This is a genomic window from Flavobacterium ichthyis, assembly GCF_009915155.1.
Lineage (GTDB): Bacteria > Bacteroidota > Bacteroidia > Flavobacteriales > Flavobacteriaceae > Flavobacterium > Flavobacterium ichthyis.
Genome location: NZ_JAABLM010000003.1, coordinates 1 through 115343 on the forward strand (window position 1 = coordinate 1; position 115343 = coordinate 115343).

The window sequence follows — 115343 nt, forward strand, 5'->3', positions numbered from 1 at the left end:
CTACATAACCTATTATAACAACGATAGAATAAAGTCGAATTTAAACAAAATGAGCCCGATAAAATATCGAGCTCACCATTATCAAATTTAATTGTAAATTTGTCTAAACTTTTGGGTGCAGTCTATTCGGGGTATTTTTTAAAAACTCATTTTCTGTAACGTTTCCATCACGTACGTATGCATTACATCGCGGTAGTCTAAATGCGTTACAATCCGTAATTTTCCTTTACCCAAAGCACTAATCAAAACATTTTTTTGCTTTAATTTTTCAATCACCAAACTTTCGGGAATTTGTGGCTTCACCGCAAAAATCAAAATATTCGTTTCCACGGGTTCCACACTTTCCACCCAACTCAAATTTCTCAAAACATTCGCCAACTCCTTTGCTTTGTTGTGATCTTCCTGCAAACGGCTCACGTTGTGTTGCAAAGCATAAATTCCCGCACCAGCCAAATATCCGGCTTGTCGCATGCCACCTCCAAAAATTTTTCGCACCCGCAAAGCACGGTCAATAGTTTTTTTATCACCAATTAAAACCGAACCCACCGGAGCTCCCAAACCTTTGGACAAACACACTGAAATCGTGTCAAAAATTTCCCCAAAATGCTTCGGATTTTGTCGCTTTGCCACCAAAGCATTCCAAATTCTCGCCCCGTCCAAATGATATTTCAAGCCATGATCCCGGCAAACCTGCTCAATATCACGCAAAGTTTCAATATCATAACAAGCGCCACCACCTTTATTAGTTGTGTTTTCAATACTTACCAAACTCGTTTTCGGACTGTGATAAAAATCCGGCGGATTAATTGATTCCGCTACTTGATCAGCCGTAATCATTCCTCTTTCGCCATCCACCAAACAGCACGAAACACCGCTGTTAAACGAAGCACCACCACCTTCATAATGAAAAATATGCGACCATTTATCGCAAATTATTTGTTCACCCGGATTCGTATGTAACTTAATTGCCGCCTGATTTGCCATCGTCCCCGACGGAAAAAAAAGCGCCGCTTCCATCCCAAAAATATTCGCCACCATCTCCTCCAGCTCAATCACAGTCGGGTCTTGCTTATAAACATCATCCCCCACTTTCGACCGAAACATCGCCTGCAACATCTCATTATTAGGTTTGGTAACCGTATCACTCACCAAATTTATTTCCATAAAATCAAAACTATCTCTTATTTTTGTTCTTTCAAAAGCTGGATTTTTTTTTTAGAAGCCACTTCTGCTGTACGTTACAATCTTTTTTGCTTGCTCCTTTTTTTTTGTAAAATAAAAAAGAGCTTCCTGCCGGTCGCTTTTTTTATTCAACAAAAAAATAGTCGCAAGCTGCAAAAGGATTTCCACTTCCATCAGGGCTAGGCACAAAATCCTGCTTCAACCGAACACAAAAGTATAACTAATTTATGACAACTACCGAACAAATTAAAGGTATCGTTGAACGCCTTGGAGCGTTGAGGAGGTATCTTTGACGTTGATAAAAAACTAATCGAAATTACCAACGAAGAAGAAAAAACGCTTGCACCTGACTTTTGGAACAACGCCAAAGAAGCCGAAGCCCACATTAAAAATCTCCGATCCAAGAAAAAATGGGTCGAAGATTACAACAAAGCTGAATCTTTAGTGGACGAACTCCAGTTAGCCTCAGAATTTTACCGCGAAGGTGAACTTACCGTGGAAGAATTAGACCAAACTTACGATTTGGCCAACAACCATTTGGAAAACATTGAATTCCGAAACATGCTTTCGGACGAAGGCGATTCTATGAGTGCCGTTTTACAAATTACTTCAGGAGCAGGAGGAACCGAAAGTTGCGATTGGGCTTCCATGTTGATGAGAATGTATTTGATGTGGGGCGAAAAAAATGGCTACAAAATTCGCGAACTAAACTTTCAAGAAGGCGACGTTGCCGGAATTAAAACCGTAACCCTCGAATTTGAAGGCGATTTTGCTTTTGGCTATTTAAAAGGTGAAAACGGCGTTCATCGTTTGGTGAGAATTTCGCCATTTGACAGTAACGGAAAACGCCACACTTCGTTCGCTTCAGTTTATGTTTATCCGTTGGTGGATGATTCTATCGAAATCGAAATCAATCCTGCCGATATTGAGATTGTAACCTCAAGATCAAGTGGAGCTGGTGGACAAAACGTGAACAAGGTAGAAACCAAAGTTCAATTGTTCCACAAGCCAACCGGAATTCAGATTCAATGTTCCGAAACGCGTTCTCAGCAAGACAACCGTCAACGAGCCATGCAAATGCTAAAATCACAATTGTACGAAATTGAGCTTAAAAAACGCATGGAACAAAGAGCCGATATTGAAGCCGGAAAAATGAAAATAGAATGGGGTTCTCAAATTAGAAATTACGTAATGCATCCTTACAAATTAATCAAGGATGTGAGAACCGGACACGAAACCAGCGATGTTGAAGGTGTGATGAATGGCGATTTAGACCCGTTTTTAAAATCGTTTTTGATGATGATGGGACAAAAGGAGGAAGAGTTATGAATTATGAGTTATCAGTCATGAGTTTGGAGTTAATATTTCTTTTACACGCTAAACTTTCAAACTTTTTAACCCAGAAACTTTGTCACTCTGTCACTTTGCAACTCTAAAATTTAAAAAAAAATAGCTGCTCAAACGAACAGCTATTTTTTCTTAAATATATTTTTTTAAAACACAGAGATCACATAATAAACCAAAGCTGCAATTAGTGCCGAAACCGGAATGGTTAAAATCCAAGCCCAAAGTAAGCTAATCGTTACACCCCAACGAACTGCAGAAACTCTTTTAGTCACACCTACTCCAATAATTGAACCTGTGATGGTATGAGTTGTTGAAACTGGAATTCCAAAATGTTCTGAAATGTATAAAGTCATCGCTCCAGCTGTTTCGGCACTTACACCTTCAAGAGCATTTACTTTCGTGATTTTCGAACCCATAGTTTTTACAATTTTCCAACCTCCACTCATCGTTCCTAAACCAATTGCAAGGAAAGATACAAAAGGTACCCAAGCATAATCGCTTACAAAATATTTGAAAGTATCTTCAGCATTCACGTAATTTGGATCAAAATCAATTTTTAAATGGTAATAAATCACAGCAGCACCAATGATTCCCATTACTTTTTGCGCATCGTTGGCTCCATGACCCAAACTAAAAAGTGCCGATGAAACTAATTGCATTCTTTTAAACCATTTTTCAGCTTTTGCAGGTCGGACTTTCCTACAAATATTCATAATTAAAATGGTGAGAAAGTAAGCAATAATCATCCCGAGTAAAGGTGCAAGAAAAATAAATGCGATGGTTGGAATTACTTTAACGTAGTTAATTACATCCACTCCATCTTTTGCCAAAGCTCCAGCGTGAGCCAAGGCAGCTCCCATAAATCCACCTAAAAGTGTGTGAGAAGAAGAAGAAGGGATTCCTAATTTCCAAGTTAATAAGTTCCATGTAATTGCCGCAATTAACCCTGCAAAAATTACTTCAAGCGTGATGAAATTTTCGTTTACCGATTTTGCAATTGTATTACCAATTTTAAATTCTCCAATCCAATATTTAGAAATAAAATAGGCTAAAAAGTTAAAAAATGCTGCCCAAAGTACCGCTTGAAAAGGTGTTAAAACCTTCGTGGCAACAATGGTGGCAATTGAGTTTGCCGCATCGTGAAAACCATTAATGTAATCAAAGATTAAAGCAAGTACTATAATGATAATTAAAAGCGTCATAGAAAATGTTTTCTGTAAAAAAAAATTTACGAGTGTTTCACCACTACTGATTCGAGTACATTGGCAACACTCTTGCATTTATCCGAAGCAGACTCTAATGCCGAAAGTACTTCTTTATATGCAATAATGTTTTTGACATCAGTTTCGTTTTCAAAGATATCAGCAACGGCTTTATCGAAAACATTGTCTGCTTTACTTTCTAACTTATTGATTTTTTTGCAAGCGTCAGAAATAGCTTTTAAGTTTTTCAAATTTTTAAGTTCTGCAATTGCTAAACCTATTTGCTGACAAGCCTCTAAATTAATTTCCGTTAATTTTCTAATGGATTTCGTAATTTTTTCTACTTGATATAATCGCATTCTGCTTGCCGAACCATGTAAATAATCCGCCACATCATCAATAGCTTTCACCAAAGCGTGAATATCTTCTCGGTCAAATGGTGTAATAAAATTTCGGCTTAATTCTAAATGTGTTTTATGTGTAATCTCTTCAATTACTGCTTCTAATTCTTCAATCTTTTTAAAATACACATCACGATCCGCTTTTGGAGCATTTACTCCATCGTGTAAAGTTTGTGCCAAAAGGGTTAAATTTAAAGAAGCTTGTTCAAAAAGCGGAAAGAACTTTTTATCTTTCGGAACTAAAAATTGGAAAATATTGTTCAAAGACATAATGGTACATTTTTATGGTGCAAATGTACCTCTTTAATGTTAAGACAATATTAAGAAATAAGTAAAATCAGGAGTATTCTGTTTACACAAAATTAATGTTTCCAAATTATCTAGCAGAAGAATTAGCACTACTTTGCAAACGTTTTCGTACATTAGCACCACAGTAAAATAGACAACCAGAATTTAATTTTATGGACATTAACTTCAATAAAAACGAAGATTACAACAAACTTTTAGTATCTGATTTAAAGAAAAAGTTCGCCAAAGTAAAAATGGGTGGCGGCGAAAAACGCATCAAAAAATTACATTCAGAAGGAAAAATGACGGCTCGAGAACGCATCGATTATTTGCTTGACGCAAATGCTGCTTCGATTGAAATTGGCGCTTTTGCCGGCGACGGAATGTATGCCGAACACGGCGGTTGCCCAAGTGGTGGCGTGGTGGTTAAGATGGGTTATATCAAAGGAAAACAATGCATTGTTGTGGCAAATGATGCTACTGTAAAAGCCGGAGCTTGGTTTCCGATCACCGGTAAAAAAAATCTTCGGGCACAAGAAATTGCCATAGAAAATAAATTACCCATTATTTATTTAGTAGATTCTGCCGGCGTCTATTTGCCGATGCAAGATGAAATTTTCCCGGATAAAGAACATTTTGGAAGAATTTTTAGAAACAACGCCATCATGAGCAGTATGGGAATTACCCAAATTGCAGCTGTTATGGGAAGTTGTGTTGCCGGAGGAGCTTACCTCCCAATTATGTCTGACGAAGCGTTGATTGTGGATAAAACCGGAAGTATTTTTTTGGCAGGAAGTTATTTGGTGAAAGCAGCCATTGGCGAATCTATTGACAATGAAACTTTAGGTGGCGCAACAACGCATTGTGAAATTTCCGGCGTTACAGATTACAAGGCAAAAGATGATAAAGATGCTTTGGATAAAATAAAAAATATTGTAGATAAAATTGGTGATTTTGACAAAGCAGGTTTCTCCAGAATTGCTTCGCAAAAACCAGCTTTAGATGAAAAGGATATTTATGGAATTTTGCCAAAATCTCGTTCGGAACAATATGATATGATGGAAATCATCAATCGTTTGGTGGATAATTCCGAATTTGAACCTTATAAGGATGGTTATGGACAAACGATTATCACAGGTTATGCCAGAATCGACGGTTGGGCTGTGGGAATTGTAGCCAACCAAAGAAAAGTTGTAAAATCTAAAAAAGGCGAAATGCAATTTGGAGGCGTAATTTATTCGGATTCAGCAGACAAAGCAACGCGATTTATTGCCAATTGCAATCAAAAAAAGATTCCTTTGGTTTTCCTTCAAGATGTTACCGGATTCATGGTCGGTTCAAAATCGGAACACGGTGGAATTATTAAAGATGGTGCCAAAATGGTAAATGCCGTTTCTAATTCCGTTGTTCCAAAATTTACCGTTGTAATAGGAAATTCTTATGGAGCCGGAAATTATGCCATGTGTGGAAAAGCCTACGATCCGAGATTAATTTTTGCTTGGCCAAGTGCCGAATTGGCGGTTATGGGTGGAACTCAAGCAGCTAAAGTTTTAGCTCAAATTGAAGCTTCTTCTTTAAAAGCAAAAGGCGAAGGGATTGATGAAGCTAAAGAAAAAGAGTTATTTGATAAAATTAAAGCTCGATATGACAATCAAGTTTCTCCTTATTATGCAGCTTCACGACTTTGGACTGATGCCATTATCGACCCGCTTGAAACCAGAACTTGGATTTCAATGGGTATTGAAGCCGCCAACCACGCTCCTATTGAAAAACATTTTAATTTAGGTGTGATTCAAGTTTAGATTGGAAAAATTGAATTTTAAAATTTATCGCTAGCAGTTGGGATTAAAATCATTAAATCTAAGTTTTTAAGATACTACTTTTGTATAAACCGCTACTAATTGCCGCCAGACTAATCGTGATTTTACACAAAAATTAAACGTAATTATAATTTTAGATAGCCCAAAACATTTGAACTTTTGAAAATTATTATCACTATCATATTTATTTTTTCGTTTAATTATCTTGATGCGCAAGAATTTACCCGAAAAGATTCTTTGCGAGGCGGTTTTCATTTTGAAAGAACCTGTTATGATGTAAAACGTTACGATTTAGACATTATCATTAATCCTGAAGAAAAATCCATTCAGGGTTTCAACGAAATTTCATTTCAAGTTTTACAAAATACAACTAAAATTCAGTTGGATTTATTTGACAACATGAATGTGGACAGCCTTGTTTTTGAGCAAAAGAAACTGAATTTCTCGCGAGAATTCAACGCTGTTTTTGTAAATTTTAAAGAAGAAATTAAAGCTTCGGAACAAATTAAAAAAATAAAATTTTATTACTCCGGAAATCCGAAAATTGCGAAAAATGCGCCTTGGGATGGCGGTTTTGTTTTCAAAAAAGATAAAAATCAGAAGCATTGGATTGGCGTTGCTGTGCAAGGTACGGGAGCGAGCTTGTGGTATCCGGTGAAAGATTCTCAAAGTGACGAACCTGATTTTGGTGCTTCAATAAAAGTGGCGGTTCCGGACGGTTTGATGAATGTTTCCAACGGAAATTTTCTGGGAAAAGAAAACCTGAAAAATGGTTACACCCGTTGGGATTGGGAAGTACAAAATCCAATCAATACTTACAATATTACCGTAAATATTGGCGATTATGTGCAAATTCACGATGAGCATAACGGTTTAAATCTAGATTATTATGTGTTGCGTGGCAATGAAGAAATCGCCAAAAAACATTTTTCCATCGTCAAACCGATGATGGATTGTTTTGAAGAAAAATTTGGTGAATATCCTTTTAAAAACGACGGTTACAAACTTGTGGAAACTGCTTATTTAGGCATGGAGCATCAAAGTGCTGTGGCTTACGGAAATAAATTTCAGATGGGATATTTGGGAAGCGATATTTCGAGTACTGGAATTGGCTTGTTGTTCGATTATATTGTGGTTCACGAAAGTGCTCATGAATGGTTTGGCAATAGCATTACTTCCCAAGACATTGCTGATTTGTGGATTCACGAAGGCTTTACTACTTATTCAGAATCGGTTTTTGTGGAGTGTTTGTATGGTAAAGAAAAAGCATTTGAATATTTAAAAGGGCAAAAAAACCGGGTTGCTAATTCTTCTCCAGTAATTGGGAAATTTGGCGTGAATAAAGCAGGTTCCTCGGATGCTTATTTTAAAGGTGCTCAAATGTTACACACTTTGCGAAACATTTTGAACGATGACAGCCATTGGTGGAAAATTCTTCGGGAATTTGCAGAAACGTACAAACATCAAATTGTAGATCGAGAAATGGTGGTTTCGTTTTTCAACAAAAAATTTAATTACAACCTCAATCCGTTTTTTGCCCAATATCTCGAATATACAAATATTCCGGAATTGGAATTTTTCCAAACCAAAAAAGAATTAACACTGCGATTTGTTACCGATGTAAAAAATTTCAAAATGCCCATTTGGATCAACATAGATGGTGTTGATCATAAAATTGAAATTTCAAACAATTGGACTTCGGTTAAAATTAAAAAGAGATCCGATATTAATTTTCACGAATCTCATTTTTATATAAAATTATTTAAACAAAAACTTTAAGTTATACTTTCCAAGCTTTCTTTTCTTAACACTTTTCCTGTAGGCGTTTCTAAAAATTGAGGTACAAAAAGCACGACTTTTGGTTTTTCGTATTTGCCTAATTCTCCAAAAATTTCATCATCAATAGGAAACGGATCGCCTTCGATTGCCAATACTAATTTTTCGCCTAACTGATGATTATCTTGTGAAGCCACAAAAAATCTGCGGTTAATTTTAGTCGATAATTTTTCTTCAATTTGTTCCGGAAAAAGTTTTACACCACCGCTATTGATTACGTTATCGATTCGGCCTTGCCATATAAATTCGGTTTCGCTTAAAACTTTTACCGCATCATTTGTAATGATTTTTTCTGAAGAAATTTTTGGCGCATTGATGACCAAGCAATGCCTGTCGTCTTCCTCAATTGTAACATTTGGCAAAGTGTTAAACGCCTCCTCTCCTATTTTTTTAGCAGCAATGTGGGTAATGGTTTCGGTCATGCCGTAAGTTTCAAAAATTTCGTTATCAAACTGGAGTAAATCTTCAGTCAAAGATGCGTTGACTTTTGCACCACCAATGATTAATTTTTTAATCAAATGAATTTTGTCAAGAGAATTTTCCACCTGTAACGGAACCATTGCTGCAAAATCATAAGACTGCGAAATTCTTGCCATTGGTTTTGATGATGGTTCGACAAAATCTAGGTCTAATCCTAAAATAAAAGCGCGAACGAACATCATTTTCCCCGCCACGTATTTAGCAGGAAGGCAATGCAACACACGATTTCCTGGCTCTAAGCCAAAATAATTTCCGGTAGCAATTGCCGAATTTACCATTGCTTCTTTGCTAATTCTAATTTTTTTTGGCAATCCTGTCGTTCCAGACGTTGTCATTTCGATATACTCGTGATCATCAAACCAATCTAAGATAAAAATCCCAACTGGTTTTTCGAAATCATCGCCTTCTTTAATAAAGCTATAGGCAATTCTCAATAAATCCTCTCTAGTAAAGTGAAAACCATTGAGTTTAAATTTGTTGTGGACGCTATTATTATTTACTTCCTTCATTTCCCAACCTTATTAATTTGGTTATTTTGATTAATTGGTTCTACGATTTCGCCGGCTAATTTTTCTTTCCAACCAAACCATTTGTATTTCTTACTAAAGATAAATAAAAGAATTGGAAAAATCACGAGTACCGGAAGCAAAACATCTAAGCCAGCCGACGGTTCCGAAATATCTTTAAAAACAGAATGTGTTTGAAAAACACCCCAGTCGCTAGTAACGAGCAAAGCTCCAATTAGGTTATTTGCAGCATGAAATCCGAGGGCAAGCTCCATTCCTTCGTCCATCAAGGTAATAATTCCAAGGAAAAATCCAGTTCCAATGTAGTAAATCATGATGATGTTTCCCATTTTGGCAACTTCGGGATTGAAATAATGCATTCCGCCAAAAATCACGGATGTCATCACTAACGGAAACCATTTATTTTTAGCTAAAAGTGCAAAACCTTGCATTAAATATCCTCTAAAAATATATTCTTCGGTACTGGTTTGAACAGGAATTAAAAGCGTGGCAATTACAAATAAAATTAAAAACGGAACAGGTTGAAAGTTGAGTACAAATTTTTCTGGCGTGATGAAATAATACGCCACAACTGACACAGCTGAAAATATTGCCCAAATTCCGAAAGAAAAAAATACCCGACCCCAATCCACCTTCGGTCTTGCCGTAGTTACTTCCAGAATTTTTTGTTTATGGAGATGTTTCACAACCAAAAATAACGTGGCAAGTGCCACTACAAAAGAAAGCATCAGCAAGAAAAGTGTAAGATTCGGGTCGAGAATTTTCATTAACTTGCTGGTGTCGTTTGTAATTGTTTCGCCCTCCGCCATTGCTTTCGCAAAAACAGCGATCATAAATGGCACTTGCCCAATTCCTGATGCGACAATTACAATAATCGAACCTACAATATATTTCCAAAAACCATTGTTGGGCAATTTAAAACCTAATGATGCAAACATGCTTGTTTATTTTTAGTTGATATTTTTTAGACTTCTAATTTATTGATTTGTTACGAATAATTTGCATAAAATTCTTTTCGTTTTCCGTTACTTTGCAGCATGACAAATAAAATCTATCACAATCCACGTTGCGGAAAATCCCGTTGTGCGGTTCAATATTTCGAAGAAAAGGGAATCGAATTTGAAACTATTAAATACCTTGAAACGCCTTTGCGAAAAAAAGAAATTCAAGATTTATTGAAAAAATTAAAACTTCAACCGATTGACATTGTTAGGGTTAAAGAAAAAATTTGGATGGAAAATTTTAAAAGTAAAAAATTGTCTGATGATGAAATTTTAGAAGCTTTAGTGGAGCATCCTATTCTCATTGAGCGACCGATTGTGGTGATTGGTGACAAAGCGGTTATTGCCAGACCAATTGAAAATGTTGACAAAATTCTTTAGCATTTCAATCCTGTTATTTAACAAAGCTTTGTGAAAGTACGCTTAAACCAAAGGCTACTTTTGCGGTCAAAGCTTTAATAAACCGAACTAAATTCTATTAATGAAAAATTTAAAATTAGCAATAACCCTCATATTGCTCACGTTTTCTATTTTTGCTTTTGCCCAAGAAAAGCCGGGCGGAAAAGTAAAAATTTCCGGAAAAATTACCGAAAAAGGAACTAATTTACCTTTAGCTTACGCCACCGTAACCGTTACCTCAAGTGCTGATGCAACACCCATTGCCGGAGCTTTAACTACCGAAGAAGGAAATTTCAACATTGAAGTAGCTCCTGGAACTTATAATGTTACGCTCGAATTTATTTCTTTCAAATCAGTCGAGTTACAAAACCAGCAAGTAACGACTGATAAAAATTTTGGGACCATTGCTCTCGCAGCAGATGCTACCACTTTAGATGCAATTGAAGTAATTGCCGAACGTTCTACCGTTGAAATCCGATTAGACAAAAAAGTGTTCAATGTAGGCCAAGACATGATTGTAAAAGGTGGAACCGCAAGCGACGTTCTAGACAACGTTCCATCAGTTTCAGTAGATGTTGAAGGAAATGTAAGCCTTCGAGGAAATGAAAATGTCCGTGTATTAATTGACGGAAGACCTTCCGGAATTGGCGGAATTAACATTGCCGATGCTCTAAAAATGATTCCCGCAGAATCTATTGAAAAAGTAGAAGTTATTACTAATCCGTCTGCTCGTTATGATGCCGAAGGTGGTGGTGGAATTTTAAATATTGTATTAAGAAAAGGAAAAAATCAAGGCGTGAACGGTGTTATAACTGCCACAACCGGAGATCCTGCAAATCACGGAATCACAGGAACTATTAACTTAAAATCGCGTTATTTTAACCTTTTTACCACTCAAGGTTACAGCTACAGAAAAAATCCTGGAAACGCTTTAACTGATACAGAATATCTTTTTGACAATCCGCAAGGAAGATTTTTAGATGAAAGACGTAATAACGATCGTTTAAACAAAAGTTATAATGGAAATTTTGGGATAGAAATTTATATAGATTCGAGTACTACTTGGACAAATACCTTTTCTTGGAGAAAAAGTTCGGGCGAAAATAACGACAGAATCCGTCAGTTCTTTTATGACGAAAACCGAAATTTACTTTCTTCGGGAACACGTTTTAACGATGAAAACGACGATGACATCAATATAGAGTATTCTACTAATTTTGTAAAAAAGTTTAAAAAAGAAGGTCATAAGTTAACCTTTGATGGTGCATTTTCTGCAAGTCGTGACGACGAAAATGCTTACATAGCCGCTTCTGCCACTGATGATCAAAGAACCGAGAATTATCAAAAACAAAAAAGAAATTTATTACAGTCCGATTACGTTTTACCACTTGGCGAAAAAAGTCAGTTTGAAGCTGGATACCGCGGGAACTTCATGGAATTACTTACTGAATATTCGGTAGAAGATTTCGTGGGCGGCACTTGGGTTAACAACGAAACTTTTACTAATACGCTTGAATACAAGGAATATGTAAATGCACTTTATGCACAATTTGGTTCAAAAATTGGAAAATTTTCTTACTTGGGAGGTTTACGTTGGGAAGATTCTAACATTCAAATCAACCAATTTACCGATCAAATTTTCCGTACTAAAAAATACAACAATTTTTTCCCAAGCGCATTTCTCTCTTACGAATTTAGCTACGATAGCAACATCATGTTAAGCTACAGTCGTAGAATTTCACGCCCCAGATCACGATCAATCAACCCGTTTTCAAGCCTGTCAAGTAATATCAATTTATTCCGTGGAAATCCAGATTTAGATCCTTCAATGAGTGATGCATTTGATTTAGGTTACCTGAAAAAATTTAACAATAACCTTACACTAAATACCTCAATGTACTTCAATCACACCAGTGACGCCGTACAATATGTGAGAAACACCGAAGTAATTGATGGCAACAACGTTTTGGTAACTTCGCCTGTAAATGTAGGTTCCGAAGACCGTTTTGGTTTTGAATTCACCTTAACCTACAACCCTTACAAATGGTGGAGATTAAACGGGAATTTCAATCTTTTCCGTAACCAAACCATCGGAAATTACACCTATATCGACCTAGATAATGTAGCACAAACAATCGATTTTAGCAACACAGCTTACTCTTGGTTTGCGCGTGTGAATTCAAAAGTGAACCTTCCGTGGAAAATTGATTGGCAAGCAAACGCTACTTATAATGCACCACAAACCAATGCACAAGGTCGAACCAAAGGCATTATTCATTCTAATTTAGCCTTCACAAAAGACGTCTTGAAAGACAAAGCCACAATTGGCTTAAACGTAAACGACATATTCAATTCCCGAAAAAGAATTTCAGAAACCAATCTTGCTACCCAAAATGCCTATTCAGAATGGCAATGGCGCGAACGCCAAGTAACGCTTTCGTTCACATACCGTTTCAACAAAAAGAAAAACGAGCGTGACCGTAACCAAAGTCGTGGCGAAGGCGACAATGGTGGCGAAGACTATATGGGAGGATAAATTTTTCACCCACAATATAACAAGAAGGTTGTGCATTTGTACAACCTTTTGTATTTAGGCAAACCGCCAGAAAAAGGCGGCCGGGTTTTCCGCTGTATCTTTTTTTTCCGCTATCGCTCCAAAAAAAGGATGCCGCTCCAACCCCTTTTGCAAAACCCTGCAAAACAGAAAATTTTATCAAACCAATTACTTATTTTTGTTACCAGAAAAAATAAAATCACCCATGAACACAACCAAAATTCTTGAACTATTAAGCTACACTATTCCAGCCATTGTAACCGGATTAGTAGCCTTTTACTTCTTTAACCTGCACATCAATAACGAAGCCAACCGCCGAAAATTTGCCATTCAAAGAACACTTCAAAAAAAAGCTTTGCCATTACGGTTACAAGCCTACGAACGAATGGTTTTATTTTTAGAAAGAATCAATCCGGCAAAATTATTATTGAGAGTCGCTCCAGTCTCGGATGATAAAAACCAATATGCCGAATTTGTAATCCAAAACATCGAAAATGAATTTGAGCACAATTTAACCCAACAAATTTACCTGTCAGAAGAATGTTGGAACGTAATTTTAGCAGCTAAAAATGCTACTATCAATATAATACGTAAAGCAGCCTCACATCCCGAAACGACTTCGGCACAAAAACTGCGTGAAAATATTTTAAAAGATATGGTAGAAAAACAATCGCCAAGCAATAACGCTTTAGCTTATATTAAAAATGAAGTGAGCGAAATGTGGTAAATATTTGTTTTCGTAAAACTCTAAAAAAGGATAGCAAAACTATCCTTTTTTTTTATTCTGCTTTTTCGTTGAGTAAGCGTTCTAATTGTACCTTTTCATCATTTGGCAAGTTTGGCAAAAGTTCGGTATAAAAAGTTCTGTAATTATCTTTTTTCAAAAAATTCCGGATACTATCTCTTGCATATTTAGAAAATTGCCATTTGTGATGCACCAACGGATTCACAAACGCTTTCAACACATTTGTATCATTTGGATTGATGTAAAACAACGTGGCGATAGCATTTTGCCGCACGCTACTTTCAAAATTTGTAGTTTTGTAATGCAACAATTCGTCATAAAATGTGGCTTTATTTTCAATTTCAAAATCGGGTGTCATCAATGCCATTGTCAGCCACAAAATGCGTAAATTTTTATCGTTCATTCCAATCCAATCTCTGGATATTTCAAGGTATTGAATACGATTTTCGGGAAAATTTGACCACAAATAATTCAGCGCAATTTCTCTTGTGATGTAAGATTCATCATTTAAAAATGTTTCAAATTTCGGTTTAAATTCCAAAGGAAATTCCCGCATGGTTTTAGCAATTGTTTGCCTGATTTTCACATCGTTTGATTGCATTGCAATTTCAATTAGATGTTTTTTTTCAGGAAAATCCACTTTTTGAATTTGCAATAAAACTTCTTCTTTTATTGGGAAAAAAGTATCATTTTTTAAAATCTCTTCAAAAAATTTTGCCTTTTCTTCAAATGGCTGGTTGGCCATTTCTAATACTTGTAAATATTGTGAAATGGCTTTATTTTTCTTTAAAATCATTAAGGCTTCTTGAACCCTGAAACCAGAACTGAGTAACCATTCTTTTTGAAATGTATCGACATCATAGCGGGAAACTTTTTTGATTTCGCTTAAAAAATCATCCGTAACAACATTTTGAAACGCATGTTTTTTGAGGTATGTTTTGACCGCTTTTTTGAAATTTTCTTCCCCAACATTGCTTCGTAAAACATGCAAAGCCCAAGCACCTTTTTGATAAAAAGTCAACGTACTTGCGCGAGCATTTTGCAACGGAATGGTATCTTTTTTCGAAACTTTTTGCAACATTTCGGCCGTTTCATAAAGTTTCCAATTAAAATGGTCTTCACCAAAAATTTCTTTTTCCGCCAATAACGCATAATAAGTAGCAAATCCTTCTTGTAACCAATGATGTTCGCCTGTTTTTGCGGTTACCAAATCACCAAACCATTGATGTGCCAACTCATGAGCATTGACGTTAATATAATTTCTGTCGTTAAAACCGATAGTATCCACCACATAATCTTGCGTAAAAATGGTGGCAGAAGTATTTTCCATTCCACCATACAAAAAATCCTTCACCGGAACTTGACGATACACTTCCCACGGATAATCAAAACCAATTTCTTGGTTTAAAAAATTAAAAATCTGCTGGTTGTATTTATAAGTCGAGTCAAATTTTGCCGCATCTTCTTCCGCCAAATAATTTTCTAAAGGAATTCCATCGTTCGATTTTTGATTTTCTTTTGCAAAATGTCCAATTGCCAACATCGCCAAATAAGAACTCATTGGCTTTTTCATCTGGTATTTCCACCATTTTTTATCCGAAATTATTTCAGCAGCAATTAATTTTCCGTTGGACAAGACAGTGTAATTTTTATCGAATAAAATTTCTAAACCAAAAATCATTTTTTCGTTCACATCATCAAACGATGGCAACCAATGGCTTGTATATTTTCCTTGACCTTGAGACCAAATCTGATGACTTTCGGCGTTGCCAAAATAATAAAGTGCTTGTTTAGGATAAGATTTGTAAGTAAATGATAATGAATTATTTCCTATTTTATAACCTTTAAATATTTTCAACTCTTTTCCTGAATTTGCGAAAGCAACAGATTTACCGTTGACCAACAAATTTTCGAAATTCATATTCTTAGCGTCAATACGAATCGTATCAATTTTTTGCTTTACAGTAAATTGAAAAACAACCGACCCGGAGACGCTTTTTTCAAAAAAATCTGGCGTAAGCTTTGCATTGATTGAAGTGAAATCAACCTTAGTGGATTGCTGCGCAAAAGTAGATGCAGAAATGAGTAAAAAAAGTAGCTTTTTCATCTTTCAAAAGTAAAATTTTTTGAAGAAACTAACCGACTGATGATTTTAAATTTTCTCGTAAACAATTATCTTCGTACTTTCAACCGATGATGCAACAAGATTTACTTAAAACTCCAATCGAATTCTTAAAGGGTGTAGGTCCTACACGTGGCGACTTGCTACGTAAAGAATTGGGAATTAGTAAATATGCAGACTTCATTAATTTATTTCCCAATCGTTATATTGATAGAACGCGGTATTACAAAATTAACGAACTGCAACCCATCAATTCGGAAGTGCAAATTATTGGTAAAATAATTCACATTAAAACCGTTGAACAAAAACGAGGAAAACGCTTGGTTGCCACCTTTATTGACGATACTGGAGAAATGGAACTCGTTTGGTTTCAAGGACATAAATGGATTAAAGAAAATATAAAACTGAATACCGTTTACGTCATTTTTGGCAAAATCAATGCGTTTAATGGAAATTTCAGTATGCCACATCCGGAAATGGAATTACTTGACGAACATAAACAAAATTTACGTTCGGCGATGCAACCCGTTTATCCCTCGACGGAAAAGCTTGGAAATCGCGGCATTACGAATCGCGTGACCAGTAAGTTGATGCAACAATTATTTTTAGAAGCCAATCAGTTTTTTGTTGAAACCCTACCTGACTATATCATTGAAGAATTAAAATTGTTACCAAAAAATGTGGCGTTGTTCAACGTTCATTTTCCTCAAAATGCCGACTTGCTTGCAAAAGCCCAATTTCGTTTAAAATTTGAAGAATTGTTTTTTATCCAACTGCAACTTATCACCAAAAATTTGGTTAGAAAGCATAAAATTCTCGGTCATAAATTTGAAACTGTTGGGGAATATTTTAATGATTTTTACAAAAATTATTTGCCTTTTGATTTAACCAATGCACAAAAAAGAGTAATTAAAGAAATCCGAAATGACATGGGAAATCCTGCACAAATGAATAGATTGCTTCAAGGCGACGTAGGTTCCGGAAAAACAATTGTGGGATTGATGAGTATGCTTTTGGCGTTAGATAACGGCTTCCAAGCATGCTTGATGGCTCCAACTGAAATTTTGGCAAATCAACATTTTTTAGGATTATCAGAATTAGCCAAACCCTTAAATATCAACATCAAAATATTGACTGGTTCAACTAAAGCTTCAGATAGAAAAATTATTCATGAGGAGCTAGAAAATGGTAGTTTGCACATCCTTATCGGGACACATGCATTGCTTGAAGATAAGGTGAAATTTAAAAATTTAGGGTTGGCAATTATTGATGAACAACATCGTTTTGGTGTAGAACAAAGATCAAAACTTTGGAAAAAAAATGCAATTCCGCCGCACGTTTTGGTCATGACAGCTACACCAATTCCCCGAACTTTGGCAATGAGTTTGTATGGTGATTTGGATATTTCGGTAATTGACGAATTGCCTCCCGGGCGAAAACCTATTCAAACGGTTCATCGATTTGATTCTAATCGTTTAAAAGTTTGGAAATTTATTCGAGATGAAATTGAAAAAGGCCGACAAATTTATATTGTCTATCCATTAATTGAAGGTTCGGAAAAAATGGATTACAAAGATTTAATGGATGGTTATGAAAGTATTTCCCGAGATTTTCCTTTGCCAAAATACAGCGTGAGTATTGTTCACGGAAAAATGAAACCTGCCGAAAAAGATGCGGAAATGCAACGATTTTCTGCCGGAAAAACCAATATTATGGTGGCGACAACCGTAATTGAAGTTGGCGTAAACGTGCCAAACGCAAGCGTAATGATTATTGAAAGTGCGGAAAGATTTGGTTTAAGTCAATTACACCAACTTCGTGGTCGCGTGGGTCGTGGAGCCGAACAAAGTTATTGTATTTTAATGACCGGACATCAATTAAGCAACGACAGTAAAACTAGGATGGAAACGATGTGCCGTACAAATGATGGCTTTGAAATTGCAGAGGTAGATTTAAAACTTCGTGGTCCGGGTGATATCATGGGAACGCAACAAAGCGGTGTTTTAAATTTAAAAATTGCCGATTTAGTAAAAGACAAAGAAATTCTTCAACTAGCGAGGCAATTTGCCATGGGTGTTTTAAAAAATGACCCAACTTTAGAAAAAATTGAACATCTTGCCACCAGAAAAGCTTATTTAGAATTAACTCAGAAACAAAATATTTGGAATTATATTAGTTAGTTAGGAGTTTGGAGTAAGAAGTGAGAAGTAAAAATCCTAAATCTTAATTATAAATCATAAATCACAACAAAAATGATTTCATACAACCCGAAAGAGTGGTTTTCTTTCATTTTTCAATTTCATAAAGGTGATACTTTTCGGAAATTATTTTGGGTAATGATTGGCATCGCCATTTATTCTGCGGTAGTTGGATACCTTGAATTAGAATATTGGAAATTATCAGACACGAGTTACGTAAAAAATATTACAATCATGCATAGCATGCTTGGGTTTGTAATTTCGCTTTTGCTGGTATTCCGAACCAATACAGCCTATGATCGTTGGTGGGAAGGTCGTAAAATGTGGGGTTCCTTGGTAAACAATAGCAGAAATTTAGCCATAAAATTATCTGTGATGCTCGATGACGCGGATGACAAAGATTTTTTCAAAAAAATGATCCCGGCTTATGCATCAGTTTTAAATTTACATTTAAAAATGGAAAGCATTAGTCATGAATTATTTGAAGACAAAACACTATCACAAGATCATTATAAACACAAGCCTAATCAAATTGCTAAAACGATGATTAATCGGGTAAACGAGCTGTATTTACAACGAAAAATTACGGGTGATCAATTAATTATTCTTAATTCTGAAATACAATCATTTACAGATATTTGTGGTGCTTGCGAACGAATCAAAAACACGCCTATTCCCTACTCTTACAGCGCATTTATCAAAAAATTTATTTTTGCTTATGTGCTTACACTTCCCTTCGGTTACGTTTTTCAACTAGGTTACTACGTGGTTCCTGTGGTGGTTTTTATATTTTATGTTTTGGCAAGTTTAGAATTGATTGCCGAAGAAATCGAAGATCCATTCGGTAATGATCCAAATGATTTACCAACTGAAAAAATTGCCGAAAACATCAAAAAAAATGTAGAGGAAATCGTGTATTAATTTTGTTGTTTACACAAAAAAAGTCGAGAACTATTTAGCTATCGACCTTATTATTTATCATCAACAATATTAATCTACTCTCTTCAAATTAATCTCCTTTGGCGCTGTAATTAGCAAGGGAAAAGATTCTATCGTAACAGCACTCGAATCTAGACCGAAAGCTTTTTCTTCAGAAAGCCCCATTTTTTTCAAAATATTGTAACTGTCTAAAATCCATTTTTCGTAGAAAGGCAAATCGTTATCGTATGAGATAAATTTTTCAATCAAAATAAATCTAAAATCGCCGATGATATTATTTTTGTTCAACGAAGCGTAACGGCTGGTAATATCAACTTCCTTGTTTTTAACCATGTCTTCCACTACTTTTTTAAACATTAGTGAGATTCTTGGCGCCACACGAAAACCTAATCTAAAGTCAATTCTAATTACGTCATCATGAATAAATTCGTTCACGCGATATTCCATTGTGTAGGGTTCGTCCACGGTATGAACATGTACAAACCAATAAATATCAGCACGTTTAGGCTGTTTATTTAATATAGAATACATGATTTTCGATTCGATTTCGGTTCTATGATCAGCACTCGTTAAGTAAACTAAATTAGTCGCATATTTAGGTACTGATTCGTCATGGCTCAAATCTTCTAAAACCGGCAAATAATCACTTAATCTTACAAATACTAAATAACGGTTTCTGATTTTTCTGGCAAAATACCAAGTGAACATTGTAGTCATTAAAACCATTGCAATCAACAAAGTAATGTAACCGCCATCCCAAAATTTATGAAGATTTGCTACTAAAAATGCTAATTCAATTATCGTAAAAGTGGTAATAAAAACAGTAATAAAAATTTTATTATACCTTTTTAAAATCAAATAATAATTTAAAAGCGAAGTAGTCATCAACATTGTCATAACAATTGCCAACCCGTAAGCGGCTTCCATCTCTGACGATTCTTTGAAATATAACACGACCACCAAGCAACCTATCCAAAGCATCCAATTTAAAGACGGAATATAAAGTTGTCCTTTTAATTCTGTTGGATATTTTACCTTTACTTTGGGCCAAAAATTTAATCGAATTGCTTCATTTATTAATGTAAATGACCCGGAAATCATCGCCTGGCTCGCTACCACTGCCGCTAAAGTTGCCAATCCAATTCCGAATGGTAAAAACCATTCCGGCATAATGGCGTAAAATGGATTAATCACATCTATGGATTGTAAAGTTTCGCCTTCATGGGAAATTAACCAAGCTCCTTGACCAAAATAGTTGAGTAACAGCATGGTTTTTACAAAAATCCAACTCACTCGAATATTTGATTTTCCACAATGTCCCAAATCCGAGTATAAGGCTTCGGCTCCCGTAGTACAAAGAAAAACGGCGCCAAGAATTAAAAATCCTTCTTTGTGGTTCATCAATAATTCGTATGCATGATAAGGATTTAAAGCTGAAAAAACGCCTAAATTTGTTGTCAATTGTATAGTTCCTAAAACACCTAACATTGAGAACCACAACAACATCACGGGGCCGAAAAATTTTCCGATAAATGATGTCCCAAATTGCTGTAAACCAAACAATACTGTAATAATTGCAATAACAATTGGGATAGTAGGAATGTCCGGATTAATCACTCGCAACCCTTCAATCGCCGATGAAACCGTTACCGGAGGTGTAATAATTCCATCAGCCAAAAGCGTACTTCCTCCGATAATGGCTGGAAAAAGCAACCATTTTACTTTTGTTTTTCTGATTAAAGTGTAGAGAGAAAAAATTCCACCTTCACCATTATTATCAGCTCTAAGAGTAATAATTACATATTTAACAGTAGTTTGCAGTGTTAGCGTCCAAAAAATTGCTGAAACGGCGCCAATAATATCAGTAGAATTAATCGCTTCGTCTCCTACAATGGCTTTTAAAACGTACAAAGGCGAGGTCCCAATATCACCAAAAATTATTCCTAAAGTTACTAACAGCCCTGCCGCCGAAAGTTTATGCATGTGTTTTCCCACGGAAAAAATATTTTTTAGACGACAAAAGTATAAAATACTTAGAAGTAACAATTTGAAAGACCACTATTTTTTATTTGACGAAATTATCAAAGCGTTTCCATCAAGTATTTTCTAACATCAAGTATATTTGTCATGTAAAAAATAATATTATGAGCGCTTTAAAAGATGTGTATTCAAAGAATTTTTACCAACAGTTTACTGAGACTTTAAAAAAAATTCAACCGGAATTTAATTCTAAAAAATTCATTAAAAACATTTTTATTGAAGAATTTCAGCAGATGGAACTCAAGCAACGCATCCGCCACACTACACTGGTTTTACATGAATTTTTACCTAAAAATTTTAAAGATGCTGCTGTTATAATTGAAAATTTTATTGATCAAGTGGAAGCCGAAGAAGTGGCACATGAGCGTTTTCCGTATTTATTTCTTCCGGATTATATAGAAATTTTTGGTATTGAAGAAATTGAAACCGCGATACCTCTTTTAGAACGCACTACACAATTCATCACATGCGAATTTGCCATTCGCCCGTTTATACTCAAATATCCCGAAAAAATGCTAGCACAAATGCTTCAATGGTCTCGTCATGAAAACCATCATGTAAGAAGGTTAGCTAGTGAAGGTTCACGTCCAAGACTTCCTTGGGCAATGGCTTTGCCTTTTTTGAAAAAAAATCCGGAACCTATTTTTGGAATTTTAGAAAATTTAAAAAACGACAAGTCTGAATACGTAAGAAGAAGTGTCGCTAATAATCTCAATGATATTGCCAAAGACAATCCCCAAATTACTTTAGCAATTGCCAAAAAATGGCTCGGAAAAACCAAAGAAACTGATGCACTAGTGAAACACGGCTGCAGAACACTTTTAAAGCAAGGTCACCCCGAAGTTTTATCGCAATACGGCTTGCTTTCCGAAAAAATTTTGGTAGAGCATTTTATAATCGAAACGCCAAAAGTTAGCATTCCGGACGCGGTTATTTTCTCGTTTTCGGTAAAAAATAATTACGAAACAACACAGACTATTCGCTTAGAATATGCCATTTATTTCAATAAAGCCAATGGACAGTTGAGTAAAAAAGTTTTTAAAATTAGCGAACGAAATTATGCTCCCAATCAACTGGAACAAGTCGTTAAAAAACATTCGTTTAAAATAATTACAACAAGAAAATATTATAGCGGTCTACACAAGGTTTCGGTCATTGTGAACGGTTCCGAGAAAGTTCAAGGTACATTTATCTTAAACATTTAATCGTGCAAAATTTTCCAGTGAACTTGTAATTAAAATATTCTTGATCTACCCTAATTTTATAGAAAATAAAATTATGTTACCATGGAAGATAAAAAGCAACATCGGAATCAACAGTCCGGCAAAACTGACAAATCAGGCAAATACGTAAACGTTAATAATTTGCCCAATATTGACTTAGAAAATCATGCTCCTAAAAGTGAAGGCGGAAAAATGCCGGAAAAAGAAACTAAAAATTTAAAAAATAATTCAGAACAAGACAAGCAACAAGGAAATGATACCATTGGAATTCCTTAAAAAAAACAAGGCATTAGTGTTGGCTTTTCTAAAAGTTTATATTCTCTTAAATTCTTAAATCAAGCTTTTACATATAAAAATAACTGGTAAACAGTGTACAATTATTTAACAGCACAATTATAGTTTTAAAAGATTTATTTGATAAATTTGTAAGTCTTAAATTTCTTACAATTTATGCAATCCCACACAAGCATCAATTCTTTCGAAATTTTCAAACCCATTGTCGCAGTCGTACACGATCCCATTTTAATCTTAAATAAAGATTACACTGTATTGTTGGCGAACAATGCATTCATGCAAAAATTTGAACTAGAGACTCCATCGGTAGAAGGTCATAATTTTTTTGAATTAGCCAATGGTGTGTTTAATTTTTTTCAGCTAAAAACATTGTTTTTATCAATAAATGAAGCTGTTCCTATAGAAAATTTTGAATTCGAACATGCGTTTCCGAAAGTTGGAAAAAGAGTTATACTGCTAAATATCAACGTTTTAAATGATAATAATTTAAATTTAATTGTAATATCGTTGAAGGACATTTCGGAAGCACGCGACATTAGAACGGATCAATTAGCTACTTCACGGTCATTGTTGCAGTCTTTATTAAATATCTCTAATTACGGTATTGCAAGTTATGAAGCAGTTTACAATGATTCAAAACTAATTACAGATTTTAAAATTATTTACACTAATCCGGAAGTTCCTCGAAATTTTGGCTTAGAACAATCTGATGTTTTGAACAAGTTGTGTAGCGAAGTGTATCCTGGTATTTTCGAAAACGGTATTTTTGAAAAAATGGCGCATTGCGTAAAAACCGGAATCGGCGAAAAATATGAAACGACCGCAATAGTTGGAGGAAAGCAAATTTGGCTTCAAGCTAACATTGAAAAATTAAATAACGGTGTAGCCATCACGTCTAAAAATGTAACCGAAGAAAAACTGGCAGCACTTGAAATTGAGGCTATGAATGCAGAACTCGAAAAACAAAATGTTGAGTTGGCTTCTTTTGCCTACATCTCGTCACATGATTTACAAGAACCTTTAAGAAAAATTCAATTATTTTCTACTCGAATTTTAGAAAAAGAACAAAACAACTTTACTGAGGCTTCACGCGCTTATTTTTCTAGTATTGTAAATGCTGCCAAAAGAATGCAAAATTTAATCGAATCATTGTTGATGTATTCGAGTATGGATGCAAGTGAAATTAAATTTAAATCACTAGACCTTAATAAAATTATAGCTGATATTAAAAATAATTTTTTTGATATAATTGAAACTAAAAATGTTCAGATTATAGCCACTAATCTTCCTAAATTAAGAGTAATACCCATTCAATTTCAGCAGTTAATTTCAAATTTAATTACAAATAGCATCAAATACAGCAAGCCAGATGTTGCCCCGATAATTAAAATTTCTGCAAAAAAAATAATTTCGCAAGACCATAATGGAAGAGAATTTTGGCAAATTGACGTGGCAGATAATGGAATAGGATTTGCACAAGAATATGAGCATCAAATCTTTGAACTATTCAAACGCCTACACGGTAAAACTGATTATGAAGGAACAGGAATTGGACTAGCAATCTGCAAAAAAATTGTTCAAAAACACGGCGGTTTTATAAAAGCCAAAGGCATTTTAGGTGAAGGTTCTGTATTTTCTGTTTTTATTCCAATAAAATAGTTGCCCACAAAAAATTGCTAAAAAAGCTTAAAAAATTTATAAACAGCAATAACCGTTAAGGCAAATATAATGTGGGCAATAAATAATTGTATATAATATTGCTCAAACTTTATTTTTGGCGTGGAAGATGATAATGTAAACATAAAATGCCACGAAATAATTCCCACAACTCCACTAATCATGCCGAAAATAACTCCAGTAAACCACGTAGGATCTATATCAGTCCAACTCCAAATAGCATGAAAAATTAAGACAAAACATAATCCAAACAAATAGTGTAAAATCCATCCGGTTATTACCGTCCTCTCCGGAAGCCATTCTTTTTTCATGGTCTTTAACAAAAAATTCAGCAGAACTGGTTCCTTAAAAATTTCTCTAAATTTTTCTGAAACATAATAGCTAAACGCCGTCATAGCAGTTGTCCCGAAAATTGTAGCTAAAAGAATTTTAAATATTTCGAACATAATAATTACGCACTTTAAATACTAAAGTTATTGTAATACCTATCAATATTTTTACAAAATTTTAAATTTTATTTATAAAAAATTCAATATAAAGAACATATAAAGCTTAATTAAAATCATATAAAGCGTTTTAATTCTCCCTACCGTAACTTTGAAATATAAGAATTGGAAAATCTTAGTTTAAACAATAATAAAGTCTTTGTTAAATAAAAATTCAGGAATTCTTGAGTGAGTATTGTTTTTTGAGATTTATTATTTGTTTGAAATCCCCATTACGAAACCTGATGGGGATTTTTAAATTGTTTTTTTTTAATTACCAAATACAAACGCTATGAAAAAAAGTATGATAATCGGAATCGCAGCTGGTGCAGCAGCAGTAACTGCATCAATTTTAATTGCAAAAAAATTGCACGTTTTAGATAAATTACTTTGCCGTGCAGAAGGATTAACTGGAAAACTTACAGACTATTGCGACGTTTTGCCAAAAGGCGAAGAAAAAAACGTAAGCAAAGAATTCAAATAATTTCACAATTTTTACCTAACAAAAAGCAGTTTCTCTTTTATGATGAAACTGCCTTTTTATTTTAAACCAAATTAAAATAGAACTATGAAAGCAATCATTTTATTGGCGACTTTAAAAAAAGAGGGGTTGTCTAACACCGAGGTTTTATGTGAATTTCTTGTAGAATTTCTTCAGAAAAATAATATTGATAGCGAAATTGTAAAGCTAGTAAATCACAATATTTTACCAGGAACCTTTACAAACATGGGACAAAATGATGATTGGCCTAAAATTTTTGACAAAATAAAAACGTCTGAAATCATTATTTTTGCATCGCCAATTTGGTGGAATCATCATTCTTCCGAACTTCAAAAAGTGATTGAACGATTAGACGAGGTTCATGACGAAATTTTGGCTGGAAAAAAATCTGTTTTGGAGGGAAAAGTTGGCGGAGTTGTCGTTACTGGCGATTCTGATGGTGCTCAAAGTATTATTGCAAACGTTGCAAATTTTTTCAGCGCAATCGGAATTGCCTTGCCGCCGATGTCCACGTTAACGGTTATTGATGAATTGCAAGCCAAATCAAACCAGCCCACACGCGAAGAACTTTGGAAAAAATACCAAAAAGATTACACCGAAACCGCGCAAAAAATGGCAATAAACCTAAAAAAGTTTGCAAAACAAAAAAGTTCCCAATAAGCGGGAACTTTTCATTATATTAAAGCTTTATAATCCATTTCCATAAATTCCTTAAAACGTTTGATGTCGTTTTCCACCATATTTTCAAAGATAGGATTCAACACTTTTGCGACAGATTCTCCGGCGTGTTCCAAAGGTGCCGTGTAAGAAATCACCACATTTAATCTTGTGGTCAAGTCGTCATTTTCACGAAAATTTATTTTTCCCACGTTGTGAATTACTGCTTCACCGTAAGAACTCCAACTCAATTCTTTATTGGGCTCGTCTTTCAATATCACCGCTTTCCACTTCATTGTCGCTAAATTCACCGGGATTTTTGCCTTCCATTCTGAAGTAATATGATCAATTACAGTTACGCTTTCAAGATGTTTCATAAAAACTGGAAGATTTTCAAGCTTACGCCAAAAGTGATAAACCTCAGAAACCGGCTTGTCAATATCCATTGATACCCTGATGTTGATATTCTGCGCTTTTTTTTCTTCAAGTTTTTTTCCCGCCAAACGATAGGCAGGACAATGACCACTAACACCTCTAAAAATCATAAATCCTGACAAAATACTCTGCGGAATATTCGCCGGTTTTTTCTTCAAAGCATCATATAACATCAAACTGCCGGAAATCAACGATACCACGCGTTCCGTTTTTGATATATTCACTTCAAGTTCTTTAATTGGCTGAATTTGTTGACTGTTGTTCATATTTATTATTTTGGATAAACATAAATGTAAGACCTAATTTTGTTTTTCTAAACTTACTTAACCAACTTTTAACGAATGTTACTCTAAATTTTTTTATTAAAACTGAAGCGTTACATTTGCTAAAATTTTTTTGACTATGAAAGTAGTTGTCATCGACAATTTCGACAGTTTTACTTATAATTTGGTGCATTATCTCGAAGCGTTAAATGCAGAAGTAACCGTTTTTAGAAACGATGATTTTGAGTTAAACGAACTGGAAATTTTTGACAAAATTGTGCTTTCACCAGGTCCAGGAATTCCTAGCGAAGCTGGATTACTCATGAAAACCATTGAAAAATTTTATTTAACCAAACCTATTTTAGGCGTTTGTTTAGGTCATCAAGCCATCGCAGAATTTTTTGGTGGAAAATTAATCAATCTCAGCCAGGTTTTTCACGGAATCGCAACACCAATTTCAATAAGTGATAACTCCGAAACTTTATATCAAAACTTACCCAAAAATTTTTCCGTAGGAAGGTATCATTCATGGATTGTTTCTAAAGAAAATTTTCCGGAAAATCTTCAGATTACAGCGGTTGATAATGATCAAAACATAATGTCATTCTCACACAAAACATTAAATATCAAAGCCATACAATTTCATCCAGAAAGTATCATGACGGAATTTGGCAAAGAAATTTTAAAAAACTGGTTGGAATCTTAAAAATCAGCAAAGTTGTTTTCAAACGTATAAATATTGAAAGAAATCTTGTAATGGATTTTTTATTTTTTAAGGCGAAATTTACTCAATCAACCTTAAAAATAAAATTGCCATGGAACATCACCCTTACAACCAAGATGCTAACGATAGAAAAATAGATAATCCACAATTAAATCGTGATCAAAATTCACGTTTTGACAAAGACCGAAATTTTGACGAAGAAAACAATTCTGAGGAAGAAAATAACGACAATGATGATTTTTTAGATGATGGTTTTCGAGATGGAATGAATGACGACAAATATCCCTCAAAAACTGATGACGAAAATATAAATGACAATCCTGAGGTTACAAAACGTGACCAAAAACGTACAGGAAACGATACAGAAAATCGTCCATAATTATTAAATTCTTATAAAAAAAGTGGAGTACAATACTTCACTTTTTTTATTTTTTTCCAATAAAATTTTTGATATGAAAGCAATTTGGCGAGGCGGAATCAGCTTTGGACTGGTAAATATTCCCATAAGATTATATAGCGGGTCAACTTCTCATAACATCAATCTCGACATGATCCGAAAGAAAGACCAATGTCCTATTCAATATGTCCGAGTTTGTAAAAAAGATGGAAAAGAAGTTTCTTGGGACGATATTGCCAAAGGTTATAAGAAAGATAACGGCGATTATGTGGTACTTGATAAAGCAGATTTTGCGAAAGCATTACCCGAAAAAACGCAAACCATCGACATCTTTGAATTTGTGTTAGAAAAAGAAATTCCTTCGCAATACTTAGAAAAACCGTACATCGTTGAACCTACAAAAGAAGCCCGAAAAACCTACGTGTTGCTTCGAGAAGCGTTAAAAAAATCAGGTAAAGTTGGTTTGGCAAAATATGTTTTGCGAACTTCTGAACATCTCGGAATATTAAAAGTTGAAGATGATGCTATTTTGTTAATTCAAATTCGGTTTGACCAAGATTTACGCGATTCTTCCGAAGCCAAGATTCCTAACGATATTAAAATTGCTAAAAAAGAATTGGATGTTGCCATGTCGATTATTGACCAACTTACGGACAAATTTGAACCGGAAAAATACAAGGACACTTACAAAGATGAGTTGCTCAAAATGATCAAGAAAAAAGCCAAAACCAAAGGAAAAACTGTCAAAGAAAAGAAAACTGAAAAAGAGAAAAGCAAGCCAAAAGCTTCTAACGATTTATTAGACCAACTTAAAGCCAGCCTCGAAGCAATTAAAAATTAAAAAAAAATGGCTCTCGAAAAATACAACCAAAAGCGTGATTTTACCAAAACCAAAGAACCCAAAGGCGTGAAAAAAACGTCTCGAGGGAAATTGACTTTTGTGATCCAAAAACATGCTGCTTCGAGTTTGCATTACGATTTTCGGTTGGAAATTGACGGTGTTTTGGTAAGTTGGGCCGTTCCAAAAGGTCCAAGTGCCAATCCTTCGGACAAACGTTTAGCGGTTCATGTGGAAGATCATCCCATGGATTATTTTGACTTTGAAGGAACGATTCCAAAAGGGGAATATGGCGGTGGAACCGTGATGGTTTGGGATTATGGAACCTATCGACCAGAAAATGCGGAAGGGAAAATTTCGCAAGACAACTCGTTGATGGAAAAACAATTAAAAGATGGTTCGATTAAAATTATTTTAAAAGGAAAAAAACTTAACGGAGCTTGGCATTTGGTCGAAATGAAAGGCAAAGAAAATATGTGGTTATTGATGAAAGCCAAAGATGAATTTGCCGAAACAAAAATGAATTTTGATGAAACGTCAGCGATTTCCGGTTTAGATTTTAAAGGTATTGAAGCCAATGGAAACATTTACAGTTCAAAAAATGGAAAAAAATTGTCTTCGGCAGAAGCCAAAAAAGTGATTGATTCCGAAAAATCTTCAAGTAAAAAAAATAAAGCTGAAACACAAAAAGTTGACGATATTTTTACGCGAGAAGATTTGGCGGAAGCCAAAAAAATTAAAAAATTTCCTTCAAATTGGCGACCACAATTGGCCACTTTAGCAGAAGAACCTTTTGACCATGATGATTGGATTTTTGAAAATAAATTCGATGGTTATCGGTCGTTTGCGCAAATCGAAAACGGAAAAGTGAACTTGATTTCAAGAAATGGAAATTCGTTTAACAAAAAATACGCTGTATTGGTCGAAACATTTTCTACCATAAAAGATGATATAATTTTAGATGGCGAAATTGTGGTGGAAGACACAAATGGAACGAGCAAATTTCAATGGTTGCAGCATTTTGACGAACATCCTAAAAAAGGAAATTTGAAGTTTTATGTATTTGACATTCTGTATTTTAACCAATATGATTTACGTGCGTTAACGTTATTGCAACGCAAAAAAATCCTGAAAGCAATATTACCAAAATTGAAAAACATCAGCATTTCAGAACATACAATTGGCAAAGGAATTGAAACTTTTCAGGCGATTGAAAAATTAGGTGGCGAAGGAATTATTGCTAAAAAAATTAACTCAAAATACCACGAGAGTTTGCGAAGTAAAGATTGGCTTAAAATCAAAGCGACTAAGCAACAGGAAATGGTAATTGGCGGATTTACTGAACCTTCAGGAAGCAGAAATAGTTTCGGGGCGTTGTTAATTGGCTACTATCAAGACAAAAAATTGCTTTTTTCAGGAAAAGTTGGAAGCGGTTTTAGTGATGAAGTTCTCAAAAATTTACATTCAAAATTAAAAAAAATAAAGCGCAAAACTTCGCCGTTTGCTAATGATGTTGATTTAAAAGACGTGCATTGGGTTTCACCAAAATTAGTGGCACAAATTAAATTTTCGGAAAAAACCGATTCAGGAAGTTTACGGCATCCCGTTTTTCTGGGTTTGCGAACAGACAAAAAACCGAAAGATGTAATTTGGGAAACAGAAGAAAATACTGATGAAATTGTTGCCGATAAAATTTCGGCGAAAGCCAAAAAAAAAGAACGAAAAACAACTGATTTTCCAGAAAGTAAAGTAGAATTCACTAATCACCATAAAATTTTTTGGCCAAAAGAAAAATATACAAAAGGCGATGTAATTCAATATTATAATGAAATTGCCGAATACATTTTGCCTTATTTGAAAGACAGACCACAATCTTTATTGCGAACGCCAAACGGAATTAAGAAGCCCGGTTTTTTTCAAAAAAATGTGGAAGGTCAAGTTCCCAACTGGGTCAAAACCCGAAAATTAAAATCGAAATCCACCGGCGAAAATATTACCTATCTGATTTGTCAAGACCGCGACACCTTGTTGTTTTTGGCGAACTGGGGTTGTATTGAACTCAATCCTTGGAGTAGTCGACTGGGAAATTTGAACCATCCAGATTATATCATTTTTGATTTAGATCCTCACGAAGCCGATATAAAAAAGTTGGTAAGAACTGCTTTAACACTAAAAGAAATTTTGGATACCTTGCAAGTTCCAGCCTATGTTAAAACTTCTGGCGGAAAAGGATTGCACGTTTTTATCCCAATTTTACAAAAATATTCTTACAATAATACAAGAGAGTTTTCGCAGATTGTCAGTCAGATGGTTTTAAAAAAATTACCCGAAATTGTAAGTTTAGAAAGAAGCCCTTCTAAAAGGAAAGGAAAAATTTATCTCGATTTTTTACAAAACGGAAAAGGAAAAACCATGGCAAGCATTTATTCGCTTCGTCCCAGAGATGGCGCAAATGTGAGTACACCATTAGAATGGGAAGAAATTAATAACAATTTGAACCTCAGTAAATTCAATATCAAAACCATTTCAAAACGGCTTGCAGAAAAAGGTGATTTATGGGAAAATTTTTTTAATGATGCCGTTGATTTAAAAAAATTACTAGAAAAAATCTAAAGAAAATGTATTCCGCTTTTAAACAAATTTTACATTTTTTTAATAAAATTGAAGTGCAAAAGTGTTAAATTTAGTTACAAATAAAAATTACCACATTGAACAAATACGTCAAAAAATCGCTTAAAATTCTCGCTTGGATCATTGGGTCAATTATCGGATTGTTTTTGCTGATTGTTATTTTAATCCAAATTCCTTATTTCCAAAATTTGTTAAAAGATCAAGCCGTTTCTTATCTGGAGAACAAAATCAAAACGCCAGTTTCCGTAGGAAGAATTGAAATTGGCTTGCCCAAAAATGTGATTATTCGCGATGTTTATTTTCAAAGTCAGGAAGGCGACACGCTTTTGGCCGGAGAAAAATTAAAAGTAGATATCAGTTTATTTAAACTTTTGGACAACACCATAGAAATAAATAGCGTTGATTTACAAGGAATTACCACAACTATAAAACGAAATAAAGATTCGGTTTTTAATTTTGATTATATTATTGATGCTTTTGCGTCAAACGAGCCCAAAGACACCACTTCTACTCCAATGGAAATTTCGGTGAAAAATATAAATCTTGACAGAATTCGCGTGCGTTTTGCTGATGAAATTTCGAAAAATGATTTGACTGCTTATTTGCATCATTTCGACACCAAAATTACAAAATTTGACTTGAATAAAATGGATTTTACCATTCCGAAAATTAATTTAGATGGTTTTAAAGTAATGCTCAAACAAGGCGAAATTGTTCAGGAAGTCGCGCAAAATACTGTGGAAGTTACGGACGAAGCAGTAAAAAGTCCGGAGTTAAGTTTGGAATTAGGCGAAATTTCTTTGGCAAACATAGACGTTGGTTTTGACAACAAAGGTTCTTCTTTGAATACCGGAATTAAGCTCAAAAAATTGTTGGTTGAATTTAATGCCATCAATCTCAAAAAGCAATTGATTGATTTAGATAAATTTGAAATCGATGGTATTTCTGGTGGCTTAACTTTTGGAAAACTCGATAAACCCATTGAAGTTGACGCTCCGGAAACGCTCGAAGCAACTGCTCCAAACTGGCGTGTGAAATTGGCCAATTCTTCAATTCAAAATATAAATTTTAAATTTAATGATGAAAATTCGCCAAAGGTTTCGCAAGGGATTGACTTTAAACATTTGAATATTAGCAATTTAAATTTAAAAGCAAAAGATTTATATTACAGCAAAGACACAATTTATGGCAACATTGCGCAATTTTCAATAAAAGACCAAAGTGGTTTGGACTTGCAACGTTTTGAAACCGATTTTTTCTATGGTCCGAAACGTGCTACTTTAAAAAATTTGTTGGTAAAAACGCCTCAAACTTCCTTGCAAGATGCAATTCAAGTAACCTATCAAAATATATCAGAAATTTCTGATAATCTTGGCGATTTGGGAATCCAGGCTTCATTGCAAGAAAGTCAAATTGGTTTTAAAGACATATTGCTTTTTGTACCCACGTTGAAAAGTCAGGATATTTTTAGAAATAATCCCAACGCGATTTTGTACATCGATAGCAAAATTGCTGGAAAAGTAAATAATTTGTCAATCCCAAAACTGCAAATCAGCGGAATTGGTTCTACCGTGGTTGACGCCAGTGGAAAAATTACGGGTTTGCCAAATGTTGAAAATGCTTACTTTGATTTAAAAATTAACCAACTAAAATCTTCGGCAAAAGATATTAATATGTTTGTGCCAAAAGGAACCATTCCGGCGAACATTCAAATTCCTTCACAACTCGCATTGAACGGTTTTTTTAAAGGAAAAATCAACAATTTTAATACAGATTTGAATTTACAAAGCAGTTTTGGAAATGCAAAAATCAAAGCACTTTTTGACCAAAGACGTAAAAATTTTGAAAAATATGATGCCGATGCCGTGATTTCTAATTTTGATTTGGGCCAATTATTGAAAAATGATTCCTTGGGAAAAATCAGTTTGAGAGCGAAAGTTAAAGGAACCGGATTGAATCCTGAAACCGCAAATGCTATGATTGATGGAAAATTGCAAAGTGCGGAATTTAATCGTTACGTTTATCGAGATTTACAGCTTCATGGAGAAATTCGTCAGGGGAATTTTGACCTCACAGCCGGAATGAATGATGTGAATTTGACTTTTGATTTAGACGCCGAAGGAAATTTTAAAGGAAAATATCCTGCTGTGAAACTTAAATTAAACACAGATATTGCTGATCTACAGCGGTTAAATCTTCACGCAGGACCAATGAAATTACGCGGAATTATTAATGCTGATATTGACGATTCGAGTCCGGAAAACCTCAACGGCAAAATCAGAATGTACAATTTTTTAATTGCTGATGCCAAAGAAACTTATGCGTTAGACTCGATTAAAATTGACGCTTTTTCCTCTGCCGAAGGCGATAGTATTCGTTTGCAATCACAATTTTTAAATGCTTTCATCAAAGGAAATTATCAGTATGACCAAATTGGAACGGCGTTAACCAATTCTATTGCAAAATATTACGATGCCAATCCAACTTCAGAAAAAAAATCATCGCTTCCGCAACAATTTGATTTAGAATTAGTGGTGAAAGATGATCCTATTTTGTACAAATTGGTGCCAAGTTTAAAAAGTTTTTCGCCTATAAATTTAACGGCAAATTACAACTCCGAAGGCGATTCGATTACTGTTAACGGGAAAATTCCGAAAGTGATTTATGGCTCAAATACCATTACCAATGGCGAAATTGATGTAGAAACTTACGAAGATGCATTGGTGTATAGTTTGGTAATTGACGATATTCATAGTGGTGAAATTCATTTACCGTACACGAGTATTTCTGGTGATGTGAAGGAAAATCGGGTAAATTATACCTTATTAATTAGAGATACTAAAGAAGAAGACCAATATTTACTAGCCGGAAATTTAAAGGCTGAAGATAATGCTACGCAAATTTCTTTGGAACCCGATGGCTTGGTTTTAAATTACGAACCTTGGGATATTGATCGCGAAAATGTGGTTCGTTTCGGTTCAACCGGAATTTACGCCAATAATTTTGAATTGCGTAACGATAGTAGTTCAATTGCCATTCAATCTCAATCCGAAGCCGCCAATGCTCCAGTAGATATTACTTTAAAAGATTTTGAAATTGCTACCATTACAAGTGCTGTTGCCAAAGATACTTTGCTTGCCGGAGGAAAAATCAACGGAAATGTTTTGCTTAAAGACATTACTAAAACCATGACTTTCACCGCAGATTTAAACATAGATGAATTTACTTTCAAACAAGATACCGTAGGAAATATTGCGGTAAAAGTGGACAATAACGTTGCCAATACTTTAAATACAGATGTGGCCATCACTGGTGGCGAAGGCAATCAGGTGAATCTTACGGGAACTTACAGAACCGACAATAACGCTTTAAATATGAACCTGAATATCGACAGACTTTACATGAAAAGTATTCAAGGTTTTACCATGGGAAATATTACTGAAAGTACAGGATTTCTTTCGGGAGACATGAATATTACAGGAAGTGTTTCGCAGCCGAGTGTAATTGGAGAATTGAAATTCAACGAAATTGGTTTCCGTGTAAAACAGCTTGCCTCCTATTTTGATGACATGAACGATAAAATTTCTTTTACAAACTCTGGAATTAATTTTAATAAATTTTCTGTTTCTGATGTAGATGACAATCTTTTGGTGATTGACGGAAATGTTGCCACTACCAATTATACCGATTTTGGTTTTGGCTTGACCGTAAAAGCTGACAATTTTAAAGCAGTAAGTTCAACGGCAAAAGATAACGACTTGTATTATGGCGATTTATTCATCGATACAAATTTAAATGTCCGAGGAGATTTGAATAAACCGATTATTAACGGAAAACTAAAAATTAATGAGGATACTGATTTGACCGTTGTTCTGCCTCAATCAGATCCGTCAATTGCTGATCGTGAAGGCATTGTTGAATTTATCGATCAAGACCAAATGACAATTGATGAGCGATTTGTAGTCGCCGATTCGTTAAACCAGTCAGATTTTCGAGGAATGGATGTTTCGGTAAATATTGAAATTGTTCGCGAAGCAGAATTAACTTTGGTAATCGATAAAGGAAATGGTGATTATTTGAATTTAAAAGGCGAAGCACAACTCACCGGAGGTATTGACGAATCTGGAAAAACCACCTTAACCGGAAGATATGAATTTGAAGAAGGCGCTTACGAAATGTCATTTAATTTTATCAAAAGAAGATTCGAAATACAAAAAGGAAGTTATATTCTTTGGAAAGGCGAACCAATGGCGGCAGACGTAAATATTACCGCTGTTTATGAAATTGAAACGGCTCCAATTGATTTGGTTGATAATCAAATTGTAAGCAACCGAAATACTTTCAAACAAAGAATTCCTTTTGAAACTTTATTAAAAATGAACGGCGAATTATTAAAGCCAGAAATTTCTTTCGACATCGTTTTACCAGAAGGCAATAATACCGTTTCAACCGAAGTGACGAACCTGACCAAAACCAAATTGGCACAAATTCGTCAAGAGCCTGGAGAATTAAACAAACAGGTTTTTGCCTTGTTATTGTTAGGAAGATTTATTGGTGAAAATCCTTTTGCCAGCGAAGCAGGAGGCACCAATGCCGGAGCAATTGCACGGCAAAGTGTGAGTAAAATTCTTTCACAACAATTAAATAATTTGGCGGCAGATTTAGTTCAAGGTGTGGAACTTGATTTTGACTTACAATCGCGCGAAGATTACACAACTGGTTCGCGTGAAGATAGAACAGACTTAAACGTTGGTTTATCCAAAAGATTATTAAACGATAGATTAAAAGTGACCGTTGGGAGTAGTTTCGGTCTCGAAGGTCCACAACAATCTAACGAGGAAACTACCAATATTGCCGGAGATATTTCAGTAGATTATCAATTAACCAAAGACGGTCGTTACATGGTTCGAGCGTATCGAAAAAACCAATACCAAGTAGCGTTGCAAGGTCAAGTGATTGAAACCGGAGTTGGATTTATCATCACCATGGATTACAATAAATTCCGAGAATTATTTCATAGAACTGCCGAAGAAAAAGAAATGTCGCGCTTAAATCGTGAAAAAAAACAACGCCAACGGGAAAAAGAAAAAGCCGAGAAAGCCAAATCTAACCAAGAATTAGAAGAACAAACCAATAAAAATGCAGAAAAAAAATCCGACGATGAATAAACTTTTTAAATATAGTCTTGCCGTTTCAGCCCTACTTTTATGGAGTTGCAGCAACCTAAAATACCTTCCGGAAGGTGATGCATTGTACGTTGGTGGCGAAGTAACGGTGGAAGATACTTTGCTTTCAAAATCAGAAAGAAAAAAATTAGAAAAAGAACTCGAACCGCTTTTGCGTCCTAAACCTAATAGTTCATTTTTGGGTCTTCGCCCAAAGTTATACTTCTACAACATTGCCGGAGAACCTAAAAAAGACAAAGGTTTTAGATATTGGTTGCGAAATAAAGTGGGAGAACCACCCGTTTTATTCAGCCAAGTCGATATGGAATACAACGAAAGTATTCTTCAAAATTATGCCGAAAACAAAGGATTTTTCAAAACCGCAACCGAATCAGATTCAACCGGACATAGCAAAAACCGAAAAGTTACTGCAGAATATATTGTAAAACCCGGACCTCAATACAAAATTAAAAGCGTCACTTTCCCGCAAGATTCTTCGCAATTAAGCAAAGACATTGCCCAAGTAACCAGAAGAAGTCGCCTTCGTGAAGGTCGTCCTTACGATTTAGATAGAATTAAAGCCGAACGTGAACGTATTGACGGAAGACTTAAAGAAAAAGGATATTTTTTCTTCAGTCCGGATTATTTATTGGTTCAAGTCGATTCTACTGTTGGAAATAAAGAAGTAGATTTAATAGTAAAAGTTAAAGACGAAACACCTAATCGCGCAAAACAAATTTACACCATCAACGACATCACCATTTATCCAAATTATTCCCTAAATGCTGATGACAGCTTGCGTTCTCCAAATGCTTATGTGGAAGAATACAAAGATTTAACCATCATAGATACCATTAGAACTTTTAAGCCAAAAATTTTCGATGAATCACTCGCATTCAACAAAGGCGATGTTTATAATAGAACTGACCATAATTTGTCATTAAACCGATTGATCAATTTAGGTAATTTTAAATTCGTAAAAAATGAATTTGAAATTGCCGATTCGACCTCTAATAGCTTAGATGCATTTTATTATTTGACACCTTTACCAAAAAAATCCATAAGAGTTGAAGTTTTGGCCAAAACAAATTCTGCCAACTATACTGGAACTGAATTAAATGTCAACTGGAGCAATAGAAACACTTTCAAAGGTGCAGAATTATTGACTTTAACAGGATTTGGCGGAATAGAAGTTCAAGTTTCAGGACAAAATAGAGGTTATAATGTATATCGTTTTGGTGGCGAAGCCAGTTTGGTTTGGCCTCGTTTTATCAGTCCGTTTAACTTAAAATCTTCAAGCGAATTTGTGCCGAGAACTCGCGCTATGATTGGTTTCGAACACCAACAACGCCAGCGTTTATATACCTTAAATACATTTAAAAGCTCATTTGGATATCTCTGGAAAGAAAATGTGCGAAAAGAACATCAATTGAATGTAACCGAAATTACCTTCGTAAGATCCGGTCATGTAACAGACGAATATAACCAACAAATTATTGGAAATGGAACAGCCGAAGACCCCGAAAATCCGGCTTTGGCAAGAGTAATAGAAGACCAATTAATTTTCGGTCCAAATTACAGTTACACTTATACCAATACCATGGAACGCCGCCGAAAAAATACTTTTTATTACAAAGGAAGTTTAGACCTTTCGGCTACGATTACCGGATTAATCGCGGGCGGAAATCCAGATGATCCCAAAAAAGTTTTAGGTGTTCCGTTTAGTCAATTTGCCAAAATGGAGCATGAATTTCGCCATTATTTGCGATTGGGAAGAAATTCTCAATTGGCGAGTCGCGTGATTGCGGGAGTTGGTGTTCCTTATGGGAATTCTGATCAGCTGCCGTTTATCAAACAATTTTTTATTGGTGGTACCAATAGTATCCGTGCTTTCCGGGCAAGGTCAATTGGTCCCGGAACTTTCAGAAAAGAAGTTGCCGAAGACTCATTTCTTCCGGATCAATCAGGAGATATTAAATTAGAATTAAATACCGAATATAGAGCCAAATTATTTAGCGTGGTTCACGGCGCTATTTTTGTTGACGCTGGAAATATTTGGTTAATGAACAAAGATGATAGACGTGAAGGTGCCGAATTTTCGAAAAAATTTTTAGACGAATTAGCGGTAGGAACTGGAGCTGGTTTAAGATTAGACTTATCATTTTTAATCCTGCGTTTAGACCTCGCATTCCCCATCAGAAAACCATATTTGCCAGAAGGCGATCGCTGGGTTTTTGACCAAATTAATTTCGGAAGTAGCACCTGGCGGAAAGAAAATTTAGTGTTCAATTTAGCAATTGGTTATCCATTTTAAAAATCCAACTATTTTGATTCAAACTTAAATTTCGGTATTTTAGTACACAAAAAATCAATCAAAAAACACAAATTTTATGAATGCACACGAAATTGATTTTCAAATTTTTGGCGAAGAAATGCAATACGTAGAAATTGAGCTCGATCCTCAAGAAGCCGTTGTTGCCGAAGCCGGAAGTTTTATGATGATGGACAGCGGCATTAGCATGAATACTATTTTTGGCGATGGCTCAAACCAAACGCAAGGCATGATGGGAAAACTTTTTTCTGCAGGAAAAAGATTACTTACGGGCGAAAGCCTTTTTATGACCGTTTTTTTAAATGAATTTAATGGCAAAAGAAAAGTAAGCTTTGCTTCGCCATATCCCGGAAAAATTGTAGCCATTGATTTACAACAATTCGGCGGAAGATTTATCTGTCAAAAAGACGCTTTCCTTTGTGCCGCAAAAGGCGTTACCGTGGGCATTGAATTTTCCCGGAAATTAGGTCGTGGTCTATTTGGTGGCGAAGGATTTATCATGCAAAAACTTGAAGGCGATGGTATGGCATTTGTTCACGCAGGCGGAACTTTGGCAAGAAAAGAATTGGCTTCCGGCGAAAAATTAAAAGTCGATACCGGTTGCATCGTGGGTTTTACCAAAGAGGTTGATTACGACATAGAATTTATTGGCGGAATCAAAAACACTATTTTCGGAGGCGAGGGACTTTTTTACGCCACCTTAACCGGACCCGGAATTGTTTACATCCAGTCGTTGCCGTTTAGCCGTTTGGCCGGCAGAATTTATGCTTCGGCACCACAAGGTGGCGGTCAACAACGTGGCGAAGGTAGTTTGCTTGGCGGCTTGGGCAACTTGCTCGACGGCGATAATAGATTTTAATTTTTTGAGGAGCGATTCCGAAGTTTTGCGACCGGCAGAAGGGTTATTGGAGAAAATGGGTTTTGTGTTTGGAATTTTCGGCTACAATTACAACTAAAAAATTCCTAGTACCTAATTACCCACTCCAATAGTTCGTCCCGGAATTTCGGGAGAAGTAGAAATCCCGGGAACAAAAAAGCCAGTGTTTTATTTAAGAGAAATGCGGGAGACAGCTCCTAAAAAAGAATTAATAAGCCATTAATTCTTTCAGCGAGTTTTCTAATCTTCCTTTAGCTAAAAATTGATCTTCCAAAGCTTTGGTGAACGGAATCGCAGAATCTAAACTAGCCACACGTTTTACCGGTGCATCGAGATATTCAAAACAATTTTCCATGATTAACGCCGAAATATCGCTGGCAATTCCGCCAAACATGGTGTCTTCTTGAACGATAATGCAACGAGACGTTTTTTTCACAGAATTAAAAATGGTTTCGGTATCAAGGGGTTGCAAAGTTCTCAAATCAATCAAATCGGCAGAAATTTCCGGGTTGTTATTGAGCACTTCCAAAGCCCAATGAACGGACGCTCCAAAAGCAATAATCGTTACATTTTTTCCCTCACGTATGGTGGCGGCTTGCCCAAACGGAATAGTGTAATAATTTTCGGGAACTTCTTGGTAAACGCTTCGGTACAGCTGTTTGTGCTCGAAAAATAATACCGGATTCGGGTCGTTGATTGCGGTGTTCAAAAGGCCTTTTGCATCATACGGAAAAGCAGGATAAACGACTTTTAAACCTGGCGTTTTGGTAAACCAGGCTTCGTTAGTTTGCGAGTGAAACGGACCTGCTTGGGTTCCACCTCCACATGGCATTCTGACTACCACATCGGCTTTTTCCAGCCAACGGTAATGCGATTTTGCCAAAAGATTTACGATGGGATTGAAACCTGTAGAAACGAAATCAGCAAATTGCATTTCGACTATGGCTTTATGGCCGTTGATGGAAAGCCCCATTGCGGCAGAAACTACGGCACTTTCGCAAATTGGCGTGTTGAGCACTCTTTCTTTACCAAATTTTGCCACAAAACCGTCTGTGATTTTAAACGCACCACCATATTCGGCAATGTCTTGTCCCATAATGACTAGATTTTCGTGGCGTTCCATTGATTGACTCAAACTTTGGGAAACGGCATCAATTAATCTTATATTTTGAGATTCGGCTGAAGGTTGAAATTCTTCGAAATTGTATGGTTTGTAAACGTCGTTGAGTTCCTCTTCGAACGTGGCGACAATTTCGGGTTCGGTTTGCACCATTGCCCAATTTTCATCGATTTCTTTCTTGATTTCAGCACGAATTTCGTCGTCAGTTTCTTCCGAAAGAACATCGGTTAATTTTAAATATTTTCTGTAATTGTCCACTGGATCTTTAATCGCCCACATATCCATCAACTCTTGCGGAACATATTTGGTACCACTCGCCTCTTCGTGACCACGCATTCTGAAAGTTTTAAATTCTAACAAAACCGGACGAGGATTTTCAACCATGGATTTTTTGAGTACCGATAATTTATTAAAAACCTCCAAAATATTATTTCCGTCGATAATATGACTTTCCATTCCGTAACCAATTCCTTTATCGGCGAGATTTTCGCAACGGTATTGTTCGTTTGTAGGTGTCGAAAGTCCGTATCCGTTGTTTTCAATGATGAACATTACCGGTAAATCCCACACGGAAGCAATGTTTAAGGCTTCATGGAAATCGCCTTCACTCGTAGCTCCTTCTCCTGTGAAAACAGCCGTAACTTTTCCGTTTTTCTTTAATTTATTGGCTAAAGCAATTCCGTCGGCAACCCCTAATTGTGGACCAAGATGCGAAATCATTCCAATAATTTTGAATTCCTGAGTTCCAAAGTGAAATGAGCGATCTCTACCTTTGGTAAAACCATTTTTTTTGCCTTGCCATTGCGAAAATAAACGGTATAAAGGAATGTTTCTTCCGGTGAAAACACCAAGATTTCTGTGCATTGGCAGGATATATTCGTCTTGGTCTAAAACCGCGGTAACCCCACAAGCGATTGCTTCTTGCCCTATACCAGAAAACCATTTAGAAACTTTTCCTTGACGGATGAGAATCAACATTTTTTCTTCGATCAATCGGGGTTTTAAAATTCTTTTATATAAATCTAAAAGTTGTTCGTTGCTTAAGTTTTGGCGGTCGAAATTCATCATTTTACGAAAAGGTTTGCGTACATTTTTAGGTTGCCCAAAAGTATAAAAAAATAACAGCTTGGCGACACAATGTTGCAGAATTTTCAATTGTTAATAACTTTTGAAAGAAGTTTCACATAAATAATTTTACATTTGTGATAATAAGGCTTTACGCCAAAGCAAAGTTATTAACATCTATTTTTAAAAGAGTATGCAAAATATTCCTAGTGTTGACTTGCGTGATTTCCTTTCGGACGACCCGAAACGTAAACAAAAATTTGTAAATGAAATCGGAAAAGCATTTGAAGAAATTGGCTTCGTTGCTTTAAAAGGTCATTTTTTAGATGACAAATTAGTGGATGAATTGTATGGAGAAATCCGTAATTTTTTCTCTCTTCCTCTAGAAACAAAAGAAAAGTATGAAATTCCAGGAATTGGTGGTCAACGTGGCTATGTTTCTTTTGGAAAAGAACATGCAAAAGGCAAGAAAGAAGGCGATTTGAAAGAATTTTGGCATTTTGGTCAATATGTAAATAAAGATTCAAGATGGGCTTCAGAATATCCAGATAATGTTGAAGTTACAGAACTTCCAAAATTTAATAAAGTAGGAAAAGAAGCCTATCAAATGCTTGAAAAAACTGGAATTTACGTTTTGAGAGCTTTGGCATTGCACTTAGGTCTAAACGAATTTTATTTTGACAAATATGCCGAAGAAGGCAATTCGATTTTAAGACCGATTCATTATCCACCGATTACAAAAGAACCAGAAAATGCTATTCGCGCTGCAGCTCATGGCGATATAAATTTAATTACGCTTTTAATGGGAGCTCAAGGTCGCGGATTGCAGGTACAAAATCACAAAGGTGAATGGATTGATGCGATTGCGGAACCAGATGAGTTGGTGATTAATGTGGGTGACATGCTTTCACGTCATACCAATAATAAACTAAAATCTACAATCCATCAAGTGGTAAATCCGCCGAGAGAATTGTGGGGAACTTCGCGATATTCTATACCGTTTTTTATGCATCCGGTTAGTGATATGAAGTTGGACTGTTTAGAAAATTGTATCGATGAAAAAAATCCAAAATTATACGACGACATTACAGCGGGAGAATTTTTGCATGAACGCTTGGTTGATTTAGGATTAATTAAAAAATAGTACCAAATTCCAATAATAAAATTCCAAATTCCAAATATTGTACTTTTGGAATTTGGAATTTATTTTTTGAAAATTTTACAAATATGGATTTGCAAGACCAATTAAAAAAACTTTTTCCAGACCATCAGGTTTCAAACGAACCAGAAGCTGTTGAGGAAAAAGACCACGAATTATTTGTTCAAAAAGAACCAATGCTTTGCAAATATGAAAAGCGAAAAGGAAAACCAATCACCATAATTTCGGGCTATGAAGGCGAAGACGAAGATTTTAAGATACTTGCCAAAGAAATAAAAAGTAAATTAGCCGTTGGCGGAAGTTTCAAAGATGGCGAAATCATTATTCAAGGCGATTACCGCGACAGAATCATGAACATCCTCAAAGAAAAAGGCTTCAAAGTAAAACGTGTAGGTGGATAGTATCCTAATCCCCAATGGGGAACCAAAAAAACATATAAATAAAAAAACCTATTGACCCCTAATAGGAATGCCCCCTTTGGGGGTTAGGGGGCTACTATGATACAATCATCAGAATTAATCCTAAATCCGGACGGTAGTGTATATCACTTAAATCTAAAACCAGAACATATTGCACACGACATCATCTTCGTTGGTGACCAAAATCGTGTGGAAAAAATCACGCAGTTTTTTGAAAAAATAGAATTTTCAGCCCAAAAAAGAGAGTTTAAAACCCAAACGGGCATCTATAAAGGCAAACGCATAACAGTAATGTCAACCGGAATTGGACCTGATAATATCGATATTGTCCTCAACGAATTAGATGCTTTGGTCAATATCGATTTGGAAACACGTCAGCCGAAAGAAGAACTTACTTCTTTGAATATCATCAGAATCGGAACTTCAGGTTCTTTGCAGGAAGATATTCCAGTGGACAGTTTTGTGATGTCAAAATACGGATTAGGTTTGGACAACATGCTTCGCTCCTACTTGATTGATGAAGTTTCCAATCCACATATAGAAGAGGCTTTCATCAAACATACCAATTGGGATGAAAGAAAAGGAAAACCCTACGTTATCAAGTGCAGCGATAAACTAGAGCAACTGATAGAAAGCGATAAAATGTTTAAAGGAATTACCGCAACTGCTGGTGGATTTTATGGTCCACAAGGAAGAGTTTTACGTCTTGGTATTCAAGATGCAGAATTGAATGCCAAAATGGATAACTTTCAATTTGAAGATACTAGAATTACAAATCTTGAAATGGAAACTTCTGCTATTTATGGTTTGTCGGCTTTGTTAGGACATCATGCTTTGTCGTTAAATACTATCATTGCAAACCGTGCAAGCGGAACTTTTAGTGAAGACCCGTATAAAGCTGTTGATGAATTGATTAAATATACTTTAGATAAATTGGTTCAATAAATTTTTCATGGATTTAGTTTTAGAAACACCTCGTTTACTACTTCGCGAAATGCGTCATGAAGATGCAGAAGCTTTATTTGAAATGGATTCAAACCCAAATGTGCATGCATATTTATGGAAAAAACCTGTTGTGCATCTTGATGAAGTTCATGCTTACATCGATATGGTCCGACAACAATATATCGATAATGGAATCGGACGTTTTGTGGCGATAATCAAAGAAACCAATGAACTCATCGGCTGGACTGGAATCAAATTCGTAAACGACCACATCGAAAACGGAAATACCAATTTCTATGATTATGGTTATCGTCTAAACGAAAAATTTTGGAACAAAGGCTATGCTACCGAAGCCTCGAAAGCTTGGCTCGATTATGGTTTCAACAAAATGAATATCCAAGAAATGAACGCTTACACCCATGCTGAAAACGGAGCATCAAATCAGGTCTTGCAAAAAGTGGGTTTTAATTTCATTGAAGATTATCCAGACAAAGACGGTGTGATTTGGAAATGGTGGCAACTAAAGAAAAGTTATGAGTTATGAGTTATGAATTGTGAGTTTTGAATTGTGAGTTTTGAATTGTGAGTTATATCATTACTTCTAACCTTGTAAACTTTAAACCTTAAACTTTAAACTGTTTTAAACCTTTAAATAAAAAAAATGAAAACAATCAAAATAGCCGGAGTTCCAGAACATTTCAATTTACCGTGGCATCTTTGCATCGAAAATAAAGAATTTGAAACCGAAGGCATCAACCTTGAGTGGACCGATGTTCCCGAAGGAACCGGCAAATTATGCCAAATGCTTCGCAACGATGAAACCGACATTGCCGTCATTTTAACCGAAGGCATCATCAAAGACATTGTGGCTGGAAATCCGAGTAAAATTGTTCAAGTTTATGTAGAATCTCCTTTGATTTGGGGCATTCACGTGGATGCAAAATCAAAATACAAGACACTTTCCGATTTGGAAAACAAAAAAGTAGCCATTAGCCGAATTGGTTCTGGTTCACAATTAATGGCGTACGTAAACGCTGGAAATTTAGGTTGGAATCCCGAAAACTTGAAATTTGAAATCGTCAACACCATTGATGGAGCTGTTGAAGCCTTATCCAACGGAACAGCCGACTACTTTATGTGGGAACGCTTTATGACAAAACCTTTAGTTGATGCCGGAATTTTTCGCAAAATTGGCGAATGCCCTACGCCTTGGCCTTGTTTTGTAATTGCTGTCAGAAATGAAATTTTGGAGAATCATTTTGAAATCATCGAGAAAATCCTTAAAATTATCAATCAAAAAACAGCACATTTTAAACAAATTGAAAACATCGGCATAATGCTTGCAACAAGATATAATCAGCAAGAAACCGATATTCTAGAATGGCTTTCATTAACCGAATGGTCTCAGGAACAACTCACACCCGAAACGTTAAACAAAGTTCAAAATCAGCTGCTGGAACTCGGTCTTATCGATAAAAAAAGTAATTTTGCAGAAATAGCAATAAGCTAAAAAATTCTCGGCCCAAGGGTTGCTATGACACAAAAGGAGCAAATAAATTTTCAGAATATCAAAGAAAAACTGCAGGTTAAAAAACCTTGGGACAGTATTATTATTGTGCTTTTGAGTGTGTTGATTGCCATTCCCGTTTTCATTATCATTCACCATCAACTTATCGACCCAAACTGGCCATATCAAATCGACAGAATTTTACTTTTTATTGGGGTCGTAGCGTTAATAACCATCGTGTTAAGATTGCTAAAAACCATCATCATAATCTGTTTAACCTTATATTTATTGGTATTAATTTACGGAAGTGTTTTTGGAAGTTACGGCTTCAACAGTGTCTTTGAAGATTACCGTTCTATGGTTTATATGATGGCCGACGACCCAAATCCACAAGACATCATCATCTCCAAATTATTACCTTTTCCCAATAAATCCAAAATTTTAAACGCCATTGAATACGACAATCCGAAAGTTCGCAACTTCGCACTTCTCGCCACAACCAAACATTTTAAAAACGTAAAAACCCATCGGGAATACCGGTTAATCATTCAGTGTTTTGCGGTATTTAAAGAAATTCAAAGCCGTTGGAACTACGTTAACGATCCAAAAGGTAAAGAATATATAGCAAGAGCCACTGAATCCCTCATCCATTTTTCCGGAGATTGTGATGATCACGCAATTCTCATGGCCGCTTGCGTTCGTTCGGTTGGCGGTACACCACGGCTTATTCACACTGGAGGTCACATTTATCCAGAAGTTTTAATTGGTAACAAAACTGATCTCGAAGCTATCAACTATTTGGTCAAAGAAATTCTATTTCAACAAGAAAGTAAAAACAAAGAACTCCATTACCACATTGACGAACGTGGTCAAATTTGGCTCAACCTCGATTACACCGCCACTTATCCAGGAGGTCCTTTCATGTCAGAAGAAATTTTAGGAGCTTTGACTTTGAATTAGAAGCGAAATTTTCGGCATTTTTAAAACCATGTTCCTGCCTTCCTTCCAAATCTTTTTATTTTTTTAAAGAAAAAAATAAAAAGGATTTTCCCTCCAGTCAGGGCTAGATGAAAAACTTTAGGCTTCTATTACACTTTTGGACTCAACTTTGTCTAAAATGTTTCGCCTTTTCAGAGATTTCCATAGCCAAAGCTACAATTTCAAGATTTTTAGATAAAACCTGTAAGCTATCAGAATATTACCACTCAATTTCTGCTTTACCTTTCGATTTCAAGTAATTATTTGATTGACTAAAGTGTTGATTTCCAAACCACAAACCACGATTAGCACTCAAAGGTGAAGGATGACCAGTTTCTAGAACCAAGTGTTTTTGTCTATTGATTTTTAAACCTTTTTTCTTAGCAAATCCACCCCAAAGTAGGAAAACAACTTCTTCACTATTATCTGAAATTTTTTGAATTACGGCATCTGTAAACGTTTCCCAACCTTTCTTTTGATGGCTTCCAGCTTCGTGAGCTCTAACGGTTAAAGTCGCATTTAGCAACAAAACACCTTGCATAGCCCAACGTTCTAAATTTCCTGTCGCAGGAAAAGGCTTCCCTAAATCGGCTTGAATTTCCTTGAAAATATTAACCAATGAAGGTGGAAAAGGAATTCCGTCATTAACCGAAAAACACAAACCATTAGCTTGTCCAGCTCCATGATAAGGATCTTGCCCTATTATTACCACTTTTACCTCATCAAATTTACAATGGTCAAAAGCCGAAAAAATTTGAGAACCTTTCGGATAACACGTAAATTGCTGGTATTGTTGTTTCACAAATTGAATTAATTCTTGAAAATAAGGTTTTTCAAACTCATTTTTCAAAACGTTCTCCCAAGACGGATGGATCTTTACAGTCATATTTTTATAAAAATCCAAATTTCGGAAAATAAACTCAAATTGAACGTAATTTTTAGCATTCTGTTAGCAAAACTGTACAAGTTCATTTAAAAATCAGTGGGATGTTTTTCGTAATTTTGTAAAAATTTTGCTATAAAAATAAATGATCAGCATTACCGATAAAACCCTACAAGACTTAGAATTTACAACCGTTCTCGAAACCGTTTCCGAACTTTGCATAACGGAGTTGGGCAAAGAAAAAGCACTCAACATTTCCCCAGTCAAAAATCCCGAAACGTTGATGAATATGTTGTGGCAAACGTCAGAATATACTTCGTCTTTTTCCAATAATAACGCGTTACCCAATCATGGTTTTGAAAACATTAGTAACGAAATAAAATTTCTCGCCATTGAAGATAGTTTTCTCGACGCATTGGCCTTCCGAAAAATTGCCACCGTTTCCGAAACGGTAAATACTTTATTGCTTTTTCTAAAAAAATTCAACGATTACTACCCAAAATTGAGCGAAAAAGCTTCGGAAATTGAATTGACCAAAACCATCATTCAAAAAATTGACGAGGTAATCGACAAATATGGCGAGATTAAAGACAATGCTTCACCATCGCTTTCGGAAATTAGAAAAAATATCAATTTAGTTCGTGCCAAAATCAACCAAAGTTTCGGAATGGCTTTGTCGCAGTACGCAAATTTGGGTTATTTGGATGACATTCGCGAAAGCATTTTTGAAAATCGTAGGGTTTTGGCGGTTTTAGCTATGTATAGGCGGAAAGTAAAAGGAACCATTTTAGGGAATTCTAAAACGGGAAGCATTTCCTACATTGAACCCGAAGCTACATTGCGCTTTTCTCGTGAACTCAACAATTTACAATTTGAAGAGAAAGAAGAAATTACCAAGATTCTTAGAAAACTTTCAAACGAAATTCGACCTTTTGTATCGCTTCTTAAAATTTACCAAGATTTTTTGAGCGATGTGGATGTGATTGCTGCCAAAGCGAAATATGCCAATAAAATCAATGGAATTCTGCCAAATATTACTAAAGAAAAAAGGATGTTTTTTAGGGAAGCCTACCATCCTATTTTATATTTGAACAACAAGAAAAAAAATGCAGTAACTTTTCCGCAAACTGTTGAACTTACCAATGAAAACAGAATCATTGTAATTTCCGGACCTAATGCTGGGGGAAAAACAATTTCTTTAAAAACAGTTGGGTTGCTACAATTAATGCTGCAGTGTGGGATGTTAATTCCGGTTCATGAAAGAAGTGAAACTTTTTTATTTGATAGGATTTTAACGGATATTGGCGACAATCAATCCATTGAAAATCATTTAAGTACATACAGTTATCGGTTAAAAAACATGAACTATTTTTTGAAAAAGTGTAACGCCAAAACGCTTTTTTTAATAGATGAATTTGGAACGGGTTCTGATCCCGAATTAGGTGGTGCTTTGGCAGAAACTTTTTTAGAAGAATTTTACCACAGAGAAGCTTTCGGAATTATTACAACGCATTATTCTAATTTAAAAATTTTGGCAAATGAATTGCCTCACGCTTCAAACGCCAATATGCTTTTCGACGAAAAATCTCTGGAGCCTCTGTATAAATTGATTTTGGGACAAGCCGGAAGTTCTTTTACATTTGAAGTGGCACAGAAAAATGGAATTCCATTTGGGTTAATCAATCGTGCCAAAAAGAAGATTGAAAGTGGAAAAGTTAGATTTGACAAAACCATTGCTAACTTGCAAAAAGAACGTTCTAAACTGGAAAAAACGTCACAAAATTTGAAGGAGGAAGAAATTCGGGCTCGCGAGGAAAGCAAAAAATTGGAGAATATCAACAGTAAAATTCAGGATAAATTAGAGCGTTATCAAGAACTGTATGATGCTAATCAACGATTGGTTTATTTGGGACAAAAGTTAGATGATATTTCTGAAAAATATTATAATAATAAAAACAAAAAGGAACTAATTGGAGAATTTTTAAAGATGGTGGAGATTGAAAATTCAAAAAGAAAAAAAATAACTGCCAAAGAAAAGAAAGTAAAAGAAGCCGAAAAACGAGAAATTGTAAAAGAAGTAGCACAGAAAGTGGAGGAAATTCGCGTAGAGAAAAAGGAAAAAAAACTTAAAGCAATTAAGGAAGAAGCGGCAAAACCAAAGGTGGTCCTGAAGGTTGGCGACCGAGTGAGAATGCTCGATGGAAAATCGATTGGTACGATTGATAAAATTGAAAAGAAAAAAGCCGTAGTAAATTACGGAATTTTTACCTCTAAAGTTGATTTGGATGCGCTGGAATATGTTCAGCCAAAATAATGATTATGGAAAAATTACCTGCAGGAAAGAAAATAATTTTGTTTGATGGTGTTTGCAATTTGTGCGACAACACGGTTCAATTTATCATTAAACACGATAAAAATGATGTGTTTCGCTTTACCGCACTACAATCAGAAATGGGACAAGAAATTGTAAATTATTTAAAAATCGATACTTCAAAAACCGATTCAATTATTCTATACGAACCTGGAATTGCTTATTATTACAAAGCCGAAGCCGCTTTAAAAATTGCTTCAAACTTATCCGGAATTTATTCCTTTCTAAATATTTTAAACGTTTTTCCTAATTTTTTAAAAAATAGCGTTTATGATTATATTGCCAAAAATCGCTATAAATGGTACGGCAAAAAATCCGAATGCATGATTCCAACACCAGAGCTCAAAGCTAAATTTTTGTAGTATAAAAAAACCGGAACTTTCATTCCGGTTTTTAATGTATTCAAAAAGTGAATTAGTTTTTCACGATTTTTTTAGTGATTGTTCCTTGATCTGAAGAAATGTTCATCATGTAAACACCTGCAGAAAGGTCAGAGATATTAATTTGTGCTTCTAAAACATCGCTTAATTGAATATTTTTCACAGTTCTTCCGTTGATATCCATAACAGCAACATTATTTAGCAAAGCATTTTCAGCGTTTGAAATATTGACAATTCCGTTTGAAGGATTTGGAAACACAGACAAAGTATTAGTATTAAATTTATCAGTTGATAAAGAAGTCGCAACTTGAACGTTGTCAATTGTAAATCCAGAACCATAGTTGTCATATGCAAACAAAAGTTGGTCAACTCCAGTTGTAGTTCCCATTGTAGGACCTGTGTGAACTTGGTTTCCGTTAATGTAATACGTCAGGGTAGAAGTTGTGTAATTAAATGAAATTCTAACGTTGTACCATTGATTAGCCGTATAATCTCCTACATCTACAGCTGGAGTTCCTGTACCAGTACGTGCCAATATATTACCTTGATAATTAAACACTAAATAAGCAGCAAAATTTAGGTCAGCTGATTGTAATGCATAAATTACGTGATCAGAATCAACCGCGGACTCTGGATAAATATCAAATCCAATTTCAAAAACGTTTCCTAAGCTAGGAATATTTGGAGACAAAACACCATCGTAATACCCCCATTCTTCGGAATTTGATGTAAACTGAAGCGCATAAGTACCTGATGACGCTCTTAAATTAGAAACTGATAATGTACTAATATCTGAATCCGCGCCAAAAGCCGGAACCCATCCATTTTGATTTTCTATTGGACCAAGGGTAAAACCCTCAGACGCCTCAAACGAAATATTTGTTTGAGCATTTGTAGAAAAAAAAGCGGCTGTAAGAGCCAAAGTAAGTAAAGTTTTTTTCATTATTTAAAATTTTAATTATTCAGTTTGCAAAGTACAACTTTTCAAATGGTCATAAAATTTTGACAAGTTAAAAAAAACCTAATAAAATCTTAATAAAAAAAAAGCCGAAGTTTTACAACTTCGGCTTTAAGATTAACTTAGAAAAAACCTTTTTAATTTTTCACAATTTTTTTCGTAACTGTTCCTTGGTCTGAAGAAATGTTCATCATGTAAACACCTGCAGAAAGGTCAGAGATATTAATTTGTGCTTCTGAAACATTATTCAATGAAACGTTTTTCACGGTTCTACCATTAATATCCATAACTGCGATATTACTCAATAATACATCTGCCGAGTTAGAGATATTAATGATTCCATTAGATGGGTTAGGATGCACTGTTAAAGTATTTGAAGTAAATTTTTCATTACTTAAATTTAGTGTTACAGCAAAATCATCTACTGCTAAAAGATACATATCCGCAGCAGATACACAGTTGAAACCAACGTTGTAACTTCCAGTAGTTGGAGCGGTAAAACTAGCAGTTGCTTGAGTCCATGTAGTTGTAGTAATACTTGTATTACTAAATAATTCAGTGGTTTGAGCAGCTACAGTAGCGTCATTACCAATTTTTACAATTAGACCTTCTGGATACGTTGCACTTGCCACTCTGTACTTGAAAGCAATGTCATAAGTTACACCAGCGTTCATTGAAATTCTTCTTGAGAATAACCAAGCGTTTGCAGGAGCTGCAGCATTATATTGGTAACCCGCATAATTATTTCCCTCTGCAGCTGTTGGTATAACTCCCGCAGCCGATGCAGCAAATAGCCCCCAATTGTTTCCTGCTCCAGCGTTAAATAGAGTCCATCCTCCATCTACTTCAAATCCGTATGCGTAAGGAACAGCTGCTGGTGCAAATGTTGTTGAAAAAGTAGTAGCAGCTGTCCATGCTGAAACGTCAGTTGCGTTACATCTTGAACGAACATAAGCGTAATAAACAGTACCTGCCATTAAACCGGTAGCTTCAGCGGTATAAACTGTTGCACCAACAGATCCTGTTGCAGGAGTTGCTGAAGTTGGAGGAGTTGCTGAAGACGTCACATAATATTCGTATCCTACACCTGGAGCAGTAGTAGCAGCTACCCAGTTTAAAGTTCCAGTAGTTTCTGTTGAAGCAGAGATTGAAACTGTTCCTGGTCTAACACATGATACTATTTTAGCCAAACGTGTTTCAGGACGAAAATTTGAAGCTGCAACAGTTGTTGGAGCGGCTGTATCATTGATTGCTCCTTTTAAACCACCAACTAGCGTATTTAAACACAAAGCAGTGCTGGGAGTTGTTGCTAATGCACCTGTAGCATTTGATTGGTCAAATGCGATATACAAACCACCACCAGTATATGTAAATGGAGACCCTCCTGTAAATGGAATATCGAAGGTACCAACTGCAGCAGGAATATTAATTGTACTATTATGTACAGTTGTCATTCCTGTAATTGCTGTTGCCCAAGTTGTACTCTTTAAGTTGGTTGCATCAGCAGTGTTTTGCATGTAAACAGTAAAAGACGCGGAAGTTGCGGGAGCTTGCGCTACCGAATAATTAAATCCAATTCCTTGAATTACATCGCCAGTAACAAATCCAGCGGCAGCCATTTCCGCAGCAGTAACAATCCAAATGCTTCTAGCATATCTCGTAGCTCCTTGAGGTGCACGACCATTTTGAGACGTAGAGCCATTATTTGCAACTGGCGTCCCGTAATCAATTTGAGCCGATGCAATTGTGCTAAGACTCAAACATAACAAAAGTAAAATTTTCTTCATATTTTTTTTAAGTTTAGATTTAATATGCGAATATATAAATTATCGCAATCCAAAAAACAGTATTGATAACTTTTTTTTTAAATTATTGATAAATCCGCAAGCACCAAAGCAGCCATGGCTTCAACAATAGGAACAGCTCTTGGCACAACACACGGATCGTGCCTGCCTTTCCCTTGCATTTCAACCATACTTCCTTGCTTATCTATAGTTTCTTGCTTACGCAAAATTGTTGCAACTGGTTTGAAAGCTACACGAAAATAAATATCCATACCGTTTGAAATGCCGCCTTGAATACCGCCAGAAAGATTGGTTTTTGTTGTTCCGTCTTCGTTATATAAATCGTTGTGTTCGCTACCTTTCATTCGTGCGCCACAAAATCCGCTTCCGTATTCAAATCCTTTAACCGCATTTATCGAAAGCATTGCTTTTCCTAATTCGGCATGGAGTTTGTCAAAAACGGGTTCACCCAAGCCAATTGGCACATTTTGAATCACACAAGTTATCGTCCCCCCCACTGTATCACCGTCTTTTTTAATTTCTTTGATATACTGAATCATTTTTTCGGCAGTATTTGCATCTGGACATCTAACAGGATTGCTCTCTATCTTTGAAAAATCTAATGCCTGATAAGGTTTGTCAATAAAAATTTCTCCGACCGATGATACAAAAGCTGTAATTTTTATTTCTGAAATTATTTGTCTCGCGATGGCACCACCTACTACTCTGCAAGCTGTTTCTCGCGCAGAACTTCTTCCTCCACCTCTATAATCTCTTATTCCATATTTTTTTTCGTAAACGAAATCTGCGTGGCTTGGCCTGAAAACATTTTTGATATGATCATAATCGGCAGACTTTTGGTCTTCATTCTTGATGATAAAGCCAATTGGCATTCCGGTGGTTTTTCCTTCAAAAATTCCTGACAAAAATTGTACTTCGTCTTCTTCTTTTCGTTGTGTAACGATTGAAGATTGTCCCGGTTTTCTTCTGGATAATTGGTATTGAATTGCTTCAAAATCTAATTGGATTCCAGGTGGACATCCATCTAAAATACCGCCGATTGCTTCTCCGTGGGATTCTCCGAAAGTGGTTAATATTAATTTTTTTCCAAAACTATTTCCTGCCATTTTTATTTTCTTTACTGAACAAATTTAATTAATATCGGGCTAAATCTTGTTACTTTTTTAACTATTACAAAATTTCAGGTTAATATGGGATGCTTTATTTTGAAAAACTTTAAAATAACTTCCAATTGAAAAAAAGAACGGTTGAATTAGTAGTATTGTCCGATGTCCATTTGGGTACTTTTGGATGTCATGCCAAAGAGTTGTATTCTTATCTTTCATCTATCAAACCTAAGATTTTGGTCTTAAATGGCGACATTATTGATATTTGGCAATTTCGGAAATCATATTTCCCAAAATCACATTTAAAGGTAATTCGAAAAATTCTCGACTTAACTTCCAAAGGAACCCAAGTATATTACATTACTGGAAATCACGATGAGATGCTGAGAAAATTTGCCGACTCAAAAATTGGTAATTTCACCATCTGTAATAAGTTAATTTTAGAATTGAACGGAAAAAAAGCATGGTTTTTTCATGGAGATGTTTTTGATTCTTCCGTGAATCACGCCAAGTGGATAGCGAAATTAGGCGGAATTGGTTATGATTACCTCATTTTACTAAACAGATTTATCAATTGGTTTTTAAAACAACTAGGAAAAGAGCCTTATTCCTTTTCTAAAAAAATTAAAGCAAGCGTTAAAAAAGCCGTTAAATTCATTGGTGATTTTGAAAATGCAGCAATTGAATTAGCTATTGAAAACCAATACGACTATGTCATTTGCGGACATATTCATGAACCAAAAATCTTAAAGCATAGTAATAAAAAAGGGGAAACGTTATACTTAAATTCCGGAGATTGGATAGAGAATTTAACCGCTCTTGAATACAATAAAAAAAGATGGAAATTATATTTTCATAAAATGACTGAGATTTTCCATGAAGAGGATTTTCATGAAATGGAAACCATTTTAGCAAATAATCATACTGAGCTAATTTTGCCAAAATAAAAATACTCGTTAATTGTTAGAATATTCTTAAAAATTTGAGTCTTACCGCATTTTTCTGTAACTTAGATTTAACTCTAAATTAAAAAATGTATGAAAAAATTATTTTTCTCAGCACTAATGTTGGCCGGATTGGCTTTCGGTGCTCAGGCTCAAGAAATTCCAAAAAACGCATTAGGTTTACGTTTAGGTGACAATGATGGTTTTGGAGGAGAACTTTCTTACCAACGTGGATTGGGAGACAACAATCGTTTAGAAGTTGACCTTGGCTGGCGTAATAGTAACCATGTAGATGCTATCAAATTAACCGGGTTATACCAATGGGTTTGGAATATAGACGGTGGTTTTAACTGGTATGCCGGTGTTGGTGGAGGTGTTGGTTCTTGGAGCGTTGACCACAACGATAGAGATGACAGTGGCGCTTTCGCATTTGTAGCTGGAGATATTGGTATCGAATATCAATTTGACATTCCATTAATGTTATCGTTAGATTTTAGACCCGAATTATACTTTGCTGATGATTTTCGCGACGATAACTTTGGTCCAGATATCGCATTAGGTATCAGATTTAAATTTTAAAAAAAAAAAAGAAAATGAAGCGCTTCCTGAATTTAGGAAGCGTTTTTTTATTCTACAAATTTGATTGCTTTCGTCGAACTAATTTTCGCAATCACATAAGGATTTGTCAATGCCATCGTTACAATTTCTCCGTCTTTCGGCAAAATTTTCTCAACTGTAATCAATAAAATTTCATTTTTTTCTTCAACTGATTTTATATTGATGGAATGTCCGCCGGTATTTTTTTGTCCCAAAAATAATGCAACCACTTGTTCCTTTTTAAAATCAACCTCAAGATTACCGTCCAAGTTAATTTTTTGAAGTAATTCAGTAAAATCAGTGGAGTTATTAATTACTTCAAAAGATTTTTGCTCCAAACCTCCATATTCGGATTTCGCTAAAACTGTCACCAACTCTTTACTGGATTTTTGAAATGCTTCGCTCGATTTTTTTTGCGAACTGTTACAACTCAAAAGTGCAACTGCCGTGATTGCTGTAATTATATTTTTCATAAATAAACTTTTTTCTTGAGTGCTTTTTCGTAAATAGCTTCGTACAAGGGAAGAATATTGGCGATGTCAAATTTCTTAGCAATATTCATGGCGTTCTCTTTAAATTTCGAAAGTGATTCATCGGAATTTAATATTTTGATGCCGTTTTGAGCCATTTCTTCCACATTCCCCACATCGCTTAAATATCCTGAAACGCCATTTTCATTCACTTCCGGCAATCCTCCCGAATTAGTAGAAATTACCGGAACGCCTGAAGCCATTGCCTCTAAAGCTGCCAATCCAAAACTTTCCGTTTCCGAAGGAAGTAAAAATAAATCGGTGTAGCATAAAATAGTATCAATGTCGTTACTGTTACCAAAAAAAATCACTTTGTCCGAAATTCCTAATTCCTCACACAATTGTTCGGCAACTTCTTTTTCAGGTCCTTCGCCAACCATCATTAATTTAGCCGGTATAGATTTTTGAATCAAATTAAAAATTTTCACTACATCCGGAATACGTTTTACCTTCCTAAAATTACTAATATGCGTGATAATTCTTTCACCGTTTGGCGCCATCAAGGCTCGTTGACATGGAACATTCTGGTTAATTTTATTTTTGTTGAGTTCAATAAAATTTGGAATTACTTCAATATCTTTTTTGACCTCGAAAAGGTTGTAGGTCTCTTCTTTCAAACTCTGTGAAACCGAAGTAACCACATCGGATTTATTGATGCTAAAAGTTACGGCCGGCTTGTAAAACGGATGACTTCCCACTAAAGTAATATCGGTTCCGTGTAAAGTAGTGACCATAGGTATTTTTATTCCTTCGTGTTTCAGCATTTGTTTTGCCATATAACCTGCATACGCATGTGGAATGGCATAATGTACGTGTAAAAGTTCAATTTTGTGCAATTTTACCATATCAACTAATTTGCTCGAAAGTGCTAATTCATAAGGTTGAAAATGAAAAAGTGGATATTCTGGAACTGCCACTTCGTGGTAATGTAAATTAGGGTTTAATAATGCCAATCGTACTGGTTGACTGTAAGTTATAAAATGAATTTCGTGTCCTTTTTTGGCCAATTCCAGCCCTAATTCTGTGGCAACAACTCCACTTCCTCCAAAGGTTGGATAGCATACAATTGCAATTTTCATGTTTTGTAAAATAATAGACTACTAAGGTACGTAATTTTTACGAAGACGCGGATAAATGTAAAAATAAAGAAGCGATTACAATGACTAACCGCTTCTATAAAATTGTAACAATTATTAATGTTTTTCGATGTTGACATGATTGTGTAAATCATCTAAATCGTCCAGTTGATAAACTGTTTTAAAACCTTTGAGCGTTACTTTAATATTTTCGTCCGAAGCTTTTATGGAAGCAAATTCCTGTATTAAATCAAGTACATCATGAGCAATATATTCCGTATCAGAAGCGTCAATAATTACAGTAGAATTTTCAGGGATTTCCATCAAAGTAGATTTGATTGCGGCTTTGTTTAAAAACGAAACTTCTTGCGCTAAGCTGATGTGAATGATATCGCCTTCGGCAAATTTTTCTCGTTTGAAATGATAGGCTCGTTTTAAATTTCCGCGTAAAATAAAAATAATACTAATTACAATTCCTAATACCACACCTTTAAGCAAATCCGTGAATACAACGGCAATGGTAGTGGCAATAAACGGAAAATAAAGGTATTGGTTTCTGGTAATCATTTTTAAAAAGTCAACATTTCGATACATTTTAAAAATAATGAAGGCTACAATGCAAACAGTAAATGCTATCATCAATATTTTGAAATATAAATGATTAGAATTTTGAAAAACAATTATGGTAACAATGATTGAAACAATTAGAAAATTAAGCGCTTTTGGCATTAAATCGACAAAGTGTTTAATATTTGGCACTGCCAGCTTGTAACCTACCATTAACAAAACTGCCGCTAATGTTGCCAATGGAATTTTATTTAATAAAACCGGAATCGATAAAACGCAAAACAGCAACAAAAATCCATGAATAATTGTTGACATTTTCGATTTTGCGCCAGCATTAGCATTTGCCGAAGAGCGAACCACTACGGAAGTCATGGGCAAACCGCCAATTAATGCGCTTAAGATATTTCCAATTCCTTGGGCTTTCAACTCAACATTTGTATTTGTATATCTTTTTTGCAAATCCATTCTGTCCGAAGCTTCAATGCAAAGTAATGTTTCAATTGAAGCCACCGTGGTAATAACTGCGGCAAAAACCCAAACCTGAGGATTGACAATTGCTTTAAAGTCAGGGAAAATCAAACTTGAAGAAAAATCGTCAACGGATTTCGGTACCGGAAGATTGACCAAATGTTCTTCTGAAATGACGAGATTACTTCCAGTAGTTTTAAAAATTTCGTTTAAAATAATTCCCAAAATAACGGCTACTAATGCTCCAGGAATAACTTTTATTTTCTTTAAAAAACGAACTTTTTCCCAACAAATTAAAACTACCAAAGCACTTAACGCAATCATAATCGCTCCAAAATGAAGGTGATTTAATGCGCTAAAAAGTGATTCAATTGTGTTTCCAGTTTTTTCAACGAAAGCTTCATCACCTTCAAAATCTTTGTCGTAACCCACGGCATGTGGAATTTGTTTTAAAATAATAATAATTCCAATTCCTGCCAACATGCCTTCAATAACATTATTTGGAAAGTAATTTGAAATGCTTCCCGCTTTGATAAAACCCAAAATAAGCTGAAAAATTCCGGCTAAAACGACTGCCAATAAAAAAACTTCAAAGAATTTTAAAGTACTAATCGCATCTAAAACAATAGCGGTTAAGCCAGCCGCCGGACCTGAAACGCTAATGTGAGATTTACTTAACATTCCTACGATAATTCCACCAAAAATTCCCGCAATAATGCCGGATAACGGTGGTGCTCCGGATGCCAATGCAATTCCTAAACACAATGGCAAAGCCACTAAAAATACAACCAAACCTGATGAAAAATCAGATTTTAAATTACCAAAAAGACTGGTTTTTTTTGTCATAACCAAAAAATAACGTTTGAATACAAAATTTTAAGCGATTGCGAATTTGCGCCACTTTCTTAAATAAGGTATCAAACGGTTTCAGGAGGAGGAGCATAAACCGGAAGAATTGGTTTTTTGATAATAAAATAAGGATTAAAATAATGCAATTTATTGGATTGGGAATCCAAGTTAAAAGTATTTGATTGTTGCAATTGCTGAAAATCTCTTGAACTTATATGCTGTATTGTAATTTCTTCTTCTTCATTACTATTATTTAAAGAAATGGTTTTTACCTCCTTGTCAATAGCACAAACGAGTGTTGGCGTTGCCAAAAAAAACATAAATTCGATTAGAAAAAAAAGAGAGGCTTTCATGCGACTAAATTATAAAAAAATAGCAATCACATCATTTTTTCACAATTTTTTTTAACTTATAAAAAAAGTGCTGTGAAATTTTTAAAATTTTACAGCACTTCGTACGAAATATCAATTAGCAATAGGGAAATTATATTTTTTCTTCAAGCCATGCTTTCATCATCCAGATTGTTTTTTCTTGCTCTTTTATAAAATCGCTCATCATAGAATTCGTTCCTTCATCGCTAATCTCATCAGACTTATTGAGGATTTCACGCTCAATTTTTAATAATTCTGAAAGTGAGTTTACAACTAAATTTACCGCTTCATCATCTTTTGAAATATCTTTACCTACCTTTAAGCTGTTATGTTTTAAATAATCTTCAAAAGTATGCAAAGGTTTTCCACCAACGGTTAAAATTCGTTCTGCAATTTCATCAATTTTAAGTTGAGCATCATTATATAATTCTTCAAATTTAACATGAAGCTCAAAAAATCTTTTACCCCGAATGTTCCAGTGTATTCCTCTTAAATTTTGATAATAAACTTGAAAATTTGACAATAATCCGTTGAGGTCGTTAGCAATGTTTTCGGCGTCTTTAGATGGTAATCCTAAAATATTTGTTTTCATTTTTTTTTATTTTAATAATGAGTTATTCTATAAATTTACAAAAATTCAAATGTTTATCACAATAAGTATTGTTTATAAATTTCTATATTTGCATCAAATAATTTTATAGAAATGACTATTACTCAATTATATTATGTTTTGGCAGTAGCCGAAAATAAAAATTTTACGCTTGCCGCTGAAAAATGTTTTGTAACGCAACCCACGTTGAGTATGCAAATTCAGAAACTTGAAGAAGAGCTGGGAATTTTAATTTTCGATAGGACAAAAAAACCAATTCAACTTACAGAAATTGGACAGAAAATTGTAATGCAAGCTAAAAACATTGTCAATGAATCTTACCGAATTCAAGATATCGTGGACCAACAAAAAGGATTTGTAGGTGGCGAATTTAAATTAGGAATTATTCCTACAATTACGCCAACTTTATTGCCGATGTTTTTGAAAAATTTCATCAATAAATATCCGAAAATCAAACTGATTATTGAGGAACATAGCACTGAAGAAATTTTAACGAGACTCAAAAACGGTCATTTAGATGCAGCAATTGCGGCAACGCCTTTGGAAGATGATAAAATCAAAGAAATCGTACTTTATTATGAACCATTTGTTGCTTATTTTCCTGAAAACCATACAATTAATCATAAAAAAGAAATTAACCCAACCGACCTTGAAGGCGAGAATATTTTGCTTTTGCAAGATGGTCATTGTTTTAGAGATGGTATTTTAAATTTATGCAAAACGGCTTCAAATCAAGAAAATAATGCTTTTCAACTCGAAAGTGGAAGTTTTGAAACGCTTATAAAATTAGCCGATGAAGGCTTAGGAATTACACTTCTCCCCTATTTACATACTTTAAATTTAAGCGAAAAAAATCAGCAGAAATTAAAGTCTTTTCAAGATCCAAAACCTTCAAGAGAAGTAAGTTTAATTTTCCCGAAAAGCGAATTGAAAATGCACATCATTGACGCTTTACGACAAGTTATTGCTGGTGTTGTGAAAGGGGCTATTGTTTTTCAAAATGTAGAAATTATTAGTCCTTTGCCAAAACAAAAATAAAAAAAAAGGAGCCCTCTTGGGCTCCTAAATATTTATCGGTTAATGATTACCAGACAGTGCTTTAACTCTGGTTTTTCGTTGGTATAGCTTAAAAGCCATTCCCATAATTGCTCCACTTCGTAAGGCAACATCGTTTTGACTGCTTTTTCTAATTCTTTGCAAAACAACAAAGGATCGAAACTTACTTTTTCCAAAATTGACTTGGTAAATGCAAACATTTGTCGTGCCATGAATGTAATTTATTTTTTAGGTTTAAGTTGAATGTTTTGGTTAAAAGAACTTATTGTAAATTTAGTAAAAAAGTAAATTAGTTTCGTTTAAAAAAAGTTAACTAAATCTAAAAATTTAAACATTTAACATTATAAAAAAAATTTTACCTTTTATAAGCTCTTAACATTTCTCTTTTTCCAGGTGGTCCGGCTAATTTTTCTACCATAAATCCGCTGGATTTCATAGCTGTAATGATTGGAGTTCTGCAAGCGTATGTGACTAAAATTCCGTTATTTTTTAATGCTAAAAACATTTGTTCAAAAATGGCTTCATTCCATAATTCCGGTTGAACATTGTAGCCAAAAGCGTCAAAGTAAATTAAATCAAACTGTGATTGAAAATCAATTTCCTGAAATTTTATTTTCTTTTTTTCAAATGAAAAATGGTTGCCTAAATTTATTTTCTCATTCCATAAACAAGTGTGCATTTCTAAAAAAATTTCGGCAAATTCGCCAGCATTCAAAGCATGGGAATATTTCATTTGCATGGCATCTTCAGGAGTTATTGGAAAAGCTTCAATTCCCACATAATTAATTTTTTGTGCAGACTTTATAGTTTCTAAAAAAGTGATAAAGGCATTCAAGCCAGTTCCAAAACCAATTTCTAAAATTGATATAGGCTTCCCTTGTAAGATAGAAAGCCCATTTTTAATGAATACATGTTTCGCTTCCTGGATTGCTCCATGACGCGAATGATAGGTTTCATCCAAATCTGGCATATAAATCGTTTGGGACCCATCTGCCGTTTGAATGATTTCTCTTTTCATTAAATATTAAACTTTAGAAGTGTTTTTCTTTGAATAACGTATCCAAATAGACATACGAGAAACATTTGAATTATAACAAAATAAATTGGATCAATCAAATAGGAACCTGCATTTAATTCTTTAGAAGCCATTATATCAAATGCCGTGACATAGGTCAATACGGCAACAAAAAAGATAATTGACACCAATAAAATGGTATTTGCAATCGCATTAGAAAATTTGTCAATGACACTTTTTAAACTATATATGATGAAAAATGTAAGTGTACCTACGAAAAAAAACATAAAAAATTTAGGCAGTAAAATTTCTTTTTCCTTGACATTAATCGTCACCGTGCCGTTCACGAAATCCTGAAGTCCAAATTGGGAGCTAAAAAATATAATTAAAGCTAGCAGAATGACCGCAATCCATACAATTTCAAGAGCGTTATTTCGTTTTTTAGCAATTTTAATGTCTTTTTTCATTATTGATTTTATTCTATATATAATTTTTTAATTCTCGGTATAGGTCCTGTACATTTTACTTCGTGACAACTTACGCAAGCTGATATGGCGCTGTTAAAATGTAATTTTGCGTTTTTAGGATCTTTATAAATTTTTTCTTGTGCGTCAATAAAAATAGCGGCTTGTTTTTTAAAAAAAGCGTCGTTCTCACTCTCATCGGTCATGCTTCGTTCGTGTATTTCTAGAAAATGTTGCGGAAACTGACCTATCGTATCACCTTTCGAAATTTGATTTTTAAGCCTTTGGTTATCAACATACATCTGCTCCATTAAAGCTGCCATTTCTGACATTTCATACATTTCAAAACCCGAAGAAACCGTGTCTTTAACCGCAGTTTTTTCCTGTGCAGGATTTTTTTTTGTAGCATCATTTTTATTACATGAAAGTACGAAAAAAGTACCAGCTAAGAAAGCTAAAACAAAGTTAAACTTCATATTATTTGCTTATTAAAACACCATCTGCTAAAAACGCATAAGTGAATTTTGGTTGGGTAATTTTATCAATTTCTGCTTGAGATTTACCGCCGTCTTTTGCGTAATGTTTTAATTCTGCCACAGTAGTCTCGGTAAGAAATGCTTTTCCGCTTACAATTGCTTCATGATTACCTTCGTCTGCATTGAGAGGTACAAAAAATCCGTAATCTTTAAAACGCACAAATGATTCATTTGCTGCCGGAAGTTCTAATTTCATCCAGCAGCCTTTTTTCTTACATACTGACTTTATTTTAGACTTAAATTTAATGGATACGGTATCGCCAGATTTTAGCGATTTATATTTGTCAATCATTTGTTGCGATGTCAACGCTTTTTCTTTTGAAATTTTATTTCCAAAAGAAGCATAGTCAACTTTAAGATCATTGGAAGCGGTTACTTTTAATTCTGTAGCATCTTCTTCTTTCTCATTTTTTAATTCAGTTGAAGCATGATCTTTTACCCAAACAACTGTATCAGTTTCAGTCCTTGATATAGTGTCATTTACACTTTCTATCTTTTCTTCTGGCGAATTTGCTTCTTTATTTTTATCAGCGCAAGCGAAAAATGAAGCTAGAGCTACCGCAAAAAACAATGTCTTTTTCATAAATATTGACTATTTAAATGTGTATATAGTTGCAAAAATAGTAGAATTCTCTAGAAACCGATTATAACTGCAATATTTTTTTGGAAAATCTATAAAACTTGTTGACGAGAAAATTATAAATTAAGAGAAAATTATTGCTAGCTAAATAATTCTTTGCAACTATCTTTTGGATTTTAATGAAACGTAACATTTTTTACTAATTTAGCAAAATGTTATCCAGTTATTGTGTTTTGCCAGCAAAAAAGTCTAACCAATTAATTGATAACACTTTAAGAAAACTCATTATAACGAATGACTGATCATACTCCTTTCGAAATCGATATAGTTAAGGCAAAAAGTAGTAAAATTGATACTGTAGATTTTGAAAACCTCGCTTTTGGAAATATTTTCACTGATCACATGTTAGTTTGCGATTTTAAAGATGGAAACTGGCAAAATCCTGTGATTAAACCTTACGAACCGTTTTTAATCGATCCTTCTTCTAAAGTTTTTCATTACGGTCAAGCTATTTTCGAAGGAATGAAAGCTTACAAAGATGAATATGATGATGTTTGGCTTTTTCGTCCGGATGAAAATTTTAAAAGATTCAATGCTTCTGCAACAAGAATGGCAATGCCAGAAGTTCCCGAAAATGTTTTTATCAATGGTTTAAAAAAACTATTAAACATTGAAAAAAATTGGGTAAAAAAAGGTTTGGGAAACAGTTTGTACATCCGTCCATTTATGATAGCAACTGGAACTGGTGTTGTTGCAGCTCCATCCAATAATTATCGTTTCATGATTATTTTATCGCCGGCAAAATCATATTATTCTGGTGAAGTAAAAGTAGTTATTGCCGAACATTATAGTCGTGCCGCAAATGGCGGAATTGGTGCTACAAAAGCCGCCGGAAATTATTCTGCTCAATTTTATCCCACCAAGTTAGCCAATGATCAAGGTTTTCAACAAATTATATGGACTGACGATGCCACGCATACAAAACTGGAGGAAGCCGGAACGATGAATGTTTTTTTTAGAATTAACGATACACTTTTCACAGCGCCAACAAGTGAAAGGATTTTAGATGGCGTTACCCGAAAAAGTATAATTACTCTAGCTGAACATTTGGGAATCAAAGTAGAAGTACGCTCGGTTTTGGTTTCGGAATTAATTGAAGCTGCTAAAAATGGCACTTTAAAGGAAATTTTTGGAGCAGGAACGGCAGCGGTCATCAACCCCATTGTGGGTTTTTCGTACAAAAATGAATACCACGAATTACCAAAACTGGAGCAATCAATGGCATTACAATTGAAACAAAAGCTAACCAACATTCAATATAAAAATGATGAAGACATTTTTAATTGGACGGTGAAGATATAAGATTTAGGATTTTAGATTTAGGATATAAAATTTTGCCAGAGATTAAGGATTAAAAAGATTTTTCCAGTCTTTAAAGTCTTATAATCTGTGGCATTTATTTTTAAACACAATTTTTTTTGTGAGAGATTTTTCTATCTTAAAATTATAGAAATCACGTAAACTCTGAAAAAAGATTTTACTTCAAAATAACTGAAAAGTCAGGTTTAAAATAATTTGGACCTTTGATAACCTTGCCGTCTTCGCGATAGATTGGTTTTCCGTCTTCACCTAATTTACTCATGTTGCTGCGTTGAATTTCATCAAAAACGGCTTCAATTTTGTGTTGCAAACCGTGTTCGATAATTGTTCCGCACAAAATGTAAAGCATGTCTCCCAAAGCGTCGGCAATTTCTACAATATCATTATTTTGAACGGCTTCCAAGTATTCTTCATTTTCTTCTTTCATTAAATTATAACGAAGTAAGTTTTTTCTTTCGCCTAAACTTCCCATCGGAAATTCGCTGGAACCTAAGCCAAAAGTGTCGTGAAATTCTTTAACTGCGTTAAGTTGCTTTTGCATAAATTATCAATTTTAATAATGTGCAAAATAGTTATCTTTAGATTACAATTGATTAATTTTGCAAAAAAAATACCATGTTTACCTCCGGACAACTCGTTTTTGCTGCTTTTTTTGTTGTAGCTTTTGTAATCGCAATGATTTATGCTTACCGAAAAGATTTAAAATTACATCAGGTTTTTTACAAAAAAAGCTATTTAGTTTTGTTAGGATTTCTAGTTTTTATCGGACTTCTTTTTGTGATAAAAGTTTATTTGAAGCACTGATTTTATTGGATAAAAAAAACGCCCCAATTAAATCGAGGCGTTTGAATTGAAATTAAAAATTAATTTTCTGTTGGTAAAAAACCATAATTTTTGGAGTAATAAAGCATTTGCTCTGCAAAAGTTTTTGGCTGTTGAATTTCAAAAGAAACAATCTCGCCGTTTTTGTCCGTTTTTGGAACAATCACCGGATTTACAAATCCGCTGTAAGGCGCTGATTTAAACTTTTTGTTTCGTTCGAGAACTTCTTTATGGATTTTTTGATCCACTTTTACACCATAATTTTCCACCAAAGCCTTTGCTGCTGCAAAATCACCTTCGGATTTGATGCGTTGGGTTTCTTTCAACAATTCCCCAAAAAGTTGGTGTAATTTTTCGTAATTGGTCACATTAAAATATGTTTTTCCATTACGGATTACTTTCTCAATCACATTGTCTTTTTTTCCTTTTTCAAAAACCCAAGCACTAACCCATTGACGGTTTCTCATGTGTGCCTCTTCGATATTTGCTCCAGGTTCCAAACGAATTAATTGTGTCATCAAACCATTTCGGATGTAACCGTCGTAAGCCGTCATCCCGATTTTTTTCCAATCATCCACCAAACCTAATTCTTGCAATTTTGGATTGTACAAATAATATAATCCCACTAAATCTGCTCTTCCCTCTTCCAAAGTTGAAGCATAACTTTTCAAGGTTTCTTTAGGCGTTCCAACTCCAGGATTAATTTGCCCGGAAGCATGGCCAATTACCTCGTGCAAAGCCGTATGTAATTTGTCAGAAAGTTCGCCATATTTTTCCTGCAATTTAATTTCTTCCTCATCGTGGGCAAATTCTTTCAAACGATCTGAACCACCCGAATTATTGTAAGCTTCCACAATATTTCCTAAAGAAACGGACTTTGAACCATGTTCTGCTCGAATCCAATCGGCATTTGGCAAATTCACACCAATTGGCGTACTTGGTGAAGAATCTCCTGATTCTCCTGCAACAACTACCACTTTGTAAGATACGCCAACTACATTTTTCTTTTTATGTTCAGGCATTAAAGTAGAATTATCTTCAAACCATTGTGCATTTTTAGAGATAACCGCCATTTTTTCGGACATGTCAAAATCTTTAATTTGCACCACAGATTCGTACGAACCTCTATAACCTAACGGATCATTGTAAACTTCCACAAAACCGTTGATGTAATCGATGTTACCTTCGGTAGCTTCTGTCCAAGCGATGTTATAATCATCCCAAATTTTTAAATCTCCGGTTTTATAGTATTGAATTAACAATCCAATTGCATCACCTTGTTTTTTATTTTCAGCAACGGATTGTGCTTTTTCGAGCCAAAAAATAATTTTGTCGATTGCAGCACCGTACATTCCGCCACTTTTCCACACTTTTTCTTCAATTTGCCCGGAAGCATTTTTCACCAATTTAGAATTTAATCCGAAAGAAACCGGACGAGCCGGATCAGCACTTTTTTTAGTTTTGTAGAATGCTTCGGCTTCGGCATCTGTAATTCCATCTTCGTAAAAATTCACGGCAGAACCGGCAAGTAAACCTTTGGATTCATCCAAATTTACCTTTTTTGCATCTTTGTCATTGAACAAAATTTCCACGATTTCGGGTGATAAGGTAGTTTTAGTTTCGGAAAGCAAAGTATTAAAATACGCTTTTGAAAACGCAGGTTTAATTTTATCCGAAGAATAATGATGGTGGATTCCGTTAGAAAACCAAACACGTTTTAAGTAGGTTTCAAAATTTTTCCAATCTTCAGTATTTTTATCGCCTTCGTAATTTTGGTAAATACTTTCTAAGGCTTTTCTTATTGATAAATTGTGTTTGTAATTTTGGTCCCAATGAATATCGCGACCTGCCATCCCGGCTTGTGTAAGATAATACACCAATTTTTGTTCCTTAAGGGTTAATTTTTCCCAACCCGGAATTTGATATCGTAAAACTTTTATATCCGCAAATTGCTCTACTTCATACTCAAATTCGTTTGAGTTTGAGCCAACAACTCCCGCTTCATCATTATTTTTTCCGCAAGAAGACAGCAAAGCTCCAGCCAAAAAAACAGCGGCGAAATTTCGTAAATTCATGTTATTTATTTAATTTTTTAAAAAGTTAGAAAGCAAATATAGGATTTTTGATTTGAACGCAAAATTGTTCAAAACCACAATTCTTGCCCTAAATTTTGTACTTTTGTAACACAAAACACTTTTTCATTTATGCGAATTTTAAAATATTTGTTGCTTTTAATTCTATTGTTGGTCATTGGTGCGGTGGTTTTTGTGGCCACTCAAAAAAATGAATTTGAAGTGAAACAATCAGCCGTAATACATGTCAAAAAAAATGTGGTTTTCAGCTACGTAAATGACTTGAGAAACTGGGAAGAATTTGGCGTTTGGAAAGATGATGATCGTTCCATGCAATTTATTTTTGGCGATACAACTATTGGAAAAGGGGCAAAATATTCTTGGAAAAGTTCGGCAAATGATGGTGAAACCATAACGGTTTTTGAAAAGGAAAATGACAGTATTGCCCAAAAAAGTATTATTTCGGGTGAAAAAGTGCAAACTTATTTTACGTTTAAAGATACCGTTGGTGGAACTAAAGTGACTTGGTATTCTAAAGGAAAGTTAACTTTTAAAGCAAAAGTTTTAGCGTTACTTGATGGTGGTGCCGAGAAAATGATTGGTTCGGTTTACCAACGATCGCTAAAAAAATTGGACAAAATTATTACCCACGAGATTAACACTTATAATATTAAGGTTAATGGCGTGGTTCAAAAAACGGGTGGCTGGTATTTCCAACAAAAAATTACTTGTAAAATTGATGAAACACAAAAAAACATTAGTTTGATTACAGCAAAAATGATGTTGTTTTTTAAGGAAAACCAAATTAAATTAACGGGAAGTCCATTTGTAATTTATCATGAAGTCAATCGTACCGAAAACACAAACACCATTTCGGTATGTTTGCCCATGCCCGATGAAATTTACACCGCTCCGGGAAGTGATTATTTTAGCGGAAATTTAGCGCCTTATCAAGCCGTGAAAACCACTTTGTATGGAGATTATTCACACTTGGCGGAAGCCAAAATGGAAACCATTAACCACATTAGAAAAAATAATTTACAGCAAAATTTAGCCTTTCCAATAATTGAAGTGTATAAAAAATCAGCTTCGGAAATAAAAAGCCCGTCAAAATGGGAAACCGAAATTTTTGTAGCTACCGGTAATCAACCAGCTCAAAATCAAACCGTTGTAAAACCTACACCAAAACCTCAACCCGTAGTTGTTCCAGCACCAATGGTAACTACTCCAACTGAATAATTTTTGCAAATAAAATTTTAAATTAAACCAAATCGATTAACTTTAGTCCAATAAGAAAAAAAGAGTTGGTTAACGAGAAAGATTTTATCGCAAAATTGATGCATCCGGAAACGCGGGAAACTGCATTTGCGCAACTCGTTCGTGATTACCAAAAACCACTTTATTATCACGTTAGAAACATCGTTTTGAACCATGATGATGCTGACGATGTCATTCAAAACACGTTTATAAAAGTTTTTCGACACTTGCCAAATTTTAAAGGTGATAGTAAACTTTTTTCGTGGATTTATCGCATTGCCACCAATGAAGCCATTGATTTTATTTCGGCGAAAGCCAAACGAAACGGCATTTCTAACGGTGAATATTTAGAGAAAGAAATTGAAAAATTACCAGCTGATATTTATTTTGAAGGTGATGAAATTGCTTTAAAACTTCAGAAAGCCATTACCAAACTTCCAGAGAAACAGCAACTGGTTTTTAAAATGAAATATTTTGAAGAATTAAAATACGAGGAAATGTCCGAAATTTTAGGTACTTCGGTTGGAGCATTGAAAGCTTCTTATCACCATGCCGTGAAAAAAATTGAAGAATTTTTGTTAACCCATTAAACCATTTTACCAAAAAATAGTCTTACCAATATGAAAATTGATTTAGAAAAAGACCCCAAAATTAAAGGCGGATTTTCCGTTCCTGACGATTACTTTTTGTCGTTAGAACGGCGCATTTTGGAACAAATTGACGGGCAAAAAGAGGTTCCGGTAATTTCATTTTTTCAAAAAAATAAAGCCAAAATTTTTGCCGTTGCCGCATCGCTTACCGCTGTTGCTTTGGCATTAACAGTTACATTTCAACAATTGGCTAATCCAGAAATTACTGATGTTACCATCGAAAATTATTTAGCCGAACAAAGCAATTTGAGCCAATACGAAATCATCGAACAGTTAAATGACGCTGATATTTATGCGTTAGAAAATGAACTTTTGGCAATAGATGAATCTTCAGCAGAAAATTACCTTGCTGAAAGCAATTATATCGAAAATTATTTATCCGAATAAAATTATGAAAAATTATATTACGTTTATATTGTTGATGTTAAACATAGTTTCTTTTGGGCAAAATGACAGCAAAAGAGAACAAATTAAGTCGTTAAAAACTGCTTTCATCACATCAGAATTATCGCTTACGTCTGATGAGTCGTCAAAATTTTGGCCTATTTACAATGCTTACGACAATGAGCAATTCGAACTTCGGCACAAAAAAATGCGACCTTTAGGAAAAAAATTGGCAAATGCTGACCAGCTTTCGGAAAAAGAAGCGCAAAATTTATTGAGCGAAATGCAGCAAATTGACGACGATTTGTACCAAAATAGAAAAAAATTGATGACAAATTTGAGGAATGTGATTAGCCCGCTAAAAATTTTAAAATTAAAAAAAGCAGAAGATGACTTTAACAGGAAACTGCTTCGTCAATATAAAAAGAAAGATTAAAAAAGAAACCCGTTTCAAAGTTGAAACGGGTTTCTTTTTTTTTAGCGGATTTCTACAATTGTTTCTCGACCAATTCTCGATTTTGGCCTAACATTAGGTTGGTTTGAATCATCATTATCTCTAGCTCCTAAAGCCACAGCTACTAAAGGCTGATAACCTTCTAAACCTAAAATTTGTTTGTATTTTTCGGGTTCAATCCCTTCCATTGGCGTAGAATCAATTTCCATGTTTGCGGTAGCACTTAATAATATTCCCAATGCAATGTAAACTTGACGCGACATCCAGATTTTAGCGTGTTCTTCGCCTAAAGGCTTGATAAAAGTTTTATAATAATTTAAAGCGCCTTCTGGTAAATTTTCGGCAACTTGTTTTTCGAATAGTTCTAAATCATCGATAACATTTAAGACTACCAAATGGCTTCCCTGATTGATTTTTTCTTTATTGAACATGGAAGCTTCGGCTAATGCTGCTTTTAAATTTTCATCGGAAATAATCACAAATTTCCAAGGTTGGCTGTTGATTGAAGATGGAGTTAAAAGCAGGATTTCTGCCAATTGATCAATTTTTTCAGAGGGTATCTTCTTGGTTGCGTCATATTTTTTTGTGGTATATCGCAACTGCATTGATTGTAAAAAAGTCATTTTTTTAAAGTAATTTTATTAAACTATCATTTTTATAGTTGCAAAAGTAAGTATAGTTATTTACATTTGCAATAACGGTTAAAAATGATAGTACAATGTTTACAATAGATGATAAAAATTTTCCATGTAGTACGAGCGTGACTATGCGATTTATTGGCGGTAAGTGGAAAGCCGTTATTTTAATACATTTGGCAAAAAAGACTCAAAGGTACAGCGAATTGCGAAAGATGATTCCTACTATTACAGAACGAACTTTGAGTTTACAACTGAAACAATTGGAAGAAGATGGTTTAATTTTACGCCAAGTTTTTACAGAAAAACCACCATTGACGGTAGATTATAGTTTGACCGATTTTGGAAAATCATTGATCCCGGTTTTAAAAAGTATTGCCGAATGGGGGATTTTGGCACAAACTCATTCTAATAAAATAAAAGAACTTCGAAGTAGTTAAATGTGTAGCAGTTGAATTAACTTTGTCCTATAAAATAAAAATAAATGTTTACTATTCTACAAATTAAAGACGCACATTCAAAGGTTAAATCCGGGGCAGATTTTCCGGCATACGTTCGGGAAATAAAAAATTTGGGCGTTACGGGTTACCAATATTTTGTTACTGATGGTCGTTCGGAATATTTTGGAACAAATGATTATCAGCAAGTTGGGGAAGCAAAATATGATGTGCTAAAAATTTCGGAAATCACTAATTCTGAACAATTTAAAGCAGATTTAAAATTACATCAACAAGGTAATACTGATTTCATCACGTTTTGTAATGATTGTGCAAAGTCAGGTATTGAAAAATGGGTACTTGACTTAAACGAAATGACTTGCACTTATTTTGACTCGCAAAAAAATACTATTTTAGTAGAAAATATTCCACAGTAAATTTATCTTTTGCCCATGAAAAAACAACTTTCTTCATCAGAAACCAATGATTTGTTAGCTGTTTTATACGAAAGATTTCAGGAAAATATGGATCGTCATCCTAGAATAAATTGGGATGATATTGTTACAAAATTGAAAGCAAATCCTGAAAAATTATGGTCATTATTTCAAATGGAAATTTCGGGAGGCGAACCAGATTTAGTGGTTTTAGATGCTAACGCAAATGATTATTTTTTTGTGGATTGTTCCGCCGAAACTCCAAAAAATAGAAGAAGTTGTTGTTTTGACCAAAAAGCACTCGACGGGAGAAAACTCAATAAGCCAGCCACAAATGCGATGGAAATGGCGAAGCAAATGGGAATTGAAATTTTAGATGAAGAGCAATATCGAATACTTCAAAATTTAGGGAAATTTGATTTAAAAACCTCAAGCTGGATTGCCACTCCTGAAAATATAAGAAAATTAGGTGGTGCCCTTTTCTGTGACAGGCGTTATGATTCAGTTTTTACGTACCACAACGGTGCAGATTCTTATTATGCTGCACGAGGTTTTAGAGGCATTCTAAAAATATAATTTAATTTAGACTATTTTTAAATAGTTTTCTGTTTTTCGAGACTTAGTTTTAAAATTTTAAATTAAAACTTTAAAAATTCAATTGAATTCATAAATCGCATTTTTTAATTTATATTTATTCTAAATAAACTTTGACTGAATTTGGTTTAACAATACCTTTGCAAAAAAAAACAAAACCCTTGTTAAACCAATTTATCTCAAATGAGTAAGCAATTTAAATTAGTACTAATCGCAGTCTTTTATAGTGTTATTCTTACAGCCCAAAATACGGGTACAGTTATTGGAAAAATTACTGATTCCGAAAATTTTCCTCTCGAAAAAGTTCAAGTTACTTTAATTTCGCCCAAGTACGTTACGCAAACGAACGCTAATGGCGAATTTGAGTTCAAAAATATTACTACTGGAAACTACTTTATACGCTTTTCCATCTTAGGGTATAAATCTAAAGAAGTTAGTATCAGCGTATTTGAAAATCAAACTACGGAAATCCCAACCGAAAAACTGCTTTCAAACAGCGAACAATTAAACGAAATTTTTATTGAAACGTATTATAACAGATACACAAAAACAGAAAGTGAATATGTTTCTAGAATGCCGATAAAGAATTTAGAAAATGCATCGGTTTATAATGTTGTAACTAAAGAATTGATGAAAGATCAATTAATTACAAGTCAAGATGAAGCATTAAAAAATGTTCCGGGATTGTATCAAATTTGGGCAGCAACAGGAAGAACAGGAGACGGCGGATCTTTATTTGCTTCGCGAGGATTCGTCACTCAAAGTTTATTGAGAAACGGAATAGCAGGAAAAATTACCAATAATGTTGATGCCTCAAATTTAGAAAGGTTAGAAGCCATTAAAGGCCCGTCTGCCACACTTTTTGGAAGTCTTTTAACTTCTTATGGTGGATTAATAAACCGCGTTACTAAAAAACCTCACGAAAATTTTGGTGGAGAAATTTCATATCAAGCGGGAAGCTACGGGTTAAACCGCATTACTGCCGATGTAAACACAGCGTTGAATAGTGATCAAACAGCGTTGCTTCGCGTAAATGGCGCATATAATAACAGTAATACATTTCAAGATTTTGGAAAAACAAGAAGTTTTTTTGTCGCACCTTCTTTTATATATAAAGTAAACGACAGATTTACCTTATCAATTGATGCTGAACTTTCAAATGTAGATGCCTCATCAATGCCATTGGTTTATTTGCATTGGGGACAAACTCCAAGTACTTTAGGTCTTTCAAATGCAAGCGAAATTCAAATGGATTGGAAACGTTCATTTACTGGTGGAGAATTTATGATGAATACTAAAACCGCTAATGTTTTTGCGCAAGCAGATTATATAATAAACGATAATTGGAAATCGAGCACGGTTTTTAGTACCAGTTCGAATCAATCTTTTGGTCCACAAACATGGTTTTATTTATTGCCGAATAATACCATGGAAAGAAATGTTTGGAATATCGATGGAAGAGACAACATTGTAGAATTTCAACAAAATTTTAATGGCGAATTTAATGTCCTTGGTTTAAAAAACAGGTTTCTTGCAGGAGGAGATATTTATAGATTAGAAACCAAAGCGGCAATTGGATATTTACCTACTTTTTGGACATTTGACACCATCAACTATTCTGGTGAGGTACCTAATTATTATGATTTTAACCCTACAAATGCCGAAGCACTTTTCGCTCAAGGAACCCAAGCCATCACTCACAGTTCTTTAACAACTTATAGTGCTTATTTGGCCGATGTTATTAATGTAACAGAAAATATTTTGCTTTCGGCGGCATTGCGCTTTGATCATTTTGAAAACCATGGTATTTATAATCCAACTAATAATACTACGAGTGGAGCATTTTCACAAAATGCGCTTTCTCCAAAATTTGGGGCTGTAATCCAAGTATTAAAAGATCAAATTTCATTATTTGGAAATTACCAAAACAGTTTTAAAAATGTAATGAATACAAATCCAGGAGCTACTGAAACTTTTAAACCCGAAACAGCAAACCAGTTTGAAGCAGGTGTAAAAATTAATGCATTTAACAACCGTTTGAGTGCCTCGTTAAGTTATTATAACATCAACGTTGAAAATATTGTTCGCGCTTCAACAGCTCCAGGAATTAACGTTCAAGATGGCAATCAAACCAGCAAAGGTTTTGAAGCAGAAATAACTTCTAACCCAATTCCTGGATTAAACTTTATTTTTGGTTTTGCACACAACAACAGCAAATTGAACAAGGTAAACGACCAAAGAGTTCAAGGACTTCGACCAGAAACTGCAGGACCCGAAAATATGATTAATTATTGGGTAAACTACAGTTTACAAGATACATCACTAAGAGGTTTAGGATTTGGATTTGGCGGAAATTACGGCAGTAAAAATTATGTTTATAACCAAAATCCTTCGGCCGATGGAAATCCTGCAAATGTAGAAACCTATTATTTACCTGAATATTTTGTAATGAATGCAGCACTTTATTATGACCAGCCAAAATACAGATTTTCATTTAAAGTAAATAACTTAACAGATGAATTATATTTCAATGGCGGTTATACTACTACTAACGTACAGGCTCCAAGAACATTTATGGGAAGCGTGGCTTACAAATTTTAATGAGTTTTAAAAAAAATATTCGTTTTTTACACAAATGGCTCGGATTACTTTCCGGGCTTATTGTGTTTATTGTGAGTATAACAGGTTGTATTTATTGTTTTCACGATGAAATAAAAGATGCCACAAGATCTTATCGGAAAGTATCAATAGAAGTCCATGATTATGTGCCTCCTTCCTATCTGCAGCAAAAAACAAAAAAATTATTCTCTGGTGCCACTACAGAAATGGTAATTTTTTATGGAAAAGATAGATCTGCAATTGTCTATGGAAGTTTAAATCATAGGTCTTACCGCTTTTATTACAATCCTTACTCTGGAGTATTTTTAGGCGAAGAAGATGTTGAAAAAGACTTTTTTACTATTATTGAAAATATTCATATGCATCTTCTATTTCCACCCGAAATTGGGAAACAAGTGGTAGGAATCTCCACGATAATTTTCATCGTTATGCTTATTTCGGGAATTATTTTATGGTGGCCAAAGAAGAAAAAAGATTTCAAAAACCGCTTTAAAATTAAATGGAGTGCTAAATGGAGACGTGTTAATTATGATTGGCATAATGTTACCGGATTTTACATTTCAGTCGTAGCTTTTGTAATAGCAGTTACTGGTCTTTCATTTTCATACCATTGGGTTCACGACGGACTGTATTATGTAGGTAATTTAGGTCAAAATTATCCGAACGAAAATGTGGCAATAAGAATTACGCCAGCTGTTGCTTCGGTAAAAGCACCGGTAGATTTAGCATTACAAACAGCGATGAACATTAAACCTGAAGATGAAATGTTTTTTGTTTGGGAACAAGGAAACAAAAATCCTATTATCACCGGATCATATCCAAAAGCGTGGCATTTTGATCACCAAACGAACTTATCATTTCACCCTACTTCTGGTCAATTACTTCAGCAAAATCTTTACGAAAATAAAAGCGCCGGAATGAAATTACAAGAGATGAATTATGGACTTCATACCGGCCAATATTTTGGTTTGACTGGAAAAATACTCGCTTTTATTGCAAGTTTTTTTGTGGCACTTTTACCAATTACTGGGTTCGTAATTTTATACGGACGAAAAAACAAAAAACTCAAAAAAAACCAAAAATAAACTTTTCTCTTGTATAATGAGTGTTTACATTCATCAAACATTCAAATAAGACCAAACGTTTTCTTATCCCAACAAATTAATTATCAATTAGTTGATCATTATTTTTGTATGACATTTGATTTTGGCACAGATATTGGTTTTAGACTATCAAACGATCGCTTTAGACCATTACAAAAAATCTCAAAAACTTAGAAATCATGAAAACCAAATATACTTTTTTAGCACTATTACTTGCATTTTTTACAATACACGCTCAAGATAGAACTACGGTTACTGCAAACAGTACAGATATTAGTGACAATCTTGATTTAAGAGCAGTTGCCTCAATTTTTGGAGATTCGAGAGATTTAGCTGATTTTGAGCAACGCTTGAATGACCCTAAAATGCAAATTTCAAACCTTGATTTAAATGGCGATAACCGAGTTGATTATTTACGAGTAATTGAAGCAACTGAAAATGGTTTGCATCTCATTATCATCCAATCGGTTTTAGAACGCGATGTGTTTCAGGATGTGGCTACAATTGAGGTGGAAAGAGACCGCAATAACAATGTTCAAGTACAAGTCGTTGGGGATGTTTTTATGTACGGAAACAATTACATCTATGAGCCGGTTTATGTAACAAGACCTGCTATTTTCAACATTTTTTGGACCAATTATTACCGTCCCTATGTTTCACCTTGGTATTGGGATTATTATCCAACTTATTATTATGCTTGGAATCCATATCCAATTTTTAGATACAGAAGAAATGTTCACGTTCATATCAATGTTCACAACCATTACAACTATGTTGACGTTAGAAGGAGTACACGAGCGGTTGCCTTGCACCAAACGAGAAGAAGTGATGGCTATGCGGTTAGAAATCCGCAACGATCTTTTGTAAACCGAAATACGAATGTAACTAACAGATACGAATTAGACAGAAATAGAAACACTCTAACAAACGGAACCAGAACTGCTGAGTCGCAATCTGTAAGAGCCACCGGAACAAGAGGTTCATCAACTAGAAATACAGCGATAATCAACAACGAAACAAGTACTACGAGAAACGTAGAAACTAAAGCCGTTAGAAACAATTCTGGACGAAACAATTCTGGACGAAACAATTCTGGACGAAATAATTCTTTAACTACGGAAAAAGCCACTCGCGTAAATAGGGATAGTAGTAACGAAAATTCTATGATTAGAAGCAATAATACTAATCTTACAAGAAATACAGGTAACGACCGTGTAGAAGCTACATCAAGAAAAGCAGCGACAAGAACTACGCAACCAAATGTAACTCCAAGAACACAACGTAATCAGCCCGCAAGAAGTAATATAAGTAGATCAGCTCAAAACAATCAACGTGCTACTATTCCAAGCCAATCTCGAGGAAATTCTTCAAGAGAAAATAGTACTTCAGGTTCACGACGATAGTAAACCAACATGTAAAAGAAAAGGCGTTTTTGGAAAAAAAAACGCCTTTTTTGCTTAGCTGCTTTTTACAGCAATAAATTCTGCCAAAAAATGTAATACCTTTGCAGTTCAATTAATTTAGAATGAGATTACACAGAAATTTAGTTTACACTACAATAGATTCTTTAAACGCCATCTTTAATGAAGGCGAATATGCCGATAAAGTAGTTGCCCGAGCTTTAAAAAAAGACAAGCGTTGGGGAAGTGCAGATCGAAAATTTGTAGCCGAAACTATTTATGATATCGTAAGGTGGAAACGCCTTTACATGGAAATTGCCGGAGTAAAAGAACCAATGGATCGCGATCAATTGTGGCGAATTTTTGGCGTTTGGGCGGTTTTAAGAGGTTACCCAATTCCGGATTGGAGACAATTAGAAGGAACTCCAGAAAGAAGAATCAAAGGGAAATTTGATGAGTTGTCTAAGATTAGAAAATTTCGCGAATCAATTCCGGATTGGATGGATGAATTAGGAAAGGCGGAATTAGGTGAAGAACTTTGGAACAAAGAAATTGCTGCGCAAAATCAGCCAGCAAAAGTAATTTTGCGCGTGAATACTTTAAAAACAACACGCGAAAAACTTCGAGCCATTTTGATGGATTTAGACATTGAAACCGAATTTTTACAAGATCAGCCAGATGCATTAGTTTTAAAAGAGCGTGCCAATGTATTTTTAACTGATGCTTTTAAAGAAGGATTTTTTGAAGTTCAGGATGCAAGTTCTCAATTAGTTGCACCATTTTTAGAGGTAAAACCAGGAATGAGGGTAGTTGACACTTGTGCTGGAGCTGGAGGAAAAACCCTCCACATGGCTTCATTAATGGAAAATAAAGGCCAGTTGATTGCCATGGATTTGTACGAAAGTAAACTGAAACAACTAAAAATAAGGGCTAAACGAAACGGTGCTTTTAACATAGAGTACCGAATCATCGACGGAACGAAACCCATCAAAAAATTACACGAAAAAGCTGATCGTGTATTGATTGACGCACCTTGCAGTGGTTTAGGCGTTTTGAAAAGAAATCCAGATGCAAAATGGAAACTCCAACCAGAATTTATCGATAATATTAAAAAAGTTCAAGCGGAAGTTTTAGACAGTTATTCCAAAATTGTAAAACCGGGCGGAAAATTAGTGTACGCCACTTGTTCCGTTTTGCCTTCAGAAAATCAAAACCAAGTGAAAAATTTTCTAGAAACGGAAAACGGAAAACAATTTTCTTTCGTAAAAGATGTAAAAATTTTAGCGTCAGAATCTGGTTTTGATGGTTTTTATATGGCTTTATTAGAAAGAAAAGAAAAATAATTATTTTATGAAAAAACTTTACTCGTTATTTGCCGGATTAAGTATAATGATGGCTTTTGGACAAGCAGGAGCTCCAGCCACACCGTATTATAATGGATTCAATTGGAACCAAACTGGATCCGCTTTGCGAACAGCTCTGGCATCAAAAATTTCGCTTACCCATAGTAGAAACTTAAGTTACGATGAGGTATGGGAAGCCTTAAAAGTTACCGACTTGCTACCAAGTCAAACCTCCAACGTAATGTTAATTTATGGGTTTAGTAATAATATTTGTCCAAGTTCAAGCTCGGACGATAATGATCATAAATTAAGAAATAAAAATAGTAACGGCGGTAGCGCAAATTGTGAATGGAATAGAGAACATACATTTGCACAATCACTTGGAAATCCTGAACTTGGACAAACCGGTCCAGGAGCCGATGCACATCATTTACGAGCTTCAGACGTTCAAAGAAACGGACAAAGAGGAAACTTAAAATTTGCTGCTGGCTCAGGAAATTCTGGAACAGTTTCGGGTGGTTGGTATCCTGGAGACGAATGGAAAGGCGACGTGGCGAGAATGATGATGTACATGTATCTTCGTTATGGAAATCGTTGTTTACCAACAGCAGTTGGGACAGGATCTACGGCAGCATCGGATAGCAATATGCTAAATTTATTTTTGCAATGGAATGCTGAAGACCCGGTTTCACAATATGAAGACAACAGAAATACCTATTTAGGAACAACTTCAAATGCATACGGACAAGGAAACAGAAATCCTTTTATTGACAATCCCTATCTGGCAACCCTGATTTGGGGTGGTCCAATTGCGCAAAACAGATGGCCATTCTTAGATACAGAAACTTTTGAAATGCTTGATGCTGTGGCGGTTTATCCAAATCCTTCAAATAATCATAGAATTAATATTGACTCTGATGTGGTTTTAGATGAAATTGAATTGATCAACATTAACGGACAAATCATTCAAAGAATTCAAAGACCATACGCATCAGGAAATACTTATTCTCTAGAGAATTTACCTTCCGGATTTTATTTCTTAAAAATTTCAGCGGAAAATCAATCTACAACTAAAAAAGTAATTGTTAACTAATTGATTTTTAACAAATAACTATAAGTCTGCATGATCATTTGCAGACTTTTTTTTTGCTAAAAATGTAGGTCAACCAATTTATTAGCTTAAATTTGCCGTTCCATAAATATATTCAATGAAAAAAATTTTTACCCTAAATCTTTTATTATCAAGCTTTTGTTTGCTTGCGCAAATTCCTAATGGATATTACAACAACGCAACCGGAACCGGATATAATTTAAAAACACAACTCAAAACCATAATTTCTAATGGTCATTCCGGAAAATCTTACGATAATCTTTTTACCGATGTAAAAGGTTTTAAAGCTACGGACGTGGATATTTTTTATGAAAATGATGGCAGTATTTTAGACATGTATTCGGAAAATCCAACCGGAGCTGACGCATACAATTATAGCTATTATGCAAATGACAAATGCGGAAATTACCAAGGCGAATCGGATTGTTACAATGGCGAACATTTTGTTCCACAAAGTACTTACAATTCAGCAATGCCGATGGTTGGCGACATTCACCAATTAACTCCAACTGACGGCTATGTGAACAACCGAAGAAGTAATTTTCCTTTTGCTAATATTTCTAATCCAACTTGGACATCAAACAATGGTTCAAAATTAGGCAGGATTAACATATCTGGTTATTCCGGTTTTGCATTTGAACCAATTGACGAATTTAAAGGCGATGTTGCCCGAATTTTATTTTATTTCGCAACAAGATACGAAAATCAAGTATCTAACTATTCGTTTCCAATGTTTAATGGAACAAGTAATCAAGTATTTAAAACTGATTTTTTGAATATGTTATTACAATGGCATCAAAATGATCCGGTTAGCAATCGCGAAATTCACCGAAACAACAAAGCTTATTTGTACCAAGGAAACCGTAATCCATTTATCGATCATCCTGAATATGTGCAACAAATATGGGGAAGTTCGCTTTCAACCGAAGATTTAAACCTTTTAGCAGATTTGTCAGTTTATCCAAATCCTTCTAATAATCACAAAATAAATATTGAAATTGATATAGTTTTGGATGAAATTCAATTAATTTCAATTAACGGGCAAATGATCCAAAAAATCCAAAAACCCAATGCTTCTGGAAATACATATTCTTTAGAAAATTTACCTTCTGGATTTTATTTCTTAAAAATTTCAGCAAAAAATCAATCAACAACTAAAAAAATTGTAGTAAACTAATTGATTTTTGATAATTAATAAAAAGCCTGCAATAATACTGCGGGCTTAATTCTTTTACGAAAAGTTAAAGTTTAGGTCAACGAAATTTATCGCCCTAAATTTGCACCTCCAAAAATTTATTGAATGAAAAAATTGTTTTCGGCAGTAGCACTTTATTCTTTCGCTATTGCTACGGCACAAAATGGAGCTCCGGCATCTCCTTATTATGACGGGTTTAATTTTCAGCAAACTGGTATTAATTTAAGGAATGCTTTAACTACTAAAATTACCGCTACACATGTGAACACAATCAGTTATGATGAAGCAAGAGAGGCCTTGAAAATTACTGATTTAGAATCGTCAACATCCAATAATGTTTTGCTTTTATACGGTTGGGCAAATGGTTCAGGCGATGTTACTAAAGACCGAACAAGGAGCAAATCAAATTTTGGTGGCGGAAATGGCCAATGGAATCGTGAACATACTTATGCAAAATCTCAAGGAACGCCCGCTTTGGGAACTTCCGGACCTGGAGCTGATGCGCATCACCTTCGCGCATCTGACGTTAGAAGAAACGGAAATAGAGGGAATAAAGATTTTGCAGCTGGACAAGGATTTTCTGGAGATGTTAGTGGAGGTTGGTATCCTGGAGATGAATGGAAAGGAGATGTGGCACGAATGATCATGTACATGTACGTGAGATATGGAAATCGTTGTTTACCAACTAATATTGTAAGTGGAAGTAGAAATTCAATTGATAGTAATATGGTAAATTTGTTATTACAATGGAATGCCGAAGATCCCGTTTCAGAATATGAAGACCGACGAAATACTTATTTAGGAAACGCTTCTAACACATACGGTCAAGGAAACCGAAACCCTTTTATTGACAATCCTTATCTAGCCACGATGATTTGGGGTGGTCCTGCGGCACAAAATCGTTGGCAAAATCTTTCATCTGAAAATTTTGATGCTTTAACAGCGCTTTCAGTTTACCCAAATCCTTCCAATAATCACAGGATTAACATTGATTCAGAAATTATTTTAGACGAAATTCAATTGATTTCTACCAACGGTCAAATCATTCAAAAAATTGATAAACCAACAGCATCTGGAAAAACATATACGTTAGAAAACTTGCCTTCCGGATTTTATTTCTTGAAAATTTCGTCAGAAAATATTACGACTACGAAGAAAATTTTGGTGAATTAATTTTTTTCAAACTAAAATAACAAGAAGCCTTTTTGAGAAATTAAAAAGGCTTTTTTTATACATTTATTCCAAAATTATTAGCTCATGGAAGATTATCTGGAAATCAATAGAAAAGCTTGGAACGACCGGACGGAATTTCACATTGCCTCGGAATTTTACAACCAACGCGAATTTTTACAAGGGAAAAACTCGCTAAACGAAATTGAATTATCGCTATTGAGAGCTATTCAAAACAAAAAAATATTACACCTTCAATGTCATTTTGGGCAAGACACCATTTCGCTTTCAAGACTTGGGGCAATTGCTACCGGAGTTGATTTTTCGGATAAAGCCATTGATTTTGCCAAGAAAACTGCAAAAGAACTAAAGCTCGACACTCAATTTATTAACTGCGATATTTACAGTTTGCCTCATTTTTCAAATGAAAAATTCGACATCGTTTTTACCAGTTACGGAACGATTGGTTGGCTTCCGGATTTAGAAAAATGGGCAAATATTGTGGCTATGTTTCTAAAACCTGGAGGCAAATTCATCATGGCAGATTTTCATCCTGTGGTTTGGATGTTTGACAATAATTTTAAAGAAATTCAATACCGATATTTTAAAGATGAACCAATTATTGAAGAACTAACTGGTACTTATGCTGAAAAAAATGCACCCATTTCTCGCAAAGAAATTAGCTGGAACCACAGTTTAAGCGAGTTAATCAATAGTTTGCTAAAGCAAAATTTAGAATTGAACGAATTTCACGAATATGATTGTTCGCCATACGATTGCTTCAACGAAACGGTTGAAATCAATCCGGGAAAATTCAGAATCAAACATTTAAAAAATAAAATTCCCATGGTATATTCTATTTTGGCAACTAAAAAACCGTGATTTATTTAAAAATAAAAAACTCCAACCATTAGCTGATTGGAGTTTGTTTTTCTATAAAAATTGTTCAGAATTAATCGTTCATTGAGATTAAAAATTCTTCGTTATTTCTGGTTTTTTTGAAACGATCGTTGATAAAATCCATGGCTTCCACCGGATTCATATCAGCCAAATATTTTCGCATAATCCACATTCTTTGAATAGTTCCCTCGTCTAAAAGTAAATCGTCACGTCTTGTACTTGAAGAAGTTAAATCAATAGCAGGGAAAATTCTTCGGTTGGCAATTTTTCGATCTAATTGAAGTTCCATATTTCCAGTTCCTTTAAATTCTTCAAAAATTACTTCATCCATTTTAGAACCTGTTTCTGTCAAAGCCGTGGCAATGATACTTAATGAACCGCCATTTTCAATATTCCTCGCAGCCCCGAAAAATCTTTTGGGTTTTTGCAAAGCATTCGCATCTACACCACCACTCAACACCTTACCAGATGCTGGTTGAACTGTGTTATAAGCTCTTGCTAAACGCGTTATTGAATCTAAAAGAATTACCACATCATGCCCACATTCTACTAATCGTTTTGCTTTTTCCAAAACAATATTGGCTACTTTAACGTGTCTTTCCGCAGGTTCGTCAAACGTTGAAGCAATCACTTCTCCCCTAACGCTTCGTTGCATATCAGTAACTTCCTCGGGACGTTCGTCAATCAATAAAACAATTAAATAAACTTCAGGGTGATTGGCAGCAATTGTGTTAGCGATGTCTTTTAGCAAAACTGTTTTTCCGGTTTTCGGCTGTGCTACAATCATGCCACGTTGTCCTTTTCCAATTGGTGAAAATAAATCGATAATTCTGGTTGAAATTGAACTTTGTTTTCCAGCCAAATCAAATTTTTCGTTAGGAAATAATGGAGTTAAATGTTCAAATGAAACACGATCTCTTACCACTTGCGGGTCATGACCATTGATTTTCAAAACTTTAACTAATGGAAAATATTTTTCTCCTTCTTTTGGAGGACGAACAACTCCTTTTACAGTATCTCCGGTTTTTAAACCAAATAATCTGATTTGGGAGGTTGAAAGGTAAATATCATCTGGCGAAGCCAAATAATTATAGTCAGACGAACGTAAAAATCCGTAACCATCTGGCATCATTTCAAGAACGCCTTCACTTTCAATAATTCCGTCAAATTCATAGTCGGCATCACGGAAATTGGTCGTTTTCTTGTTGTTTTTAAAATTCTGATTTTGGTTAGAACTTTGATTTTGATTAGGGTTAGAATTCTGGTTTTGGTTGTTATTAGAATGAGACGCCTGATTTTGATTTTGGTTCTGATTCGGATTTTGTTTTTTATTTTGATTAGGATTTTGTCCCTTAGGTTTTTGCTTGTGCCCATTTTCCTTAGCAACAGTTTTGTCATTAACCGCTATGTAAGAAGCATCTGATGAATCTTTATCTCGATTTTCAACTGATTTATTGGGGACTTTGTCAACCTTTTTTTGAATTTTGTGTTTGTTTGACTTTGCTTCCTCCTCATTTTTAACGGGAGGTTTATCAGTCTCGAGGTTATTTTTTTCGTCTTTTAATTGAGCAGTTATTTCAGTTTCTTCTGCTTTTTTGGGAGCGATAATTCGGGTGCGTTTAGGTTTTTCGTCAGTAGTTTTACTATCGTCAGCAATATCTTTAGGATTAGCTGCTTGATAATCAAGTATTTTGTAGATAAGTTCGTCTTTTTTAACGCCGTGAAATTTTATTTTTTTTGTGGCTTTTGCAATATCTTGAAGCTCAGAAAGCTTCATTTCTTTTAAAACAGAAATGTCAAACATAAAAAATTTGAAGAATAAATTAATGTAGTATAAAAGTGTGGATTTTTTTAATAAGTACAATCCGCGGAATGAAGCTAATACGGATTTACAATGCAATATTACAATTATTTTTTAAATATGCAATAGTAATACTTAAAAATAATCATTTATTTTTGTGCAACAAATTATCAGTAATATGATTCAACGAATCCAAACGGTATATCTATTCCTATCTTTTTTAGCGATGGGTGTGATGCCATTTTTATTTCCCTTGGAAACGGACATTTCCGGAAATAAGGCGGTTTATTTTACTGATTATACCCTAGACGTTGTTTTATTTTTAGGAAGCGCTGCATTGTCGCTGGTAACTATTTTCCTTTACAATAACAGAAAACTTCAGTTTGTACTTTGCAGATTGAATATGATATTAAATTTAATTTTATTAGGTTTATTTGTATATCATTCGCTAAACTTACCCGGAGGAGTGGCGACTCCAGAGAAGGGTATTGGGATGTTCATGCCTATTTTTTCTATCGTTTTTCTTGTGCTCGCTAATAGAGCCATAAAAAAGGATGAAGATCTCGTAAAATCTGCGGATAGATTGAGGTAAACCTATAAACTTAGTTTATTTAGTGCGTCAAAAGCCCATCTTCAAAGATGGGCTTTTTTTTGTAGTTCATCTATTTTTTAGACTTTTCACCGTTTAATCAAAAAAAAAATACCTGTTATCTAAAATTAATGTTAAATTTGAAAATGTTCAATCCCCCTGAAAAATGAACGATAAAATTAAGATATACTTAGCAGATGACCATCAAGTTCTAATTGAAGGTATAACACTGTTGCTAAATACTAATCCAAAATTTGAAATTTTAGGTTATGCACTTAACGGTGAGCATCTAGTAGAGGAAATTTTCGAAAAGAAACCGGATATTTTAGTGATGGACATTAATATGCCAAAAAAAGACGGCATTGATGTTTTAAGAGAATTTCAAGAAAAAGGTTATTGCTGTAAAGTAATTATTCTCTCAAGTTATGACGATGTAAAAATCATCAAACAAGTTTTAAAACTTGGTGCAAGTGGCTATTTGAGTAAGCAAAGTGCTGGCGAAAGTATTCAAGAAGCCATCGAAACTGTTTATCATGGGGAACAATATTTTTCTCAAAGTATTCGAAACCGCGTTTTTCAGTCGTTTGCCAATATTGTACAACCTTCTTATGTTCAGGAAGAATTACCGCTTTCCGCTATAACGGAACGTGAACTCGAGGTTTTAAGATTAATTTCTTTAGAATACAGCGGTGTTCAAATTGGCGAAGAACTTCATATCAGCCCAAATACAGTCGAAACGCATCGAAAAAATTTAATTAAAAAATTAAATGTAAAGTCAACCATTGGGTTGGTTAAATATGCCATGAAACACAACCTTTTGAGTAATTAGTAACCTAATAACTTTTTAAATATATGTCAACTTACTTAAGAACTTACGGCTTAGAAAAAACGCTAACAGATTTTGTACTGTCTTTCGACATTCCCGTAAACTGTGATTACGCTGTTTCTACAGATAGTAATGATTTAAATGTGGTAACAGTTACGCTTCAATCTGGTGAAACTTCGCCTTCGCCTGACTTTCAAACCCATACCGAAAATTTCGAGTCGAAAGACGAAGTTTTACAAGTAGGATTTGAATTACCTGACCAACAATTGGCAAGCGTAGGTAAAAAAGTTGTAAAGCCAAGATTCCGTGTAGATGATCTTATCTCGCTCTAAAAAATATGTACTAATCGTGTTGCTGTTGTTCTCCTGCAACACGATTTTTCCAAACACCTTTAATGATTCCATAGCGCATTATCAAAAGCATAAGGAATTTTATAAAGGTTTAAGGTATTCTCGTGCCTTATCCGAACAACATTTAAAAAATAAAAAGTATCCAGAATATTGCGATTCAAGCATAGAGAATTCTCGATTTTACTTTTATCTTAATGACACTAAAAAATCTTTAGAAACACTTTTTAATGCGTTAGCTGTCGCCGAAAAACAAAACCTCAATGAGCACAGAATAAAAATCATTCAAGAAATTGGACATAGATATTCAACCCTTCGGGATTACAAAAAAGCAAAACAATATTACCATAAATCTTTGGCCTTAGCAAAAGACAAAAAAATTATAAATCCCGATATTTCACTTTACCAACATTTGTATAAACTCCACTTGGAAACTAAATCTGATAGTGCTTCCTATTATTTGAAACTCATTCGTGACGAAGCGTTCAAAACTTCAAACGCAAATGATTTAGCGATTAGTTACAACAATTACTACACCTTTTATGCAACCAGAGAAGATTTTGCTACCGCCAAAAAATATTTAGATTCTTCGGTTCATTTTGCCTACAAATCCAATAATAAAGACCGCATTGCCACGGCTTTACACAACTTAGGATATCATTATTTAGCAGCTGAAGAAAATTATAAAAAAGGAATCCATGAATTCGAAAAATTACTTGACTTAATTCCGCAAGACAGTATTTCTCAAAAAGTTGGCGATGTTTATATCAACCTTTCTTACGCTTATGAACAAAGCGGTGATTTTAAAAACGCACTTCTTTATGCTAACAAATACATGGAAGTAAACGAAACCATTTACGAGGACAACATTAAAAAAGCCATAAATGAAGTCGAAAAACGTTATCAAATCGAAAAAATTGAACGCCTCAATGCCGAAAAACAAAAAGCTTTAGAAGAACGGCAACGCAACAACCACAAGGTAATTTTAATTTTCATCGCCTTATTTGCCTTCAGTACCATCATGTTTTACTTTTTTTACCAAAACTTACGCTTGAAACAAAAAAACAGTTTCATTGAAATGGATCGAGAAGTAAAACAAAACATCATTAACGCTACACTTGACGGACAAGAATCTGAACGACAGCAAGTTGCATCCGTACTTCATGACGGCATCAGTGCATTACTCTCCTCGGCTAATTTGCATCTTTCCGCTTTTTTAGCCGCCAACTCAGACAAAAATAACCTCGAAATCAAAAAAGTACAGGAAATTATCAAAGAAGCCCATGACAACGTTCGCGATCTATCACATGAACTCGTGCCTCCTTTACTATCTAAATTCGGGTTATTCCACGCCTTGCAAGACCTTTGCGAAAAAAATTCAAACTCCATTATTAAGTTCGAATATTACAACTATATCCCGGAAAGTCGTCGTTTTGGAGAAGATTTTGAACTAAAAATTTACTACATCGTTACCGAACTTTTTAACAATATCATCAAGCACAGCAAAGCCAAAAAAGCATACCTCACGCTCGAAGAAAACCTCAATCAACTCCTCATTACAGTTGAAGATGACGGAATTGGATTCGACACCTCAAAATCTAAAACAAGCGCCGGATTTGGCCTCACACAAATCAAATCTCGCGTCAAACACCTCGGAGGAAGCTTTTCAATAACTTCAAAAAACCAAGCCGGAACCATCGTTTTCATCAAAATTAAAAATCTCAAAAAATAATTTTTTTTAGAAACGAATCGTTCGGGCATTTTTGGAAACCATTTTCCTGCCGTCCTTCCAGAAATTTTTTGCCACAAAAAAAGTGGCAAAAATGTTCTTCCCTCCCGTCAGGGTTATAAATTAAAGTTTAGGCATTTCAGTAATCTTTTGAGAAAAAAATAAAACATTTAACCGCGATTGCCCAATTCAATCACTTCCAGATTCGTAATTTTTTCTCCATCAATAATAAACCGTAACATCGTTCTCACCTGATGAAATCCGTGAACACCGCAAGCTCCAGGATTCATGTGAAGCAAATTTAATTTTTTATCAAACATCACTTTTAAGATATGTGAATGCCCACAAATAAATAATTTCGGCGGATTTCTTGTCATCTCCTCCCGAATGGTTTGCTGATATTTTCCCGGATAACCACCAATATGCGTCATCCAAACAGCTACTTTTTCACAAACAAACCGGTTGTGAAGTGGAAATTCAAGTCGCGCTTGATTATTATCAATATTTCCGTAAACACCTCGCAAAGGCTTTCGTTTTTTAATTTCATCCGTTACTTTTAAATCTCCAATATCTCCCGCATGCCAGACCTCGTCAGCCCAATCCACGTGTTTTAAAATGGCCTCATCAAGATAACTATGTGTGTCCGAAAGCAGTAAAATTTTTTTCATCAATAATAAATCTCAAAAACAAAATTAGCATATCAAACCCGAAAAATCTAAACATATCGCTTTTTCATCTTCAGATAAATCAACTAAATTTTCTCCCGAATGTGTATCTTTGCATTTCAAATTTTCTACAGCTATTATCTTGAGATATTTTATTGAATTTTCTTACAACGGTAAAAATTATCATGGTTGGCAATCACAACCTAATGCTTCTTCTGTTCAGGAAACTTTAACAAAAGCATTGATTACGTTGTTATGTTCTGATTTGGAAATCGTTGGAGCCGGACGAACAGATTCTGGCGTTCACGCGAGCCAAATGTTTGCCCATTTTGATTTCGAAGAAAATTTTGACCAAAAAAATTTAATCCAAAAACTCAATTCGTATTTGCCAAAAGACATTGCCGTTACCAATATTCATCAAGTTCCAAACGATGCTCACGCCAGATTTGACGCTACCAAAAGAACTTACGAATACCACATTGACACGCAAAAAAATGTTTTCAATAATGAGCAAAGTTGGTTTTGTCACCTCGCTCCAGATTTAAAACTGATGAATGAAGCGGCAAAAATTTTATTTGACTACACTGATTTTGAATGTTTTTCAAAAACCCATAGCGACGTAAGAACATTTAATTGCAAAATTATGGAAGCTTATTGGGTTCAACACGGCTCGAAACTTATTTTTACCATTGCAGCTGACAGATTTTTGCGTAATATGGTTCGCGCAATTGTAGGAACAATGGTAGAAATTGGCACCGAAAAAAAATCTATAGAAAATTTGAGAACCATCATTGAAAGTAAAAACCGCGGAAATGCTGGTGCTTCGGCACCTGCACATGGATTATATTTAACCCGTGTTGAATATCCGTATATTAGTAACAAATAATTTTGGGCAAAAAAATTGCTCCACAAAATAAATGGCAAAATCAAGTACTTCTGTTTTTAAACGTATCATGCATTATACAAAACCGTATAAAGCGATGTACTATTGGGTGATAGTTTTTGCGATTTCGTTGTCGGTTTTTGCTGCACTTCGCCCCTATTTACTGAAACTTACGGTTGACGAATATATTGAACCTGAAGACCAATCTGGGTTATTAAATTATATCTTGTTAATGGGATTTGTACTAATGCTAGAAGTAATTTCACAGTTTTATTTTGTGTATCTGGCAAATTGGTTAGGGCAAGATATTATTAGAGATATTCGGGTAAAATTATTCTCGCACATCAGTCAATTTAGAATGAAATTTTTTGACAATGAGCCTGTTGGAAAATTAGTAACAAGAACTGTTTTTGACATTGAAAGCATTGCAAAGATTTTTAGTCAAGGTTTATTTATGATTATCAGTGACTTACTAAAAATGTTTGTGGTTCTTGGATTTATGTTTTACATGAACTGGAAACTCACCTTAATTGTGATGTGTGCAATGCCAATTTTAGTAATTGCCACGAGAATTTTTCAGAAAAAAATGAAATCGGCTTTTGAAGAAGTGCGAACTCAGGTTACCAACCTTAATACTTTCGTTCAGGAACGTGTCACCGGAATGAAAATCGTGCAGCTTTTTTCGCGAGAGGATATTGAATACGAGAAATTTAAAGTGATCAATGACAAGCATAAAAAAGCGTGGATTAAAAACGTTTGGTACAATTCTATTTTTTTTCCCATTGCTGATATCATTTCGTCTATTTCACTCGGATTAGTAGTTTGGTATGGTGGTTTGCAAATTATTGCGGGTGACACCGGAACCACTTTTGGCGATTTATTTTCCTATACAATGTACATTGGAATGTTGTACAATCCGTTGAGACAAATTGCCGATAAATTTAATGAGATGCAAATGGGAATGATTGCCGCCAACCGTGTTTTTGATGTGTTAGACATGCACCAAGATATTCAGGATAATGGGCAAAAAATTGCTCCAGTATTCGAAGGCAATATTAAATTTAATAATGTTGTTTTCAGCTATACAGGAAAAGAAAATGTATTAAAAGGCATTAACCTTTCGGCAAAACCTGGCGAAACGATTGCAATTGTTGGCGCCACTGGTGCTGGAAAATCAACGATAATTAACTTGTTAAATCGTTTTTACGAAATTAATTCAGGAGAAATTACAGTGGATGGAACGAATATTAAAGAATTTACACTCGATAGTTTACGTCGTCAAATCTCGGTAGTTTTACAAGATGTGTTCCTTTTTGCCGATACAATTTTTAACAACATCACACTCGAAAACCCAACCATTTCTCGAGAAACTGTTATCGCTGCCGCAAAAGAAATTGGCGTTCACGACTTTATCATGGGATTGCCAAACGGTTACGATTATAATGTGAAAGAACGTGGTGTGATGCTTTCGTCCGGACAAAGACAATTGATTGCTTTTTTACGTGCTTTTGTAAGTAATCCCAGTATTTTGATTTTAGACGAAGCTACTTCTTCTATCGATTCTTATTCCGAAGATTTAATTCAAAAAGCGACGGAAACCATTACCAAAGGTAGAACTTCAATTGTGATTGCGCATCGATTGGCAACGATTGTAAATGCTGATAAAATTATTGTGATGGATGCTGGAAACGTAGTTGAAGAAGGAACTCATTACGAACTCATTAATAGAGAAACGGGATATTATAAAAACTTGTATTATTCGCAGTTTGCCGCGGAAGTTTAGTTTATGAATTTTTTAAAACAAAAAATATCTCGTATTAGCACTTTGCCATAGCCCTGATTGAAGCGGCATCCCTGTAGCGAAGCGGAAGGATACAGCGGAAAGCAGGAAACAGCTCCAAAAAAACTTTATTTCTAGAAAATATTTGCGTAATTTCGTGCCGAAAAATTTTGAAAATCCTTTATAGATGAAATACGATATTATTGTTGTAGGAAGTGGTCCAGGCGGTTATGTAACTGCTATTCGTGCTTCGCAACTTGGTTTTAAAGTAGCCGTAGTTGAAAAAGAAAATTTGGGTGGAATTTGCCTTAACTGGGGATGTATTCCTACAAAAGCGCTTTTGAAATCGGCTCAGGTTTTTGATTATTTGAAACATGCTTCGGATTACGGATTAACGATTAAGGAGTATGACAAAGATTTTAATGCCGTGATTTCACGTTCCAGAGGTGTTGCCGAAGGAATGAGCAAAGGTGTTCAATTTTTGATGAAAAAAAATAAAATTGAAGTCATTAACGGTGCCGGAAAAGTAAAACCAGGTAAAAAAGTAGAAGTTACTGACAAAGATGGAAAAGTAACTGAACTTACTGCAGATCATATTATTTTGGCTACGGGAGCTCGGTCGCGAGAATTACCGAATCTTCCTCAAGACGGTAAAAAAGTAATTGGTTACCGCCAAGCCATGACCTTGCCAGAACAACCAAAGTCAATGATTGTGGTAGGTTCTGGAGCAATTGGTGTTGAGTTTGCTCATTTTTACAATTCGATGGGAACTCAAGTGACAATTGTAGAATTTATGCCAAATATCGTTCCGGTGGAAGACGAAGATATCTCAAAGCAATTTGAGCGTTCGTTGAAAAAAGCGGGAATCAACATCATGACAAATGCGTCAGTTGAAAAAGTGGACACGTCTGGAAATGGTGTGAAAGCTACCGTAAAAACAGCCAAAGGCGAAGAAATTTTGGAAGCTGACATTGTACTTTCTGCAGTAGGAATTAAATCGAACATTGAAAACATTGGCTTAGAAGAAGTAGGCATTGCAACTGACAGAGATAAAGTTTTGGTGAACAAATATTACCAAACGAACATTCCAGGTTACTACGCAATTGGTGACATCGTTCCCGGTCAGGCTTTGGCTCACGTGGCATCTGCCGAAGGAATTATTTGTGTTGAAAAAATTGCTGGTCTTCACGTAGAAGCGCTTGATTACGGTAACATTCCGGGTTGTACTTACGCAACTCCAGAGATTGCATCTGTAGGTTTAACCGAAAAACAAGCCAAAGAAAAAGGGTACGAATTAAAAATCGGAAAATTCCCATTTTCAGCTTCAGGAAAAGCACAAGCCAGCGGAACTCCTGATGGTTTTGTAAAAGTAATTTTCGACGCCAAATACGGCGAATGGTTGGGTTGCCACATGATTGGTGCTGGTGTTACCGACATGATTGCTGAAGCCGTTGTAGCCCGAAAATTAGAAACCACAGGTCACGAAATCATCAAATCTGTACATCCGCATCCCACCATGAGCGAAGCCGTGATGGAAGCTGCAGCAGCCGCTTATGACGAAGTGATTCACCTTTAATTTTTGATTTTAGATATTAGATTTTAGAGATTTGAATATAAAAAGTCCGTTTTGAAATTCAAAACGGATTTTTTTTGTTGTTAAACTTGGCATTCCGACGCAGGAGGAATCTTTCGGTGGTAGAGTGATTTCTACTATATTGGAATGACGAAATATCAGGGCCATCGCGAAGCGTTGGGACCAATTCAAAAGGCATTTTTGAAAGTCGGTAACCAATTGGAACGTAAAGAAATACTCATACCAAAATTTGAAAATTTGAAGCTTTGTAACTTCAAAACCCTGTAATTCTAAAAATTTGAAGCTTTGCAACTTTGTAAAAAATCAAATTGCTTTCAAAGCTTCTACAAAAAAATCAATTTCTTCCAATGTATTTTCGTGGCTGAAAGAAATTCTAAGCGAAGGTTTTAAGATTTCATTTTCGGGTAAAATTTCCTGCAACACGTGCGACGGCTTGATACTTCCGGATTGGCAAGCGCTTCCACGCGAAACTGCAATACCTTTCATATCTAAATTAAATAAAATCATCGCGGTTTTATCTTCCGTAAAAGGCAACAAAACATTCACTATATTATAAAATCCTTCATGATGTCCATTAATTTTCGCATCTGGAAAATGTTGCGAAAGCTTTTCGATCAAATATTTTTTTAGCGAAAAAACTTTTGCTTTTTCATCACCTAAATTGGCAACGGAAATTTCCAAAGCCTTTGCCATTCCAACAATATTATGAACAGATTCGGTTCCGGCACGAAGTCCTTTTTCTTGTTCGCCACCAAAAATAATGGGTTGCAATCCGGTATTTTTTCTCACAAATAAAAATCCAATTCCTTTGGGTCCGTGAAATTTGTGAGCCGAAGCCACCATAAAATCTATTGGAATTTCCTGTAAATCAATTGCAGTTTTTCCCACAGATTGTACGGTATCTGAATGAAAAAGCGCTTGATTTTGTTGGCAAATTTTGGCTACTTTTCCAATATCTAAAATATTTCCTGTTTCGTTATTCACGTGCATGAGCGAAACCAAAGTGGGCTCTTTTTCTTCTAATAATTTTTCTAAATGGGATAACGAAATATTTCCGTTGTCTTCTAATTCCACAAAATCGATTTGGAAATTATTCGTTTTTTGCAACGCTTCCACGGTATGCAAAACCGCATGATGCTCAATTTTGCTGGTGATAATTCTCTCTATTCCTAAATTTTCCACCGCCGAACGCAAAACCAGGTTGTTCGCTTCTGTTCCGCCGGACGTAAAAATAATTTCCTGAGCGGTTGCGTTAATCTGTTTGGCAATATTTTTTCGTGCGGTTTCAATAGCAGTTTTTGAACTTCTGCCGTAACTATGCGTTGACGATGGATTGCCAAAATCTTCTTGCAACGAACGCGTCATTTCGGCAATTACTTCCGGGCGAATTGCGGTGGTTGAAGCGTTATCGAAATAAATTTTCTTCATAACAAACTACATTTTAAGCACCAACGGTTTTCTTTTGGCGAAGACCGAATAATTAAAAATAACAACTGCAATCATGATTAGCGAATACGCAACGATTTGCATTTCGGAGATTTTTTCGTGAAATAAAAATACTGCCAGAAAAAAATTAATGATTGGGTTGATATAAATTAAAATTCCTACCGTGGACGAGTTGACTTCTTTTAAAGCGTACAAGCTTAAATACATCGGGATAATCGTAAACAGGACGGAAATGATTGGAATAAAAATAATAAAATTAGTTTCCGTAGGAAAAGGCTGGCTGTAAAATGGATAAAAAGGTAAAAGAATACACGCCATACCAAACAACTGAATGCCAAGCATTAAAAATTTGTCAATTCTAGTATTTTTTCTTTGGCTTACTAAATACAAAGCGTATGTTGCTCCTACAATCAAACTGTAAACAACATCTTTTAAATAACTCATTGCCAAAATTGTACAGCTAAAAAAACTTATAGCAACGGCAACTTTTTGCAAGGTCGATAATTTTTCTTTTAAAATAATGGATGCAAATACAGCGGTTAAAATTGGGCAAACCAAATAGGCAAACCCGGCCGCTTTGACATTAATGTGATTCATTACGTAAATGAAGAAAAACCAGTTTGCCGTTAATAAAAACGTTCCGGAAATGATGAGGAAAATGATTGATTTTTTTTCTTTTTTATCTAAGGATTTGAATTCGTTGTAAGTTTCTTTGATTACTTTTTTTCGGAATAAAAAATTAATTGCTACCATTAAAATCACGCACAGAAAAACCCTGTGAAATAAAATGTCGAGCGATGCAATGTTAGCTAAAGGTTTTAATCCAAGACTAAAAAATCCCCAGATTATGTAGGCTGTAATTGCCGAAAGGTAGTATTTTGAAAATTTCATAACCAATAAAAAAACCGGGACAAAGGTAATGATAACTTTTTGTCCCGGTTGGTATTTTATTTTTTCTTTAGCAGATTAATGTCCGCCTTCGGCTTCAATGGCATCAACGTCGATATTTTGTTTTTTCAAGATTCCTTTTACAATAAATCCATAGAAACCTAAATACGCAAAACACAATACCGGAATAAAATACGACTCGTGAATTCCGATGATGTCAGAAATTTTCCCTTGTAATGGCGGGATAATTCCACCACCTAAAATCATCATCACCAAAAATGCCGATCCTTGCGAAGTATATTTTCCTAGACCTGTGATTCCTAATGCAAAAATTGCTGGCCACATGATACTACAAAATAAACCGCCACTCATGAAAGCGTAAATTGCAGTTGTTCCGGTAGAAAATAATCCGATGATCATGGCAATCATTCCCATTAACCCGAAGATCATTAAGGTTTTTGCTGGTTTATCTTGACCTAAGAAAAATCCTGCAATTTGCAACGCCACCACTCCAGCATAAGCATACAAAGGTGTGATATCTTGCCCGGAAATTGAATTTGCTAACAAAACCACGCCGTAAGCAATATATGGAACCACGATTAACAAAATTTTTCGCATGCTGTTTGATGGGTTGAAAACGGTTATAGCTCCAGCCCAACGACCAATCATCAAACTTCCCCAATACATTGAAATATAAGGTGCAATTCCTGAACCTTCAATATTCCCGAAAGCGTCAGTTCCTAATAATTCGGCTAAATTACTTTGAATGGTAACTTCTACCCCAACATAGGTAAAAAGGGCTAACATTCCCAAAACTAGTTGCGGATATTGCATAGCTCCCCAACCTTCCGGTTTGCTTTTTGCAGCAAAATTTGCGTATAATAATCCAACTACAATTACCAATAATGAGGCAATGGTTAAGCCTAAACCTAAATAATCAACTTCTTTATTTTCGATAAAACGGCTGATGAATTCCGGATCTTCGTAACGAGAAAAAATGTAAGCAAAAATGGCTATTAACGCCAGTGTAATTACGATTAACGTAGTGGTAGCTTTGTTAGCGGTTTCAAATCGAGAATCACTTTTACCATGAGGTAATTTTTTTGAAAAATAAAAATAACCTGCCACTAACAAGAATAACGCTCCAACGCAAGAATATAAAATTTCCATTTTGCTCAATGAATCTGCTTTTTGGGCAAATTCCTCAATATTTACTCCCGAAACTACTCCAAATAAAGCAATTGAAACCACAATTGGTCCGATGGTTGTTCCGAAAGAGTTTATTCCTCCGGTTAAATTTAACCTGTGTGACGCTGTTTTAGGTTCACCCAATGAAGCGGCAAAAGGTTGTGCGGAGGTTTGTTGCAACGAAAATCCTAACGCCACCACGAATAATGCACCCAGAATTAAAGCATAGCTTCCAACGGTCACGGCATAAATCATAAATGCGGCACCAATGGCACTAATCAATAAACCATTAACGATACCTTTTTTGAAACCCCAAGCATTTAAAATATCTTTTTTGGCAATGCCACTAAAAATAAAAAGCAAAAGTGCTCCTAAATAATAAGCTCCGTAAAACGCAAAATCAATGAGTTGACTCTGAAATTGATCTAAACCGAATTTTGCTTTACAAAATGGAATGAAAACACCGTTAGAAGCACCTATAAAACCCCAAAAGAAAAATACTGTTGTAAGCGTGTAAAGTGCTGAATTGTTTGAGTTTGAATGTTGAGAGGCCATATTTGTCTCAGTTAAAAATTAAAGTTTATAAATGGGTTGATGTAAATAAAATTTATAAGTGCTAAATATACGTTAATACTTGACTAAAATAGTTGTTATTGTAAAAAAATCTGTGGATTAAGGTACTTTTTGCGTATCCGATTTTGGACCAATTCCGTTATTGTTGAAAGCTTCAATCTGAAAATAATATTCGTCAGTTCTATCCAAAGCCGTCATGAAATATTCGTTTTTGCCATAGACCATAATGCTACCGTACAATTTGTCCGGTGATTTCCCGAAATAAATTACGTAACCATCTGCATTTTCGTTCTGTTTCCACTTGAGCCAAGCACTTCTGCGTTCGCCAAATTTTTTGGGATCGGCTCTTAAAACGATAAATTTCTCCACTTCGCCAGGTATTTTTCCGGCTCCTTTTCCGAAAACTCTTATACCTGAAAGGGCAAATTTTCCGGTTGGCATTTTGATATTTTCTAAACGAAGGTATCTGGCTTTAGCGGGTTTTTCGAGTTCAATATAATCGTGTGGGACATCGGTTTTATTCTGACTTTTGTCAACCAAAGTAATCCATTTTTTTCCATCATTCGATATTAAAATTTTATACTGATGAAAAGTTCCTTGTTTTTTTCCCAAGAAATCATCGGCAACATCTTGATCGGCATAATTAACTTGAATGGCATTGATGGTCGAAACTTCGCCTAAATCCGTTTGAAACCACTCTCCTTTTTCACCAGATTTTGCAGACCAATACGTTTTCATGTCTTCGTCAACCGCAAAATTCGCATGGTAACCTCCTAACGTTGACGACACCTGAACCGGTTTGTTATAATTCAACAACATCCAACCCGAAAATAATCCTTGGATATGATTGGCATTTTTTTGTGGTAAAAATGTAGGATAATCGCCATAAGCTGTGTTGCAATACATCACATCGTCTTTGTCAAAACCAGCTGGCCAAATTCCCAAACGGCGTTCAAAATTATTTTTTACGCCTAAAATGATGGTAGAAACGTGCCACCAGTTTCCAAAATTATCTTGGTAAGTCGCACCATGTCCGGCACCTCTTGCAAAACCTCCCGGTTTGTAGGAAAAAGGATTATGTGATTGATATTCAAAACCATCCAAAGGATTCTTGCTGACGTAAACACCATCTGCATAACCGCTAAATTCAGTTGCTGGAGCTCCATATTGCAAATAATATTTGTCTTTGTATTTGGTCACCCAAGCACCTTCCATAAAAGGTTGAAGGAAAACATTATCGTTGTATTCGCCAAAACGCTCCCAACCGTGATCTTCCGGTTCAAGCGTCATCAAAGGTTTTACGTGACCGTCAGATTGCAAGGTTTTGGTATTGATTTCGGTTCCAAGCAATGGAAATTTGTTGCTCGAATTCCAATACAAAAATAATTTATCTTTTTCTTCATCATACAAAAATGCGGGATCCCAAGCGCCAACTTTTAAGGAATCAACTGCAATTTCCCAATCATCAACTGTAGGATTTTTACTTTTCCAAATTGGGAAAGTTGGACCATGAGTAGAACCAATCACATACATTTCATCTTTCATTACCCAAACAGCTGGTGCACAAAGTTCATCGTACACTTTGTGTTGCGGGAGCAAAAATTTTCTCGACACAAATTTCCAGTTGAGCATATCTTCACTCCACCAATACCCCCATTGATTGGTAGAAAACAGAAAATATTTTCCTTTAAAATTTACAATCACCGGATCGGCAGTTGCTCTGTGTTTTCCGTTGTCGGCAAAGTTGGGAATTGGCGTGTAACCGTAATCCACGTTTATCGGGTTACAGAAAGTTTTTTGTTGTGCCAAAATTTCTTCAGAAGTAAAAAAAGCGGCGACAGCAAAAGTTCCAATGACAATCTTTTTATATTTATTTTTAAAAATATTCATCTAAAATTATTTTACAGGAATGATACTCACAGCAGTTCCTCCACCAGCTGCTAAATTTAATTTTAGCTTGGTTTTAGAAGTAACTTCCATCGTTTTTATTTCATAATTAATCGGGTCATTTTGCCAATGCGCATTTTTGCCGTCTTGGTAAATCGTGGCTTTGTATCTTTTTCCAGGCGTTAAGAAATCTAAATTTACGGTTGTCGCTCTCGGATTTTCGTCAGTAATCGCACCTAAAAACCAATTTTCTTTCTTTTTTTCTTTTCGGGCAACGGTTAAATAATCGCCAGGTTCTGCTTCGAGGTACAAACTTTCATCCCAATCCAATGCTACATCTCTAATAAATTGAAATGCATCTAGATATTTTTCGTAATTCTGCGGTAAATCGGCAGCCATTTGCAAGGGCGAATAAAGCGTTACATAAAGCGCCAATTGTTTTGCCAAAGTAGTATGAACTTGCTCGGTTTTTTCAGGATTGTAAACGTTCATTTTTATTTCAAAAATTCCCGGAGTGTAATCCATCGGACCGCCTAATAATCTCGTAAAAGGTAAAATTGTTTCGTGAGTTGGAGGATTTCCGTCACTCCAGCCGTTGAACTCGTTTCCTCGTGCGGCTTCCGCTGCAATGTAATTTGGCCAAGTTCTATGAACGCCAGTTGGACGCGAAGATTCGTGTGAATTGACCATCACTTTGTATGCTGCGGCACGTTGTGGTACATAATTAAAATGGTTGACCATGGCTTGACCATCGTGAAATTCGCCACGCGGAATAATTTTTCCTACATAACCTGTTTTTACGGCCGGGTATCCATACTTTTGCATAACGTCAAGTGCACGATCCAATCTTCTTTCGTAATTAGAAACCGAACCCGATGTTTCATTGTGCATAATCATTTTTACATTTTTCGATTTGGCATAACGGCTAATTTCTTCAATATCAAAATCGGGGTAAGGCGTTTCAAAATCGAAAACATCTTCTTTCCAATTGCCAAACCAATCTTCCCAACCCACGTTCCAGCCTTCGACCAAAACGCCATCAAAGCCATATTTTGCGGCGAAATCAATGTATCGTTTTGTGTTTTCTGTTGTCGCGCCATGTGGTTTTTTTCCAGTATTTTTTTGCGAAGCGTCTTGCGTTCCGCTGAAATCCCAGCTCGAAATTTGAGCATGCATTTCCCACCAAACACCTACGTATTTCATAGGTTTAATCCAAGAAACATCTTTAATTTTAGATGGTTCGTTCAGGTTTAAAATCATTTTTGAAGAAACAATTTTTCGGGCATCATCACTCACTATAATTGTTCTCCATGGTAAAACTGCGGGAGTTTGAAGGTAGGCTAAATCACCAATTGCGTTTGGCGCAAAGCGAGATTTCATTTGATAATCTTTTACCAAAACATCTAAATGCATAACTGGATAATTTACAACCGCGGCTTCAAAGATATTTAGGTATAGATTATCAGCGGTTTTCATCATCAACGGGGTTTGAACCGTATATCTTCCTGCTAATGATTTTACCGAAATTCCGTTGTTAAGATTCAACTTATTGTTATCGATTTCTGAAATTTTTGTTTCGTTGAAATTGTATTCCTGACTATCAAAATCGCCTGGAATCCAAAATGTTTTATGATCTCCGGTTAGGTTAAAGTGTGTTTCTTCGTCTTTAACGATGAAATAATTTAGGTGAGGTTGCTTGGGAAATTCGTAACGAAATGCCACGCCTTCATCAAAAACCCGGAAAATAATATTGATTTTTCTATTAGTATTTTTTTGAATCAAATTAAAAACCATTTCATTGCAATGATTTTTGATATTGGCTTGTTCGCCCAAAACCGGCTGCCAAGTTTCGTTGATTGTTTTTTGAGAAGCATTTTCGATAGAAAAACCTTGATTTAAGGGTTCTTCTTCTTTTAAAACAATTCCCAAACCGCTTTTATCCACCACGGTTTTGTTTTTGTATAAAATATTGTAAGTAGGTTTTCCGGATTTATCCAATTGAAAATTCACCGAAATTTCTCCTGAAGGAGATTTTATTTGTTGGGCATTGGCATAAAAAATTCCCAGACAAAATAACAAGATACTTTTTTTCATCCTCTTAAAAAATTAGAAAAAACCCTTTAACAATTATGCTAAAGGGTTTCTTCAAACAAACATGAAATAATTATTTAACTAACTCAAACTCTTTGGTCAAAACTTCATCAGAATTTGTTCCGACAAAAACTTGGAATTTTCCAGGTTCTGCTACAAAATCTAAATTGGAATTATAGAATTTTAAATCTTCTACGTCAATTTCAAAGGTCACAGTTTTGGTTTCACCTTTTTTGAAATTGATTTTTTTGAAATCTTTAAGCTCTTTCATTGGTCGGGTTACTGAACCTACAATATCACGAATGTATAATTGAATGACTTCTTTTCCATCATAATTCCCGCTGTTTTTTACATCAATCGATACTGTGATTTTTTGGGTTTCGGTCATTTTTTCGGACGAAAGACTAAGGTTGCTGTACTCAAATTTTGTGTAACTTAATCCAAATCCGAACGGAAACAATGGTTCGTTTCTTTCATCGATGTAATTTGAACGGAATTTTTCAAATTTTCCTTCAGTGTTAGCAATCGGGCGACCGGTATTTTTGTGATTATAAAAGATGGGGACTTGACCAAGGCTTCTTGGAAAAGTGGCCGATAATTTTGCCGAAGGATTTTCATCTCCAAAAAGAACATCGGTAATTGAGTATCCCGCTTCACTTCCCGGAAACCAAACGTTTAGCATCGCATTGGCTTTAGCCATATCATCAGTTAAAACTAACGGACGACCTGTGAAAAGCACAACCACCACTGGTTTCCCGGTTTTGTGTAAAGCCTCTAACAAATCTTTTTGTGCTTGTGGAATTTCAATATTGGTTCGGCTGCTGCTTTCGCCACTCATTTCTGCAGATTCACCGATAGCTGCAATAATCACATCTGATTTTTGTGCTACGGCAACAGCTTCAGCGATAATTTCTTGTGGATTTCTATTATCTCGAGCAATGTCTTTTCCGAACATCGTTGCATTTTTTTGAAACTCTGCATCATAATCTAAGTTAGAACCTTTGGCGTACAAAACGTTTACATTTTTACCCAAAACTTCAGTCATTGCTTCTTTTAAAGATTTTGTACGACCTTGATTAGTAGCCACGCTCCAAGTTCCTGCCATATTATTTCCGGCATCTGCTAACGGACCGATTAAAGCAACAGTTCCAGATTTTTTTAGAGGAAGTAATTGGTTTTCATTTTTCATCAAAACCATAGATTCTGCTGCGATTGCTCTTGCTTCTTTGCGGAAGTTATCGTTATAGACTTCGGTTTTGGCACGTTTTTCATCGCAATATTTGTACGGGTCGTGGAAAAGTCCCAAATCGTATTTTGCATTTAAAATTAAACGGGTTGCATTATCAATTTCTGCCATTGTTACTTTACCTTCTTGTAACGATTTTTTTAAAGTTGTCAAAAAACCATCCCCAACCATATCCATGTGAACGCCAGCTTTTAACGCCAATGCTGAAACCGTTTGTAAATCGCCCATTCCGTGCTCAATCATTTCTGGAATTCCGGTATAATCAGTTACCACGAAACCGTTAAATTTCCATTGGTTGCGAAGGACTTCTGTTAACAACCATTTATTTCCAGTTGCAGGAATTCCGTCAATTTCGTTGAATGACGCCATCACACTTCCGGCTCCAGCTTCAATTGCAGCTTTATATGGAGGAAGGTATTCGTTGTACATTCTTATCTTACTCATGTCCACAGTATTGTAATCACGTCCTGCTTCGGAAGCTCCATAAAGTGCAAAATGTTTTACGCAAGCCAGCATCGTATTATTTGCCATCAAATCGTTTCCTTGATAACCCTGAACCATAGCTTTAGCAATCTCGCTTGCTAAATATGGATCTTCTCCGTTTCCTTCTGAAACACGACCCCATCGAGGATCGCGAGAAATGTCTAACATGGGAGAAAATGTCCAATTGATTCCGTCAGCGGTTGCTTCTGAAGCGGCAATTTGTGCACTTCTTTTAATGATTTCCATGTTCCAAGAAGTTGAAAGTCCTAACGGAATTGGGAATGTAGTTTCGTAACCGTGAATCACATCCATCCCAAAAATCAATGGAATTTTGAGACGCGATTTCTCGACTGCAATTTTTTGAACGTCCTTGATTTTCGCAACTGATTTTATGTTGAACAAACCTCCTACTTCGCCTTGTTCTATTTTTTTTGCAATGTTTGAACTCTTTGCTTGGCCGGTAGTGATATCTCCAGAACTTGGCAAATTTAACTGCCCGATTTTTTCTTCGAGTGTCATTTTCGACATTAATTCTGCCACAAATTCTGCCTTTGGCTTGATTTGTTCTTTCTTTTTACTTTTTTGTGCATTTGCCGAAAATGTAATGGCTAAAGACAATAAGAGTACACTTTTGAATTTCATTCTTATATAAATTTGAAGGAAAAAATTTTCCTAATTGAGCTCGATATTAATTGTTTTTTCGTTGTTGTAACATCCAATTGTAAATTTCCGGATTGTCATAAACGCGCGTCCAACTGTCATGGTTGGCATCGTCAAAAATGGTAAATGTAATATTTTTGTTGCACTTTTGAAGTTTTCTATATATTTCAATTGAATAATTGACATCAACCACATCATCTAATAAGCCATGATACATGCGGATAGGCATATTTTGAATTTTACAGTTTTCAATCATGGGAACGCGATCCACGAAACCACAAATTGGAACCAAACAAGCAAACATTTCCGGATGGGCAAAAGCGAGATTCCAAGCTCCCCAACCTCCCATGCTTAAACCGGTAAGGTAAATTCTGGATTCGTCAATTTTGTACTCTTTTTGTATTTTTTGAATCAATTTGTAAAGCGTTTCAGAATCCCAATATTCATTTTCCGGACATTGAGGTGCCAAAACATAACTGTCGATGTTATTTGTTTTTAAATATTTGAAAGGCCCATGAACCTTCACTTTTTCGATATCCGATCCTTTTTCGCCAGAACCGTGTAAGAAAACAATAAGCGGTTTTTTAGATTTTAAATCTTCCGGAAGATGCAAAGCGTATTGCAATTCTTTCTTTTGGGAAATTTCGACTTTAAAATTGCCACTGATTTGTTTTTGCGCGAACACAGAAACTGATACGAATAAACTGAATAAAATTGTTTTTAATTTCATTAAAATCCGTGTTTGCCCGAATGAAATCCTAAAGAAACTAATCCTTGACGAATTTCGGGAGCGTTCATAAATAAATTCCATAATAATCCTGAACGGTGGTTCTCGATCATCACTACCATCGGACCTTGATCGATTGCCAAATATTGTTTTGCCACCCAACCAAAATGTTTGCTATGAGCATCGTAAAATCCAGCGGGACCCCACATTGTTACGCTATTATTTACGTAAAAATTTCGCATTGCTGCTAAGGATTCTGTTGGGGTATAAGGAATTGACGAAATGGCTGCCGTTGGCGAAATTACCCCTTTGTCATTTTGTGGCATATGAGCGTCGTAACCCACAGAACCATCAGAATTTCTGGAATATGAAGCGGTTAACCCCCAATAATCAGTTCCGTAACCACCAAAATTATTTGGATTTTCAACACAATGTTGGTAATTTATTTTTGAATGATTAACGTTTACATCCCAATAATTAGCGTATTGGTCAGTAAGTTGTTGCGGATCGAGACCCAAATACGAATAATGTGCCCAAAAAAGTGGCCCTCCGCTTTGTTCAGCTCCGTTATGTTTTAAAATTAAGGGAATTCCATATTTAGTATTAGCAGAAGTAATTCCGCCGTTTCTTGCCCAACCTTCGTGGTAAGCTGCTGTAGGAATAGGATGTGTTGGCGAAGCGGCTGCCATCACGTAAGTGATTAAACATTCGTTGTAGCCTTCAAGTGGAAAATTCATTTCCCAGTTATAATTTGGTGACCAATGCCAATACAATACGTTTTGATTGTTTCGGTACCAGTTCCAATCGACACCTTTCCAAAGATTGTCGAATTTTTGTGCCAAAGCTTGTTCTTCGGGAGAACCATTTTTAAAAAATTCACGAACACAAATCATTCCTTGGCAAAGGAAAGCGGTTTCAACTAAATCGCCACCATTGTCCTTTGTTCCAAAAGGTTTTACATGTCCGGTATTTCCGTCAATCCAATGTGGCCAAGCCCCGTGGAATCTGTCGGCGTTTTCAAGAAAATTTGCAATAGTATTTAATCGTGAAACAGCTTCGCTACGAGAAACGTAGTTTCTAGAAACTGCTGCTACAATTGACATTAAGCCAAAACCCGAACCACCAGTGGTCACGATATGAGCATCGTTAGAAGGGTAATTCCCGTCAGGATGATACCGTTCTCTGGCGAGTTTAGAATTGGGTTCGGCAAAATCCCAAAAATATTTAAACGTTTGTTTTTGTACAATGTCCATCAATTGCTCGTCAGAAATTGTAACTGGTGGTGTTACCGGAGTGGTAGAATCGTCTCCCGAAGAAGACGATTCGCTTGATCCACAACTGGTAAACAAAAATAATATGAAAGCGAAATATTTCATTAAAATTGTTTAAAGTAGTCTATTAATAATCAGGATTTTGTGTCATTCCTGGAGTTTGAATCAACTGATTGTTAGGAATAGGGAATAATTCGTGTCTTCCTACAATAAATTGTTTTCCGTTTGCCGCCATAGCAGCTGGAGCTTGACCTGTACGAATTAAATCAAACCAACGATCGTGTTCGAACGCTAATTCTAATCTTCTTTCTTTCCAGATTGCCAAACGGATGTCTGCTTGAGTTGTTGCGGGCGTGACACCTAAATTTACACGATTACGTACTAAATTTAAAGATGCAACAGCAACACCTGTATTATTCAACTCGTTTGCAGCTTCTGCGTGAATTAAATAAATTTCAGCTAAACGAAGTACACGAATGTTTTTGTCTCCATCACCATCACCTAAGTTGGCACTTGAATACGCTTTTTCGTTGTACATTGGGTTTTCAACAGCAGCACTAACTACTCTTCCATCCCATAAAGTTTCGCCAGCGAAAATAATAGTTGCATCTCTACGGATCACATCGCCTTCAGCATTAAATGCATCTAACAAATTTTGTGAAGGTGTGTTGAAACCCCAACCCCAGCCGCTTGTTCCACGGGCTCCTTGTGTTTGAGAATATTGTTGCACTCCATGAGCAATTTCCACACCGCGAGCTTGAACTTCAAAAATAGATTCCACACCGTTTTCGGTAGATTCTCTCCAAAGTGTAGCATAATCTCCTTCTAAACCATATTCACCAGAAGTGATGACTTGGTTGGCGTAATCATAGGCGTTTTGCCAATCTCTTTGGTACAAATATACTTTTGCCAATAAAGCTTTTGCAGCTCCTTTAGTAGCACGACCTAAATCTTTTGCAACATATTCGCTTTTTTCCGGCAAAAATTCAATTGCAGCTAACAAATCTTCTTCGATGTAATCGTAAACTTGCTCTTTTGGCGCTCTGTTTACAAGGTCAACGTGTTGTAAAGGCACATCTCCGAAAGCCCTAACCAAATAAAAATAGTTGAAAGCACGAAGGAATCTAGCTTCCCCAATTAAACGATTTTTGTAAGCTTCATCAGTTAACCCGAAGTTTTCTGTGTATTCAATAGCATTTGTAGCACGACCAATAGATTTGTACCAGTTGGTCCACATGGCTCCAACAGAACCTGCGTTAGCACTTGTAAATTGTAAATTGTCTAAAAATGCTTTGTCTGATCCTGAATCCGAAGGGGAACTTCCTTTATCAGCATTATCCGAAATAATTTCTGTAATTCCTAAGTAAGAAAACGCATAATCCCATTCGGTTAACATTCCATAAATACCGTTCACGAAGGCTTCTGGTTCTTGGATTTCTCCATCTTCAACAGCAATTCGCTCTCTAGAATCTACATCTAGATAATCATCACAGCCCGCTAAAACACCTATTGCAAATGCAAGACAAACTGCTTTTGTATAATTAATTTTCATAGTTTAAATTTTTAAAGTTCTAAATTGATACCAAAAATGAACGTTTTAAGTGTTGGATAAGCCGAAAGTTCGATCCCTGCAGTTTCTCCTGGGTTTCCGTTTTGATTTAACTCTGGTGTAAATCCTGAATATTTAGTAAACATAAACGGATTTTGAGCAGTACCGTAAACTCTTAATTTAGAAATACCAGGTAATTCTTTAAATGTGTAACCTAATGTAATATTGTTAATTCTGAAATAATCTCCGTCCTCTAAATAATAATTAGAAGCCAATGCATCTCTGTTTGCTCCCGGGTTAGAATTAGTAGAACCTTCGCCGGTCCAACGGTTATTAAATGTTTCAGCTGCGATGTTTTCTCCACCATCGATACGCGTTCCTTTCAACCCATTATAAACTTTGTTTCCACCTACTCCGATTCCATCAACTGAAAAATCGAAATTTTTATAGTTTACATTAACACTCAAAGCATAAGTGAACTTAGGAATATATGATCCGAAGAATTTTTTATCTCTATCATCAATTAAACCATCACCATTTTGGTCTTTGTAACGCAATTGACCTGGTTGCGGATTTCCGATTCGAGGATTTGAATCAATTTCTGCTTGGTTTTGCCAAACACCTTCGGTTTCAAACATCCACCAAGAATAAATTGGTTGACCTTCTCTTAATTGTTTGGTGATTTGACCATTACCTAAACTTCCTCCAATATAACCATCATAAGCTGGTTTTACGCTTTCCAAAGTATTTGTGTTTCTTGAGTAATTTCCACCAATACTATAGGAAAAATCATCGTTAATTTGATCTCTCCAGTTTAATCCAACTTCAAAACCTTCATTACGTACTTCTCCACCATGGTCAAAGAAATCTTGCATATTTGGAGAGTTCATAATAGGTTTAATTTTTAAGATTGAATTGGTATTTAAACGGTTGTAATAATCAATATTTCCACTTAATTTGTTATCCAATATTGCAAAATCAATACCTGCATTAATCTCTTTTGTTACTTCCCACATCAAGTCTGTTGCCGGAGTACCGTAAGCAGCACCGTAAATAAAATCTTGGTTTGGACCAAAAACATAATTCACACTATTACTTCCAGGATTGGTAATCACAGACGACTGGTTTCTTGGAATATTAGAATTACCAACTTCTCCATAACCCGCTCTTAACTTTAAGAAATCAAAAGTTTTAGATTCTGCCATAAAAGATTCATTAGAGATTACCCAACCCGCAGAAACTGAAGGGAAAGTTCCCCAATAATTTCTGTTGTTACGGAAATCACTGTTTCCATCTCGTCTGATAACACCACTGATAAAATAACGCTCGTCAAAATTATACTGCAAACGCCCGAAGTAAGATAAAATTTGCGTTGGTGTTGAAAACTGTTGTTCAGCGATTTTTACGCCTTCGGCAAAATTGATATTCCAATAATTTGATTGTGTTGGAACGTCAAACCCTCTGATAGTAGAAGTATAAACATCGTTTCTTCTATCTTGCGTAGCACCCAAAACCGCATCAAAATTATGTTTACCAAAAGAATGTTCGAAAGTTAAAAAGTTATCCCAGTTATAACGATAGCTTTCCACATCAGCATAAGATAATGAATTATATGACCAAGTGGTTACATTGTCTTCCATGGCATCATGGTTTGCTTCATATTCCGCTTGCGTTCTGGTTGGATCACCTGCTAACCAAGTTCCCATCAAATCACTGTAAACTCTTCGTTTGCTAAAAGATTTTGTAGCACCAAAACGAGAAGTAATTTTCAACCAATCAGTAATTTTGTATTCTGCCTCAATTGATCCTTGTAGCTCTGTCATTTTGTTTCTTTCATTCGCAAAATGCACTGATGCTACAGGATTTGCTGCAGTATTTAGTCTACCAATTCTATCACCCGGATTTGTTGGCAAATAACCAATCACTCCTGTTGTTGCGTTTACAAAGTTTTGACCCCATTGACCTGTTGGATAATATACCGGTGTTAATGGAGATTGACGATAAGCATCAGAAAAAGCACCAAATGGTTTCGGAGTTGATTTTGTGAAAGTTAAATTTACATTATTTGTAATTTTCAATCTGTCGTTAAGTGCTTTAAAACTTGTGTTAGAACGAAGTGTGTTTCTGGTAATATCTTGATTTTTTAAGATACCATCTTCGTTAAAATTATTGAAGCTAAAGAAATATGTTGAGCTTTCTCCACCTCCAGAAAATGAAATATTATTACTGTTAATCATTCCAATATCGGTCAACTCATCATACCAATCCGTATCATACGGCTGATTTTCTTGTAAGAAATAAGTATTGGCCGTTTGTGGGCTAAATCTTTGAAAATCGTTAAAATAAGTGATGTATTGATCTGCATTTGCCATTTTTACAGCATTGACTGTAGATCTCGCACCGTAAAAAGAATCAACGTTTACACGGGTTTTTCCAGTACGTCCTCTTTTAGTCGTAATCAAAACAACACCATTTGCAGCATTCGAACCATAAATTGCAGCAGTTGCCGCGTCTTTCACAATATCGAAAGATTCAATGTCTGAAGGCGCTAAATTGGCAATACTTCCTGTGATGACACCATCAACAACAAAAATTGGAGTTCTTCCTCCTTCTGCAGTTCCTAAACCACGAATAATAATGGTAGGTGTCGCTCCTGGAGCATCGTTGGCAATAATGTTAACACCTGCTGCTTTACCTTGTAATGATTGTAAGGCATTGAAAGCAGGTTGTTTGGTAATTTCGCCCGATTTAATTGTGGACACAGATCCCGTTAATTCCGAACGTTTTGCGGTACCGTATCCAATTACAACAACTTCCGATAAATCTGTTGCGGAAGAAGACATGCTAATAGTCATTCCGGAAGCCGCAGGAAGCGAAACCGAATTGTAACCTAAAAAGGAAAATGTTAACTGTTGTCCGACTTCGGCATTAATTGAGAAATTTCCATCAAAGTCGGAAACCGCACTCGAATTTGGTGCCGTAATGGTTACTCCCGGAAGCGGAAGTCCATCCTGATCTTGCACCTTACCTGTTATTTCTTGTGCAACCATCGCACCGTGAAATAACAAAAATGCAAACACTCCAAAAATAAAGTTTTTCATTTGTTTAAAATTTGTTAAAAGTTAGTGAAACGAAAGTAAGGAATTACAACGTTGTAGTAAAACAATATCTATCACTACATTACTACATCAAAAATAATTTACTATAACTTAATCAAATGATTGTCAATAAAATACAATGGTAAAAATGTATATAAATACGAGGTGTTAAAATTTCAATGATGTATATTTGATGTAGTGCTAAATGTTAAAACGAAAACGTTTTAAATGCGATTAAATTTTCATCATGAAATTGTTTAAACTTTCATCTTGTGCTAAATTGAGTTTTTTTCGCAAACGATATCGGTGTAATTCCACTCCTCTAAAAGTAATGTTCATCAACGGAGCAATTTCTTTAGATGATAAATTCATTTTAAGATAAATGCAAAGTTTGATATCTTTTGAAGTTAAATTCGGAAATTGGGTGGTGAGTTTTTGCACAAATTCCTCATTGCTTTGCATTAAATTTTGTTGGAAACTTTCCCACTCATTTTTGTTCAAAGCGTTTACTTTAATCGACTTTCTAATTTTTTCTTTTATTTTTCTGGATTCATTTTCACTTTCTAAAATTTGCTGAATGCTATCAATCATTTCGCTTTGTTTTGCAATAGATAATGATTTCCCTGCTACTTCATAAGCTTTATTTTGCACTTCGATTTCCAAAATATGTTTTTCGTACTCTTGTAATTTTCTATTATTTTCAGCTTTTAACTCTAATTCCAAAATTTCTTGTTGGTGTTTTAATTCCTCTTCTCTTAATTTTAGCTTTTCTGAATATCTTACTTGATTCCAGCGATAGTACAAAAACAAGGCAGCCGCAATCACAAAAATATACACTAAAATCATCCAAAATGAATAGTACCAAGGCCAACGAACATCAAATTGATAATCCGCAATCTTGGTAAAACTAGTTCCATTATTCACATAAAAATTGACGATGTGACTTCCGCTGGTTAAGTTATTGAGGACGAGCGTTCCATTTTTTAGCGGGATAAATTTTTCTTCTTGATCTAAACGGTAGAAAATTTCTGGACGGTTAAAACCTAAATATTCACTTATAATGTTGATTTCTACAGGTTGTCCGTTTGCAATTTTGTTTCCTTCTACAATAAGCTCTCCTTGAAAATAACCTTCGGTAATAAACTTTTGATTTGAAACTTTAGTTTTTTGAGATGTTATTGAGAAAAACCCATCGTCAAGGTTTATTAGAAATTGATTTTGGTCTTTAAAAACCTTTATATTCTCTAATATAATTCTACCCCGGTAATATTTTTCTGGGATAAGATTCCAGACAAATTTATTGTTTTTTTGGTGAACGGTGTATAGCATATCATCTCTTAAAACCATAAAATTATCTTGGTCAATTTCAATAACTTCGGTAACATTTTTGAAATCTTTGTTGAAGGCATCACTTTTTACTAATTTCCCCGAAATAGAATTATAAGTGTACCAATTATTGTCAATTAAAAATAGAATTTCGTTTTTGTACGAAAATAATTTGACTGCAAAGTCATTGATAATTCCATTACTTTGCGATACATTTTCTACTTTTTCAACTTCAAAATTTTTGTTGTAAATAATTCTATACAAACTTCTATAACTATCTGCTGCCCATAATTCTCCGGGTTTATTTTGGGCAAGATTACGGATAGGCTTAGTAATTTTTGCTAGATTTTTATATTGCGAAAGATCATTAGGATTCTCATAAACCACAATACCAGAGTAATTTCCTTGAAAATAAACTTTTTCAAATTTACTTTCTAATAATTTCCAGCCACCGTTTACGGGATTTACTCTTTTTAAAACACCATCATAATAATAAGTACCATCATTGTGACCTATTATAAAATCGTTATCCTTTTTAAATATGTCCCAAACTTGCCCTTGCGAATTTGGAATTACTTCTAAATCCTTATTCTTGCAGGTAAAAATCCCATGGTTAGTAACAAACAAGTATCCTTTTTGTAAAGTTGCCAATGAATAAACTGAACCTAAAATTCCAGAATTATCGGTAAAAATTTCCACTGGCGAATTGATTTCAACATGGCTAATCCCATTGTCTAATCCAAGCCATAAATCGCCTTCTTTATCAGTGGTAATCGTTAAAATACAGTTGTTTTTCAACGTATTTTGCCGATTTAAGTTTTGGTATTTCCCTGATTTTAAATCTACTAAAAATAAGCCTTGCAAGCTCGTTCCAACTGCCATTTTATCATCATCAATAATTTTGGCAGTAATAATTACTTTTTCTTTAAAAACATTGTTAAGTGCATGATTCCAAGGCACAAGTTTGTCATTTTCTTCAACAAAAATTCCATTGTGTTTGGTAAAAATATGGAGCTTCCCATTGAATTTCTCCATATTGTGTATCACATTATTTTCAAGAATTTTCCAATTTTCTTTTTTTATAAAAGTTTTGTTTTCAAAAACGTAAACCCCATGTTTCACGGTAGCTACATAAATCGTATCATCAATCTCATAACAGTAGGAAATTTGATGGGGAAACTTTATTTTTTCGAGTTTTTGATTAGCATTTAAAATGAATAATTCGTTGAAAGTTTGAAAATACAATTTGTCTTTCGATTTAAAAATTTTCCAAATTTCTTCGTTGTCCGGACTATTTCTAAGCAACTCATTATTTTCTGTGAGCGACTGGTATTGCATCACACCATTTTTTCTTTGCCAAAAACCAAACTCTTTGTAGGAACCACAATAAATTTTATCACCATGACTATAAATGGACCTAATAATGGTTTTATTAGGTAAAGTATAACGTTCCCATTTTACACCATTGTATCTAATAAAATAATGATTATTGGCAAAATAAATTGCATTGTCATTCCCTTGAACCACGTTCCAAACCTGATTATCACCAGAATATTCATGCTTGGTAAAATTTTCAACAAATGGCAAAAGTTCTTGAGCCGTAATATGTTGAGTAAAAAGGAGGATTAATAAAATTTTGAAAAACTTAAAATTCACTTTGCAAGTTTTGTTTTCAAAGATAAAAAACAATTCCGACTTTTAGCAACGCATAAAAAGACGTTATAGATTGCGGTATTTAATCATAAAAAACTATTTTTGCTTAAAAAAATTTTGCAATGAAAAAATATTTAAGCCTCTCGTTCCTAGCATTGATACTTTGCGGCTGCGATGATGGCGATTTAACATTCGATTCTTTTGATTTTTCTCAGGTTCAAGCAAAAAGGTGTTCGAACAATTCAGATATTTTAAATTCTATTTTTAAAATTAATGAAAATGAAGCACTTATATTGCAATTTCCTCAAAACGAATTTCCTTTTCTTAATAAATCAAAAGATACTACTTTTTTACTAAACGCTAACCGGAAATTAACTTACAGGGTTTTCGATGAAAATGTATCGGATGGTTATTTTTGCTCACTTTTACCTCCAATCACTCCAAAAGTTATTGATGAATGGACAAGTGGTGCCAATGCACAAGGACAATATCGTGTTGTAACCCGACCAGTTGAAGGAACCTCTACGCTCGAAACTGCAAAATATGAACATGCAATCACTTTGAATAATATTGCTATGTCTAGCAGCACACAATCCGGTTCAATTATATACGAAACTTTAAACTTTGGTGTTTTCCAAACCAATACTGATGTTACGTTTAATTTTAATAACGCAAATATTTTCAGATGCAGTGATGCTAAAATTTTTAAAATTTTAGATAAAAATCCTGGAAACGTAGTTAATTCTCCTAATATTAATTGTGTTTTAGAGGTTACAATCCCGGATTCGCTTTTGCCTGAAGCAGGAAATACCGAAGCGCAACCTATTTTTATCGATAATAATTTGGTAAAAGTTACCTATAAAGTTTTTTATGGCGATGTTTTTCCTGCAAATTATTGTGCAAGTGCTAACTTACCCACACTTTTCGAACAATGGAATGGCGATAACGGAATTGATCAGGTAAATGATATTGACGATCAAGGCTATATTTCGGTAACCAGAAGCGAAGCGACTGGTCAAGTTTCTTTTAATTTAGTGCTGCGAAATGTGACCTACCGTCGCGTAACTCCAGTCGCAAGTTCAACCGAATTTCAAAGTACTTTTGTACGACAAAATGATACTTTTGGAATCTACATTCCTTAAT

96 protein-coding genes are annotated in these 115343 nt (G+C 35.0%); 56 read left to right on the forward strand and 40 right to left on the reverse strand.

The features are described from left to right. Positions 1-4: 4 nt before the first annotated feature. Complete coding sequence (locus tag GV828_RS13275; RefSeq protein WP_394350645.1) at positions 5-91, forward strand: IS3 family transposase; 87 nt, start codon at positions 5-7, stop codon at positions 89-91. A gap of 47 nt (positions 92-138) precedes the next feature. On the opposite strand, the gene GV828_RS02935 is transcribed toward GV828_RS13275, so the two are convergent. Beyond that, the gene (locus GV828_RS02935; RefSeq protein WP_166535982.1) at positions 139-1164 is read right to left on the reverse strand and encodes a threonine aldolase family protein; all 1026 of its coding nucleotides are present in this window, start codon (positions 1162-1164) and stop codon (positions 139-141) included. A gap of 245 nt (positions 1165-1409) precedes the next feature. On the opposite strand from GV828_RS02935, the gene prfB reads away from it, so the two are divergent. After that, positions 1410-2511, forward strand: a protein-coding gene (prfB, locus tag GV828_RS02940) for a peptide chain release factor 2 (RefSeq protein WP_166535983.1) whose coding sequence is annotated in 2 segments (ribosomal slippage) — positions 1410-1472 and positions 1474-2511 — 1101 coding nt in all. Because the reading frame shifts where the segments join, the coding sequence is not laid out codon by codon here. Positions 2512-2675: 164 nt separating this feature from the next. Here the strand turns inward: prfB and GV828_RS02945 are convergent. After that, complete coding sequence (locus GV828_RS02945) at positions 2676-3731, reverse strand: inorganic phosphate transporter (protein ID WP_166535984.1); 1056 nt, start codon at positions 3729-3731, stop codon at positions 2676-2678. A 26-nt stretch (positions 3732-3757) separates the two neighbouring features. Beyond that, complete coding sequence (locus GV828_RS02950; protein ID WP_166535985.1) at positions 3758-4402, reverse strand: DUF47 domain-containing protein; 645 nt, start codon at positions 4400-4402, stop codon at positions 3758-3760. A gap of 191 nt (positions 4403-4593) precedes the next feature. On the opposite strand from GV828_RS02950, the gene GV828_RS02955 reads away from it, so the two are divergent. Next, a complete protein-coding gene (locus GV828_RS02955) occupies positions 4594-6222 on the forward strand; it encodes an acyl-CoA carboxylase subunit beta (RefSeq protein WP_166535986.1) in 1629 nt (542 codons plus the stop codon). Between the two features lie 177 nt (positions 6223-6399). Next, positions 6400-8019, forward strand: coding sequence for a M1 family metallopeptidase (locus tag GV828_RS02960; RefSeq protein WP_166535987.1), 1620 nt, complete (start codon positions 6400-6402; stop codon positions 8017-8019). Here the strand turns inward: GV828_RS02960 and GV828_RS02965 are convergent. Beyond that, a complete protein-coding gene (locus GV828_RS02965; RefSeq protein ID WP_166535988.1) occupies positions 8016-9065 on the reverse strand; it encodes an AMP-binding protein in 1050 nt (349 codons plus the stop codon). The two genes, GV828_RS02960 and GV828_RS02965, sit on opposite strands and share 4 nt — an antisense overlap. Further along, the gene (locus GV828_RS02970; RefSeq protein ID WP_166535989.1) at positions 9062-10021 is read right to left on the reverse strand and encodes a CPBP family intramembrane glutamic endopeptidase; all 960 of its coding nucleotides are present in this window, start codon (positions 10019-10021) and stop codon (positions 9062-9064) included. The genes GV828_RS02965 and GV828_RS02970 overlap by 4 nt, the downstream gene beginning before the upstream one ends. Before the next feature lie 99 nt (positions 10022-10120). On the opposite strand from GV828_RS02970, the gene arsC reads away from it, so the two are divergent. From arsC to GV828_RS02985, 3 genes are all read left to right on the forward strand, one after another. Then, positions 10121-10465: an arsenate reductase (glutaredoxin) gene (gene arsC, locus GV828_RS02975; RefSeq protein WP_166535990.1), complete on the forward strand. Its 345-nt coding sequence runs from the start codon at positions 10121-10123 to the stop codon at positions 10463-10465. 100 nt (positions 10466-10565) lie between these two features. Further along, positions 10566-13019: a TonB-dependent receptor gene (locus GV828_RS02980; protein ID WP_166535991.1), complete on the forward strand. Its 2454-nt coding sequence runs from the start codon at positions 10566-10568 to the stop codon at positions 13017-13019. Between the two features lie 223 nt (positions 13020-13242). Further along, a complete protein-coding gene (locus GV828_RS02985) occupies positions 13243-13764 on the forward strand; it encodes a DUF7935 family protein (protein ID WP_166535992.1) in 522 nt (173 codons plus the stop codon). A gap of 52 nt (positions 13765-13816) precedes the next feature. Here GV828_RS02985 and GV828_RS02990 read toward each other — a convergent pair whose 3' ends face one another. Then, the gene (locus tag GV828_RS02990) at positions 13817-15889 is read right to left on the reverse strand and encodes a M1 family metallopeptidase (RefSeq protein ID WP_166535993.1); all 2073 of its coding nucleotides are present in this window, start codon (positions 15887-15889) and stop codon (positions 13817-13819) included. A gap of 89 nt (positions 15890-15978) precedes the next feature. On the opposite strand from GV828_RS02990, the gene recG reads away from it, so the two are divergent. Continuing rightward, on the forward strand, positions 15979-18084 hold the full coding sequence (recG, locus tag GV828_RS02995) for an ATP-dependent DNA helicase RecG (protein WP_166536189.1): 2106 nt from the start codon (positions 15979-15981) through the stop codon (positions 18082-18084). Between the two features lie 72 nt (positions 18085-18156). Continuing rightward, complete coding sequence (locus GV828_RS03000; RefSeq protein WP_166535994.1) at positions 18157-19023, forward strand: bestrophin family protein; 867 nt, start codon at positions 18157-18159, stop codon at positions 19021-19023. Positions 19024-19092: 69 nt separating this feature from the next. On the opposite strand, the gene GV828_RS03005 is transcribed toward GV828_RS03000, so the two are convergent. Then, positions 19093-21024 carry a KUP/HAK/KT family potassium transporter gene (locus GV828_RS03005; RefSeq protein ID WP_208103134.1) on the reverse strand — a complete coding sequence of 644 codons (1932 nt, stop codon included), beginning with the start codon at positions 21022-21024 and terminating at the stop codon, positions 19093-19095. A 161-nt stretch (positions 21025-21185) separates the two neighbouring features. Between GV828_RS03005 and GV828_RS03010 the strand changes: the two genes are divergently transcribed. The 3 genes from GV828_RS03010 (at position 21186) to GV828_RS03020 (ending at position 24257) form a co-directional block, all read left to right on the forward strand. Continuing rightward, positions 21186-22286, forward strand: coding sequence for a DNA alkylation repair protein (locus tag GV828_RS03010; RefSeq protein ID WP_166535995.1), 1101 nt, complete (start codon positions 21186-21188; stop codon positions 22284-22286). 81 nt (positions 22287-22367) lie between these two features. After that, the gene (locus GV828_RS03015; RefSeq protein WP_166535996.1) at positions 22368-22580 is read left to right on the forward strand and encodes a hypothetical protein; all 213 of its coding nucleotides are present in this window, start codon (positions 22368-22370) and stop codon (positions 22578-22580) included. A gap of 174 nt (positions 22581-22754) precedes the next feature. After that, on the forward strand, positions 22755-24257 hold the full coding sequence (locus GV828_RS03020) for a sensor histidine kinase (protein WP_166535997.1): 1503 nt from the start codon (positions 22755-22757) through the stop codon (positions 24255-24257). 17 nt (positions 24258-24274) lie between these two features. Here the strand turns inward: GV828_RS03020 and GV828_RS03025 are convergent, their stop codons facing one another. Beyond that, positions 24275-24721 carry a hypothetical protein gene (locus GV828_RS03025; RefSeq protein WP_166535998.1) on the reverse strand — a complete coding sequence of 149 codons (447 nt, stop codon included), beginning with the start codon at positions 24719-24721 and terminating at the stop codon, positions 24275-24277. A 343-nt stretch (positions 24722-25064) separates the two neighbouring features. Here GV828_RS03025 and GV828_RS03030 point away from each other — a divergent pair, with 343 nt between their 5' ends. Continuing rightward, positions 25065-25244, forward strand: coding sequence for a hypothetical protein (locus GV828_RS03030; RefSeq protein ID WP_166535999.1), 180 nt, complete (start codon positions 25065-25067; stop codon positions 25242-25244). A gap of 84 nt (positions 25245-25328) precedes the next feature. Next, complete coding sequence (locus GV828_RS03035; protein WP_166536000.1) at positions 25329-25922, forward strand: flavodoxin family protein; 594 nt, start codon at positions 25329-25331, stop codon at positions 25920-25922. A gap of 14 nt (positions 25923-25936) precedes the next feature. Here GV828_RS03035 and GV828_RS03040 read toward each other — a convergent pair whose 3' ends face one another. Beyond that, entirely contained in the window at positions 25937-26620 is a 684-nt protein-coding gene (locus GV828_RS03040; RefSeq protein WP_166536001.1) for an SRPBCC family protein, read from the reverse strand. 136 nt (positions 26621-26756) lie between these two features. Between GV828_RS03040 and GV828_RS03045 the strand changes: the two genes are divergently transcribed. The 7 genes from GV828_RS03045 (at position 26757) to GV828_RS03075 (ending at position 39563) form a co-directional block, all read left to right on the forward strand. Continuing rightward, complete coding sequence (locus GV828_RS03045; RefSeq protein WP_166536002.1) at positions 26757-27323, forward strand: anthranilate synthase component II; 567 nt, start codon at positions 26757-26759, stop codon at positions 27321-27323. A 109-nt stretch (positions 27324-27432) separates the two neighbouring features. Continuing rightward, positions 27433-27720: a hypothetical protein gene (locus tag GV828_RS03050; protein ID WP_166536003.1), complete on the forward strand. Its 288-nt coding sequence runs from the start codon at positions 27433-27435 to the stop codon at positions 27718-27720. Positions 27721-27793: 73 nt separating this feature from the next. Continuing rightward, complete coding sequence (gene ku / locus GV828_RS03055) at positions 27794-28579, forward strand: non-homologous end joining protein Ku (protein WP_166536004.1); 786 nt, start codon at positions 27794-27796, stop codon at positions 28577-28579. Between the two features lie 6 nt (positions 28580-28585). After that, positions 28586-31189 carry a DNA ligase D gene (gene ligD, locus GV828_RS03060; RefSeq protein ID WP_166536005.1) on the forward strand — a complete coding sequence of 868 codons (2604 nt, stop codon included), beginning with the start codon at positions 28586-28588 and terminating at the stop codon, positions 31187-31189. A gap of 95 nt (positions 31190-31284) precedes the next feature. After that, entirely contained in the window at positions 31285-36375 is a 5091-nt protein-coding gene (locus tag GV828_RS03065; RefSeq protein ID WP_166536006.1) for a translocation/assembly module TamB domain-containing protein, read from the forward strand. Then, positions 36368-38686 carry a translocation and assembly module lipoprotein TamL gene (gene tamL, locus GV828_RS03070; protein ID WP_235935406.1) on the forward strand — a complete coding sequence of 773 codons (2319 nt, stop codon included), beginning with the start codon at positions 36368-36370 and terminating at the stop codon, positions 38684-38686. The genes GV828_RS03065 and tamL overlap by 8 nt, the downstream gene beginning before the upstream one ends. 76 nt (positions 38687-38762) lie before the next feature. Next, on the forward strand, positions 38763-39563 hold the full coding sequence (locus tag GV828_RS03075) for a TIGR00266 family protein (protein WP_166536008.1): 801 nt from the start codon (positions 38763-38765) through the stop codon (positions 39561-39563). A 226-nt stretch (positions 39564-39789) separates the two neighbouring features. On the opposite strand, the gene GV828_RS03080 is transcribed toward GV828_RS03075, so the two are convergent. Beyond that, a complete protein-coding gene (locus GV828_RS03080; protein ID WP_166536191.1) occupies positions 39790-41766 on the reverse strand; it encodes an alpha-ketoacid dehydrogenase subunit alpha/beta in 1977 nt (658 codons plus the stop codon). A gap of 193 nt (positions 41767-41959) precedes the next feature. Here GV828_RS03080 and GV828_RS03085 point away from each other — a divergent pair, with 193 nt between their 5' ends. The 6 genes from GV828_RS03085 (at position 41960) to GV828_RS03110 (ending at position 46756) form a co-directional block, all read left to right on the forward strand. After that, a complete protein-coding gene (locus GV828_RS03085; protein WP_166536009.1) occupies positions 41960-42910 on the forward strand; it encodes an isopenicillin N synthase family dioxygenase in 951 nt (316 codons plus the stop codon). A gap of 83 nt (positions 42911-42993) precedes the next feature. Further along, on the forward strand, positions 42994-43326 hold the full coding sequence (locus tag GV828_RS03090) for a translation initiation factor (RefSeq protein WP_166536010.1): 333 nt from the start codon (positions 42994-42996) through the stop codon (positions 43324-43326). Positions 43327-43422: 96 nt separating this feature from the next. Next, positions 43423-44289 (forward strand): nucleoside phosphorylase, encoded by an 867-nt coding sequence (locus tag GV828_RS03095; protein WP_166536011.1) that lies wholly within the window; start codon positions 43423-43425, stop codon positions 44287-44289. Between the two features lie 7 nt (positions 44290-44296). After that, positions 44297-44833 carry a GNAT family N-acetyltransferase gene (locus tag GV828_RS03100; protein ID WP_166536012.1) on the forward strand — a complete coding sequence of 179 codons (537 nt, stop codon included), beginning with the start codon at positions 44297-44299 and terminating at the stop codon, positions 44831-44833. A 117-nt stretch (positions 44834-44950) separates the two neighbouring features. Continuing rightward, positions 44951-45799: a substrate-binding domain-containing protein gene (locus GV828_RS03105; RefSeq protein WP_166536013.1), complete on the forward strand. Its 849-nt coding sequence runs from the start codon at positions 44951-44953 to the stop codon at positions 45797-45799. A 24-nt stretch (positions 45800-45823) separates the two neighbouring features. Further along, entirely contained in the window at positions 45824-46756 is a 933-nt protein-coding gene (locus tag GV828_RS03110; protein WP_166536014.1) for a transglutaminase, read from the forward strand. Between the two features lie 238 nt (positions 46757-46994). Here GV828_RS03110 and ung read toward each other — a convergent pair whose 3' ends face one another. Further along, entirely contained in the window at positions 46995-47660 is a 666-nt protein-coding gene (ung, locus tag GV828_RS03115; RefSeq protein WP_166536015.1) for a uracil-DNA glycosylase, read from the reverse strand. Positions 47661-47802: 142 nt separating this feature from the next. Here ung and GV828_RS03120 point away from each other — a divergent pair, with 142 nt between their 5' ends. Together GV828_RS03120 and GV828_RS03125 are read left to right on the forward strand one after the other, a co-directional pair. Continuing rightward, entirely contained in the window at positions 47803-49971 is a 2169-nt protein-coding gene (locus tag GV828_RS03120; RefSeq protein WP_166536016.1) for an endonuclease MutS2, read from the forward strand. Between the two features lie 5 nt (positions 49972-49976). Further along, entirely contained in the window at positions 49977-50390 is a 414-nt protein-coding gene (locus GV828_RS03125; RefSeq protein WP_166536017.1) for a thiol-disulfide oxidoreductase DCC family protein, read from the forward strand. 52 nt (positions 50391-50442) lie between these two features. Here GV828_RS03125 and GV828_RS03130 read toward each other — a convergent pair whose 3' ends face one another. The 3 genes from GV828_RS03130 to aroC all read right to left on the reverse strand — a co-directional run bounded on the left by GV828_RS03130 (position 50443) and on the right by aroC (position 54277). Then, the gene (locus tag GV828_RS03130; protein WP_166536018.1) at positions 50443-51351 is read right to left on the reverse strand and encodes a T9SS type A sorting domain-containing protein; all 909 of its coding nucleotides are present in this window, start codon (positions 51349-51351) and stop codon (positions 50443-50445) included. 152 nt (positions 51352-51503) lie between these two features. Beyond that, positions 51504-53153, reverse strand: a complete 1650-nt coding sequence (locus GV828_RS03135; RefSeq protein WP_166536019.1) for a T9SS-dependent choice-of-anchor J family protein — start codon at positions 53151-53153, stop codon at positions 51504-51506. A 77-nt stretch (positions 53154-53230) separates the two neighbouring features. Continuing rightward, positions 53231-54277: a chorismate synthase gene (gene aroC / locus GV828_RS03140; protein WP_166536020.1), complete on the reverse strand. Its 1047-nt coding sequence runs from the start codon at positions 54275-54277 to the stop codon at positions 53231-53233. 125 nt (positions 54278-54402) lie between these two features. On the opposite strand from aroC, the gene GV828_RS03145 reads away from it, so the two are divergent. Further along, positions 54403-55224, forward strand: coding sequence for a UDP-2,3-diacylglucosamine diphosphatase (locus GV828_RS03145; protein ID WP_166536021.1), 822 nt, complete (start codon positions 54403-54405; stop codon positions 55222-55224). A gap of 90 nt (positions 55225-55314) precedes the next feature. Further along, positions 55315-55800 carry a hypothetical protein gene (locus GV828_RS03150; protein ID WP_166536022.1) on the forward strand — a complete coding sequence of 162 codons (486 nt, stop codon included), beginning with the start codon at positions 55315-55317 and terminating at the stop codon, positions 55798-55800. Positions 55801-55847: 47 nt separating this feature from the next. Here the strand turns inward: GV828_RS03150 and GV828_RS03155 are convergent, their stop codons facing one another. The 5 genes from GV828_RS03155 to GV828_RS03175 form a co-directional block, all read right to left on the reverse strand. Then, entirely contained in the window at positions 55848-56291 is a 444-nt protein-coding gene (locus tag GV828_RS03155; RefSeq protein ID WP_166536023.1) for a protease complex subunit PrcB family protein, read from the reverse strand. After that, positions 56288-57427, reverse strand: coding sequence for an N-acetyl-alpha-D-glucosaminyl L-malate synthase BshA (gene bshA, locus GV828_RS03160; RefSeq protein WP_166536024.1), 1140 nt, complete (start codon positions 57425-57427; stop codon positions 56288-56290). Before bshA ends, GV828_RS03155 begins: the two co-directional genes overlap by 4 nt. Before the next feature lie 114 nt (positions 57428-57541). Further along, a complete protein-coding gene (locus GV828_RS03165; protein ID WP_166536025.1) occupies positions 57542-59305 on the reverse strand; it encodes a SulP family inorganic anion transporter in 1764 nt (587 codons plus the stop codon). 71 nt (positions 59306-59376) lie between these two features. Beyond that, positions 59377-59661 carry a hypothetical protein gene (locus GV828_RS03170; protein ID WP_166536026.1) on the reverse strand — a complete coding sequence of 95 codons (285 nt, stop codon included), beginning with the start codon at positions 59659-59661 and terminating at the stop codon, positions 59377-59379. Between the two features lie 130 nt (positions 59662-59791). Beyond that, entirely contained in the window at positions 59792-60271 is a 480-nt protein-coding gene (locus GV828_RS03175; protein WP_166536027.1) for a Dps family protein, read from the reverse strand. Positions 60272-60382: 111 nt separating this feature from the next. On the opposite strand from GV828_RS03175, the gene GV828_RS03180 reads away from it, so the two are divergent. Next, entirely contained in the window at positions 60383-61327 is a 945-nt protein-coding gene (locus tag GV828_RS03180; protein ID WP_166536028.1) for a LysR substrate-binding domain-containing protein, read from the forward strand. 32 nt (positions 61328-61359) lie between these two features. Here the strand turns inward: GV828_RS03180 and GV828_RS03185 are convergent, their stop codons facing one another. From GV828_RS03185 to GV828_RS03205, 5 genes are all read right to left on the reverse strand, one after another. Then, positions 61360-61557: a hypothetical protein gene (locus GV828_RS03185; protein ID WP_166536029.1), complete on the reverse strand. Its 198-nt coding sequence runs from the start codon at positions 61555-61557 to the stop codon at positions 61360-61362. Between the two features lie 143 nt (positions 61558-61700). Further along, entirely contained in the window at positions 61701-62363 is a 663-nt protein-coding gene (mnmD, locus tag GV828_RS03190) for a tRNA (5-methylaminomethyl-2-thiouridine)(34)-methyltransferase MnmD (protein ID WP_166536030.1), read from the reverse strand. Beyond that, positions 62363-62827, reverse strand: coding sequence for a hypothetical protein (locus GV828_RS03195; protein ID WP_166536031.1), 465 nt, complete (start codon positions 62825-62827; stop codon positions 62363-62365). Before GV828_RS03195 ends, mnmD begins: the two co-directional genes overlap by 1 nt. A gap of 8 nt (positions 62828-62835) precedes the next feature. After that, positions 62836-63300, reverse strand: a complete 465-nt coding sequence (locus GV828_RS03200) for a hypothetical protein (protein WP_166536032.1) — start codon at positions 63298-63300, stop codon at positions 62836-62838. 1 nt (position 63301) lies between these two features. Continuing rightward, complete coding sequence (locus GV828_RS03205; protein ID WP_166536033.1) at positions 63302-63943, reverse strand: DUF4920 domain-containing protein; 642 nt, start codon at positions 63941-63943, stop codon at positions 63302-63304. A 291-nt stretch (positions 63944-64234) separates the two neighbouring features. Here GV828_RS03205 and GV828_RS03210 point away from each other — a divergent pair, with 291 nt between their 5' ends. Continuing rightward, entirely contained in the window at positions 64235-65302 is a 1068-nt protein-coding gene (locus GV828_RS03210; RefSeq protein WP_166536034.1) for a branched-chain amino acid aminotransferase, read from the forward strand. Between the two features lie 175 nt (positions 65303-65477). Here GV828_RS03210 and GV828_RS03215 read toward each other — a convergent pair whose 3' ends face one another. Further along, complete coding sequence (locus tag GV828_RS03215) at positions 65478-65861, reverse strand: pyrophosphohydrolase domain-containing protein (protein ID WP_166536035.1); 384 nt, start codon at positions 65859-65861, stop codon at positions 65478-65480. Positions 65862-66183: 322 nt separating this feature from the next. Continuing rightward, the gene (locus tag GV828_RS03220) at positions 66184-68217 is read right to left on the reverse strand and encodes a dipeptidyl-peptidase 3 family protein (protein WP_166536036.1); all 2034 of its coding nucleotides are present in this window, start codon (positions 68215-68217) and stop codon (positions 66184-66186) included. A gap of 129 nt (positions 68218-68346) precedes the next feature. Between GV828_RS03220 and GV828_RS03225 the strand changes: the two genes are divergently transcribed. From GV828_RS03225 to GV828_RS03240, 4 genes are all read left to right on the forward strand, one after another. Next, the gene (locus GV828_RS03225) at positions 68347-69453 is read left to right on the forward strand and encodes an SRPBCC family protein (protein WP_166536037.1); all 1107 of its coding nucleotides are present in this window, start codon (positions 68347-68349) and stop codon (positions 69451-69453) included. A 65-nt stretch (positions 69454-69518) separates the two neighbouring features. Further along, positions 69519-70061 (forward strand): RNA polymerase sigma factor, encoded by a 543-nt coding sequence (locus GV828_RS03230; RefSeq protein WP_166536038.1) that lies wholly within the window; start codon positions 69519-69521, stop codon positions 70059-70061. A 30-nt stretch (positions 70062-70091) separates the two neighbouring features. Further along, complete coding sequence (locus GV828_RS03235; protein ID WP_166536039.1) at positions 70092-70508, forward strand: hypothetical protein; 417 nt, start codon at positions 70092-70094, stop codon at positions 70506-70508. 4 nt (positions 70509-70512) lie between these two features. Next, positions 70513-70941: a sensor of ECF-type sigma factor gene (locus GV828_RS03240; RefSeq protein ID WP_166536040.1), complete on the forward strand. Its 429-nt coding sequence runs from the start codon at positions 70513-70515 to the stop codon at positions 70939-70941. 41 nt (positions 70942-70982) lie between these two features. On the opposite strand, the gene GV828_RS03245 is transcribed toward GV828_RS03240, so the two are convergent. Further along, on the reverse strand, positions 70983-71582 hold the full coding sequence (locus GV828_RS03245; RefSeq protein ID WP_166536041.1) for an NAD(P)H-dependent oxidoreductase: 600 nt from the start codon (positions 71580-71582) through the stop codon (positions 70983-70985). A gap of 95 nt (positions 71583-71677) precedes the next feature. Here GV828_RS03245 and GV828_RS03250 point away from each other — a divergent pair, with 95 nt between their 5' ends. From GV828_RS03250 to GV828_RS03300, 11 genes are all read left to right on the forward strand, one after another. Then, positions 71678-72034 carry a winged helix-turn-helix transcriptional regulator gene (locus tag GV828_RS03250; protein WP_166536042.1) on the forward strand — a complete coding sequence of 119 codons (357 nt, stop codon included), beginning with the start codon at positions 71678-71680 and terminating at the stop codon, positions 72032-72034. A gap of 44 nt (positions 72035-72078) precedes the next feature. Continuing rightward, a complete protein-coding gene (locus GV828_RS03255) occupies positions 72079-72468 on the forward strand; it encodes a DUF1398 domain-containing protein (RefSeq protein ID WP_166536043.1) in 390 nt (129 codons plus the stop codon). A 15-nt stretch (positions 72469-72483) separates the two neighbouring features. Continuing rightward, positions 72484-73041 carry a DUF4256 domain-containing protein gene (locus tag GV828_RS03260; protein WP_166536044.1) on the forward strand — a complete coding sequence of 186 codons (558 nt, stop codon included), beginning with the start codon at positions 72484-72486 and terminating at the stop codon, positions 73039-73041. 201 nt (positions 73042-73242) lie between these two features. Further along, positions 73243-75660, forward strand: a complete 2418-nt coding sequence (locus GV828_RS03265) for a TonB-dependent siderophore receptor (RefSeq protein WP_166536045.1) — start codon at positions 73243-73245, stop codon at positions 75658-75660. Next, positions 75660-76763: a PepSY-associated TM helix domain-containing protein gene (locus GV828_RS03270; protein WP_166536046.1), complete on the forward strand. Its 1104-nt coding sequence runs from the start codon at positions 75660-75662 to the stop codon at positions 76761-76763. The genes GV828_RS03265 and GV828_RS03270 overlap by 1 nt, the downstream gene beginning before the upstream one ends. 197 nt (positions 76764-76960) lie before the next feature. After that, positions 76961-78184, forward strand: coding sequence for a hypothetical protein (locus GV828_RS03275; RefSeq protein ID WP_166536047.1), 1224 nt, complete (start codon positions 76961-76963; stop codon positions 78182-78184). Between the two features lie 122 nt (positions 78185-78306). After that, entirely contained in the window at positions 78307-79524 is a 1218-nt protein-coding gene (locus GV828_RS03280) for an RsmB/NOP family class I SAM-dependent RNA methyltransferase (protein ID WP_166536048.1), read from the forward strand. 7 nt (positions 79525-79531) lie between these two features. Then, positions 79532-80617, forward strand: a complete 1086-nt coding sequence (locus GV828_RS03285; protein ID WP_166536049.1) for an endonuclease — start codon at positions 79532-79534, stop codon at positions 80615-80617. Between the two features lie 115 nt (positions 80618-80732). Then, positions 80733-81812, forward strand: coding sequence for an endonuclease (locus GV828_RS03290; RefSeq protein ID WP_166536050.1), 1080 nt, complete (start codon positions 80733-80735; stop codon positions 81810-81812). Positions 81813-81935: 123 nt separating this feature from the next. After that, entirely contained in the window at positions 81936-83003 is a 1068-nt protein-coding gene (locus GV828_RS03295; RefSeq protein ID WP_166536051.1) for an endonuclease, read from the forward strand. An 84-nt stretch (positions 83004-83087) separates the two neighbouring features. Continuing rightward, positions 83088-83882 carry a class I SAM-dependent methyltransferase gene (locus GV828_RS03300; protein ID WP_166536052.1) on the forward strand — a complete coding sequence of 265 codons (795 nt, stop codon included), beginning with the start codon at positions 83088-83090 and terminating at the stop codon, positions 83880-83882. A 70-nt stretch (positions 83883-83952) separates the two neighbouring features. Here the strand turns inward: GV828_RS03300 and rho are convergent, their stop codons facing one another. Continuing rightward, positions 83953-85704: a transcription termination factor Rho gene (gene rho, locus GV828_RS03305; RefSeq protein ID WP_166536053.1), complete on the reverse strand. Its 1752-nt coding sequence runs from the start codon at positions 85702-85704 to the stop codon at positions 83953-83955. A 175-nt stretch (positions 85705-85879) separates the two neighbouring features. Here rho and GV828_RS03310 point away from each other — a divergent pair, with 175 nt between their 5' ends. The 4 genes from GV828_RS03310 (at position 85880) to GV828_RS03325 (ending at position 89195) form a co-directional block, all read left to right on the forward strand. Then, positions 85880-86293, forward strand: coding sequence for a DUF4293 domain-containing protein (locus GV828_RS03310; RefSeq protein WP_166536054.1), 414 nt, complete (start codon positions 85880-85882; stop codon positions 86291-86293). Positions 86294-86456: 163 nt separating this feature from the next. After that, positions 86457-87119: a response regulator gene (locus tag GV828_RS03315; RefSeq protein WP_166536055.1), complete on the forward strand. Its 663-nt coding sequence runs from the start codon at positions 86457-86459 to the stop codon at positions 87117-87119. Between the two features lie 23 nt (positions 87120-87142). Next, the gene (locus GV828_RS03320) at positions 87143-87448 is read left to right on the forward strand and encodes a hypothetical protein (protein ID WP_166536056.1); all 306 of its coding nucleotides are present in this window, start codon (positions 87143-87145) and stop codon (positions 87446-87448) included. Beyond that, the gene (locus tag GV828_RS03325) at positions 87429-89195 is read left to right on the forward strand and encodes a tetratricopeptide repeat-containing sensor histidine kinase (RefSeq protein WP_166536057.1); all 1767 of its coding nucleotides are present in this window, start codon (positions 87429-87431) and stop codon (positions 89193-89195) included. The genes GV828_RS03320 and GV828_RS03325 overlap by 20 nt, the downstream gene beginning before the upstream one ends. A 167-nt stretch (positions 89196-89362) precedes the next feature. On the opposite strand, the gene GV828_RS03330 is transcribed toward GV828_RS03325, so the two are convergent. After that, positions 89363-89860 carry a metallophosphoesterase family protein gene (locus GV828_RS03330; RefSeq protein ID WP_166536058.1) on the reverse strand — a complete coding sequence of 166 codons (498 nt, stop codon included), beginning with the start codon at positions 89858-89860 and terminating at the stop codon, positions 89363-89365. A gap of 139 nt (positions 89861-89999) precedes the next feature. Between GV828_RS03330 and truA the strand changes: the two genes are divergently transcribed. The 3 genes from truA (at position 90000) to lpdA (ending at position 94096) form a co-directional block, all read left to right on the forward strand. Next, the gene (truA, locus tag GV828_RS03335; RefSeq protein WP_166536059.1) at positions 90000-90743 is read left to right on the forward strand and encodes a tRNA pseudouridine(38-40) synthase TruA; all 744 of its coding nucleotides are present in this window, start codon (positions 90000-90002) and stop codon (positions 90741-90743) included. Between the two features lie 31 nt (positions 90744-90774). Next, positions 90775-92523, forward strand: a complete 1749-nt coding sequence (locus tag GV828_RS03340; RefSeq protein WP_166536060.1) for an ABC transporter ATP-binding protein — start codon at positions 90775-90777, stop codon at positions 92521-92523. A 184-nt stretch (positions 92524-92707) separates the two neighbouring features. Beyond that, positions 92708-94096, forward strand: coding sequence for a dihydrolipoyl dehydrogenase (lpdA, locus tag GV828_RS03345; RefSeq protein ID WP_166536061.1), 1389 nt, complete (start codon positions 92708-92710; stop codon positions 94094-94096). A gap of 321 nt (positions 94097-94417) precedes the next feature. On the opposite strand, the gene GV828_RS03350 is transcribed toward lpdA, so the two are convergent. The 11 genes from GV828_RS03350 to GV828_RS03400 all read right to left on the reverse strand — a co-directional run bounded on the left by GV828_RS03350 (position 94418) and on the right by GV828_RS03400 (position 114203). Continuing rightward, complete coding sequence (locus GV828_RS03350) at positions 94418-95542, reverse strand: cysteine desulfurase family protein (protein WP_166536062.1); 1125 nt, start codon at positions 95540-95542, stop codon at positions 94418-94420. Between the two features lie 6 nt (positions 95543-95548). Next, complete coding sequence (locus GV828_RS03355; protein ID WP_166536063.1) at positions 95549-96451, reverse strand: EamA family transporter; 903 nt, start codon at positions 96449-96451, stop codon at positions 95549-95551. Positions 96452-96526: 75 nt separating this feature from the next. Continuing rightward, the gene (locus GV828_RS03360; protein WP_166536064.1) at positions 96527-98191 is read right to left on the reverse strand and encodes a sugar MFS transporter; all 1665 of its coding nucleotides are present in this window, start codon (positions 98189-98191) and stop codon (positions 96527-96529) included. A gap of 117 nt (positions 98192-98308) precedes the next feature. Further along, positions 98309-100099, reverse strand: coding sequence for a discoidin domain-containing protein (locus GV828_RS03365; RefSeq protein ID WP_166536065.1), 1791 nt, complete (start codon positions 100097-100099; stop codon positions 98309-98311). A gap of 6 nt (positions 100100-100105) precedes the next feature. Further along, positions 100106-102190, reverse strand: coding sequence for a glycoside hydrolase family 97 protein (locus tag GV828_RS03370; protein ID WP_166536066.1), 2085 nt, complete (start codon positions 102188-102190; stop codon positions 100106-100108). Positions 102191-102260: 70 nt separating this feature from the next. Continuing rightward, positions 102261-104558, reverse strand: a complete 2298-nt coding sequence (gene bglX, locus GV828_RS03375) for a beta-glucosidase BglX (RefSeq protein ID WP_166536067.1) — start codon at positions 104556-104558, stop codon at positions 102261-102263. 46 nt (positions 104559-104604) lie between these two features. Further along, positions 104605-105306, reverse strand: a complete 702-nt coding sequence (locus tag GV828_RS03380) for a carboxylesterase family protein (protein WP_166536068.1) — start codon at positions 105304-105306, stop codon at positions 104605-104607. Next, on the reverse strand, positions 105306-106679 hold the full coding sequence (locus tag GV828_RS03385; RefSeq protein ID WP_166536069.1) for a glucoamylase family protein: 1374 nt from the start codon (positions 106677-106679) through the stop codon (positions 105306-105308). The genes GV828_RS03380 and GV828_RS03385 overlap by 1 nt, the downstream gene beginning before the upstream one ends. A 22-nt stretch (positions 106680-106701) precedes the next feature. Next, positions 106702-108126, reverse strand: coding sequence for a RagB/SusD family nutrient uptake outer membrane protein (locus GV828_RS03390; protein WP_166536070.1), 1425 nt, complete (start codon positions 108124-108126; stop codon positions 106702-106704). Positions 108127-108137: 11 nt separating this feature from the next. Next, entirely contained in the window at positions 108138-111224 is a 3087-nt protein-coding gene (locus GV828_RS03395) for a SusC/RagA family TonB-linked outer membrane protein (RefSeq protein ID WP_166536071.1), read from the reverse strand. Between the two features lie 231 nt (positions 111225-111455). Next, positions 111456-114203: a ligand-binding sensor domain-containing protein gene (locus GV828_RS03400; RefSeq protein WP_166536072.1), complete on the reverse strand. Its 2748-nt coding sequence runs from the start codon at positions 114201-114203 to the stop codon at positions 111456-111458. A 119-nt stretch (positions 114204-114322) separates the two neighbouring features. On the opposite strand from GV828_RS03400, the gene GV828_RS03405 reads away from it, so the two are divergent. Next, positions 114323-115342 carry a hypothetical protein gene (locus GV828_RS03405; RefSeq protein WP_166536073.1) on the forward strand — a complete coding sequence of 340 codons (1020 nt, stop codon included), beginning with the start codon at positions 114323-114325 and terminating at the stop codon, positions 115340-115342. The last annotated feature ends 1 nt before the right edge of the window (position 115343 follow it).

Excerpts from the sequence above, each read along its gene's own strand:
- GV828_RS02935 (WP_166535982.1), bottom strand. The coding sequence starts at position 1,164 with ATGGAAATAAATTTGGTGAGTGATACGGTTACCAAACCTAATAATGAG.
- GV828_RS02945 (WP_166535984.1), bottom strand. The coding sequence starts at position 3,731 with ATGACGCTTTTAATTATCATTATAGTACTTGCTTTAATCTTTGATTAC.
- GV828_RS02950 (WP_166535985.1), bottom strand. The coding sequence starts at position 4,402 with ATGTCTTTGAACAATATTTTCCAATTTTTAGTTCCGAAAGATAAAAAG.
- GV828_RS02955 (WP_166535986.1), top strand. The coding sequence starts at position 4,594 with ATGGACATTAACTTCAATAAAAACGAAGATTACAACAAACTTTTAGTA.
- GV828_RS02965 (WP_166535988.1), bottom strand. The coding sequence starts at position 9,065 with ATGAAGGAAGTAAATAATAATAGCGTCCACAACAAATTTAAACTCAAT.
- GV828_RS02970 (WP_166535989.1), bottom strand. The coding sequence starts at position 10,021 with ATGTTTGCATCATTAGGTTTTAAATTGCCCAACAATGGTTTTTGGAAA.
- arsC (WP_166535990.1), top strand. The coding sequence starts at position 10,121 with ATGACAAATAAAATCTATCACAATCCACGTTGCGGAAAATCCCGTTGT.
- GV828_RS02980 (WP_166535991.1), top strand. The coding sequence starts at position 10,566 with ATGAAAAATTTAAAATTAGCAATAACCCTCATATTGCTCACGTTTTCT.
- GV828_RS02985 (WP_166535992.1), top strand. The coding sequence starts at position 13,243 with ATGAACACAACCAAAATTCTTGAACTATTAAGCTACACTATTCCAGCC.
- GV828_RS02990 (WP_166535993.1), bottom strand. The coding sequence starts at position 15,889 with ATGAAAAAGCTACTTTTTTTACTCATTTCTGCATCTACTTTTGCGCAG.
- recG (WP_166536189.1), top strand. The coding sequence starts at position 15,979 with ATGCAACAAGATTTACTTAAAACTCCAATCGAATTCTTAAAGGGTGTA.
- GV828_RS03000 (WP_166535994.1), top strand. The coding sequence starts at position 18,157 with ATGATTTCATACAACCCGAAAGAGTGGTTTTCTTTCATTTTTCAATTT.
- GV828_RS03005 (WP_208103134.1), bottom strand. The coding sequence starts at position 21,024 with ATGCATAAACTTTCGGCGGCAGGGCTGTTAGTAACTTTAGGAATAATT.
- GV828_RS03010 (WP_166535995.1), top strand. The coding sequence starts at position 21,186 with ATGAGCGCTTTAAAAGATGTGTATTCAAAGAATTTTTACCAACAGTTT.
- GV828_RS03015 (WP_166535996.1), top strand. The coding sequence starts at position 22,368 with ATGGAAGATAAAAAGCAACATCGGAATCAACAGTCCGGCAAAACTGAC.
- GV828_RS03020 (WP_166535997.1), top strand. The coding sequence starts at position 22,755 with ATGCAATCCCACACAAGCATCAATTCTTTCGAAATTTTCAAACCCATT.
- GV828_RS03025 (WP_166535998.1), bottom strand. The coding sequence starts at position 24,721 with ATGTTCGAAATATTTAAAATTCTTTTAGCTACAATTTTCGGGACAACT.
- GV828_RS03030 (WP_166535999.1), top strand. The coding sequence starts at position 25,065 with ATGATAATCGGAATCGCAGCTGGTGCAGCAGCAGTAACTGCATCAATT.
- GV828_RS03035 (WP_166536000.1), top strand. The coding sequence starts at position 25,329 with ATGAAAGCAATCATTTTATTGGCGACTTTAAAAAAAGAGGGGTTGTCT.
- GV828_RS03040 (WP_166536001.1), bottom strand. The coding sequence starts at position 26,620 with ATGAACAACAGTCAACAAATTCAGCCAATTAAAGAACTTGAAGTGAAT.
- GV828_RS03045 (WP_166536002.1), top strand. The coding sequence starts at position 26,757 with ATGAAAGTAGTTGTCATCGACAATTTCGACAGTTTTACTTATAATTTG.
- GV828_RS03050 (WP_166536003.1), top strand. The coding sequence starts at position 27,433 with ATGGAACATCACCCTTACAACCAAGATGCTAACGATAGAAAAATAGAT.
- ku (WP_166536004.1), top strand. The coding sequence starts at position 27,794 with ATGAAAGCAATTTGGCGAGGCGGAATCAGCTTTGGACTGGTAAATATT.
- ligD (WP_166536005.1), top strand. The coding sequence starts at position 28,586 with ATGGCTCTCGAAAAATACAACCAAAAGCGTGATTTTACCAAAACCAAA.
- tamL (WP_235935406.1), top strand. The coding sequence starts at position 36,368 with ATGAATAAACTTTTTAAATATAGTCTTGCCGTTTCAGCCCTACTTTTA.
- GV828_RS03075 (WP_166536008.1), top strand. The coding sequence starts at position 38,763 with ATGAATGCACACGAAATTGATTTTCAAATTTTTGGCGAAGAAATGCAA.
- GV828_RS03080 (WP_166536191.1), bottom strand. The coding sequence starts at position 41,766 with ATGAATTTCGACCGCCAAAACTTAAGCAACGAACAACTTTTAGATTTA.
- GV828_RS03085 (WP_166536009.1), top strand. The coding sequence starts at position 41,960 with ATGCAAAATATTCCTAGTGTTGACTTGCGTGATTTCCTTTCGGACGAC.
- GV828_RS03090 (WP_166536010.1), top strand. The coding sequence starts at position 42,994 with ATGGATTTGCAAGACCAATTAAAAAAACTTTTTCCAGACCATCAGGTT.
- GV828_RS03095 (WP_166536011.1), top strand. The coding sequence starts at position 43,423 with ATGATACAATCATCAGAATTAATCCTAAATCCGGACGGTAGTGTATAT.
- GV828_RS03100 (WP_166536012.1), top strand. The coding sequence starts at position 44,297 with ATGGATTTAGTTTTAGAAACACCTCGTTTACTACTTCGCGAAATGCGT.
- GV828_RS03105 (WP_166536013.1), top strand. The coding sequence starts at position 44,951 with ATGAAAACAATCAAAATAGCCGGAGTTCCAGAACATTTCAATTTACCG.
- GV828_RS03110 (WP_166536014.1), top strand. The coding sequence starts at position 45,824 with ATGACACAAAAGGAGCAAATAAATTTTCAGAATATCAAAGAAAAACTG.
- ung (WP_166536015.1), bottom strand. The coding sequence starts at position 47,660 with ATGACTGTAAAGATCCATCCGTCTTGGGAGAACGTTTTGAAAAATGAG.
- GV828_RS03120 (WP_166536016.1), top strand. The coding sequence starts at position 47,803 with ATGATCAGCATTACCGATAAAACCCTACAAGACTTAGAATTTACAACC.
- GV828_RS03125 (WP_166536017.1), top strand. The coding sequence starts at position 49,977 with ATGGAAAAATTACCTGCAGGAAAGAAAATAATTTTGTTTGATGGTGTT.
- GV828_RS03130 (WP_166536018.1), bottom strand. The coding sequence starts at position 51,351 with ATGAAAAAAACTTTACTTACTTTGGCTCTTACAGCCGCTTTTTTTTCT.
- GV828_RS03135 (WP_166536019.1), bottom strand. The coding sequence starts at position 53,153 with ATGAAGAAAATTTTACTTTTGTTATGTTTGAGTCTTAGCACAATTGCA.
- aroC (WP_166536020.1), bottom strand. The coding sequence starts at position 54,277 with ATGGCAGGAAATAGTTTTGGAAAAAAATTAATATTAACCACTTTCGGA.
- GV828_RS03150 (WP_166536022.1), top strand. The coding sequence starts at position 55,315 with ATGAAAAAATTATTTTTCTCAGCACTAATGTTGGCCGGATTGGCTTTC.
- GV828_RS03155 (WP_166536023.1), bottom strand. The coding sequence starts at position 56,291 with ATGAAAAATATAATTACAGCAATCACGGCAGTTGCACTTTTGAGTTGT.
- bshA (WP_166536024.1), bottom strand. The coding sequence starts at position 57,427 with ATGAAAATTGCAATTGTATGCTATCCAACCTTTGGAGGAAGTGGAGTT.
- GV828_RS03165 (WP_166536025.1), bottom strand. The coding sequence starts at position 59,305 with ATGACAAAAAAAACCAGTCTTTTTGGTAATTTAAAATCTGATTTTTCA.
- GV828_RS03170 (WP_166536026.1), bottom strand. The coding sequence starts at position 59,661 with ATGAAAGCCTCTCTTTTTTTTCTAATCGAATTTATGTTTTTTTTGGCA.
- GV828_RS03175 (WP_166536027.1), bottom strand. The coding sequence starts at position 60,271 with ATGAAAACAAATATTTTAGGATTACCATCTAAAGACGCCGAAAACATT.
- GV828_RS03180 (WP_166536028.1), top strand. The coding sequence starts at position 60,383 with ATGACTATTACTCAATTATATTATGTTTTGGCAGTAGCCGAAAATAAA.
- GV828_RS03185 (WP_166536029.1), bottom strand. The coding sequence starts at position 61,557 with ATGGCACGACAAATGTTTGCATTTACCAAGTCAATTTTGGAAAAAGTA.
- mnmD (WP_166536030.1), bottom strand. The coding sequence starts at position 62,363 with ATGAAAAGAGAAATCATTCAAACGGCAGATGGGTCCCAAACGATTTAT.
- GV828_RS03195 (WP_166536031.1), bottom strand. The coding sequence starts at position 62,827 with ATGAAAAAAGACATTAAAATTGCTAAAAAACGAAATAACGCTCTTGAA.
- GV828_RS03200 (WP_166536032.1), bottom strand. The coding sequence starts at position 63,300 with ATGAAGTTTAACTTTGTTTTAGCTTTCTTAGCTGGTACTTTTTTCGTA.
- GV828_RS03205 (WP_166536033.1), bottom strand. The coding sequence starts at position 63,943 with ATGAAAAAGACATTGTTTTTTGCGGTAGCTCTAGCTTCATTTTTCGCT.
- GV828_RS03210 (WP_166536034.1), top strand. The coding sequence starts at position 64,235 with ATGACTGATCATACTCCTTTCGAAATCGATATAGTTAAGGCAAAAAGT.
- GV828_RS03215 (WP_166536035.1), bottom strand. The coding sequence starts at position 65,861 with ATGCAAAAGCAACTTAACGCAGTTAAAGAATTTCACGACACTTTTGGC.
- GV828_RS03220 (WP_166536036.1), bottom strand. The coding sequence starts at position 68,217 with ATGAATTTACGAAATTTCGCCGCTGTTTTTTTGGCTGGAGCTTTGCTG.
- GV828_RS03225 (WP_166536037.1), top strand. The coding sequence starts at position 68,347 with ATGCGAATTTTAAAATATTTGTTGCTTTTAATTCTATTGTTGGTCATT.
- GV828_RS03235 (WP_166536039.1), top strand. The coding sequence starts at position 70,092 with ATGAAAATTGATTTAGAAAAAGACCCCAAAATTAAAGGCGGATTTTCC.
- GV828_RS03240 (WP_166536040.1), top strand. The coding sequence starts at position 70,513 with ATGAAAAATTATATTACGTTTATATTGTTGATGTTAAACATAGTTTCT.
- GV828_RS03245 (WP_166536041.1), bottom strand. The coding sequence starts at position 71,582 with ATGACTTTTTTACAATCAATGCAGTTGCGATATACCACAAAAAAATAT.
- GV828_RS03250 (WP_166536042.1), top strand. The coding sequence starts at position 71,678 with ATGTTTACAATAGATGATAAAAATTTTCCATGTAGTACGAGCGTGACT.
- GV828_RS03255 (WP_166536043.1), top strand. The coding sequence starts at position 72,079 with ATGTTTACTATTCTACAAATTAAAGACGCACATTCAAAGGTTAAATCC.
- GV828_RS03260 (WP_166536044.1), top strand. The coding sequence starts at position 72,484 with ATGAAAAAACAACTTTCTTCATCAGAAACCAATGATTTGTTAGCTGTT.
- GV828_RS03265 (WP_166536045.1), top strand. The coding sequence starts at position 73,243 with ATGAGTAAGCAATTTAAATTAGTACTAATCGCAGTCTTTTATAGTGTT.
- GV828_RS03270 (WP_166536046.1), top strand. The coding sequence starts at position 75,660 with ATGAGTTTTAAAAAAAATATTCGTTTTTTACACAAATGGCTCGGATTA.
- GV828_RS03275 (WP_166536047.1), top strand. The coding sequence starts at position 76,961 with ATGAAAACCAAATATACTTTTTTAGCACTATTACTTGCATTTTTTACA.
- GV828_RS03280 (WP_166536048.1), top strand. The coding sequence starts at position 78,307 with ATGAGATTACACAGAAATTTAGTTTACACTACAATAGATTCTTTAAAC.
- GV828_RS03285 (WP_166536049.1), top strand. The coding sequence starts at position 79,532 with ATGAAAAAACTTTACTCGTTATTTGCCGGATTAAGTATAATGATGGCT.
- GV828_RS03290 (WP_166536050.1), top strand. The coding sequence starts at position 80,733 with ATGAAAAAAATTTTTACCCTAAATCTTTTATTATCAAGCTTTTGTTTG.
- GV828_RS03295 (WP_166536051.1), top strand. The coding sequence starts at position 81,936 with ATGAAAAAATTGTTTTCGGCAGTAGCACTTTATTCTTTCGCTATTGCT.
- GV828_RS03300 (WP_166536052.1), top strand. The coding sequence starts at position 83,088 with ATGGAAGATTATCTGGAAATCAATAGAAAAGCTTGGAACGACCGGACG.
- rho (WP_166536053.1), bottom strand. The coding sequence starts at position 85,704 with ATGTTTGACATTTCTGTTTTAAAAGAAATGAAGCTTTCTGAGCTTCAA.
- GV828_RS03310 (WP_166536054.1), top strand. The coding sequence starts at position 85,880 with ATGATTCAACGAATCCAAACGGTATATCTATTCCTATCTTTTTTAGCG.
- GV828_RS03315 (WP_166536055.1), top strand. The coding sequence starts at position 86,457 with ATGAACGATAAAATTAAGATATACTTAGCAGATGACCATCAAGTTCTA.
- GV828_RS03320 (WP_166536056.1), top strand. The coding sequence starts at position 87,143 with ATGTCAACTTACTTAAGAACTTACGGCTTAGAAAAAACGCTAACAGAT.
- GV828_RS03325 (WP_166536057.1), top strand. The coding sequence starts at position 87,429 with ATGATCTTATCTCGCTCTAAAAAATATGTACTAATCGTGTTGCTGTTG.
- GV828_RS03330 (WP_166536058.1), bottom strand. The coding sequence starts at position 89,860 with ATGAAAAAAATTTTACTGCTTTCGGACACACATAGTTATCTTGATGAG.
- GV828_RS03340 (WP_166536060.1), top strand. The coding sequence starts at position 90,775 with ATGGCAAAATCAAGTACTTCTGTTTTTAAACGTATCATGCATTATACA.
- lpdA (WP_166536061.1), top strand. The coding sequence starts at position 92,708 with ATGAAATACGATATTATTGTTGTAGGAAGTGGTCCAGGCGGTTATGTA.
- GV828_RS03350 (WP_166536062.1), bottom strand. The coding sequence starts at position 95,542 with ATGAAGAAAATTTATTTCGATAACGCTTCAACCACCGCAATTCGCCCG.
- GV828_RS03355 (WP_166536063.1), bottom strand. The coding sequence starts at position 96,451 with ATGAAATTTTCAAAATACTACCTTTCGGCAATTACAGCCTACATAATC.
- GV828_RS03360 (WP_166536064.1), bottom strand. The coding sequence starts at position 98,191 with ATGGCCTCTCAACATTCAAACTCAAACAATTCAGCACTTTACACGCTT.
- GV828_RS03365 (WP_166536065.1), bottom strand. The coding sequence starts at position 100,099 with ATGAATATTTTTAAAAATAAATATAAAAAGATTGTCATTGGAACTTTT.
- GV828_RS03370 (WP_166536066.1), bottom strand. The coding sequence starts at position 102,190 with ATGAAAAAAAGTATCTTGTTATTTTGTCTGGGAATTTTTTATGCCAAT.
- bglX (WP_166536067.1), bottom strand. The coding sequence starts at position 104,558 with ATGAAATTCAAAAGTGTACTCTTATTGTCTTTAGCCATTACATTTTCG.
- GV828_RS03380 (WP_166536068.1), bottom strand. The coding sequence starts at position 105,306 with ATGAAATTAAAAACAATTTTATTCAGTTTATTCGTATCAGTTTCTGTG.
- GV828_RS03385 (WP_166536069.1), bottom strand. The coding sequence starts at position 106,679 with ATGAAATATTTCGCTTTCATATTATTTTTGTTTACCAGTTGTGGATCA.
- GV828_RS03390 (WP_166536070.1), bottom strand. The coding sequence starts at position 108,126 with ATGAAAATTAATTATACAAAAGCAGTTTGTCTTGCATTTGCAATAGGT.
- GV828_RS03395 (WP_166536071.1), bottom strand. The coding sequence starts at position 111,224 with ATGAAAAACTTTATTTTTGGAGTGTTTGCATTTTTGTTATTTCACGGT.
- GV828_RS03405 (WP_166536073.1), top strand. The coding sequence starts at position 114,323 with ATGAAAAAATATTTAAGCCTCTCGTTCCTAGCATTGATACTTTGCGGC.